A 115,343-nucleotide genomic window follows, 5' to 3' on the forward strand; every position below is an offset into this window, starting at 1 on the left:
CGGAACATCCGCAGTTCCGTGGAGCCCGGATTGCCGAAGACGGTCGTCATACCGGTGTCGCGCAGAAACCGTACGACCGCCTCGCGGACCGTGGCCGTAGTCATGCCGTCCTCCCTGCGGACGACCGGGGGCCGGCGAGCTGCTTCTCGACCGCCAGCAGACCGGTGTTGAGGAGATGGCCGAGCGTGCCGAGCAGCAGCAGCGCCGACCACTCCGTGAGCAGGTCGGAGCGCGTCTGGGCGTCGGTGAGCGTGAAGCCGATGCCGTTGTCGCTGCCCGGCAGGAGCTCCGAGAACACCATCAGGATCAGGCACAGCGACAGGCTGAGCCGGAGTCCGGCGAAGATCCGGGGCAGTGCCGAGGGCAGGATCAGGAACCACAGCCGTTCGGGAGGCGTCAGCCGCAGCACGGCCGCCACCTGAAGCCGCAGCGGGTCGGTGGCACGGGCGCCCTCGGCAGAGTTGACCAGCACCGGCCATACGGCGCTGAATGCGATCGAGGCCACCTGCATGGGCGTACCGAAGTCGAAGACGACGACGAACACCGGCACCAGTGCGGGCGGCGGTACGGCTCGTGCGAACTGCAGCACCGGGTTGCACAGCGCGTACGCGCGCCGCGAGCGGCCCACCGCGATCCCCAGGGCGATCCCGGCCCCGGCGGCGAGCGCGAACCCGGCCGCCACCCGGCCGAGGCTCGGCACAATGGTGTCGACCGCGGCCGGGGTGAGGAACAGATGGCCGGCCGGACCCGAGAACCACAGGTCGCGGGCGTGCCGGGCGATCCGCAGCGGCGGCGGGAAGTAGACGCTGCCCCGGGCACGGGCGGCCAGCTCCCAGCAGGTGACGGCGACGAGGAGGACCGTCCAGCGCAGCAGGAACGGGACGGCCGCGGTACGGGGCGAACCCGGCGGGTGCCCCGGCCGCTCGTCGCCCTGTGGCCCGGTCATGGGCGGTCCCGTTCCGGCTTCCGTGCACCGGGACGGGGTTCCGGCGCCCAGGCGAACAACCGCCGTTCCGCGCCCACCAGGACGCCGTCGATCACCAGTCCGAGACCGCCCGCCCACACCACCCCGGCCAGGACGTCCCGCGTGCCGTCCGTCTCGGTCTGTGCCTGGGCGATGAAGATGCCGAGACCCTGGCCGAAGCCGGAGAGGATCTCCGTCGCGACGGCCAGGATCAGCGCGACCGCGGCCGAGATCCGCACGCCTGCGGCGATGAACGGGGCGGTCGCCGGCAGCTCCACCCGCAGCAGCACCCCGAGCCGCCCGAAACCGAAGGCGCGCAGGGTGTCCTTGGCCAGCGGGTCGGTCTCGCCGAGGCCGTAGACGGTGTTGAACAGCACCGGCCAGAGCGAGGCGTACGCGATCAGCGTGACCTCCGTCTGCGTGCCCGACCCGAGGAGCAGCGACACCAGCGGGATCAACGCGACGGACGGCAGGGGCCGCAGGAACTCGAGCACGGCGCGCACGGCGGCCTCCACGACCGGCAGTGCGCCCAGCAGCAGCCCCAGGGGTACGGCGATCGCACAGGCGAGGCCGAGACCCAGCGCCCACGCCCGCAGGGTCACCCCGGCACCGTCGAGGAACGCCGGGTCACCCGCCAGCCGGACGGCGCGCGCGAGGACTTCGGAGGCCGGGGGCAGGTAGCTGCGCCGCACGATCCCGGCCCGGGAGACCGCCTCGCAGACCCCGAAGGCCGCCGCCGCGCCGAGCAGGCCGAGCAACAGGTCCTGTCGGCGTGTCATGTCACCAGCAGCGGTGCCGGGTCGATGTCCTTCTTCAGCAGCCCCTGGGTCCGCATGAGCGCGATGAGCCGGTGCAGCGCCGCCGGGTCGGCGGTCGCCGGATAGGCCGGCAGATGGATCGACCTGGCCTGGTCCGCGGTCACCTTGGCGTACTTCGACAGCTCCGTGCGCACCGCACCGGGATCCTCGGCGGCGATCCTGGAGGCCGCCTGGACGGCCCGCCGGAAGCCCGCGGCGGCCTTCGGGTGCTTCTTCACGAAGTCGCCCGTGGTGACGTACCCGCTGGCCGGCAGTCCCCGCGCCGGTCCCGAACCGCCGTCCAGCAGGACCCGTGCGCCCAACTCGCCCTGAACGGCGGTGTCGAAGGGTTCGACCACGTGTGCGGCGTCCACCTGGCCCCGCTGCAGGGCGGGGCCCATCTGCGGGAACAGGACCTGCCGGTAGACGGGCCGTCCGGCGCCCCGGGCGTCGAGGATCGCGTTCAGGGTCAGGGACTGGATGTTGTTGAGGACGGCCACGGCGACCTTCTTGCCCGCGAGGTCGGCGGGGGTCTTCAGCGCCGAGTCCTTCGGCACGAGGACGTCCATCATGTGCGGGGCGATGCGGACGCCCTCGGCGACGATCCGCAGGTCGAGGGTGCCCTTCTCGTAGGCCTGGAAGTAGGTGACGTAGTTCGCGCTCGCGATCACGTCCACCTGGCCCTTGAGCAGGGCGGGCAGCGCCTGGATGCTCTGCTGCACGGGCTGGATGCGCACGTCCAGGCCCTCCTTGGCGAACAGCCCGCGGTCCCGGGCCAGATAGAGGGCGGCCGAGTCGGTGAGCGGCAGTGCGGCCACGGTCAGTTGCTGCCGCCCGTCACCGGAGTGCGGGGAGCCTCCGCTGTCGCAGCCCACGAGGACCACAGCCGCGGCGGCGACGAGCGCGGCGAGCCGTTTCGTTCCCGAACGTGATCGGCGTAAAGGCATACCGGCATGACTACCCACCGATTGACATGATCGCTACACATCGGAGGAGGGTTTCGGGAGCTGTGCAGACACACGAGAGGAGCGGCAGGGATCGCCGAAGCGTGAACCGGCCCGGAAGCGAGGCGTGTCGCGGTGCGCAGCGGGTGTGCGGGAACCCCGCAAGCGGGCGCCTGCGGCCTCGGCCGCGAGGAAGCGTGCCCGGCTGGTGACGTGCCGTTCGGAGATCAGTCGGCGGGCCGGAAGCGGAGCGCCGACCAGGTGTCGTCGACGGCGATCTGCCGCACGGGCCGCACACCCCGCTCGGACAGCGCGGCGGCCAGCGTGTCGCGGTTCAGATCCGTCCCGAGCTTCCCGCCCTTCGGGTAGGCCACCCAGGCGAGGGCATCGCGCCGCGCGGCGGCGAGCGCCGCCTGCGCATCCGCCCCGGAGAGATCACCCGAGGTGGTCACGAAGGCGATCACCGCATCCGCCGAGGCCGCGTCACCCGGGGTCTCGGCCTCCAGCTGGACGTCGGCGGGCTTGCCCAGGACCGCGACACTCCGACCGGGCTTGATCTGCAGCTTGCTGATGACGGACACCCCCTGATCCTGCCACCGGAGGCGCGGCCGCGCACGCGAAAGCGGCCCCGTCTCCGCTCCCCGGGGGATCCCGTGCCGGCCCCTCCTCGATCAGGCCGGTGGGCCGGCGATGCGGAGGGTTGCCGCCGGGGACGGTGCCGCGGTTTCGGCGGCACCGATGACATCCGTCCACCAGTCCGCGCCGTCCTCCATGTAACGCAGCAGCACACCCTCACGGATCGCCCACGGGCAGACCACGGCCCCGCGCAGACCCATGAGCTTCAGCGCCGTGTGCCCGACGACCGCTCCGGCCAGGCTCTGCGCGGCGCGCGGCGCGGAGACACCGGGCAGCTGGGCACGTTCGGCGGCGGGCAGTGCCGCGAGGGTCCGGACCGCCTCGCGCAGATCCCGGCAGCGCATGTCCCGCTGCACGAACGGGCCGTGCCGCCCCGCCGCCGCCCCGCACAGCCGGGCCAGCTGCTGGAAGGTGCGGGAGCTGACCGCGGCGGTGCGCGGCCGTTCCCAGCGGATCCGCGAGGCCACGTCCCGCAGTTCATGGCGGATCCGGCGGCGCAGTTCCTTCAGCTCCTCCGGCCCCGGCGGGTCGTGGAGACCGAGGTACTCCTGAGTGAGCCGGTTGGCGCCGAGCGGCAGGGAGGCGGCGAAGTCGGGCAGCCGGCCCCGGCCGAAGGCCACCTCCAGGGAGCCCCCGCCGATGTCGAGCAGGGCGAGTGGACCGGCGCTCCAGCCCAGCCAGCGCCGGGCCGCCAGAAAGGTCAGCTCGGCCTCCGTCTCACCCGGCAGGGTGCACATGCGGATCCCGGTCCCGGCGGCGACCCGCCGCAGCACCTCCTCCCGGTTCGGGGCGCCGCGCACGACCGCGGTCGCGAAGGCCAGCGGCCCCGGCGCATGCCACCTCCGGGCGGTGGCACCGGCCTCGGCCACCGCCTTCACCAGCCGTTCCACCGCCTCGTCGCCGATCCTGCCGTCCGGACCGACGTGTTCGGACAGGCGCAGCTTCCATTTGACGGTGTGCACAGGCAGCGGAACGCCGCCCTCCACATCCGCGATCACCAACCGAACAGTGTTCGAGCCTGCGTCTACCACGCTCACCCGCATGGCTGGGGGGTACCCATTTTCCCGTCAGGAACCCGTCATACCGGCGGCGCTCGTGTGCACAGCCCCCTCCATGAGGAGCCCGACGGCTCGCGGGTCCGTCCGCCACCCCTCGTCCGAGAACCCTTGCCGCGCGGTCCCTGTCCGGATCTCGGCCCCTCGCCGCCCCGGCACGCCCGCTCCTGCCCTTAGATGGTCCCCACCACTGTCGGCGCAGGGAGCGGCACTTGAGCGGGACGGACGCGACGAGGGTACTCGTCATCGGCGGCGGGATCGCGGGGACGGCGGCCGCGCTCGGGCTGCACAAGGCCGGATGCGACGTCACCGTGTACGAGGCCCACCCCGACACGGCCGAGGACATCGGGGCGTTCCTGACCCTGGCGAGCAACGGCATGCGGGCCCTGGCCGAACTCGACGCCACGGACGCCGTCGCCGCCGTCGGTTTTCCGCTGACTTCGCTGCGGCTGCTCGACGGCGACGGCACCGAGCTGACCCACGCACCGCTCGGCGAGGTCGGCGATCCCGCACTGCGCTACCGCTGTGTGCGCCGTGGCGAGTTGAACGCGGCCCTGCAGGCGGAGGCGATCCGGCGCGGCATCCGCCTGTGCCACGGAGCCCGTCTGGCCGCCGTCACGGACGGCCCGCACGGCGTGACCGCCCGGTTCGCCGACGGCGGCACCGCCCACGCGGATCTCCTCGTCGGCGCCGACGGCCTCCACTCGACGGTGCGCGGGATCCTCACCCCGCAGGCGCGGCCCGTGTACGCCGGCCAGCGGGTCTTCTACGGCTACAGCGGCACCGGACCCGGCGTGGACGGCACCGGCGTCATCACGTTCGTCCGGGGCAGCGGGACCACCTTCGGATACGCGGCGTCGCCGGACGGGGAGACGTACTGGTTCGCCCGCGTGAGCACGCAAGCCCCGCCCGCCGGCGGCCCGGCGCACCTGGCCCCGTGGCACGAGGAGTTGCTGCCGCTGCTGCGCAAGGACTCCACACCGGCCGCTGACATCGTCGCCGCCTCCCGGGGCCCCGTCATGGTCACCGACGCCACCGAGATGCCGCTCGGAACGCCGTGGCACAGCGGACACATGCTGCTCATCGGTGACGCGGCCCACGCGGCCTCCCCGGCCACCGGCCAGGGGGCCTCGATGGCCCTGGAGGACGCCGTCGTCCTGGCCAAGGCGCTGCGCGACCTGCCGGGCGCGCCGGCCGCGTTCGCCGCATACGAACGGCACCGCCGCGCGCGGGTGGAGCACAACATCACCGTCAGCGGCGGTCTCTCCCGAGGCATCCGCGAACCGTCCCGTCCGGCTCCCGTCGTGGGCCGCCCCGCGGAGCCGGACGAGACGCTGATCCGCCAACTGGCCTGGCACAGCCCGCTGCCGGCCGCCCCGCCCGAACAGCCCTAGCCCGCGAAGCCGACGGCGGACACACGCACGAAAGTGCAAGAGGCGCAGCACTGGAGTCCATTGCCGAAGGAGCGCAGGAGCCGGATCGTTCCCTGCAACCGGCCCTTCGTCGACAGGGAGCACAGGTGCGACTCTTGAGCAGAGCAGGCGGCGCCGTGGCCGCGACCGCAGCCCTGGTCCTGGGCGGCGGCATCCCGTCCCCGGCGTCGGCAGCGCCCCCCGCCGACGCCGGTTACACGGTGACCGTGGGCGCCCCGGTGCCCTTCACCCACCCCACGGACACCCCCGCGAGCCCCTATCTCGACCGGGACGGCACCTTCCACTACCAGCAGTCGGCCGCGTTGTACGGCGCCGAGGACCCGCGCACCTGGGACTTCTACACCGGCAAGGACTTCGACACCGCGAGCTTCGACAGGACCCTGAGCAAGGCGGTGAACCCCGCCGACCCCGCCGACCGCAACGACGACACCACCTGGCGCTGCAACAACAGCCCCACCGGCCGGGAGGCGACCTACGCGCCCGGCGGCTCCGGCTACGCCCAGAAGAACTACTGCGACCTGTCCGGGGTGTGGGTCGACCCCGACACGGGCGACTGGTATGGCCTGGTGCACAACGAGTTCACCCCGCAGCCCTTCGGCGACGGACTGCACTACGACGCCATCGACTACGCCGTCTCCGCCGACCGGGGCCGCACCTGGACCATCGAGGACCATGTCATCACGTCCCCGTACAGCACGGAGCGCGCCGACACGGCCGCCTTCCCGAACCAGACGTACTCCTACGGCGACGGCGACCAGCGCCTCTTCGTCGACACCGCCTCCGGCTACTTCTACGTCTGTTACGGCTCCCGGATCATCGACAAGAGCGGCGGCTGGAAGGCGTTCTACGAGCACGTGGCCCGCGCCCCGATCTCCGCCAAGATGGCCCCCGGCTCCTGGCGCAAGTGGTATGACGGCGCCTGGTCCGAGCCCGGCACGGGAGGGGAGGAGAGCGACATCGTCCCCGTGGACTCGGCCCACCCCACCGGCTACACCCCCGCCTCGGCCGAGTACGACCCGGCCAACACCGGCACCGCCGCCCAGCAGATCGCGGCCGGGACGATGCCCCCGACCTCGCCGCTGTTCGTCATGAACATCGCCTACGACGCCTACCTCGGGCTGTACATCGGTGAACCGCAGGCCGTGGACCAGAGCGGGAACTCGCCGCAGTACCTCTACGCCACCGACGACCTGACGACCCAGAAGTGGCACCTGATCGGGGACACCGGCAGCTACACCAACGCCTCCTGGTACCGCTGGTTCCTCGACGGCGCCAACCGCACCAGCTCCACGATCGTCGGCAGGTCCTTCCGGTCCTACTGCGCCTTCGGCTGCTCGCACGACGCCTCGGGCGAGTACGTCGACGTCACCGTCGACTCCACCACTCCGGCAGCCGCGCCGATGGACACGAGCCACGGCTACCGCATCGCGAGCGGCACGGGACGGATCCTCGCCCAGACGGCCCGTGGGAGCGCCACCACCTCACTGGCGCAGCCCACCCCGTCCGGCCGCGACACCTGGGTGTTCACCCCGACCGGCGACGGCGCCTTCACCGTCACCAACGCCGCGAGCGGCCGGCTGCTCGGCGTCGACTCCTCCTCCACCGCCGGCCGCACCTGGGGCGCCAGGCCCACCGTCACCACCGCACGAGCCGGCGGGCCGTCGGCCGGCCAGCAGTGGTTCCTGGTCCCGGACGCCTCCGGCGGCACCTGTCGCCTGGTCAACCGCTACAGCGGACTCGTGCTCGGCCTCTCCGGGAGGGCCGGCCGGCTCGCCGAGACCACCCCGGCACGCAACTGGACCGACCGCAGCGGAAGTTCCGTGGGCGCCGGACGCACCGCCGCCGAACAGACCCTGTCCCTCACCGCGCCCTGAGACTCCGCTCGTACGACTATCCTGCGCTCATGTCGATCACCGACGGGCATTCCGACGCCCACCTGGCCGTGACCGCGTCCCAGGCGGGCGCCGCCGTGGTCCGTGACCTCTACGGCAACCGGCTCGCACGGTACGACAAGTCCGCCGGCGACTTCGCGACCGAGGCGGACCTCGCCGCCGAGCGAGCCGTGCTGGACGTCCTGTGCGCTGCCCGCCCCGACGACGCCGTGACCGGCGAGGAGAGCGGCCGCTCCGGCGCCGCCGGCGCCCGCCGCCGCTGGCTCGTCGACCCGCTGTGCGGCACCCTCAACTACGCCGTGCGGACCATGCTCGTCGGCGTGAACGTGGCCCTGCGGGAAGGGCCCGAGGTCACGGCCGCCGCGACCGCCGATCCGTTCGGCGGCGAGGTGTTCTGGACCGACGGCGAGGCGGCGTGGGTCCGCGGGGACGGCCACGACGAACGGCTGACGCCCTGGGCCGGGTCCGGGCTGGTGGACGTCAACCTCGACCCGCCCTTCCCCAACGCCCCCGGTTTTCAGGCGGCGCGACTCCTCGCCGACCCCGGCTTCGCCGCCCGGTTCCGGCCACGGGTGGTCTCCAGCACGCTCGCGGTGGCGTGGGTCGCCGCCGGGCGCCGGGCCGCCTACGTCACCGACGGCGACCTGCGCGACAGCGTGCACTTCGCGGCCGGGATCGCGCTGTGCCGCGCGGCCGGCTGCACGGTGACCGGCCTGTACGGCGAACCCGTGCTCAGCGGCGCGGGCGGGCTCGTCGCGGCGGCCGACGCCCAGACCCACGCCGCACTGCTGGAGCTCGTCAAGAAGCAGACCGAGAACGGGAGTTGACGGCCTTCTCGACGCATGACGTGCCCTCTGATGTGATTCCGGCATGACAGTGGCCCATGACCTCGCGGCCCGCTTCGGCCTGGCCCTGGACACCGGCTGCGAGACCCTGCGGGGTTGCGCGGAGGACTTCGGGCACATCGTGCGGGAGACCCCGCTCGGCGTCCTGCGGCCGGGGACCGCCGCCGAGATCAGGGACCTGCTCGAGTTCGCCGGCCCCCGGGGCGTCCCGGTGAGCGCCCGCGGCGGCGGACACTCGATGTACGGGCAGGGCCAGGCGGGCGGCGGAATCGTGCTGGACCTGCGGGCGATGAACCGGGTCGGTCCCGTGACGGCGGGCCAGGTGACCGTCCAGGCAGGCGCGTCCTGGCGGGAGGTCCTGGCCGCCACTCTCCCGTACGGCCGTACCCTCGCGGTCCTCACCGACTACCTGGGCGCCGGGGTCGGCGGTGTCCTGTCGGCCGGCGGACTCGGCGGTGCCACCCACCGGCACGGCCTGGTCGCGGATCAGGTGCTGGAACTGGAGGTGGTGACCGGGGCCGGGGAGCACCGGTTCTGCTCACCCGACCGGGATCAGGAGCTCTTCCACGCCGTGCTCGCCGGCCTCGGCCAGTGCGCGGTCATCGTGTCCGCCTCCCTGCGCCTGGTCCCGGCACCCGCCCGGATCCGCCGCTACTGCCTGTACTACGCCGACCTCGCCCGCTGTCTCGCGGACCAGCGGCGGCTCGCCGAGGAGCAGCGCTTCACCCATCTGGAGGGCCAGGTCCGGCCGGCCGGCGAGCCCGGCCGGCAGTTCATGATCGAGGCCGTGGCGGCGCACGACGGTCCGCACCCGCCCGACGACGGTACCCTCCTCGCCGGACTCGCACACGAACCCGCCGCCCTGGAGGCGGAGGACCTCGGCTACGCCGAGTTCGCGCATCGCGTGGACACCGACGAGGAGGTCCTGCGGGCCACGGGGGAGTGGCTGCATCCCCACCCGTGGCTCAACCTGCTGCTCCCACGCGACGGCGCCGAGTCCGTCGTCCGCGCGGTACTCGCCGACCCGGCCTTCCGTGACCTGCGCGACGCCGGTCTCGTCCTGCTGTACCCGCTGCTCTCCGGCCGGGTGCGCGCACCGTTCTTCCGCCGACCGTCCGGTGAAGTCCTGTACCTCTTCGCCCTGTTGCGTACGGCTCCGCCCGGCAGCCCGGAGACGGTCGCGGCCATGGTGGCCGCCAACCGCGCCGCGTACGAGCTCGCCCGGGCCCAGGGGGCTGTCGCGTATCCGGTCAACGCCCTGCCCATGTCGGACGCCGACTGGCAGGACCACTACGGCAGCCGCTGGCCTGCGTTCGCCGATGCCAAACGCCGCCACGACCCGCATCTCGTTCTGGCGCCCGGACACGGCATGCGGTTCTGAGCGGCGGCGGGCCGCCACGTCGTACGCATCTAAAGGTTTTTGGCTCCCGAGGGCTTGTCGGCCGCTTGTCTCATGTCTTAAATCAAAACATGAACTAAGCTGCCGGGTCAGCCGCTTGACCCGTTTTCCGTAGGGAGCCGCCCATGCCGAGCCGGATCGGAAGCCGTACGAGACAGAGCTGCGCGGGTGTCGCACTGGCCGCCCTGGCGGCACTGATCACCCTGCCCCTCGCCCCCACCCCGGCCGCCGCTGCCGGGACCATTGCCTGCGACACGGCGGACGCCGCCCAGGGCAGGCCCGCCACGGCGTCCTCCACCGAGAACACCGGCACCCCCGCCTCCGCCGCCTTCGACGGCGACACCTCGACCCGCTGGTCCAGCCGGTTCAGCGACCCGCAGTGGCTGCAGGTCGACCTCGGTTCCGTCGAGGACCTGTGCGGGATCGACCTGAACTGGGAGACCGCCTACGGAAAGGACTTCCAACTGCAGGCCTCCGCCGACGGGCAGAACTGGAGCACTCTCAAGACCGTCACCGGCGCGGGTGGCGGCACGGCGTCGTACGACGTCAGCGGCTCCGGCCGGTACGTCCGGATCCACGGCACCGCCCGTGGCACGGGGTACGGCTACTCGCTGTGGGAGATGGCCGTGCACACCACGAGCACCGGCACGACGGGGCCCGTCCAGGGCGGCGGCGATCTCGGCCCGAACGTCATCGTCGTCGACCCGTCCACCCCGAACCTCCAGCAGAAGTTCGACGACGTCTTCAAGCAGCAGGAGTCGGCCCAGTTCGGCACCGGCCGCTACCAGTTCCTGCTCAAGCCGGGCACGTACAACGGCCTCAACGCCCAGATCGGCTTCTACACCTCCGTCTCCGGGCTCGGCCTGAACCCCGACGACACACAGATCAACGGTGACGTCACGGTCGACGCGGGCTGGTTCAACGGCAACGCCACGCAGAACTTCTGGCGTTCGGCGGAGAACCTCGCCGTCAAGCCCTCCAACGGCACCGACCGCTGGGCCGTCGCCCAGGCCGCCCCCTTCCGCCGTATCCATGTCGAGGGCGGCCTGAACCTCGCCCCGAACGGCTACGGCTGGGCCTCGGGCGGCTACATCGCGGACTCGAGGATCGACGGCACGGTGGGGCCGTACTCCCAGCAGCAGTGGTACACCCGCGACAGCTCGGTCGGCGGCTGGACCAACGGCGTCTGGAACATGACCTTCTCCGGCGTCCAGGGCGCCCCCGCGACGAACTTCGACAGCGGCCCGTACACCACTGTGGACACCACCCCGGTCTCACGGGAGAAGCCGTTCCTCTACCTGGACGGCAACGACTACAAGGTGTTCGTCCCCGGCAGGCGCACCAATGCCCGGGGCGTCTCCTGGCCCAACACCCCGGGTACCTCCCTCCCGCTCGACCGCTTCTACGTCGTCAAGCCCGGCGCGACCGCGGCCACCATCGACGCGGCCCTCGCCCAGGGTCTCAACCTGCTGTTCACACCCGGCATCTACCACCTCGACCGGACGATCGACGTCACCCGCCCCGACACCGTCGTCCTCGGTCTCGGACTCGCCACCCTCGTGCCGGACAACGGCATCGACGCCGTGCACGTGGCCGACGTCGACGGCGTGCGGCTCGCCGGACTCCTCATCGACGCCGGACCGGTCAACTCCGACACGCTGCTGCGCATCGGCACCCCCGGCTCCACCGCCGACCACTCGGCCGACCCCACCACCATGCAGGACGTGTTCATCCGCATCGGCGGGGCCGGACCGGGGCTCGCCACCAACTCGGTCGTGGTGAACAGCAACAACGTCATCATCGACCACACCTGGATCTGGCGCGCCGACCACGGCAGCGGCGTCGGCTGGGACACCAACCGTGCCGACTACGGCCTCAGAGTCAACGGCGACGACGTGCTCGCCACCGGTCTGTTCGCCGAACACTTCAACAAGTACGACGTCTACTGGAACGGCGAGCGCGGCCGGACGATCTTCTTCCAGAACGAGAAGGCGTACGACGCCCCGAACGCCGCCGCCGTCACCCATGACGGCATCGTCGGCTACGCCGCCTACAAGGTAGCCGACTCAGTCACCACCCACGAGGCCTGGGGCCTGGGCAGCTACTGCAACTACACGGCCGATCCCACGATCGTCCAGACCCACGGCTTCCAGGTCCCGACCGGCGACGGCATCAGGATGCACGACCTGCTGGTGATCTCCCTCGGCGGCAACGGCCAGTACGCCCACGTCGTCGACAGCACCGGCGCACCCACCTCGGGAACCAGCACCGTCCCCTCCAAGGTGACGTCGTTCCCCTGACCCGCGCCGCGTCCCGGGACGGTGCCCGCCCCGTCCCGGGACGCACTCCGTTCGTCGGCCGTCCCGTTCGTCAGCCGTCGGACAGCGTCTGGTGCGGGGTGCGCTGGTAGGCGGCCCGGTACAGGGAGGCGAAGCGGCCCGGATGGTGGAAGCCCCAGCGGGCGGCGATCGCCGTGACGCTGTGGCCGCTGCCGGGGCCGGCGGCCGCCAGGTCGTGGTGGGCGTGCGCGAGCCGCACCCGGCGCAGATGGGCCAGCGGGGTGGTGTCCAGGTGCCGCCGGAAGGCGTACTGCACGGCGCGAACCGTCACATGGGCCGCCCCGGCGATGTCGGCGACCGTGATCGGCTGGTCGGCGTGGTCGTCGATGTAGGCGAGGGCGCGTCGCAGCATCGCCGGGTGCGCGTCGCCGCGGTCGGCGGCGGTGGGCTCGGGCACGGCCGTGTTCGGGAAGGTGGCCAGGACGCTCGCCGCCAGGTGCTGCGCGGCCGTCGCCGCGATCAGCGGCTGGTCGGCGGTCTCGGGATCGGCCAGCACATGGTCGCGCAGATGGACGATCGTGTGGCTCAGCTGGCGGGCGGCGGCCGCCGAGCGCGGCCGGTGACCGGTCAGCCGTACCGGCCGGGAGTCGTCCGGACCGGCGGCCACCTGGGCGAGCAGCGCCGGGTCCAGCATCGTGATGTTGTAGCGGGCATGGTCGATCCGTCCCGAGTACGGCAGGTCCGGCGGTGCGAACAGCACCACGTCACCGGGGCCGAAGGAGTCCTCGACGCCCTGGAAGCTGTGGTCGCGCACGGCACCTTCGTGGACGACGCACAGGCAGATCCGGCCCAGCGGGGTCACCGCGTAGCTCATCTCGAAGTCGAGTGCGAGCTCGTCGACGCTCACCGGGGCGATGGCGCTGCGCCGGACCTGGGCCCGGCCGGCCTCGGGTGTGCTGCTGCCGATGTGCATCCGGGCGTAGGCGCGGCTGAGGAAGTCCTCCGTGACCGCCAGGTCCGCACTGTCGAAGGTGAGCGTGTCCATGGACCCCGGCTGCCCGGAATGTCTCCCGATATGCCATGGCTGACCAGGCACTTTTCGTTTTCTGTACAGCTGCTCCCGATGCTGTTCGCACGGTGGCTGGCGCCGGCGGGGCGCGCCCGCTCAGGGTGACGGCATGATCGGACGTGACGAGCAGGTGGAAGAAATGGCGGCACTGCAGGAGGAGGTGGCCCAGCTTCGCTGGGCCGTCGTCTCGCACGCCGTTGTGGACCAGGCGATCGGCGTGGTCATCACCGTGGGCGGCCTACGGCCGGACCAGGGCTGGGAGGTCCTCAAGCAGGTCTCGCAGCACACGAACGTCAAACTGCGTGAGGTCGCACGCCACGTGGTGCAGTGGCCCGCTTCCGGCCGCCTGCCCGACGACATCCGCCGGGCCCTGTCCGCGGCGGTGGACCGGCTGCGCGAGGAACCGGACGGCTCCGCGCGCTCGGAGGAGGGCGACGAACAGTTCGTGAGCTGCGGTCCGGCCGGGTGACGCAGGGGCCGGGGGGTTTCGAGCGGGCGCCGGGTGCAACACGGACCGTGCGGAACGGACCGGCTCTGGAGGACAGTCATGGATCATGGGCGCGCACCCGTACTGGAGGCACTGCAGGATTTCCGGCGACGAGGGGACGTGGTGTTCGGTCCGCCGGGGCACAAGCAGGGTCGCGGCACGGATCCCCGCGTGGCCGACGTCCTCGGCCTGGACGTGTTCCGTTCGGACGTGCTCACGCTCAACGGGCTGGACGACCGGCGCCAGTCCCAGGGCGTGCTGTCACAGGCCCAGGAGCTCATGGCCGACGCCGTCGGCGCCGAGCACGCCTTCTTCTCCACCTGCGGCAGTTCGCTGTCCGTCAAGACCGCGATGCTCGCGGTCGCGGGCCCCGGCGAGAAGCTGCTGCTCTCCCGCAACGCGCACAAGTCGGTCATCGCTGCCGTGATCATCAACGGGGTGGAGCCGATCTGGGTGCACCCCAAGTTCGACGCCGAACGCCATCTGGCCCACCCGCCGGAGCCCGACGACGTCCGCGACCGGCTGCGCGAGCACCCGGACGCCAAGGGCATGCTGCTGATCACGCCCACCGATTGGGGCACCTGCGCCGACATCCGGGGAGTCGCCGACGCCTGTCACGCCTTCGACGTACCGCTCATCGTGGACGAGGCCTGGGGAGCGCATCTGCCCTTCCATCCGGACCTGCCCGCCTGGGGGATGGACGCCGACGCCGATCTCGTCGTCACCAGTGTGCACAAGATGGGCGGCGCCATCGAGCAGAGCTCGGTCTTCCACCTCCAGCACGACCGGGTGGCGCCCGAGGTGCTCAAGCAGCGCGAGGACCTGCTCGGCACGACCAGCGCCTCCTGTCTGGTGTACGGCGCCCTCGACGGCTGGCGGCGGCAGATGGTGGAACAGGGCCGCGACCTGCTGGACGCCGCCGTGCACCGCGCGGAGCGGGTCCGGGCCCAGCTGCGCGAGCTGCCCGGGCTGAAGGTGATGGGCGGCGAGATCATCGACGCGGGACTGGCCGCCGAGTTCGACCCCATGAAGATCATCATCGATGTGCGCGACCTCGGCATCAGCGGCATGCAGGCCACCGAGTGGCTGCGCGCCCACTGTCACGTCGACATGGGCGGCTCCGACACCTGCCGGATCAGCGCATCGATCACCCACGCCGACGACGACGGGACCGAGAAGATCCTCGTGGACGCCGTGCGCACCCTGGTGGAGCGGGCGGACACGATCGAGCGGCAGACGGAGGTGGACCTGCCCGAACCGCGCGCGCTGGAACTGGAGCAGGCCCTGCTGCCGCGCAAGGCCTTCTTCGGGCCCGCCGAGCAGGTGCCGATCGACCGGGCCGCGGGCCGGATCGCCGCCGAGATGATCAGCCCCTATCCGCCCGGTGTGCCCGTCGTGGCGCCCGGCGAGGTGATCACCGAAGAGGTGCTGGACTACCTGCGCACCGGTGTGGCGCACGGCTTCCTGATCTCCGACGCGGCCGACCCCGCGCTGGAGAGCATCAGGGTCGTCGCCCGCGACTGAGCGGTGGCCCGCCACTGACCTGACCGGCCGCTTCCGAACTGCGCCGGCCGGGCCCAGCCCCTAGGGTGGCGGTGCGGGCGGCCGATGCTTGCCCGCCTGCCCGGGTCAAGAAGCCGGCCCTCCTGATGAACACACCCTCGGCAGGGGGCTCTTGGCCCTGCCCGACCGTCCCCGGGCCGGACCGGAGCGTCCGGCGGGCCCCGCCTTCCCGGCAACTCGATGAGAGACGGCCCGACTTCACCCCGACCGGAAATCCTCACGATTCCCGGTTTCGGGCGCCCCGGCCCGGGGACCTCGGTACGAGGGCCGAAGCGACCCTTTTTCTCCTGATCAGTTCTGTTGTCGGCTGTATGCCCGGGTGTGGCCATCCCGCGTCGGACGCCCGCCTCGCCGGTGCCGGACCCGCCCCGTGACCAGCGAAGGAATCATAGTGATGAGCGAGACGAACCCTTTGAAGCGAGCGGCGGACAAGGTGTCGGACGTCCTGCAGGGTGGTGACGGCACGGGACCCGAGGACGGCATCCCCGGGAAGCCCGGACCCCGGACACCGTCGGTCGCGGAGCCGACCGAACCCCACGAGCCCTTCCCGCCCCCCAAGCCCGACCAGACCGGCCCGGACACCGTCTCGCCGACGGGTCAGCCCACCGGCGCCGATCAGGCCCGGATGGCGCAGGGCGGCAGCTCTCTGACCAACGCCCAGGGCACCCGGCTGTACGACACGGACCACTCGCTCAAGGCGGGGCCGCGCGGCCCCGTGCTCCTGCAGGACCACCATCTGCGCGAGAAGATCACGCACTTCGACCACGAACGCATTCCCGAGCGCGTGGTCCACGCGCGCGGCGCCGCGGCGCACGGGATCTTCCGCGGCTACGGCACGGCGACGAACGTCACCAAGGCGGCCTTCCTCGCCGAGGGCGTCGAGACCCCCGTGTTCGTGCGCTTCTCCACCGTGCTCGGCTCCCGCGGCTCCGCGGACGCCGTTCGTGACACCCGCGGCTTCGCGACCAAGTTCTACACCGGCGAAGGTGTCTTCGACCTGGTCGGCAACAACATCCCGGTGTTCTTCATCCAGGACGCGATCAAGTTCCCCGACGTCGTCCACGCCGCGAAACCCCATCCGGACCGGGAGATCCCGCAGGCACAGAGCGCGCACGACACCTTCTGGGACTTCGTCACCCTGCACACCGAGGCCACCCACCACACCCTGTGGAACATGTCCGACCGGGGCATCCCGCGCTCGTACCGCACCATGGAGGGCTTCGGCATCCACACCTTCCGGCTGGTCGACGCGGCCGGGGAGACGACGCTGGTGAAGTTCCACTGGAAGCCGAAGCTGGGCGTGCACTCGCTGGTCTGGGAGGAGGCTCAGATCATCAACGGCGTCGACCCGGACTTCCACCGCCGGGACCTCGCCGACGCCATCGAGGCGGGAGCGTACCCCGAGTGGGAGCTCGGCATCCAGACCTTCCCCGACACCCCGGACCAGACGTTCGAGGGCATCGACCTGCTGGACCCCACCAACATCGTCCCCGAGGAGCTCGCGCCCGTGCAGCCCATCGGGCTCCTCACCCTCAACCGCAACCCGTCGAACTTCTTCGCCGAGACCGAGCAGGTCGCCTTCCACCCGGGCCACCTCGTCCCGGGCATCGACATCACCGACGACCCGCTGCTGTCCGGCCGGCTCTTCTCCTACCTGGACACCCAGATCACCCGGCTGGGCGGCCCCAACTTCGCGCAGATCCCGATCAACCGGCCGCACGCGCCCGTCAACGACATGTTCCGCGACGGCATGCACCAGACGGCGGTGCACCGGGGTACGGCCCCCTACCGCCCCAACTCCCTCGACGGCGGCTGCCCGTTCACGGCCGGTGCCGACTCGGGCGCGTTCGTCGAGACGCCGGTACGGGTGCCGGAGGCGACCAAGGTCCGCGAGGCCCCCGAGTCGTTCAAGGACCACTTCAGCCAACCGCGCCGTTTCTGGCTCAGTATGAGCCCGGTGGAGCGCGAGCACATCATCGGCGCCTACACCTTCGAACTCGGCAAGTGCTACGAACAGGCCATCAAGGAAAGGGGGTTGCAGGTACTGGCGAACATCGACCCGGAGCTGTGCGCGGGCGTCGCGGGTGGCCTCGGCCTGCCCGCCCCCGAACCCACGGTGCCCCTGGCCGACGTCGAGCCCAGCCCCGCGCTGTCCCAGGTCGGGCGCACCTGGCCCACCGACGGCCGGATCATCGGCGTGATCACCGGCCCGGACGGCGACCTCGACGGCGTGCGCGCCGTACGCCAGGAGGTGCTGGACAGCGGCATGGTCCCGCTCGTCGTCGCACCGGCCGGCGGCACCCTGGGCACCGGCCCGGACGCGCTCACCGTACAGCGGACCTACGCCACGGCACGGTCCGTGGAGTTCGACGCGCTGCTGGTGGCCGGCACCCCCGGCATCGGCGCCGACGCCTACGGCGCCCGTGACGCCAAGGCGGGTCTGCCCACCGAACGCACCGGCACCCCCGACCCGCGGGTGGGGCTGCTGCTGGCGGAGGCGTACCGGCATGGCAAGGCCATCGGCGCGGCCAAGGGCGGAGAGATGGCACTGGAGGCAGCCGGCATCCCGCTCGAGGCACCCGGTGTGATCGCCGGCGACGGCGTCCCGACGGTCCTGCAGGAGCTGATCCGGCTGCTCGGCTCGCACCGGGTCTGGGACCGCTTTCCGTCGGCCGCCTGACGTGCGCACGCGCGCAGGCACCGGCGAAGGCCGCCCAGGACGGCCCGGTGCCGACACCTGACGCCGTCGTGCGCCGGCTCCCGCCCGTGGGGGCCGGCGCACGGACGTTCAGTGCCGGGTGACGGGGCCGGCCGGCCGTACCGGGCGGCGGAACAGGGCCGTCCACAGGAACTCCTCCCCGAACAGCGCGGAGTCCGCCGGTTGCTGCCGCATGGCGCGCAGTTCGACCTCCTGGAAATCGGAGAAGATCCGGCGCAGCGCCTCGGGGGTGTAGGCGAGGCCGCCGTGCAGGCCGGGCTCGCGGTAGAAGGCCGTGTCGGGGAGTTCGGAACCCATGCGGCCGGCGGCGAAGCAGGTGAGCGCGAAGTGCCCGCCGGGCGCCAGAACGCGCTCCAGCAGCGCGAGATGGCTGACGCGGCGGTGCGGTGGCAGGTGGTGGAAGCAGCCCGAGTCGTAGACGAGGTCGTACGGGCCCCGCAGTTCACCGGTGCTCCCCGTCAGGGCGAAGGCGTCCCCGCGGTGGAACCGGACGGCAGCGCCCGCCCCGGCCTCCCGCGCCCGCTCCTCGGCCCAGGCGATCGCGGTGGGGGAGAGATCGACGGCGTCCACCTCGAAACCGCGGGCGGCGAGGAACAGCGCGTTACGGCCGGGGCCGCAGCCCAGGTCGAGAGCCCGCCCCGGCCTGATCAGGCCGCGGTCGAGACAGGACAACAGGTTCTCGTCCGGCTTCGCCGCGAAGAACGGCACCGCTCTGTTCCGGTCCGAGTAGAACCCGTCCCACCACGCGGCCGCGTCCCGCGTCCAGCGGTCGGCCTCCGGCGCGAACAGCTCGTCCAGCAGTCGCAGTACGTCCTCCACCGTGCGGATGTCCCGGTCCATCCGGCCCCCTTTCCCGATGGGCAGAACCTACGGACCGGGACGGCGGAACACCAGGTCACGGCGGCCGGGCCGAGGGCACCGGCGGCCGGCTGAGCGGGCGTCGGAGGCGGGCCGGGCCGCTGCCCCCGCAAGACCGGCCGACAGGCCGGCCGGACCCCGCAGCGCGCCGGCACACGGCCTTCCACGAGGGCGCCGGGGCCACTTTTTCGCCCGCTCGCGACGGCGTCCGCGCGCTGCCGGGCGACCGGCTCAGTCCCGTGCCGCGGCCGGTGCCTCGCGGTCGGGCCGGGCCGCGTCCGGCGGCACGGGCGGGCGGCGGCGCGGGCGCAGCAGCAGGCGTCTCGCCGGGCGCTCCACCGCCTCGTACAGCAGCCAGGACAGGCTGAGCGACACCGTGAAGGCGGTCGTGGTCACGCCGACCCCCGCCAGCAGCCCGAAGTGCGGCTTCGTCCCCAGCAACTGCGTGGCGGACCGGAGCACCAGCAGATGAATCATGTAGAAGGCGAACGACAACTCACCGAGCCGCACCAGCCGCCGGCGCCGCCACAGCGACGGCAGACCCTCCACGTCCGCGACGGCCGCGGCCGGAATGAGCAGCGAGAACCCGGCGATGGTGCACACGGTGGCGGAGTAGCCGGGCGTGACCTGCGGAACGAGGAAGTAGCCGATGATCGCCAGGGCGAGCGACGCCTCGAGACCGGGCCCGCGCCACCGGCCGAGCAGCACCAGCCGCGCGGTGACCGCGCCGAGGACGAACTCCGGCAGCCGGGCCGCGGGGAACGAGTACAGCGCGTACGTCCACCAGTGGTGGGCGTCCGCCCAGGCCAGCACCATGACCGCGGTCACCGACACGGCGCCCAGCGCGGTCGAGGCACGCGTGCCGAGCCGGCGCAGCAGCAGGAACAGCAGCGGGAAGGCGGCGTAGAAGAACGCCTCGCAGGCGAGCGACCAGCTGACCGGGTTCAGTGTCTGCCACCAGGGACGCCACCAGGAATGGAGCAGCAGCACGTTGGACAGGGCCTGCTTCGGCGTCGGCCGGGGCTGGTCCGCCAGCGTGTACGCCATCAGCAGGGCGACGGCGAGGGTGACGAGATGCACCGGGTAGACGCGCGCGAAACGCCGTCTCCAGAAGGCGAGCGCGCGGTCACGGGGCCGTGCCGACCAGGTCAGGACGAAGCCGGACAGCACGAAGAAGAACGACACTCCGGTGGCACCGGCACCGAATCCCCAGGAGACGAGCCGGCCACCGGTGCCGCCGAAGTAGCCGAAGTTGTTCACGTGCAGTCCGAACACCAGCAGTGCCGCCATCCACCGCAGCCCGGTGAGGGACGGCAGTGGGGGCGTGGCGGCTGCGGGCGAATCCCCGCCGGCCGTGTCGCCGGTGGGGGAGGGCGGCGTCGTCCGGAGCGCCCGGGTCGTCGCCGTGGTCATCGAATCACCTGCCGCAGAGGATTGGCGTGGGGCATGAAGGGGTATCTTGCCCGTTTACCCCTGTTCCATCACGTCACATGGCAAACATCACACTGCTGGCGAACGACGGCCCCCTCGGGATGCCACGGACGGCCGGACCGGGTGCACCCGTACGAGTGATGCCCGGCCCATCGCCTTGATCGGCCCAGCCCGTCAGTTCCTTCGGCCGTTGAAATCCGAGTCACTCAATGGGCATTCGAGGTCCGCAGCGATCTCGATCATACGCTTCCGGTAGCGGACGGCTGCCTTCCGCTCCTGCTCCCCGCCGCCTGCAGCCGTACACGTGGTGCGCTTCGCCGTCCAGCGCTCGGAGGACCCCGAACCCGAACCGGAAGAGGCCGAGTTGGACCCAGGCTGGTCCTGTGGGCACGAGCGGCCCGCCGCCCGGAATCCGGGACGCGGTCGTCAAGCCGCTTGTCCGGCAAGGGCCTTGACGAGCTGGTCCCGTGTCATCTTCGATCGCCCGGCACGCCCGCGGCGCTCGCCCGCTTCTGCAGGTCCGCCTTCGAGAGAGACGTCAGGTCCTCGGTCTTCCTGCGGCCGGAAGCCCGCTTCTTGCCGGAAGCCCGCTCCTTGCCGGTGGCATGCTTCTTGCCGGTGGCCGGTCTCCGGCCCGTGGCCGGCTTCCCGCGGCCGTCCTTGCGGCCCCGGGACCGGCTCTGCTCGACGCTCCGGCTGAGCGCCTTCATGAGGTCGATGACGTCGGTCGCCTCCGGCGCCGCCGGCTCGTCGACGACCTCCTCGCCCTTCCGCTTGGCCGCGACGAGCTTCTTGACGCGCTCCACGTAGGTGTCGTGACAGTCGCCGGGGTCCCAGTCCATGGTGAGCGCGTCGATCAGCTGCTCGGCCGTCCGCAGCTCCTTGCCGTCGCTCTTCGTCGGCCGCTCGGGGTCGCCGGATGCCCGGGCGTCCAGGGCGTGCCGGTCACGGGCGGCGACGAACTCCTCCGGCCGCAGCCCGTACAGCTCGTCGGCGACGGAGTCCAGGTCCATCAGCGTCCCTCTCGACGGCCACCTCGGTGGCGGAGTACGAGTTTCTCATTGTGTGCGGCTTATGTGGCGTATGCGGCCCTTCATCCGGGCGGGGCGGGAGTCTGCCGGAGGGCGCGACCTTCGGTGCGCCGTCCCCGCCCTTCGGCGCCGGGCCGCCACCCTTCGGACGCGCTCCGCAGACCGTCGGCGGACGGCGCCGGTGCGGCCGGGCCCGGCAGGGTGACCGCATGCAGACGACCAAGGGGATCGAGCGAGCGCAGTTCCTGGCCGGCCTGGCGTCCGCGGGGCTCGCCGCGGCCGTGCTGCCGTCGGGGGAGGCCCACGCCGAACAGGCACGGCCGGGCTGGGAGCGGGCCGCGCAGGGCGACGTACGCAGGGCCGGCGTCTCGCGGGGCGGACTGGGGCACCACGGGGTGGTGTACACCGTGGGCGCAGGGAAGACGCCGGGTACGGCGTTCAGCACGTCCCGGATGCGCAAGGACATCCGTGCCGTCCGCGACGAGTTGTGCGCCGACACCGTCGACCTGACGGGGGACGGCGTGGAACGGCTCACGGCGACGGCCGCCGAGGCCGCCGAACGCGGACTGCGCGTCCGGCTCCAGCCGACCCCAGGTGACGTCCCGGAGCGGGACATCCTGGAACACCTCGCGGAGACCGGCCGGTTCGCGGAGCGGCTGCGCCGGCACGGGGCCGCCGTGGACCTGAGCGTGGGGTGCGAGTTCTGGCTGTTCGTGCCGGGTATCGTCCCCGGCGGGACCGCCGTCGAACGCATCCGGAACCTGCTCGACGGCAAGGTGGACCCCGTCGCGGTGCAGCGCCGCCTGGACCGCTTCACGGCGAAGGCGGCCGCCGTCGGCCGGTCCGTCTTCCAGGGCCGGCTGAGCTACGCCGCGGCCCAGGACGACGAGGTCGACTGGCGCCTCTTCGACATCGTGGGCATCGACTACTACGCGTACTTCCCCCACAAGGCCGACCACGTCGAGGAGTTGAGCCGCCATCGGCGATGGGCAAGCCGCTGGCCATCACCGAGTTCGGCACCTGCGCCTATGCCGGGGCACCCCGGAGCGGCGGCATGGGCTGGGACGTCGTCGACCACGACAAGGAGCCCCCGGAGGTCAGGGGCGGCCTGGTCCGCAGTGAGCGCACGCAGGCGGCCTGTCTCACCCAACTCCTGGACGTCTTCTCCTCGATGGACCTCTACGCGGCGATGGTCTACGAGTTCGTGACCCCCGACACCCCGCACCGCCCGGGCGACCCGCGCCACGACCTCGACATGGCGAGTTACGCCATCACCAGGACCCTGAAGGACCGCCCGGACGAACCCGCCTCCGGCTGGCACTGGGAACCGAAGCAGGCCTTCCACGCCCTGGCCCACCGCTACCGGTCCGCCCGACGACCCACCGGCTGACCCGCGCGCCCGGCCACGGTCGGCGGGCGGACCGCGGGGATGCCGTGGCTGCCTGCGGCAGCCGCCGGGAGGGAGCGGTGAGCGTCCGGCGCGGTCACCCCGGCTCACCCCTTAGGAGGACCGTCCGGCTTGCCGCGCCGCTCTCACCGATCCGGGGCCACATGATGCGGGCATGCCCCCCGACCCGCTCCCGGACCCGCCCGCAATCCCGCTCCCGGCCCGGCCCGCAAGCCCGCTCCCCGTCCGGGTTCCCGTTCGAGCGCCGTACGGATTCCCGGACCCGGCGCCGTTTCGCCCGCGCTCTGCACGCCGGGCGGAGCCCCGCGGAGGCGAAGGTGAACGCGGACTTCCGGGCAGGTGCCGGGCGGGAAGAGGAGACGGCCGGCGGGCGACGGGAAGCGACCAGAATTGCATTGCTCGTTTTCTTGAACCTCTCGTGTTTATGGCGGTAGGTTCAGCCCCATGACCGCCTCCCCGACACCGACCACCGCCGAGGAGCTCCGCGGTGCCGGCCTGCGCGTGACGGCAGCCCGCGTCGCGCTGCTGGAGACCGTCCGGGCGGGCGACCACCTCGGCGTCGAGGCGATCGCCTCCGGGGTACGCGACCGCGTAGGCCACATCTCCCTGCAAGCCGTCTACGAGGCCCTGCACGCCCTCACCGCGGCGGGGCTGGTCCGCCGTATCGAGCCGGCCGGTCACCCGGCCCGGTACGAGGGGCGGGTGGGGGACAACCACCACCACATCGTGTGCCGGTCGTGCGGTGCCGTCGTCGACGTCGACTGCGCGGTCGGCGACGCGCCCTGTCTGACCGCCTCCGACCCGCGCGGCTTCGCGATCGACGAGGCCGAGGTCGTCTACTGGGGCATCTGCCCCGACTGTTCCACCGGCCGCAGTTCCTGAGCACCGAGTTCCGCACAGTTCGGAAGGATTGCCATGACTGAGAACCACGACGCGATCGTCACAGACGCGAAGGCGGAGGGGGCGAGCGGCGGCTGCCCCGTCGCCCATGACCGGGCGCTGCACCCGACCCAGGGCGGTGGCAATCGCCAGTGGTGGCCGGAGCGGCTCAACCTGAAGATCCTTGCCAAGAACCCGCCCGTGACGAACCCGCTCGGCGAGGAGTTCGACTACGCCGAGGCCTTCGAGAGCCTCGATCTTCCGGCCGTGAAGCGGGACATCGCCGAGGTGCTGACCACCTCGCAGGACTGGTGGCCGGCCGACTTCGGCCACTACGGACCGCTGATCATCCGGATGGCCTGGCACAGCGCGGGCACCTACCGCATCAGCGACGGCCGTGGCGGCGCGGGCGCCGGCCAGCAGCGCTTCGCCCCGCTGAACAGCTGGCCGGACAACGCCAACCTGGACAAGGCCCGCCGCCTGCTGTGGCCGGTGAAGAAGAAGTACGGCCAGAAGATCTCCTGGGCCGACCTGATGATCCTCGCCGGCAACGTGGCCCTGGAGTCCATGGGCTTCACCACCTTCGGCTTCGGCGGCGGCCGTGAGGACGTCTGGGAGGCCGAGGAGGACGTGTACTGGGGCCCCGAGACCACCTGGCTGGGCGACAAGCGCTACACCGGCGACCGCGAGCTGGAGAACCCGCTCGGCGCCGTCCAGATGGGCCTGATCTACGTCAACCCCGAGGGTCCGAACGGCAACCCGGACCCGCTGGCCGCGGCCCGCGACATCCGTGAGACCTTCCGCCGTATGGCGATGAACGACGAGGAGACCGTCGCGCTGATCGCCGGCGGCCACACCTTCGGCAAGACCCACGGCGCCGGTCCCGCCGACGCGGTCGGCGCCGACCCCGAGGCCGCCGGCTTGGAGGAGCAGGGCCTCGGCTGGCGCAGCACCTACGGCACCGGCAAGGGCGCGGACGCCATCACCTCCGGTCTCGAGGTGACCTGGACCGCCACGCCGACCCAGTGGGACAACGGCTTCTTCGACATCCTCTTCGGCTACGAGTGGGAGCTGACCGACTCCCCGGCCGGCGCCAAGCAGTGGGTGGCCAAGGACGCCGAGGCCATCGTCCCCGACCCGCAGGACCCGTCGAAGAAGCGCCTCCCGACGATGCTCACCACCGACCTGTCCCTGCGCTTCGACCCGATCTACGAGCCGATCTCCCGCCGGTTCCACGAGAACCCGCAGGAGTTCGCGGACGCCTTCGCCCGCGCCTGGTACAAGCTCACCCACCGTGACATGGGCCCCAAGTCGCTGTACCTCGGCCCCGAGGTCCCGCAGGAGACCCTGATCTGGCAGGACCCGCTGCCGGAGCGCGAGGGCGAGCTGATCGACGACGCGGACATCGCGGTCCTGAAGGCCAAGCTGCTCGAGTCGGGCCTGTCCGTGTCCCAGCTGGTCACCACGGCGTGGGCGTCCGCCTCGACCTTCCGCGCCACCGACAAGCGCGGCGGTGCCAACGGCGCCCGCATCCGCCTCGCCCCGCAGAGCGGCTGGGAGGTCAACGAGCCCGACGAGCTGGCCCAGGTGCTGCGTGTCCTGGAGGGCGTCCAGCGGGAGTTCAACGCCTCCTCCGGCGCGAAGAAGGTCTCGCTGGCCGACCTCATCGTCCTCGGCGGTGCCGCCGCGGTCGAGAAGGCCGCCAAGGAGGGCGGCTTCGAGGTGAAGGTGCCCTTCACGGCGGGCCGCGTGGACGCGACCGAGGAGCACACCGACGCCGAGTCCTTCGAGGCGCTGGAGCCGACCGCGGACGGCTTCCGCAACTATCTCGGCAAGGGCAACCGTCTGCCGGCGGAGTTCCTGCTGGTCGACAGGGCGAACCTGCTGGACCTGAGCGCCCCCGAGATGACGGTGCTCGTCGGTGGTCTGCGCGTCCTCGGCGCCAACCACCAGCAGTCGCAGCTCGGCGTCCTCACCAGGACGCCCGGCGTCCTCACCAACGACTTCTTCGTCAACCTGCTCGACATGGGCACGACCTGGAAGTCGACCTCCGAGGACCAGACCACCTTCGAGGGCCGTGACACCGTCACGGGTGAGCTGAAGTGGGCCGGCAGCCGCGCCGACCTCGTCTTCGGCTCCAACTCCGAACTGCGCGCCCTCGCCGAGGTCTACGCCGCCGACGACGCGAAGGAGAAGTTCGTCAAGGACTTCGTCGCCGCGTGGAACAAGGTCATGGACGCGGACCGGTTCGACCTGGTCTGATCACCGGCCCGAGCACGGCTTCGAGGGCGCCCGGCCCGACCTGGACAGGTCGGCCCGGGCGCCTTCGTCGTGCGAGCGGGGGCCGATTCGCTCGCGGTGACCGTCACGGGTGATCCACAACTGTCACAGGTGATCCACAGCGGAAACCGGGGGCATCCCGTCTCTGTCTCCCTCGATGAGCACCGGCCCGGAGCCGGTCGAACCACGCACACCGCAATCGGGGGACCCCATGCAGAACCGCACCGCCCTTCGCCTCGCCGCCTCCACGACGGCCGTGATCGCCGCCGCGCTGTCGCTGACGGCCTGCCAGCCGGGCGGCGACGGGGCGGCCAAGACGGCCTCCCCGGCTCCGGCCTCCGCCGCCCCCTCCACCGGCGCCCCCGCGACCGCGAGCGCCGCTCCCACGGCCGCGTCGGCCCCGGGAACCCCCGGCGGCGGCAGGTCGACCGCGTCGGCTGCCCCGGCCTCTCCCGCCTCCGCCACCTCGGCCGACAAGGCGCCGACGTGTCCGGTGACGGCCGTGCAGGCGACGGCCTCCCAGGCGGCCGACCGTCCGGACGGCACCGGCACGGGCGCGGCGATCGTCGAGTTCACCAATGTCTCCGCGCACGCGTGCGTCCTGCAGGGCCACCCGTCGGTGGGCGGTGCGGGCAACGGTTCCCCGGAGCACAACAAGCCGCTGAAGGTGACCCCGGCCGGTACCGCGTCGGCCGTGCGCCTCGCGCCGGGCGGCAAGGCCTGGGTGAAGCTGACCTTCGTGCAGGTCCAGGGCGAGGGCGACGGCTACTGCGCGTCCGGCGCGAAGCCTGCCGTCTACCCGACGCTCGTGGTCGGCCTGCCCGGCTCGGGTGCGCACCAGGTCGCCCTGTCGGACGGGGAGTTCGCCGAGTGCGACAACACCGTCACCGCGACCGCGGTCACGGCGGCGAAGCCCTCCTGACCACGCATGTGATCAGCGGGCGGTCGGGGTTGCCGGCTGCGGGTGTGTTGCGGGGCTGCCGGTGGTGCGTCCGCTTCGGGCTGCCGCCCGGCCGCCGCGGCGGCCGGGCCTTCCCGGCCGCGCGGGGGCCCGATGTCCCCGGGCCCGACGGCGCTGACGCGACCGGCGACTTCATCTCCGCAGTGCCTCGAAGGCGGTCCGTCCCGCGGCCCCGATCGCCAGATCGACGTCCGCCGCCAGCCCCGCGCACCGGTCCGCACGGGTCAGCGCCGCCATGGCCACCCGGTCGCCCGAGTCCGCCTCGACCACCCCGATCTCGTGCCGCAGATGCAGGAACGTTCCCGTCTTGCCGCCCCACCGCAGCGTGTCCGCCCGGAGTTCACTCGCCAGCCGGTGCGTGAACAGCTGCAATCCCATCAGCCGGCGCAGCTCCGCCGTCGCCGGCGGAACCGAGATCTCCTCGCACCACACACGCCGCAGCAGCTCGACGAGCGCCACGGCCGTGCCTGCGTTGGCACGGGCCGGGTCCAGGGTCTCGATGGTGGGCCGGCCCGCCCGCTCGTCCCGCAGGGCCAGTTCCAGCGCGAGCGAGAAGTCGTTGCCGGCGGCGCCGGCGGCGCACTCGTACATGTGGTTCATCCGGTGCCGCATCCGGATCCCCCCGCATCCCCAGGCCCGCAGCCGCTCGTCCACCTCCGCCACCGGGACCAGGTCGAGCAGGGTGTCCGCCGCGGCGTTGTCGCTCACCGACAGCATCAGCAGGAGCAGATCACCGACGGCCACGGTCGCCGGGTGCCGGAACGCCGCGAGCCCGCTGGGACCGACGCTGCTCCGCGCCGGATCGACCGTCACCGGATGCGCCGGATCGAGGTCTCCGGCCGCGATCCGGTCGAGTACGACGAGGGCGAGCGGAACCTTCGCCACCGAGGCGAGCGGCATGGACTCCGTGACCGCGAAACCGAGTTGCTCTCCCGTGTCGAGGTTCCGGGCGAGGAACGAGCCGCGCACGCCGAGGGCGGCCCAGTCCGTGGCGATCGACTCGGCGACGTCCCGCAGGGCGCCGTCGTCCCCGAGGCAGACCGGGTGGTGCACGGGCGCCGCGCTCATCCGCGGGCCGCCAGTCGCGCCGGTACGTCCTCGGTCCCGGTCCCGGCGGGCGGTCCGCCAGGACCGGAGGCGGCGGCTCCCGCGGCCGAGGCGAGCAGCGGGACCAGCCAGTCGGGCACATCAGCGGCGCCGGACCGGTCCGGGGCGGCGCTCACGTCGTACCCCCGGTGCAGCGACCGGTCGGCCAGCGGAGCCCATGGTGCCCCGTGCTGCCGGGCGAACGGCTCGGCGCACAGCAGCAGCGCCCGCCCGGCCAGTGTCTCGGCGAGGGCGGTGGCCGCGGGCCCGGCCGGGCGGAACCGCCCGGGTGACAGCCCGGCCCGGGCCACGGCACGGTGCAGGCGGTCCTCGCAGGACGGATCGTCATCCTCCGGGAGGGTCAACACCGGGAGTGGTACGACCCGTTCGGCGCCGCGGCCGCGACGGGGCCGCAGGTCCTCCAGGTGCACCGCACGCCGGGTGCCGCCGTACCCGGGGGTCCGCTCTGCGCCCACCGCATCCGTCTCCGGCGCGCACGCCAGGCCGAGCGGAACCCGGAACGTGCACCGTTGCGCAGGCACCCGCACCAGCGCGTAGGCGAGCGAGCCGTCGGCCAGCCCCGCCACCCTCGCCGGAGGCGGCAGTTCACGCATGGCGAGGCTGATCCCGCGCTCGGCCCCGGCGCGGATCGCGCGCGCCAGCGCCGCCGGGGCGCAGTGGGCGGGCACCCCGACCGCTCGCATCCGTGACCGCCCGGCCGCACCGGCGACCTGCCGCAGCCGCTCGGCGCGGTCCAGCACGTCCCGCGCGTACGGCAGCAGCAGCACCCCCAGTTCCGTGACGGTGATCTGCCGCCGCGAGCGGTCGAACAGCAAGCCGCCGAAGTGCTCCTCCAATGCCCGGATGCGGCGGCTGAGCAGCGGCTGGGCGATGCCGAGCCGGTCCGCCGCCCGGGAGAAGCCCACTTCGTCGGCCGTCGCGACGTACGCCTCTAGATGCGCCAGGAGATCCATCCTGCATTCATATCGAATAGGCATGGGTCGTGCACACTTCACTCTTGGACATGAGTGGCGTCCGGCTGTTTCGCTGGTCCCCGCCGACGATCCGTCGAGCGATCCGTCGAGCGGTTCATGCAACGAGCAGGAGGACAGTGCCCATGACCAGCACCGACCAGCCGACCCCGATGGCCCGGCGCGGCCTGTTCAAGGCGGGCCTCGCCTTCACCGGCGCGGCCGTCGCGGCCACCGCGGTCCGCGCACCCGCCGCGTGGGCGGCGCCGGAGCGGGACCCGCGGCCGGTCGGGGACCAACTGACCGCACTGGAACGGCGGCACGACGCCCGTCTCGGTGTGTACGCGCGCAACGTCCGCACCGGACGGACCGTTTCGCACCGGGAGGGCGAGCGGTTCGCGATGTGTTCGACGTTCAAGGCGTTCGCCGCGGCGGCGGTCCTGCGCGATCACGGCGGCTGCGCACCGCTGGACAGGGTGATCCACTATCCGCCGCGCGACATCCTGTCGAACTCGCCGCGCACCGCCGAGCACGTGGACACCGGTATGACGGTTGCGGACCTGTGCGCGGCGGCGATCCAGTACAGCGACAACGCGGCCGGCAATCTGCTGCTGCGTGAGATCGGCGGGCCCGCCGGACTGACCCGCTTCTTCCGGTCGCTCGGCGACCGGGTGAGCCGGCTCGACCGGTGGGAGACGGACCTGGGCGGCGCCGTCCCCGAAGACCCGCGGGACACCACGACTCCGCAGGCCCTCGGCCGCAGCTTCGAGCGGCTCACCCTGGGCCGGGCGCTCCCCGGCACCGACCGGGAACGGCTGGTCACCTGGCTGAAGGGCAACACCACCAGCGCCGCCCGGTTCCGCGCCGGACTGCCTCGCGACTGGGTCGTGGCCGACAAGACCGGCACCGGTGACTACGGCACCGCCAACGACATCGGCGTGGCCTGGACGACCCGCGGTACTCCGGTCCTGCTCACGGTGCTGTCGTCCAAGGACGCCCAGGACGCGCCGGCGGACGACGCGCTGGTCGCGGAGGCGGCGCGGATCGTGGCCGGTGTCCTCGCGCCGGGCGAGTAGACGCCTTCCTCCGCCCCCTTGGTTCAGTCATGTCACCTCCCGGACAGGCGCCTCGCGCAGGCGCCAGTCCGCGGCCGTCACCGAGGGGCATGTGCGCGCCCTTCTCGACGTACACACCACCGAGGGCACGCGCGCATCCTCGACGTCATCGGGGAGGAGGAATCGGCAAGTGAAGCAGGTCGTGGGGTACGGCCCCGCGGGCGCGCCGGCGCGGCACCGGTTCCCTGCCGGTGCCCACCCGCCGAGCGGCGCTCCGCGGCCTGACCGGACCCGGTGCACCACGTGTCCGCCGGGGACCGTCAACGCCACGGGGGAGACTGCGAGTTCGTCGGCGGGCGCGTGCACGGGGTCCACGGCCAGTGCGGTGAGGTCGGCACGGAAACCGGGCGCGACACGGCCGGCGACGCGCCACTCGCCGGCGGCGGCCGCCGCGTGGCTGGTGCGGCCCTCCAGCGCCTGCAACGGCGTCAGCCCCGGCCTGCGGGCCGCGGCGCCCTTCGGCCGGCGGGCCGTGGCCGGCACGGCCCGTACGTCGTAGTGCGCGATGGGCCAGTCCGAGCCCAGGGCGAGTGTGGCGCCGTGTGCGACCGATCACCGTGCGACCGATCGCCGTGCGCGGGCCGCCCGACGCCGCCCGCCGGAAGGAAGTCGGTCGACGCCCTGGCGGGCCGGGCCGGGTCGGGCCGGACCGTGCCGCGGCCGGGGGCCGTCCCCTGATCCCCGCTCACCGCGGCGCGGTCACCGGCGGACGGGTTTCCCAGTACCGCAAGTAACATGATCACCTTGGCTCCGGCTATACCAGTCAGTCAACTTGCGTGCTTCCCCAGGACGCGCCCGGCCCGGAGATGTCCATGTCTTCTCTCAATGACGCGTTGGAAACCGCACGTCTCACCTATGAGCAGCACGTGCGGACCTGCCGCCAGTGCCATGCCGACGGCGCCGCCTGCGCCGTGGCCAAGCACCTCCTGCGGATCTACAACAACGCCCGCAGGGACCACATGCGAGCGCACGGCCGGCCCGGCACCACCGGCTGACCGGGTTTTTCGGTCCGTTCGATCCGGGAACCCGGTCGCCGTCCCGTCCGCCCGACACGCAGGAGGCCGCCATGACGGACCGGCACGGCGACCGGCCCAACCCGGTCACACAGCACGCCCGCCCTGACTTCCCCTCGCAGGACCAGCCGCATCCGGGCTGGACCGGGCCGATGGACCCGCCGCCCGACCACGGCGAGGACTCCTACCGCGGCGCAGGCCGGCTGGACGGCCACAAGACGGTGATCACCGGCGGGGACTCCGGCATCGGCAGGGCGGTGGCCCTGGCGTTCGCCCGTGAGGGCGCCGATGTGCTGTTCACCCATCTCGACGAGGAGGAGGACGAGGCCCGCGAGACGGCCCGGCTGGTGGAGGACGCGGGACGCAAGGCGGTCGCCGTCTCCTGCGACATCCGCGAGGAGGACAACTGCCGGGCGCTGGTCGAACGCGCGGTCGCCGAGTTCGGCCGCATCGACGTCCTCGTCAACAACGCCGCCTACCAGATGTCCCAGCCGGACGGCATCGAGGCGATCAGCACCGAGCAGTTCGACCGGGTCGTGCGGACGAACGTGTACGGCATGTTCTGGCTCACCAAGTTCGCCCTCCCGCACATCCCGTCCGGCGGCTGTGTCATCAACTCCACGTCCGTGCAGGCGTACAAGCCCAGCCCGCACCTGCTGGACTACGCCATGACCAAGGGCGCGATCGTCACCTTCACCCAAGGGCTCGCGCAGATGGTCGCCGAGCGCGGCATCCGGGTCAACGCGGTCGCCCCGGGGCCGGTGTGGACGCCGCTCATCCCCTCCACCCTCCCGGACACCACGGAGTTCGGGAAGCAGGCTCCGCTCGGCCGCCCGGCCCAGCCCGCCGAACTGGCCCCGGCCTACGTCTACTTGGCCTCCCCGCAGGCCGGGTACATCACCGCCGAGATCCTGAACGCGACCGGCGGCACCCCTCTGCCCTGAGGTACGTGAGGTACGTGCGGCCTGAGGCAAGTGTGGCCGGCGGCACCACCTGCCCCGTGCTCAGGCCCCGTACACCGCACGCACGTTGGCGCGTGGCGGTGGGGCGTGCCGGCCCGCGGGGCCCTCGGCGAAGGTGCGCAGCAGGTTCTCCGTGGTGCGGGTGACGAAAGCGCGGGTACGGGCGTCCATACCGTGGTCGCGCCCGAGCATGCCCGTCCCGGCCACCAGCCCCTCCACCCAGCGCATGGTGCCGGTCGCGAACACCCCGGCACCACCGGCGGCCGTGTAGTACGCCGAGTCGCTGTGGCTGGGCCGCCCGCCGCAGACCAGCGGGGAGTGCGCGGTGATCTCCACCGGGCCGGGGGCGGGGGCGCCGGGGATGATCCGGTCGTACTCGACGCCGACGAGATGGGCGAAGCTGTCGCCGGTGCGTGCGCCCGTACCGTCGTACAGCCAGTGGTCGGCGGCCCGGACGACATAGGGGGCGTCGACCGGATAGCCCTCGTAGAGCACGCCGGTCAGGGACGACTCGGGGTCCGCGGCCGGCGGAAGCCGGTAGTCGGTGGTGACCAGGGCCGGCCGGGAGCCGTAGCAGGGGTCGGCACGGTAGTCGGTCTTGTAGCAGATCACCGTACGGTCGTCCGCCCGTTCCCCGGCCTCCAGCCGGACCCGGCGGAAGCACGTGTTCGCCCCGAGGAAGGCGACGTTCGTACCGGCGTCCCGCGCGGCGGTCACATGCGCCCGTTGCTGCGGTGTCCAGTACTCGTCGTGGCCCAGGCAGACGACGGCGCGCGCGCCGCGCAGCACCGCGGGATCACGGTGGACGTCGATGCCGGTGGTGTAGGCGAGCGGGATGCCGAGACGCTCGGCCAGCACCACCAGTGCCCACTCGTACACCAGGAACTTCTCGGCGCCGTCGCCGTCGTAGGGACGGTCGAAGCTCACCGCGAGGGAGCGCGTGGCGTACGCCCCCGAAGCGCCGTTGTAGAGGCTGCTGCCGCCCCAGCGGTTGTACGCCTGCCAGGTGGCCGGCGCATGCAGCAGGACCGTGCGGCCAGCTCCCTCGGCGGAGCGGACGATCAGCGGGACGTGGCGCCGGTGACCGGTGTCCGCTTCCAGCCGGAGCAGATAGGCGCCCTCCGGCCACCCGGAGGTGTCCACCGGCAGGGTCTGCGGCCAGTCGGCGCGCACCGTGCGCGTCGCGGGCAGCAGACGCGGGGCGGGCTGGGCCCGGCCGGGTATGCGCTCCGATGTCCAGACGCGGCGGGCCCGGCTGCCGCCGTACCAGCCCACCCGGAACGCGGAGACCCGGAACGACGCGGCGGTGGTCGACACGTGCAGCCCGAACGGCTCTCCCGGGGTGACGCTCACCCGGTCCGTGTAGCCGGCCACCGCCTCCGGCGGGCCGGTGGAGCCGAGGCGCCAGTCGGCGGTGCCCGGGGCGTCCCGCTCGGCCTCCGGGCGCAGCCGGCGGTCCGGGGCGGCCGTGGATTGCGGTCGCGGCGGTGCCGCCGTGCACGCGGCGGCCGTGCCGAGGCTCAGCCCTGCGGCCAGGGTGAGGAATCGCCGGCGGCCGAGCCCGTCCGACGGTGTGCTGCCTGGTACCGGAGCCACTTGACCTCCTGGATGCGTGCCCGCTCCAGCGTCCCGACGCCCGCGCGGCCGGCGCAACCCGCGCGGCCGGGCCTGCACCGGCCGCGAGACCGCGGGAGCACGTCCGGCCGGGCCGCCGGCGGTACGGCCGAACGGGTGACGCGGGGCGGGTGCCGTCAGGTGCGGAAGCCGACGTGGACGTGGTCGTGGTGGGTGGCGTCGCTGAAGAACTGACCGGTGCCGCCGCCCGTCAGCAGGACCGGGCCGCCCACGTTGTACGAGCCGGCGGCCGCCGCGTCCCGCATGAACCGTTCGATCAGGCCGCGCGGTGTCGCCGGGTCGACGACCGCGCGGCCGTCGATCCGCCACACGTCGAAGGCCCGGCCGCGCGGGTGGTCACTGGGGCGGCTGGTGCCGAACACGTCCAGCGGATGGCCGGAGCGTACGACGCTCACCTCCAGCCGGTGGGCGCGCGCCAGCGCGAGCATCGCCCGCGCCACGCTGGTGTGCACCCGGCCGCTGCGCAGGTCGGCCGCGGCGGCGGGCGGCAGCACGATCCGGTCGTCGGAGAGCACCGCCCGGACGTCCGGTGGCAACGACCGGGCGGCCGGGCCAGGGTGGGCCGGATGCAGGGCGTCGACCCTCCAGCCGGGCCCCGGCCGGGAGAGGCGCACATCGACCGTCGTCCCGCCCGCGCTCACCGTGCCACCGCGCCGGGTCCACTGCCGGCACACCACCAGCACGCTGGCCGAGCGCCCCAGGATGCCGCCGTACTGCGCGTCCACGACCTGCAACGCCGCCTGGTCGGCCGCCGGCAGCAGCGGGCCGGCCTGGCCGGCGAGGGCCGTCGGCAGCCCGAGCGCCGCGACCCGCGCCCGTGCCGCGGCCACTCCGCCGTGTCCGTCGCCCCACGCGCCGATCGCCTCGACCAGCTGCACGGCCCGCAGCTTCGCCGCCGGCTGGACTTCGGCGGAGGTGGGCCGCCACGGCGTGGTGTGCGGCAAACCGGGGGAGGGGGACGGCGAGGACGGGGACGGCGACCCGGTGGGGACAGCGCCGGACCGTCGGGACGAGCGCGCGCCCGCAGCGGTATGGCCGGAGCAGCCCGCCGCGCCGAGCGCGGCGCCGGCGAGGGCGGCCAGCACGGCACGGCGTCCGGGCGGGGGAGTGGCGTGCGCAGGCGTACGGGCCATGGGCCCAGTGTCCGCCGCTCGGCGGGGGCCCGGCGAGCCCCCCGAGCCGCCCGGGCGGGGCGGGGAGCGTGGTCACCGGCTCCCTCAGAACGGCGGGTCGGTGCAGAGTTCGAGCAAGGACCCCGAGCTCTGCTCCGCTCCCGGAGCGGTGTTCGACGCATCGGGAAAGACGCGGCCCCAGGACGCGGCGCGGGCCAGGGCGCTCAGGCGCCAGGCGAGGTGCGCGGCGCGCCGCAGCTCCGCCGCCGTGCGGCCGGCACCCGTCCAGGGCTCCAGATAGGCGTCGAGCAGCCGGTCCAGGACGTGCGGCCCGAACCGCGCGCGAGCCTTGCCGACGGGGGTCCGGAGGCTGCAGAACGGGTGCGACACGGCGGCGTCGCCCCAGTCGAAGAAGATGAAGCGGTCCGGTGCGCGGTGGAACACCTGGCCGTCGTGGAGGTCCGCGTGGTCGAGGGTGTCCTCGATGCCGGCCGAGGCGAGTTCGGCGCACCATTCCGCCAGGCGGGGCCGCAGCCGCTCCAGCCGGACGCGTGCCTCGGGGCGCAGCGCGGCGTTCGCGGCGAGCAGTTCGTCGAACACCCCGGGCAGATCGGGGGTCCGGGCGGACGGCACGCCGAGCCGCTCGATCTCGCGCGAGTGCGCGCTCAGCGCCCGCTGTGCGCTCGCGTACTGGCGCAGGAGCTCCTCCCAGGTCCGCGGCTCGACCGGCGCCCGGGCGAGTACGTCGCGGAAGAGGTCTCCGCCGTCGGGCAGCAGGACCCACGCCCGCTCGGCGTCGACGGCCAGCGGCGCCAGCACCTGCTCCGGCACCCAGCGGGCCAGTGCGGCGGTCAGCGGGCCCTCGAAGCCGCTGGCCGGTGGGTTCGCCTTGAACCAGACGGCGTCCCGCCCCACGACGGGCACCCGCACCAGCACGGACCACGGCCGCAGCCGTACCCGCAGCTCGCCACGCGCCCGCAGGCCGTGCGAGGCGAGCTGTTCCACCATCCAGTCGAGGGCCGAGGCGCGCCAGGACTCCTGCTCCCACGGAGTGGGCGCGTACTGGTACCTGCTCCGGTCCACGACGAACGAGAACCCGTGTCGCATCGCGCCATCACAGCACCACGACCGATGATCGGCCACCGATTTCCCCGCCCCCGGCCGACGGGCCTCTGCGATCTGCCCGGCGCCAGGGACACGAGCACACGGACGGGCGCGCCCCCGGTCACCGACCGGGGGCGCGCCGTTGTGTGCGGTACTGCGGGATCAGGCCTGCTGCTTGCGGCGCAGCGTCAGGTACGTGCCGGTCACGCCCGCGGCCAGCAGGGCGCCCACGCCGAGGCCGACCGGGAGGGCCGGGAAGCCGGAGGCGTCGGTCGTGGCGGCCGCGTTCTGCATCGCCGGGCCCGGAGTGATGCTCGTGGACACCGGGGCGACGTGCTTGATCGGACCGACGTGCTTGATCGAGCCGTCGGAGTTCAGCAGCACCTGCTTGTTGTTCGGGTGCCGGAAGTCGAACATGCCCGCGAGGGAGCCGGCCGTCGCGTCGAAGGACTGGTCGCCGATGCGGCCGGTGCACCAGTTGTCCTCGATGAACCGGGTGATGGACGCCTGGTTCGTCAGCGTGTGGTCGACCTTGTTGACCTTGCTGTACGGGGAGATGACGAGCAGCGGCTGGCGGGTGCCCGGACCGCAGCGGTCGGCGTAACCGCCGGCCGCCTTCGGGCCGTTCTGGCAGGCCGGGCTGTCGGTGGCCTTGCCGTTGGAGCCCAGCGAGGTGTCCGTCGAGCCGTTCTGCGGGGCGACGTAGGCGTGGTCGTACCAGCCGTCGGAGTCGTCGTAGGCGACCACGATCGCGGTGGACTTCCACTGCGGCGAGCTCTGGATCGCGTTGATCTGGTTCACCAGGAAGTGCTGCTCGTCGGTCGGGTCGGAGTAGCCGGCGTGGCCGTCCTGGTACTCACCGGCCTTGACGAAGCTGACGGCCGGCAGCCTGCCCGCCTTCAGCGCGGCGGAGAAGTCGGTCAGGTCGTAGTTGTGGTTGGCCCGGCCGTTGTGGCCGATCTCCGAGACGCTCTTGGGCGCCAGGTGGTGCGGGTTCGCCGTCGACTTGTAGTACGCGAACGGGTTGTGGTGCGGGCTGTAGTCCGCCACGGCCGCGCCGCCCAGGTTGGTGTGCGTGGTGTCGCACTTGGCGTACGACCCCGGGGTGCCGTCCCACGCCGTCGACGGGCGGAAGCCGCCCTGGAACCAGCCCCAGCTCACGTGCTTGGTGTTGAGCAGGTCACCGACGTTCTTGCCCTGCATCGACGCCAGCGCGTTGCTGCTGGTGTGGTCCTTGTCCGCACAGTCGTCGTAGGCCGGGTCGGGGTCGTTGATGACCGTGCCCACGCCCTTGGCGTCCGGGGACTTGACCGTGTAGGCGTCCGGGGTGGACGTCTGCTTGGGGTTCTCGGTGCCCGTGGACGGGTCGACGGAGATGACACCGTGCGTCTGACCGGAGGCCAGGTTCAGCGCGCCGGGCGTGGAGGGGCCGTAGACCGAGCTGTAGGACCGGTCGGACAGGGTGTAGTGCTGGGCGTAGTTCCACAGCGCGGTGACGGTGTTGCCGTCGTAGTAGTCCATGACCAGGCCGGGCTCGCCGAACAGGCCGCCGCTGCACTTGTCGACCTCGGTGTTCTGCACGAACTGGTCGGCCTTGCCGCCGTTGTACGCGAGCTGCTCGGCACCGTAGTTGTGGTTCTGGTCGCAGGTCATCGCCTGCGACGGGGACAGCCGCTTCGGCGCGTACTGGTTCGGGTTCTTCGTCAGCAGCCCGGCGTGCGCCAGGGTGTCGATGTCCTTCGGGGTGTTCTTCGACGCGGTGAACTTCGTGCCGTCCGTGTTGGCGGCCTGCGGGTACGTCGCGAAGTAGTGGTCGAAGGAGATGTTCTCGTCGAAGAGCACGACGACGTGCTTGATCGGCGTTGCGGTCGAGGAGTGCCCGCGGTGCGCGGCGGGCGCTGCAGCCCAGCCGGGCGCGTTGCTGCCGAGCACGGTGAGCGCCGCGGCGCCCGCGAGCGCGCCCAGGCTCCGCATCGCGGCTCGTCTTCCTCTGCTTGCCATGGTGGTCTACCCCTCCGGACAGAACGTCTGTGCGTCGTACGAGCAGGGATGCTGCGCCCGTCGCGGGGCGCGACGGCGGAGCCATCATGGCGCGTGGGTGAACACCAAGTCAGGAATGCCAGGGCAAAACTTGACTGTGTGTTGACCCATCCGGCGGCCGAGTTGTCCGGACAGGTTCAGCCGAACAGGCCGCGCCCGTACCAGTCCGAGGCGTCCCGAACGCCGGGCAGCGCGAAGAAGTAGCCGCCGCCGAACGGGCTGATGTAGTCCGTCAGCGGCTCGCCCGCCAGCCGGTGCTGCACCGCCTCGAACTGCCGCTTCAGGTCCTGCTGGTAGCAGGAGAACAACAGGCCCATGTCGAGGTTGCCGTTGGCGTCCATGCCCCGGTCGTAGTTGTACGCGCGGCGCAGCAGGCGCTGGTCCGCGGTGCCGGGAGTGCGCGGGTTGGCGAGCCGCATGTGCGCGTCCAGCGGAATGACGTCACCCTTGGGGTCGTCGGCGTACTTCGGCGTGTCGTGCTCGTGGTCGCCGTCCAGCGGCGCTCCGGACTCCTTGGCCCGCCCGAACATCCGCTCCTGCTCGCTGAGCGAGACCCGGTCCCAGAACTCCACCAGCATCCGGATCAGCCTGACGACCTGGTAGCTGCCGCCGACCGCCCAGTCCGGTTCCCCCGTGGCCCTGCCCACCCAGATCAGGCGGTCCATCTCGCGGGCGCTCGTCGCGTCCGGGTTGGCGGTGCCGTCCTTGAACCCCAGCAGGTTGCGCGGAGTTCCGGAAGGGCGGGGCGGGCTGGAGAAGCCGTCCAGCCGCCAGCGGACCTGCGCTGCGCCGCGGGTGTGGCGGGCGATGTCGCGCAGGGCGTGCAGGGCGGTGTCCGGTTCGTCGGCGTGCAGTTGGAGGCTGAGGTCACCGTGGCACCAGTCGGCCCGGAGGTCGTCGTCGGGGAAGGCGGGCATCGCGGTCAGCCGCCGCGGCTTGAGCGCGGCCAGCCCGAACCGGTCGTCGAAGAGCGAGGCGCCGACGCCGACCGTCACGGCCAGTTGCCCGGCGGGCACCTGGCCGCCGAGGACGCCCGAGTCGACGGGCGGTTGGGTGATGCCGACCGGGGAGGGTGTCCCTCCGGAGGTGAGGAAGCGGGCCCGCTCGGTGAGGGTGCGCAGCAGGTCGGTGAGTTCGGCGCGTCTGTCGGCCGTCACGTCGAGGGAGACGAACACGCAGCAGCGGCGCGGGGCCGCGATGGCCGAGGCCTGGTGCACGCCGTGGAACGGGGCCATGGACGCCGTCGTGGTGGCCGTGGTGCCGGGGGCGGCGGCGCTCGCGGCGAGGCCGGCCCCCGCCAGGGCGGCGCCGCGCAGGAAGCCGCGCCGGGCCAGGCCGCCGGGGCGTTCGGCGGTGACTGCAGGGTCGTTCACACGGTCCTCCGCGGGTCGCACAGGGTGGCCACCGAGGCCAGTCGCTCCACCAGGTCGCCGAGCAGCGCGTCGGTGTGCTCCCGCTGGGCGCGGCTCAGGGAGTCGAGCGGGGTCCAGCGGTCGCCGTGCCGGAAGCCGTCGAGGGTGCGCCCGGCACGGTCCAGGTCCTTGTCCAGGCCCGGCAGGTCGGCGTACCGGGTGGTGAGCAGCGGGCGCAGCCGGGACAGCACCGCGCGGGTGCCGTCCAGGTTGGCGCGGGCGGTGGCGAGATTGCTGCCGCTGCCGTAGTCGGTACGGCCGGTCAGCTCGAACTGCACTGTGTTCTCCAGGATCTCGTGCGCGCGCAGACCCAGCTGGGCGGGGTCCATGCGGGTCTGCGACCAGTTGTCCCGCAGCCCGGTCACGGCCTTCACCAGTGCCGCCGCCGGGGCGCGCAGGCCGGCGGCCGGCTCGCCGTGCCACAGCCCGTACTCGACGCGGTGGAAACCGGCGAAGTCCTTGTCGTGCACCCCGCCGGACAGGCCGGCGTCGGTGCCGTTGATCGCTCGGTCCGCGTCCCCGAAGGCGTCGTACGCCGCGCCGAGCCGCTCGTACCGCAGATGCGCCGGGAGCCAGGCCGACCGGGCGCCCGGGAGGTCGCCCCGGCCGATCGCGTCCCTCAGCCGGGTCGTCAGCCGTACGACCTCGTCGAGCCCGGAGCCGACCCACTTCTGGTAGGCGAGGGCGGCCGGGATCAGGTCGTGCTCCGAGAGCGGTGCGGCACCGGGGCCGCGCCGCCCACCGGTGATGCGGACGCTGGGCCCGGTGACGGCGTCGGCGTCGTCGGGCACGCACTTGAAGGCGTACGTTCCCTTGCCCAGCCGGACCGTCAACTGCCGTGTGGTGCCGGGCCCGATGCCCTCCACCTCGCCGTACACCACCTGGCTGCCGGGGTCCTCCAGGTACACCTCGGCGGAGCCGTCGGAGGAGTTGTGCAGGTCGAAGGTCCGCACCCCCGGCTCGGGCCGGTTCCAGCCGCGCCCGCAGTGGCTCTCCGACACGTCGATGACGACGTGACCGGACGGGTCGTCGGCGATCCGGCCGTGCTGCGGGCCGTTCAGCGAGAACGCCAGCAGCGAGCCCGCGAGGGCCACGGCGAGGGCGACGAACACGGCCGGCGCCGTCCGGGGACGCACGGACCGCGTGCCGAGGCGAGGCAACGGCATGGCGAGCCTTTCCGGGACGACGTACGCAGCGGCCTCATCGTAGACGCCGCCACGGAACCGAACAGTCGTCCCAGGGCGTGGATGGCCGAGAATTACCCCGGGGTTCACCTCCGTGTACGCAGGCCCCGGCGGCGAGGGGGGCTGCGCGGTCCCCGACGCCGAGTACCGGCGGGCCGGCGGTCCAGGCCGCCGGCCGACGAACTGGGCGACGTGCAGGGTGCGGTGGCGGTGCCGCTCGGCGGCTCGTCGTCCGGGTGCCCGGCACGGACCCCGGCGCGTCCGCCGAGGCCGGCGCCTCCGGATCGGCCTCGTGGACCAGCCGGCCGACGGCTCCCGGCACTGGTCGGTGCCGGGGCCGTTCGTCACGGGCTGCGCCGCCGGTATGCCCGGTGCCGCCCGCGGCCCGTACCGGCTCGTCGGCGTGCACACCTGGACATCGCCCCCGGCGGCGGGAAACGGCTCGGGACACCGGTGGGCGCCCTGGGGACCTCCGGCGGATCGGCGGAAGTCGCCCGCTCCGCCGCGCTGTTCAGCGCACCGGGAACCCGAAGGACCAGCCCTGCTGCTTGAGCCACGGCAGCAGGGTGCGCAGCGCGGCCACCGTCTGCGAGCGGTCGCCGCCCGCGTCGTGGAACAGGATCGTCGGCCCGTTGGGCAGCTCGCGCTGGACGGTGGCGACGATGGCCCCGGTGCCCGGCCGCTCGAAGTCCTTGGAGTCCACGTTCCAGCCGAGCGGCCGCATCCCGTGCGCCGCCGCCAGGTGCCGGCTGTACGGGGTGAAGGCGCCGCCGGGAGCCCGGTAGTACATCGGCCGCACGCCGCCGGACGCCTTGATGATCTGCTGTTGGGCCTCCAGGATCTGCTGCGACTGGTAGGCCTCGGACTTCTTGTCCATCGTCGTGTCGTGCGACACCGTGTGGTCGCACAGCCGGTGCCCGGCGGTCACCACCTGGCGGACCAGGTCCGGGTGCGCCTGCGCCTGCGGGCCGATCATGCAGAACGTCGCCTTCACCCCGTTCTCGCGCAGCACTTGGAGCACCTGCGGCGTCCAGAGCGGGTCCGGGCCGTCGTCGATGGTGATGTTGACCGCGTGTGCGCCCCCGTCCGAGGCATGGGCGATGTCGGCCGACACGGACACCGGCTGCGGCGCGGCGTGCCGGGCCGGGGCGCCCGCCCGTGCCGTACCACCGCCCGGCTGGCCGGCCTGTGCGGTCCACACCGACGTGGCGGCCGCCACCGCGGTGACCCCGACCGCCGCCGCAACCACCCGGCCGTACCAACCCCGCCCACCATGCCGCGCCATGCCCCGCCCCGATCTGTGTCCCTGTGCTGTTGTGCACCCCTGTTCCGTGCACCTGTCAGGACGGCCGGGGTTGATCGCAGGATCCGGATGTTACCGATCACGGACAATCCCGCGGCGATTCCGCGACAGGACGCGCAGGGGCGCGCAGGGACGCGCAGGGACGCGCCCCGGCCCGCGGCCCGCCCACCGGCGTCACCGAGGCGGAGGACACGGCGGGCAACGGGGTACCCCGTGTGGTGCGACCGATCTGCGGCTCGAGCCCGAGGGACGGGGTGGCCCCGATGTCACCACCGGCAGCGCGGTGGAGCGGGCCGAGCGGGAGGCCGGCGTACGACGGCAGCTGTGAGACCGGGGGAGGAGCCCGGGCGAGCGCGGACCTCGCCGATCCGGCGCCGGAGCCGGCGGGGCGGGCGCTACGGTGCCGGGATGGCCCTCTATCCGGAGATCGAACCGTACGCGCACGGCATGCTCGACGTGGGCGACGGCAACCACGTGTACTGGGAGACCTGCGGCAGCCCCGACGGCAGGCCCGCCGTCGTCCTGCACGGCGGACCGGGATCCGGGTGCACCCCGTACCACCGGCGCCTGTTCGACCCGGCCGCCTACCGGATCGTCCTGTTCGACCAGCGCGGCTGCGGCCGGTCCACGCCCCACGCGAGCCGCCCCGACACCGACATGAGCGTCAACACCACGGCCCACCTCATGGCCGACCTGGAACTGCTGCGCCGGCACCTGGGCGTCGAACGGTGGCTGGTATGGGGCGTGTCCTGGGGATCGGTGCTCGCGCTGCGCTACGCGCAGACCCACCCGGGCGTCATCTCCGGGCTGGTGCTCACCGGCGTCGCCACGGGGTCGAACGCCGAGGTGGAGCTGCTGACCCGGGGGCTCGGCCGGATCTTCCCGGACGCCTTCGAACGGTTCCGGTCCCACGTTCCCGCCCACGCGCGCGACGGCAACCTCGCCGCCGCCTACAACCGGCTGCTCGAATCCCCCGACGCCGAGGTGCGGGAGCGGGCCGCACGGGCCTGGACCGACTGGGAGACCGCCGTGATCCCCGCGCCGCCGCGCTCCGTCGCCCGCTACGAGGACCCCGTCTTCCGCCTGGGCTTCGCCCGCACCGTCACACACTACTGGGGCAACGACCACTTCCTCGGCGAGGGCAACGACGAGGGTGTCGTCCTGCGCGACGCGCACCTGCTCAAGGGGGTTCCCGGCACCCTCGTCCAGGGAAGCCTCGACTTCGGCAACCTCCTCGGCGTCGTCTGGCGGCTGAGACAGGCCTGGCCCGACAGTGAATTGCTGATCGTGGACGACGCAGGACACAACACCGGGGCACCGGGCATGGCCAAGGCGTTGGTCGCGGCAACCGACCGGTTTGCGGCGCGCGGCCGGCAACCACGGGGGTGCCGCAGGCTTCCCGGCTCTCTTTGAGCACGACGGCCCCATATCCCGGGGGAGTTGACGGCAGTGTGCATCGTCCGCCGGGGGCGTGCGCGCCGTAAAAGGGGGCGCGCGTCCGGGGTCCGCCGTGCCAGGGTGGGCCGTGCCAGGGTGGGCCGGCTCGGCAGAGCCGCCTCCGGTCCGGGGCACCGGCCGTACCCCGGAGCCCGGTCCGTCCTCCGAGGAGCGTCCCGTTGACCACCACACCGCCCCGACTCCTTCCGCTGCTGGACCAGTTCGACCTCGCCTCCGAGCGTCTCCTCCGGCGGCTGACCGGACCCGTCATGGACAGCGGCGACGGCGGGGACACCAGGGTCGAGCCCCTGACCGACGCCGAGTACTTCTGGGAACCGGTGCCCGGCTGCTGGACGGTCAGGCGACGCGTGGACGGGCCGGGACCACGGGCGGCCTTCCTGGCCGGCGGCGGCCCGTGGGGGCGGGACGCCGCGCCGTACCCCCACCCCTGGCCACCGCCCGTCACGACTCTCGCCTGGCGCCTGAGCCACCTCACCGAGACGATGTCCCTGCGCGCCGACCACACCGTCGGCGGCCGCTCGGCGACCCGGGAGGACCATCCCGTCAGCGGGGACGCCGCGGGTGCCGTCTCGGCCTTCGAGGCCGGCGTCAGCGCCTGGCGGCGGGCACTGCTGAGCGCCGACGACGCGGCGCTGGACACGGTCGGACACTGCAGCTACCCGTACGGCAGTGATCCCGGGGAACCCTGCCTGACCGTCGTGTGGTGGGTCAACCAGGAGGTGCTGCACCACGGAGCCGAGATCGCCCTGCTCCGCGACCTGTACCGGGCCGGCCGGCAGACCTGAGGGCCGCGACTGATCAGTCCTCGGCGAGGGCCGCCCGGACGATCGCCGCGGCCGCCCTGCCCGCCGCCCGCACCGGTTCGGTGCCGCGCGCGGCCCGGCCCGGCATGAAGGCGCCCTCCAGCAGGGCGATGACCGAGCTCGCCGTCTCCCGGGCGGTGGGTCGGGGGACGCCGCCCTGGGCGTAGTGGGCGGCGAGCTGGCCGGTCCAGCTGTCGAACGCCGCCGAAGTGGCCCGTCGGAGCGGCTGGTTGGTGCTGGCTACCTCCGACGCGACCGTCGCGACGGGACAGAGGTCGGCGAAGTCCAGCTCGGCGAGGGTGCCGGTCGCGGCGGCGAACGCGTCGGCGGTGGCCGCCACCCGGTCCTCGTAGGGCGTCATGAGCGTGGAGATGAGCCCCAGGCAGACGGCGCCCGAGGTGCGGATCACCTCCTCGCCCAACTGGGCCTTCCCGCCCTGGTCCAGCTGGACGATCCGGCTGTCCTCACGGAGGAGATCCGCCGCTTCGTCAAGGACCATCCCTTGCCGTGACGGCGGCCGGACGTGACGGGTGAGCTCACCGCGGCGCGTCGGGGCCCAGGCCGGCGGCCACCGAACTGGTGCGGACGAGGACGAGGAGGGGGACGGGGACCCGACCGGAACCGGGAGCACGACGTGCACGAGGCCCGCGCCCCGGCGCGGTGACGTCTCGGGTGGGGCGCGCAGCGCGGCGAGCGCGCGGAAGTTCTTCCCTGCGGTGTGTCGAGATGCGCATGTCCCGCTCGACGCTTGGATGGAGGCACGACCGACCTCAGCACATGCCGCCCAGGCCGCCGAACCGGCGGCCGTCACCCGAGGAGACCCCATGAAGATCCGTGCCCGTGTGAGCATGAGCGCCGACGGTCACGTCACCACCCCGGACGGGTGGCCCGCGCAGACGGCCGACCCGGCCTTCGTGTCCGGCCGGAGCCACGGCATCCGGGAGTTCCTCGACGGGTGTGAAGCCGCGGTGATGGGCCGTACCACCTTCGAGCCGGCGCTGACCAACGACCGCTGGCCCTGGCCGGACCTGGACGTGTTCGTGCTCGGCTCCCACCGTCCGGCCGGCACCCCGGACCACGTCGTCACGGACGGCGATCCGGCGCGGCTGCTGGAGAAGATCCGCGCGGTCAACCGGGGCGGCGACGTCCACCTGGTCGGAGGCCCGCGCACGATCCAGACGTTCCACGCCCTCGGCGCCCTCGACACGCTGGAGCTGGTCATCGTGCCGCTGCTGTTCGGAGGTGGCAGCCGTCTCACGCCCGCGCTCGACCCGTCCCTGGGCCTCGAGTTCCGGAGCGAACGCGCGCTGCCGGGCGGAGCCGTGGAGATCGTCTACTCCTGCAAGGGCACCCGCCCTCCGCTGCCGGGCAGCCCCGCAAGCCAACGCTGATCACGGTGCGCGGGGCGGAACGGTCCCGCCGATGCGCCGCCCGCCGCCGGCCCGCTGGCCCCGACGTCCCGGCCATGTCGGTCCCCGCCCCCGCTAGCTCCCCGGCCCCGTCGGCCCCGTCGGCCCCCCCGGCCCCGTCGGCACCCCGGCTCCCTGGGACCCCACAGGCAGTGCCCACCAACCGCGCCGGGCCGGCCCCAGTCCCACGGCCCCTGGTCCTGTGGGCGCCCGGCCCCTTCCGCCTGGCCTCGTGGGCACCTGCGGCCACCGGGTGCCGGGGCGCACGAGCTCGGTCCGCCGGCCGCACCGAGCCGCTGGCCCTCATGGGCCGCTGCTCCGCAGGCCGCTGCTCCACGGGCCCTGCTTCACGGGTTTCGCCTCCATGGGCTTCGGCCCTCGGGCTGCCGGGCCGAGCGGGTTTCCGGGCCGACCAGGTTTCCGAGTCGACGGGGCCGCCCGCCCCGTGCCCCCGGCCCTCCGCGTCGCAGTCCGCCCCTCCCGCAGCGTTGCGTCAGCGGCTCGAGCGCTGGGCGGCGACGATGGTGTCGAGTGTCGGCTCCGCCCCTGCCAGCCGTTGGACCCGCTCGGCGAAGCCCGGGAACTGGGACGCGACCTTGGTGAGGAACCGCAGCTCGGGCGGTGCCACGTTGACCTCGGCGAGGTCGCGTTCGATCGCCCGCGTCACTCCCCTGCACACCTTCTGCGGCGACACCGTACGGAGCCCGCCGGGCGTGGCCGCACCCGTCTTCGCGAACATGCCCAGCTCGTGCACGAAACCCGGCTGGACGATCGAGACGCCGACGCCCGTGCCGTGCAGATCCTGCCGGAAGGCCAGTGAGAAGCCGCGCAGCCCGAATTTCGTCGCGGTGTACAGGGACGACGACTTGGTGGCCGCCATGCCGGACAGCGAGCCGACGAAGCAGATGTGGCCGCGGCCCGCCGCCACCATGCCGGGAGCGAGCAGCCGGGCGAGCATCGCGGGGGCGCGCAGGTTCACCGCGAGCGCGCGGTCGATCTGCTCCGGCGTGTAGTCGAGGACGTCACCGCTGGAGGGCAGGGCCGCGTTGGCGATGAGGATCTCGGCGTCGGCGGCCTCCTCAGCCAGCCGCTGCACATCGCCGGGGTCGGCCAGATCCGCGGCGATCGTGCGGGCATCGTAGCGAGCGGCGAGCGGTTCGAGCGCCTCACGCCGGCGCCCGGTGAGAACCAGGCGGGCGCCACGGGCGGACAGCGCGGCGGCGAGCGCTCCGCCGATGCCACCGGTGACGCCGGTGAGCAGAACGGTTGACCCGGAAATCTGCACGACTATCCTCCAGTCCTGTTCGTTCGAACGAACAATAGGGATGCCCGGCTCCTGCGTCCACCGTCCCGTCGGCCGGGCCGCCCACCGGCGTCGGCCAGGCCGCGGGTGATGGAAGAATGCACGCCATGCCGCATGCCGCCCCCTCCGCCCCGATGCGCCAGCGCATCATCACCGCCGTCCTGCGGATCATCGGCGAGGACGGAGTCGCCGCGGTCACGAACCGGCGCATCGCCAGGGAAGCGGGCGTGTCCCTCGGTTCGGTCACCTACCACTTCGAGACCCAGCACGAGCTGCTGCGGGAGAGCCTGCTCCACTTCGTGCGCGAGGAGGCACGGCACTTCACCGAGCTGGCCGAGCAGTGCCGCACGGAGCAACTGGACGTCGAGGCCGCCGCGTCCCTGGCCGGCCAGGTCGCCTGCGGCTCGGCCCTGGACAGCGCCCATCTCGCTCCCTTCGAGCTGTATCTGCACGCCGGACGCGACGAGCGGCTGCGGGAGGCGGCGGCCGAGGCGTTCCAGGCCTACGACCTGCTCGCCGCCCGGATCCTCACCGCGCTGGGCGTCCCGGACGCCGAGCGCCTGGCCGCCACGACGGTCGCCCTCGTGATGGGCCTGCAACTGCGGCGTCTGGCCACGGGCAGTCCCGTGGACGACTTGGTCGACGCCCTCCTGCTGCTCGTGGGAGGGGCCGCCGGCCACTCGTCCGCGGCGGCTTCAGGAGAGCCGGCGGCACAGTAGGGCGTCGGGCCCCGGGCGGCTGCCCAGGCGGGTGGTGAAGGCGATCCCGGCGGCGTACTCGTCGTCGGCGCACTGGCCCTTGTAGTCGCCGTACGCGAAGTCGCCGCCGGCGGCGTCGGCGGGGCGGTTGTCGGACCGGTCGAACCACACCGTGCGGCCCGCTCCCGCCAGCGGGCTGCGGGCGGGCACGCACAGCGCCGCCGACACCCGCTCTCCGCGCACGCTGTAACCGATGAGGAAATCGCCCTGCGGGCACTGCAGTTTGGTGTACCCGGACGCCCAGTCGCCGCCGGGCGGGACGTGGCGTTCGTCCGTGACGACCGTCTGGCCGCCGGTGGCCGCGCGCAGGTCGCCGCCGGGTCCGCTGCCGGCGGTGTCGGTGCACAGTCCGCGGCCGCCGGTGTGGCCGAGACCGGTGAGCCGCAGCCCATCGGGGCAGACGGCCTTGTACGCCCCGGGATCCCAGTCGCCCGCGGCCCGAACCCGCAGCGACTCCACCGCGTCGCCGTGGTCGACGGAGAGCATCCGCCAGGTGGGGACCGCCGCCACCGGGCCGGTCTCGCTCGGCGCGCTCATGAGGCGCTGCCAGGCCGTCGCGCGCCAGTCGCCCGCGTCGAGGATGCCGGAGCGGTGCCCCGTCCCGTCGTACTGCAACAGGGCCCAGTCGTCGTGGCCCGCGAAGCCGACCAGCGGCCAGAAGGCGAAGTCGACGTCGTGATCGGCGAAGTAGTCGGTGACCCGGGCGAACCAGGTGCGTGCGGCCGGGTTCGTCTCGCCGGCGCCGATGCCGAACTCGCTGACCCAGACGGGAGCGGTGTAGTGCCGGTCCGTCTCCTCGACGAAGAACGCCTCGTCCTGGAGCGCCGCGTACAGGTCGTCGCGGGACAGATCCTGGTAGCGGGGGTCGTGTGTCTCGCCGATGCCGGTCGCGCCGCTGTGATGGGGGCCGGTGTAGCCGTAGAAGTGCGCCGAGTACACCAGTTTGTGAGCGTCGACGAGGGTGTGGGACAGCGTGCGGGCGGGCGTGAGCACAGGTCGGCCGTGGGGCAGTCCGTCCACGGGGACGCCGGTCCAGTTGATGCCCTCGATGACGACGAGCAGGCGCGGGTCGGCCTCGGTGAGGATGCGCTCCGCGGCGAGCTGGGCCGCGGCGTACCAGTCGTGGCCGTCGCCCATGCCCCAGTTGGGGTCGTCCAGCACATCGCGCCGCACCTCGTTGTACAGATCCGCTCCCACGACCCCGGGCACGCCGGCGTAGCGGCGGGCCATGAACACCCAGTCGCCGGCCCACTGCTGGGTCGACTGCGAGCTGTTCCAGCGCTCGTTGCCGTCGATGCCGCAGCACCAGCGGGACGTGTTGGTGTGGTTGTTGAGGATGACGGCGAACCCGCTGCCGCTGAGCGCGTCGACCACGGCGTCGTAGATCTCCAGCGGTGTCCTGCCGCGCAGTCGGGGATTGGCGGCGACAGCGTTGTCGGGCACGGGAGCCGTGTCGTGGATCATCGCGTTGGAGAACGGCAGCCGGATGGTGTTGATACCCAATTGGTGGAAGTCGTCCAGTAGTTGAGCGAGGGGGACGCGGTCCAGGCCGAGTGGTATGCCGTACGAGTCCTGTCCGGCGTGGTGGTCGGCCGGGTCGTCGACACTGCCGCTGCCCGTCCACGATCCTTGTGCGCCGTCCCAGTTGGCGCCCTTCAGCTGGAATCGGTTGCCCCGGCCGTCGACGATGTAGCGGCCCTCGGTCGACAGCGGAGGCGACCACGCCGGGGCCGCTGCCGTGGCGTCAACTGGGCGTGGTGCTGGGGCCGCTGCGGCGGTTGGCGCCTGCGGGACCGCGGAGGTGGAGGTGGCCGTGGCGGCGGCGAGCAGGAAGCCCGCCACGGCGACGGTCAGACGCAGGGCGGCAGGGGCGATCGGCATCTGGGGAGCCCTTGACTGTAGGGGGTGGGGGGAGTGGCGCGACCAGGGTGACGGCGTCGGTCCGTGCGCGGAGTGTCCACCACCGGACACGATTCAGGGAAGGGGCGCGGCGCTGTCTACTGGGCCCGGGCGATGAGCAGGGCCACGTCGTCGTGGTCGTCGGGGTGGCGGAGTCCGTGCAACAGGACGTCGCAGGTCTCCTCCAGCGGCCTGTGCGGCTCGTCGAGGAGGTCCAGCAGGGCGTTCAGCCGGTCGTCGATGGGGTGTTGACGGGTCTCCACCAGGCCGTCGGTGTAGAGCACCAGCACATCGCCGGCACGCAGCTCGATCGCCGTGGTCTCGAACCGGACGCCGCCGACGCCGAGCGGTGCGCCGGCCGGCAGGTCCAGCAGCCTCGGCGTCTCGCCCGGCCGCGCGAGCGCGGGCGGCATGTGCCCGGCGTTGGCGATGCTGCACTGCCCGGTGTGGGGGTCGTACACCGCGTACAGGCAGGTGACGATGTAGTGCTCCAGATCGCAGGTGATCTTGTCCAGGTGCTGGAGCACCGCGCCGGGGGCGAGGTCCAGATCCGCATAGGCGCAGGTGGCGGTGCGCAGCCGGCCCATGGTGGCGGCGGCGTCGATGCCGTTGCCCATGACGTCGCCCACCACCAGGACGGTCTTGTCCTCGGCCAGCGGAATGACGTCGTACCAGTCGCCGCCGACCTCGCTGGTGGCCTGCGCGGGCTGGTAGCGGGAGGCGAGTTCCAGGCCCGGGTGGTGCGGGGAGTGCTCGGGCAGCAGACTGCGCTGGAGCGTGAGGGCCGTATTGCGCACGCTCTGGAACCAGCGGGCGTTGTCGATCGCCACGGCGGCCCGGCCGGCGAGCTCGGCGGCCAGCAGGATGTCGTCCTCGTCGAACGGCGCCGGATTGTGCGTCCGCTTCAGATCGAGCGCGCCGAGCACCTCGCCGTGGGCGATCAGCGGCACGGCCAGGTACGAGTGGACGCCGGCCTCGGCGAGCAGGGCGCCGGCCTCGGCGTCCCGGGCGATGCGGGGCAGGTCGCGCGGCCCGACCTGCGGCACCAGGACCGGCCGGCCGGTGTGGACGCACAGAGTGACCAGGCGGTCGCCCTCGTACGCGGCGACGTCGCCCGGCGCGTCGGCGGCGCGCAGCGCGACCGTCGGACGGGCCGCCTTCAGCGCGAGGGAACGGAAGAGCTCGGGGCCGTTGTCCCTGCGTACCCGACGGCAGGACAGGGCGGAGTCGAGGATGTCCACGGCGACCACGTCGGCCAGCGCCGGCGCGGCGATCTCCGCCAGCTCACGCGCCGTCTGATCCACGTCCAGCGTGGTCCCGACCCGCGCGGAGGCATCGGCGATGAGCGCCAGGCGCCGCCGCGCCCGGTCGGCCTCGGCCGCCGCGTGATGCCGCTCCGTGACGTCGACGACCGAGGCGGCAGCGCCCAGGACCCGGCCCACGGGGTCCTCCAGGCGGTAGAAGGACAGCGACCAGGCGTGCTCGTGGCCGGGATCGGCTTGGGGACGGCCGACGTGGTACTGGTCCAGCAGTGGTGTACCGGTGGCGAGCACCTGACGCAGGGCGGACTCGACGGTGTCGACGTCCGGGAAGGGCAGCGTCTCCCGCAGGTGACGGCCGATGTGGTCCCCGGCGGGGGTGCCGTCGATCCGCTCCAGCGCCGGGTTGACCAGGAGATAGCGCAGATCCGGGTCCAGGAGGGCCAGACCGATGGGGGACTGGTTGATCAGCTGCTCGCACAGGGCCAGGTCGGTCTCCACCCGCTGGAGCAGGGTGTGGTCGGCCGCGATGCCCAGGGCGTACACGTCCCCGAGGTCGTCCAGCAGCCGCATGGTCCGGAACTCCGTCAGCCGGCTGCTGCCGTCCTTGTGCCGCACCGGGAACGCCCCGGCCCAGCCCCGGCCCGTCTCCAGCACCTCGGTGAACAGGCTCATCACGGACTGCAGGTGCTCGGGGTGGACGAGCAGGCGCGCCGCGGGCTTGCCGAGGGCCTCCTGCGCCGTGTAGCCGAAGAGCTCCTCGGCCTGCGGAGTCCAGAAGACGATGCGGCCGCTGCTGTCCAGGGCCACGGCGGCCACGCTCAGCACGTCGAGCAGCCCGGTCGGCCGGGACGGCTCGACGCCCTGCTTCCCGTGGCCGGTGTCGAAGGAGTCGACTGCCATGCCGGGTTCACCTCCACGGCCGGGCGGGCCCGCGCGGGCGCTGCCGACCGGTGCTTCCATGGTCCCTCCGGCCCGGTCCGGACCCAACCCCACGGGGACGGGCCCGGGCCCACGCTCACCACTCGCACCAGTCCCGCACGGCAGCCGTCTCACGGCTGAGCGGCGAGGAGGCCGCCGCAGGCACGGCCACCCGGAGCACCTTCATCGGCGCCACCTGCCTGTACGCCGTCTACGACCCGGACACCCGGCGGTGCGCCCTGGCCCGGGCCGGCCACCCGCCGCCCGTCGTCGTGACCCCGGACGGACATGCCCACCTCCCGGAGATGCCCGCCGGTCCCCCGCTGGGGCTCGGCGGAATGGCCTTCGAGGCCACGGAGATCGAACTGGCCGAGAACAGCCTCTTCGGCCTCTGCACCAACGGTCTCATCAAGGGCCACGACCACGACCTGGAGCGCGGCATGTCCCGGCTCGGCGAGATCCTCGCCCTTACCGGGGACGACCTGGACGCGCTGTGCATGTCCGCCGTGCGCAAGCTCCTGCCCGTGCCGCAGCGCGACGACATCGCACTGCTCCTGACCCGCGCCCACGCCCTCCGCGCCGACCAGGTCGCCTCCTGGGACGTGCTCCCCGACCCGGCGTCCGTCGGCGACCTGTGCGCCCGTGCCACCCGCCAGGTCGAGGAGTGGGGCCTCGGCGAGGAACTCGCCACGGGAAGATCATCTGTGCCGAACAGGAGATCCGCTGACACCCGGATTTGCCTTCGAGTGGACTCCAGCGTCCAGACTGGCCCGGACGGAATCCCTGCAGAGGACAGAACAGGACGGCGGCGGCGATGGCAGCGACGAACAGGGCGGGGCATCCCCTGCCGTACGACACCTACCGCGAGGCCGTCGCCCGCGAGACCCTGCGCTTCGCCGAGGTGGTCCGGGGCGCCGACCCGGCGGACGCCGTACCCTCGTGCCCCGACTGGACCCTGGCCGACCTCGCCCGGCATGTGGGCGCGCTGCAGCGCTGGTTCGGCACGCTGCTGACCCGGCTGGTGCAGGAGCCGCCCCGCAGCCGCGACGTCGAGCTGGGGCTGCCCGAGAACCCGCGGGAGTACGCCGACTGGGTGGCAGCCGGGGTGCCCGATGTGGCGGCCGTGCTGCGGGACACCGACCCCGAGGCGCCGATGTGGGTGTGGGGCGAGGACCGGCACGCACGGTTCTGGGCCCGCCGGATGCTCTTCGAGACGCTCGTGCACCGCGTGGACGCCGAGCGCGCCGTCGGCCTGCCCTCGGCCGTCGACCCGGTGCTCGCGGCCGACGGCGTGGACGAGTTCCTGGTCAACCTCCCCTACGCGGGTGTCTTCGCCCCCGGTGTCACGAAGCTGCGCGGCGAGGGCGAGACCCTCGCGTTCCGGTGCCCCGGTGCCGACGGCGGGGACGGCGAGGAGTGGCGGATGCGGCTGGACCCGGACGGCTTCCGTCTGCTGCCGCGTGGCGACGGCGAGGCCGACGCCGGACCGGCCACGGCGGCGGTGCGCGCAGGGGCGGCTGATCTGCTGCTCCTCCTCTACGGGCGCCGGTCCGCTCAGGAGTCCGCCTTCGAGGTCTCCGGGAAGGCCGCCGTCCTCGACAACTGGTTCGCGCACACCGCCTTCTGATCAGCCGGTCGGCGGCTCCTCGGGCAGCAGGCAGACGGCGAGCGCGGCCGTGTCGTCCTGAAGGCCGGTGTGACTGTATGCCAACAGGTCGTCGTGGAGCCGTTCCAGTAGTTCCCTGGGTGGGAGGGGACCCCATGCGCGCAGGCGCTCGAGCAGCGGGTAGAAGGCGCCTTCCGCGTCCCGGGTCTCCGTCACCCCGTCCGTGTAGAGCAGCAGACGGTCGCCGGGCCGGAACGGATAGGTCTCGACGTGGTACGGGTCCTCGACCAGCATGCCCAGGTTCAGCGGCGGAGCCGGCCGCCCGCTGTCCAGTTCGCGCACGTCACCGTCGGCGGGGAGCGAGACCGGCGGCGGATGGCCGCAGTTGACGACGCGCACGACCCCGCCCGCGGCGGGCACCTCGGCGAAGATCGCGGTGACGAACCGTTCCTCCGTTTCGCTCCCGCCGAGTTGCTGCGCCCTGCGGCACATGCTCGTGTCCACCCGGCCGGTCAACGCGAGCAGGTCGGGTTCGTCGTACGCCGCCTCGCGGAACGCCCCGAGCAGCGCGGCGGCGGTCTCGACGGCCAGCAGCCCCTTGCCGCGGACGTCGCCGATGACGAGGCGGACCCCGAAGGGGGTGGGGACGGCCTCGTAGAGGTCGCCGCCGATCCGGGCCTCGGCGGCGGCCGAGAGGTACAGGCTCTCCAGCACCAGATCGCCCATCCGGTGCGGCACGGGCCGCAGCAGGACGCGCTGCGCGACCTCGGCCACGAACCGCAGGTCCGCGAGTGTGCGTTCCCGCCGGATCCGGTGGGCGGCCAGGATCGTGCCGAGGCCGCCCACCAGGGCCGTACAGATGTAGGAGGCGACGTAGTGGCGGTCGAACAGATAGCCGACGGAGCGGCCCGCACAGCACGGGGTGCCGGCCAGGACCCCTTCGAAGACGATGGCGAACAGCGTGGCGCTGGCGACCCCGAGGGGGCCGTACGAGAAGGCCGCCACCAAAGGCACGCCGATGAGCAGGAAGCTCACCGGCCAGTCCACGGGCGTGACCGGCTCCAGCACCAGCACGCCGGCGACGTACAGGAGCGGCAGCCAGCGCAGCCACATCGGAGGTGCCGGCAGCCGGGGCTGGAGTACCGCGCCGTCCTCCGGCTCCCGGCCGGTCCGCTCGTGCGTCACCCGACCAGCCTGGTGCGGCGCCGCCCCGTAGCCCGGTGATTGCTCCACTCAACGGCATGTTCCGCCGGCCGGCGCCGGTCAGCGCGCCTTCGCGCCGGTCCCGAAGCCGATCGCGAAGACGTGCAGGCCCCCGGCGGCGACGTCGGACGGCAGACGCACGCTGCTGACCGTCCTGCCCGGGCTCAGTGCCACCGGCGCGGTGGCGAACACATACGTCCTGGTGCTGTCGGAGGCGGTGCCCGCATGGTTGCGGTAGGGCATGGTCACGGCGACCGCGTTGTCGGCGAGCGGTGAGGCGGTGCCCCCGCTCAGCGTCCAGTCCGACAGGCCGAGGGCGATCGACTGGGTCGTGCCGTCCGTGTACGTGACGGTCGCGGTGCCGGAGGCCGGGCCGTTGTTGGCGGCACCCAGGAAGGAGATGCTGCCGGAGCCGGACGCCCTGACCGTCTGCCCGTTCGCCTCGTAGTTGTCCGGTGCGCCCGGTGCCACCTGGGGCCAGGTGAACGTGATCCCGCCGACGGTGACCTTGGAGCCGGGGGTGACGCCCGCCGTGGCCAGCGCGTGCGCCGAGTAGCTGGAGCCGGCGCCGTCGAAGTTCGCCGAGTCGGCGGCGGTGTCGCCGGACGTCCCGACGTCGGTGAAGGAGGGCGCTCCCGGGTAGGAGCGCGGAGCGGCGGAGGGGTCCGACGCCCAGGAGGTGTCGGGGGTGCTGCCGAGCACATAGGTGAGGGTGCCGCCGGCCGACAGGGCGCCGTCGGGCGCGTGTGCCGCGTTCCAGGCGGTGCCGTTCCAGGTGGCCGACTGCACGTACGGAGCGTCGTCCGCCGCGCCGGTGCCGTTGATCGTGAGGGTCCGGCCGGACGGCAGGGTGATCACCGCCTGGGGGAAGAGCGGGCTGCCCAGCGCGAGGTCGGCGGTGCCGGGGGTCTCCGGATACATGCCGAGGGCGGACCACACGTACCACGAGCTCATCTCGCCCAGGTCGTCGTTTCCCGCGAGACCGGAGGGGCCGTCGGTCCAGATCTGGTCCTGGACCTGCCGGACGACCTTCTGCGTCTGGTACGGGCGGCCGATGTAGTCGTACTCCCAGGGAATGTTGAGGCTGGGTTCGTTGCCCAGGTCGGTGTATCCGCCGGCGCCGGTGAGGGAGGACAGGTCCGTGTCCAGGTATCTGGCCATGGCCGCGTCGCCGCCCATGGCGGTGGCCAGCCCGTGCACGTTGAACGGCACCATCGGCGTGTACTGCCAGGAGTCGCCCTCGACGAAGTTCTTGCCCGAGGTGGGCGAGAACCCGGCCGTCCAGGTACCCGACGCGTCGCGCGGCCGGACGAATCCGCTGCCGTGGTCGAACAGGTTCTGCCAGTCCTGCGCCCGGTCCGTGAACCGCTGCTGGTCCGCCGTGTGCCCGAGGGCACCGGCGAGGGCGGAGATCGCGAAGTCCGCCGCGTCGTACTCGAGCGTGGTGGAGGCCGCCCCGTAGAAGTTGCAGCAGCCGTACTTGCCGTTGCTGGGCAGTCGGCCCAGCTGCTCCAGATAGGCGAGTCCGGGCCGGTTGTCGTTGGGTGCGGTGGCGTTCGCGATCATGCCCTTGAGCGCGGTGGCGGTGTCGAAGGTGCGGGCACCGAAGGCGTAGTAGTCGGCGATGATCTCGTCCGCGGGATCGCCGACCATGACATGGGTCTCCCCATTGTTCTCCGACCACTTGGGGAACAGGCCGGTCTGGCGGTAGTCGTCGACCATCGACTGGGCGGTGTCGGAGGCGGTCCGCGGGGCGACGAGGGCTTCGAGCTGCGCCTGCGAGCGGTAGACGTCCCAGCCCGAGTAGTTGGCGTAGGCGGCACCGTGGCCGGAGTCGACGGTGTGGGTCTTGCCGTCGAAGCCGGGATAGCGGCGGTTGGTGTCACTGATCACGTTCGGGTGCAGCAGCGCGTGATAGAGCGCGGTGTAGAAGACGGTCTGCCGCGAGGGCGTCCCGCCGGCGATCCGCACCCGGCCGAGCAGGGACTTCCACGAGGCGTACGCCGCGCCGCGCACCTTGGCCAGGTCCCACCCGGCGTTCTCCGCCTGGCGGTTGCCCACGGCGCCGGCGGTGGACACATAGGAGATGCCGACCTTGGCCTGAACGGTCCGGTGGGTGGTGGTGTCGAACGTGACGTAGCCGTCGGAGCCGCTCGCCGCGGGGGCGAAGGTGTGGGCCGTACGGGGAGCGGTGCCGTGCAGCACCGGCCTGTTCCGCGCCTCGGGGGCGCTGGGGGAGGCGTTGCTCCTGGGCGTGGTCGGCGTGGCGGCGGCCAGCGCGGTGCCGCTGTGCCGGAACGGCTGGTCGAAGACCATGTCGTAGTAGACCGTGTAGGAGTTGCCCTCGCCGCAGAAATTACCGCTGGTGACCTTGCCTCTGACCTCTTTGTCGTTCACCACGTCGAACTCGGCGGCCGTGTCGCCGTTCTCACTGCCCGTCAGCTTGAAGACGAGGTTCGCCCGGTTGGTGGACGGGAAGGTGAAACGGGCCATGCCGCTGCGGGTGGTGGCGGTCAGTTCCGTCTTGACGCCGTTGTCCAGGGACACGGTGTACGAGCCGGGCGTGGCGGACTCATTGGCGTGCGAGAAGCTGTCGGTCGCCCCCGTGTCGACCGTACCCACGGTCGGCAGCACCGGGATGTCACCGGCGGCCCGGCAGCCCGGTCCCGCGATGTGGGTCAGACCGAAGCCGGTGATGGCGGAGTCGCCGTACTCGTAGCCCCCGCCGTCCGGCCGGTGGGGACTGGTGTCGGGGCTCCACTGGACCATTCCGAACGGTGTGTCGGCCCCGGGGAAGTCGTCGGCGGCGTGCGAGGTCCCGATGAACGGGTTGACGTAGGAGGCCGGATCGGTGACCGGCGCCAGAGAGGCGGAGGACGCATGGGCGGGGGCGGAGGCGGCGCCCACGACCAGGGCGCCAGTGGCCAGCACGGACAGAAGGCGGAACGGCACCATCGTGACCATGTTCCCTTCGAGACTCGTTGTCCCGAAGCTTGCCCCTTCAGTCTCCGCTGTCAAGGACGCGCGATACAGAACCAGCCGTTTATCTGACACATTGTCACCTCCTTTGTGCGGATGACAACTTGGCGCAATTTCAGAACTTTTCATAAGGCCAAAGCCACAAATCTTGACGGCAATCACCAGGCGTGCGTACGTTCCGCAGCGGCCGCCCCGGCGCTCCGACTCGACCGTCCCGAGCCGCAATCACCCCCCCCATCGAGGAGCCCAGCATGCGCGGAAGCCCCAGATCGCTCGCGTCGCTCCTGGCCGTCATCGGCCTCGTCCTCGGCGCGTTGCTCGGCCTGCCCGGACCCGCACAGGCCGCAAACGCGCTGCCCTGTGACATCTACGGCGGTGCCGGTACCCCCTGCGTCGCCGCGCACAGCACGGTGCGCGCGCTCTTCGCCTCCTACGCCGGCCCGCTGTACCGGGTCGTCCGTGCCTCCGACGGAGTCGGCGCCGACATCGCGCCGCTGTCTGCGGGCGGTTACGCGGACGCCACCCAGCAGGACCGGTTCTGCGCGGACACCACCTGCACCATCACGAAGATCTACGACCAGACCTCCCGGCACAACGACCTCACCCCGGGCCCGGCGGGCACCTCCGGCATGGGCGCGGACCGCGGCGCGGACGCCTCGGAGATCGCCGTCACCGCCGGCGGACACAAGGCATACGGCGTCTGGATCTCGCCGGGCGTCGGCTACCGGTACACGGGGGCCGCCTCCGGCGTCGCCGTCGACGGACAACCCGAGGGCACCTACATGGTGGCCGGCGGCACCCATGTCGGCTCCGCCTGCTGCTTCGACTACGGCAACGCCGAGAGCTCACCGGCCGACACCGGCAACGGCCACATGGACGCGGTCAGTCTCGCCACCACCTGCTACTTCGCGCCCTGCACCGGCTCGGGGCCCTGGGTCGAGGCCGACCTGGAGAACGGGATGTTCCAGGGCGACAACGGCTCCAACACCGCCAACCGGGGCAACGGCAGCACCTTCGTGACGGCGGTGCTGAAGAACAACGGGCAGACGAGGTACGCCCTCAAGGGCGGCGACGCCCAGTCGGGCCCGCTCACGACCTGGTGGGACGGCGCCCTGCCCACCCGCGGTGGCTATCGGCCCATGCACCAGGAGGGCGGCATCATCCTCGGCACGGGAGGCGACAACAGCAACTGGAACATGGGCACTTTCCTCGAGGGCGTGATGGTCGCCGGCTATCCGACCGACGCCGCGGAGAACGCGGTCCAGGCCAACATCGTCTCCGTCGGCTACTTTGGCGAGACGAACGTCCCCAACGGCCCCCAGGGCACCATCACCGGCCCCGGCGGTACGTGCGTCGACGTGGCGGGTGACGACACCGGTGCCGACGGGGCGGCGGTGCAGCTGTGGGGCTGCCAGTCCTGGGCGGAGGACCAGCACTGGGCGCACTTCGCCGACGGCAGCCTGCGTACGCTGGGCCGGTGCCTGGACGTCGATGGTAACGGGACGGTGAACGGCACGAAGGTGGAGTTGTGGGACTGCAACGGTGTGGGCGGTCAGAAGTGGGTGCAGCAGGGTGACGGTTCGCTGCTGAATCCGCAGTCGGGGCGGTGTCTCGACGCGCCCGGTGGCGCGACGGGCGACGGCACCCGCTTGCAGATCTGGGACTGCAACGGCTCCGCGGCGCAGAAGTTCTCGGTCGACGGGGGTGCCCCGGTCGCCGGCCCCGGCGGTACGTGCGTCGACGTGGCGGGTGACGACACCGGTGCCGACGGGGCGGCGGTGCAGCTGTGGGGCTGCCAGTCCTGGGCGGAGGACCAGCACTGGGCGCACTTCGCCGACGGCAGCCTGCGTACGCTGGGCCGGTGCCTGGACGTCGATGGCAACGGGACGGTGAACGGCACGAAGGTGGAGTTGTGGGACTGCAACGGTGTGGGCGGTAGGAAGTGGGTGCAGCAGGGTGACGGTTCGCTGCTGAATCCGCAGTCGGGGCGGTGTCTCGACGCGCCCGGTGGCGCGACGGGCGACGGCACCCGCTTGCAGATCTGGGACTGCAACGGCTCCGCGGCGCAGAAGTTCCGGCTCGGCTGACGGCGGTCCGCCGTGACGGTCCGCCGGGATGTCAGACGACGTGCTCCTCCTCGGGTACGACGACCTGGTCGACCAGCCGCTGGATCTGCTCGCCCGGCAGGGCGACCGCCAGGGCCCAGTAGTAGATGACGAGGCTGAACGCGGCGGTGACGCCGATGTCCCACCACAGCGGGAACCAGGGGTGCTCGAGCGGCCCGAAGTCGCTCAGATAGACGATGAGGCCCATGCCCACCAGGTAGACCGGCAGCCATTGCGCGGCCCGCAGGTCGAGCTCGGGAGTGATGGGGTTCAGCTTGAACAACCGGTTGGCGACCAGGATGACGTAACCGATGAGGATGGCAACGCCCAGCTTCCAGTCGGTGGTCCAGCCCGACCACAGGATCAGCAGGTTGGCGACGATGAACGCGAGCGGCGACAGCACGCCACCGCCGGGCAGCCGGTAGGGCCGGTGGGCGTCGGGCAGCCGGTTGCGGAAGACCCCGAAGGAGAGCGGGGCACCGGCGTACATCAACACGCTCGCGCTGGTGATGAGCCCGACCAGGGAACGCCAGCTGGGGAACGGCAGGAAGCAGAGGCAGCCGATGACGAAGGCGACGATCAGTCCGACCCAGGGCACGCCCCGCCGGTTGGTCGCCTCGCACGCGGAGGGCACGTAGCCGTTCCGGCTCAGACCGTAGGAGACCCTGGAGGAGCCGGTGATGTAGATCAGGCCGGTGCCGGCGGGGGAGATCACGGCATCGAGATAGAGGACCGTGGCCAGCCAGCCCAGACTGATGAGCGTGGCGACCTGGGCGAACGGCCCGCTCAGCGCGGTGAACGCGGAATTGGCCCAGTGGCTGCCGATCTGGGAGGCGGGCAGCGCCGCGAGGAAGGTGACCTGCAGCAGGATGTAGATGACGATGCCGAGGAGGATCGACCCGATCACCGCGCGCGGGATGTCACGCTTGGGGTTGGCGCTCTCGCCCGCGAGTTGGTCGGCCTGCTCGAAACCAAGCAGGGCGAAGATGATGCCGCTGGTCGAAACGGCGGACAGGATGCCCTTGGCCCCGTAGGGGTTGAAACCGTCCGCCGCGGTGAAGTTGCTCGTGTGGAACTGGGCGATGGCGAACACGAAGATCGTCAGCAGCGGAACGCCGACCTTCCACCACGTCGCGGCGCTGTTGGTGCGGGCCAGCAACCGGATGCTGAGAAAGTTGATGGCGGTGATGACCGCCATCAGGCCCACCGCGACGGCGATACCGGGCGGCGTGAGGACGTGCTCGCCGCCCTTGACCTTCTCCCAGCCGCTCGCCCAGGAGTAGTGCTGCGCGTATGTGATCATCGCCAGCACCTCGATGGGCGCCACCGTGGCCGCCTGCAGCCAGGAGAACCACCCGAACGACGCGCCGGCGGCGCCGCCGAAGGCGTAGTGCGGGAACCGGGCGGTGCCGCCCGAGACCGGGTACATGCCGCCGAGTTCGGCGTGCACGAGCGCGAGGATCAGGATCGCGACGCCGCCGATGGCCCACGAGATGATCGCCGCCGGGCCGGCCGACGCCAGGGCGCCCTGTGCGCCGAACAGCCACCCGGAACCGATGATCGACCCCTCCGAGGCCCAGATGAGGCCCACGAAGCCAATCTCCCGCCGGAGCCCCGGTTTCTGGGTCTTCGGACCGGGTGACGCCGCTGACACGGCCATGGTCCACCCCCTCGATAGGGTGAGATGCATCACTATCGTGCCACGCTGACGCGACCATGGCGCTCACCGTGCAGGCACCGTTTTCCTGCGTCGCCGCGCTGCCCTCAGGAGCCGGGGGCGGGGCGCGGGCCGGCCGGCGGGGTGCCGGTGACCGCCGCGCGGTAGAGGGCCCGGGCGGCGGTGCCGAAGTAGGCGCTGTAGGAGATCTGCGGGGTGTTGCCGCCGGTGTGGTAGCCGCCGATCACTCCGATGACCGCCCATCCGCCGGGCCACGGAACGAGCATGGGGCCGCCGCTGGTCCCGCCCACGAAGGCGTCGCAGGCGATGCGCGGGAAGACACCCGGATCGGCCGGGTCGTCACTGTCCCACCGGGTGGTCCAACTCCAGCACTCCAGGGGCTTCTCCGCTCCGGCCGGGTAGCCGATCATCCGTACCGGCACGTGGTAGTAGCCCGTCCCGGTGAGCAGCCGTACCCCGCCGACCGCGTCCTCCAGGAGTGTTCCGTCCTGATTGGGCTCGGTGACCGCGAAGGCGAAGTCGTATCGGGCCCCCGCGTGTTCCCCCAGGTCGTAGTACTGCTGCGGGACGTAGACGCCGTCGGTGCGCACGGGGAAGACCCCGAACGGCTTGAGGCTGTCGTGGTACTGCGGGACGAAGGCCAGGTGGCGCCTGGGCGAGGCGCCCGCGTACCCCTTCAGGCAGTGGCCGGCGCTCAGCACCAGGTCATGGCCTGGGCTGCGCACGACGGAGCCGCTGCAGGTGCGGCCGGTTCCCGAAGCATCCGTCCAGAAGAAGGTGCCGGTCTGCGGGATGCCGTCGAAGCTCCTGCTGGGAGGGATGTACTCGCCCGGCCGTGGTCCGTCCACCGCGGGGGCCGCACCGGTCGCCGTCGTACCGGGCCCGGTGCCCTCGCGGATGTCGGCGGGCAGCGCGGCCGCCATACGGGCCGGGGTCCAGTAGGCGTCGAGCCGGCCGGCGAGCGGGTTCGGGCCGGCCGCCGCGCCGGCGGCGGATGCCGTGCCGGCGGCGGATGCTGTGCCGGTCCGGGCGGAAGCCGTGGTGGTGAGGCCGGCACAGAGCAGAAGGGCTGCCACGCAGACGGCGGCGCATCGCACGATCCTGGTCCCGGGCTCCATCGGTTCCCCTCAGAACGGACGCGAGTGAGGGCTCACCATAAGCCCGTGGGTCGCGCCCGGCACAGCGCGCACGGCCGTATCCGGTTGCCACATGGCCACAACTGATCCCTGGGCGACCCCGTCTGTCTTACCGTCAGGTGTGGTCGGCCGGAGCAGAGAGGCCGATTACCTCCGCATCGGGCGGGGCCGGCAGTGACGCAGTAGAGCCGTGCATCCCGCCTTGCACGAGTGGATCGCGGTGCGTGACGGTCGGCTGCGCTGCTCCCTCGACCTCGTGCGTGCTGACCGCCGGTGACCGGCTGGGGTGCGGCCCGGCCAGGTGCACCGGTACGACACCTACGCCCGTGCGCTCGGCTACGGCCTCCGGATCCTCACCCGGGCCCCCTGCTCGGCCGTCGGCACCGGGGCGAAGACCTTCGTCGACGACCGGTCCTGCTGGAGGCACGGCGGTTGCTGCGGCACACCGACCTGCCGGTCGTGGCCGTCGGTGACCGCCTCGGATTCCCTGGCGACACCGTGTTCACCAGGTACTCCGCCGCCGCAGCGGGAGACCCCGGTCACGTTTCGGTCACGGGCCAGCGGGGCGAGTGGGGCGCGAGCTCCTGGGTAGACGCCCCTACCGGCCATGAGAACCACATGGGCTCAACCGAAAGGAGCAGGCCATGCAGAAGCTGACAAGGAACGCGGGTGCCACCGGCTTGGCCACCGCGATGGTCGCAGCCGCTCTCCTCGCGAGCGGCACCTCCGCGGCGGCGACCACGCCGAGTGACGCCGGTCACACCGCCACCCGTGCCACGGCTGCGCACTCCAGCCAGAACCAGTACCGCCACACCGGCCACCGCCGGTGCATGGATCCGTGGGTCGCCGGGCAGGTGGCGACGTTCGACCCCGTCGCCCGGCACCGTCTGGCCGTGTACGACCCGTGGGTCAAGGACCAGCTGACGCGCTTCGTCGCTCCCGCCTGTTAGCCCCGGCGCGCTCCGGCGCTCCTCTCCGCGCCGCCGCGATCACCTGACGAACAGCATGTCCGGGTACCGCGGTGACGGCCCCTGCAGCAGCCGCCCACTGCGGCCGCGCAGCCAGTGATCGAAATAGGCGGAGACATAGGCCTCGTTGGTGCGTATCGCCGTGGCGGGGTCGATGGTGCCGATGTCGTCGGTCTGCGCACATCGCGGCAGACGCAGCTGCGGCACCAGAGCCTCCGCGTCGGTGAACGAGGCGTGCTCCGAGCCGCGCAGGATCAGCTGACGGTTCCAGCCTGGAGTGTGGGCGCGGAACGCCTGCCAGCCGGGGCCGGTGTCGGTCTTGCCGTCCTTGCCCATCAGCAGCAAGGGCCGGTCGAGGCCGTGGCGGGCGACGGGCATGAGCGAGCCGTCGAGGTAGGTCAGATTGCCGTCCATGTCGATGCCCGCGGTGATCCGGTGGTCGGCGCCCATCGCCAGGGCGGCGGCGGTGCCACCCATCGAATGACCGAACATGCCCACCTCGGCCAGGTTCAGCGCCCCGGCCAGGCCGTCGGGGAGCGGCTGTCCCTCCGCGTCGGGGTTGCGGCCGCTGTTCAGCTCCTTGAGCCGGTCCAGGACGAAACGGGTGTCGGCGACCCGGACGGCCAGCGCCTTGCGCAGGAACGCATCGGCATCCGAGGGCAGCGTCAGGGTGGCGAGGGAGCCGTCGGGGAACTCCACCTCGGGTGACTCGTAGGTGTGGTCGACGGTGACGACGGCGTAGCCCCGGCCGGCCAGGTCGGCCGCCATCGCCGTGCCCCAGGTGCGGGGTTCGCCGAGTCCGGGGGAGTAGAGCACCACCGGCAGCCGTCCCGCACGCCCGGCGGACACGGGAGCGCTGCGGGTCACGTGGGTGACGGTGCGGGCCCAGTCCGCACGGCCGGACGGAATGTGCAGGTCGAGGTAGCCGTTCGCCGTGACGTCGGCGAAGTGGGAGGCCGCGGCGGGCAGCATGTAGGGGGCCGCCGGGCGGCCGGTCGTGTGCGCCGCCGGGTAGAACACGCTGACCATCAGCTCGCGCCGGCTCCGCGCGGAATGCCACGGATCGGGCCGTGTGCGGTCCACCAGGTGCAGGTCCACCTCCCCGACCCGGTACCGCCCGGTCGGGGCGGGAAGCGAGAGGTGGTGGGCGGAGGACGGGACCGGCTTCGGCGCGGTGGGGGCGGCACGGGAGGCGGCGGCGGCCGGCACGGCGGCGGTGAGCGCACAGAGCGCGACGACTGCGCAGGCGGTGAGCGCGCGCCGCCGGGTGACTTCGCGGCGGCCGCGCGGCAGATGATTCGTCATGGATCAACCCTGACGGCCCGTCGGCTCTCCGCGCATCGGGGAAGGACCCCGATCCTGACCCTCAGGGTGTCCGTAGGGGTGGCCCGGAGTCCGCCCCGTGAGCCGCATGCTCGCACGCTCGTGCACCTGACGACGCCCCTCGGCCAGGTCGCCGGCTCTCACCTTTTCGGCCCGCCTCCCTCGCCGGGACAGAGACTGCCCCTGGGTGTCCACCTGCCCCGCTTGCTAACCGGAGCAGTGTTCCGTATGGTCGTACCGGAACGATGTTCCGCTTATTCGCGGAGTCAGAGCCTCGGCCGACCACGACGCATGTCCTCTCGTCGTCCGTTTCCGCGACGCTCCGCGCCCAGTGACGCTGCCCCCAGTCAGGAGACACGGTCATGCAGTACCGCACCCTCGGCCGCACCGGTGTGCAGGTCAGCTCCCTCGCGCTCGGCGCGATGAACTTCGGCCGGATCGGAGGCACCACTCAGGAGGAGGTCACCGCCCTTGTCGACGCCGCTCTCGAAGGCGGGATCAATCTCATCGACACCGCCGACATGTACGGCGAGGGCGAGTCGGAAGAGATGGTCGGCAAAGCCGTGGCCGGTCGCCGCGACGACATTGTTCTGGCGACGAAGGCCGCCATGCCCATGAGTGACGAGCGCAACCACAGGGGCGGTTCGCGGCGCTGGCTGGTCACCGCCCTGGACAACAGCCTGCGCCGCCTGGGCGTCGACCATGTCGACCTCTACCAGATCCACCGGTGGGACCCGAGCACCGGCGACGAGGAGACGCTGTCGGCCCTGACCGACCTGCAACGCGCAGGGAAGATCCGCTACTTCGGTTCCTCGACCTTTCCCGCCCACCGCATCGTCCAGGCGCAGTGGGCCGCCCGTGAGCACCACCTGGGCCGTTACGTCACCGAACAGCCCAGCTACTCCATCCTGCAGCGCGGGGTCGAGAGCCATGTGCTGCCCGTCGCCGAGGAGTACGGACTCGGTGTGCTGGTGTGGAGCCCGCTGGCGTCGGGCTGGCTGTCGGGCGCCGTCCGTGCGGGCCGGGACATCACCACCCACCGCTCGGCCTTCATGCCGCAGCGCTTCGATCTCGCCGTTCCCGCGAACCGGGCCCGGCTGGAGGCCGTCGAGCGGCTGGCCCGCGTCGCCGACGAGGCCGGCCTCACCCTGATCCAGCTCGCCCTCGGTTTCGTCACCGCGCATCCCGCGGTGACCAGCGCGCTCATCGGCCCTCGCACGCCGGCCCACCTGCACTCCCAACTCGCCGCTGCCGACGTCGAGTTGTCCGCCGACGTGCTCGACGCGGTGGACGCGGTCGTGGCCCCCGGTGTCGACCTGGCCCCCGAGGAGAAGCACGACACTCCGCCCGCGCTGCTCGAGGCGTCGCTGCGGCGACGCCCAGCCGCCTAGGGCGGCCGCCGTGCCCGGCCCCGCCAACGACCGGCGAACCGCTTCCGAGCCCCGCTCGGCGAAAGGACGACAGCTCGTGCCGGCCAGGTCTCGTCCCCGCTTCGGCATCATGACGGCCCCGTCGCAGGTCGACTACCAGGATCTCCTGCGGGTGTGGCGCGAGGCGGACGCGCTCCCGGTGATCGAGCACGCATGGTTGTTCGATCACCTCATGCCGATCTTCGGCGACCCGCACGGGCCGACGTGCGAGGGCTGGACGCTGCTTTCCGCTCTCGCCGCACAGACCCGGCGCCTGCGGATCGGCGTCCTCGTCACCAGTAACCGGTTCAGACCCCCTGCGATGCTGGCCAAGATCACCGCGACGGTCGATGTCGTCTCCGGCGGACGACTGGACTTCGGCATCGGCGTCGGCTCCCGGCCCGGTCATCCCCTGGCCCGGCGCGAGTACGCGGCGCACGGCCTGCCCTTCCACGACTCCGCGCAGGCCGTGGGCAGCCTTGCCGAAGCCTGTACGGTGATCCGGCGGCTGTGGACGGAGGCCGAACCCTTCGACTTCCACGGCAGCCACCACCGCCTCACCGGAGCGTTCGGCAACCCCAAACCCGTACAGCGTCCCCACCCGCCGATCCTCGTCCGCGGCCGGTCGTCCGCGACGTTGCGTGTGGCCGCGGCACACGCCGACCTGGGGAACATCCCCGGCGGTGGCGACATCGACGACATCGCCGGCCGGAGCGCACTGCTGGACCGCTACTGCGCCGAGATCGGCCGCGACCCCGCCTCGGTCACCCGCTCGGTCCACCTGCCCGTCTCCTGCGACGAAACCGGCAGCACCCGGAACGCCGTCGCCGAGGCGCTCGCCGCCGGCTTCGGGCACGTCGTCCTCGGGCTGTCGGCGCCGTACCCCACGGGTGTCGCCCGGTGGGTCGCCGACGAGCTCATCGGCCCGTCGCTCTGATCGCCCGCCCTCACCACCTCTGCGGTGGTGCTCCACGGTCCCCCGCCGGGTGTGGTCGATCAGGCGTTCGCCGTCGCGGGACCCGTGGAAGTCGGCACAGGTGAAGCCGGGTTGGCGCCTCACCGTGTCCTCGGTGGCCCGGACGAGCAGGGTGACGGGCTCCTCCTGCCGGCCGGGTGGCACGGTGAACGCATCGATGAGGGGTGTCACGGGGCCTGCCGTAGCGACCTCGACAGTAATGGCCATTAAGTGACTTCTCTCCTTACCGGAGGAGGGATCGCCGTGCGGCCGCGCTCATTCCCGCGATCGGAGGCGGGCGGCGAGGGGCGGGGCCGTGAAGAGGGCCGGGACACCGGGCGCCCCGAAGGCGCCGTTGGCGGCTCCGAGGCGCGCGGCTGGCTCTACCATTGGCCCGTCGCCGTGTCGCTCACGCCGCGAGACGGCACAGCCACGCCCAAAGTGGCTGATCGCGGAGGGAGTACAGTGTCGAATCCCCGGCTGGACGACCGCCTTGTGGCCGACGGCCCCGGTCAAGCCGTCCGGTTCCGTCCCCCTGCGGGCGCCGGCCCGGAGCTGCTGCAACGCGGCCTGGACCATCCGGTGCTGACGGAGGTGCTGCGTCACTTGACGGAACGTCAGGCACAGTCACTGGATCGGCCGGTCGCGTACTACGAGGACAGTCCCTGAGGTGAGACACGGTCCGGAAGGGGGAGCGGTGGCCCCGGCAGACGTACACGCGTCGGCGCCGTGGCCGCACCGGCTGTTGGACGTGCCCGCCCTCCGCCACGCGGGCGTCCCGCCGGTACCCTTCCAGCAGTTCGTCCTGAAACTGAACAGCCGCTGCAACCTGCTCTGCAGCTACTGCTACGTGTACAACGCGGCGGACGACTCCTGGCGCGGCCGCCCGCCGCGCGTCGGGCAGGACGTGCTGGAGCGCAGCGCCCAGCGGATCGGCGAGCACGTGGCCACCCACGGGCTGCGGCGGATCAGGGTCGAACTGCACGGCGGGGAGCCTCTTCTCGGAGGTGTGGACACCGCGTTGCGGCAGGTGGCGGAGGTGCGTGCCGCGGTGCGGTCCGCCACCGGGGCGCCCTGTGAGGTCCTGGTGAGCGTGCAGACGAACGGCACCCTGTTGACCGCGGACGCGGTACGACGGCTCGCGGCGGCCGGAGTCCGGGTCGGCGTCAGCCTCGACGGTGGCCGGCCCGAACACAACAAGCGGCGCACCGACCACGCCGGCCGGCCCGCCTGGGCGGCCGCCACCCGGGGTCTGGCTCTGCTCGCCCGGCATCCCGAGGCCTACGCCGGACTGCTGTGCACCATCGATCTCGACCTGGACCCGGAGGACGTCTACGACTCCCTGATGGAGTTCCGGCCCGCCGCCCTCGACTTCCTTCTGCCGCACGCCAACTGGGAGTCGCCACCGCCGGGCAAGGGCCCCTCCAGCGTCGGCTCGGCCCCGTACGGGGAGTGGCTCGTCCGGGTCTTCGACCGGTGGTTCGACGGCGGCCGGTACCGGACGCGCATCCGGCTCTTCACCGAGATCATCGGACTGCTGCTCGGCTTCCCGAGCCGCGCGGAGGCCGTCGGACTCTCCCCGGTCGCCGCCGTCGTGGTGGACACCGACGGCGCGATCGAGCAGGTGGACAGCCTGAAGGCGGCATACGCGCAGGCGCCCGCGACCGGCATGGACGTCTTCCGCAACAGCTTCGACGACGTACTGGAACACCCCGGCATCGTGGCCAGGCAGCTGGGCGTCCGCGCCCTCGGCGCGGACTGTCTGCGCTGCCCCGTGCTGCACATCTGCGGCGGGGGGCACTACGCCCACCGGTACCACCGCGGAAGCGGTTTCCGGAACAGATCGGTGTACTGCGCGGATCTCGAGCTGCTCATCCGGCATGTGGCCCGCAGGATCGAGCCGGTGCTGTGCTCGGAACCCCTCCTGCCCCATTGAACCCGTTCTCGTTGCACGGCAGTTGATCTGGCGTCAGAATCCTGCTGTGAGCACTGTCGGGGGAGGGGCCGCGGCGCTGGAAGTCTGGCGGGCCCAGAGCATCTGGTCGCAGGCTGCCGACCGGCACAGGAGGGCGATCGCCCGGGCACGGCTCGTCACGCTGTGCGCAGGGGTCGCCGCCGGTGTGTTCGGAGCAGCGTCCGCGCAACTCATGCCGGTGTCCTCGCCGGCCGGACGGACCTTCGCCTTCCTGGCCCTTCTCGCGGCGGGCACCACACCGCTGACGGCTCTGGGCGCCGCGCCCGGCCGGGTGCGGCAGTGGACCAGACTGCGCTCGGTGTCCGAGGAGCTCAAGAGCCAGCTGTACGTCTACCTGGCCGGAGTCGCCCAGTACCGGCAGCCGGCGCACCGCGACGCGGAACTGCTGGACCGCACCGGAGCCGTGTTCGCCGAGGCGGCCGACCTCGAACCGCAGACCCACGGCATCCGCCCGGCCGACCGCCCACTGCCGCCCGTCACCGACCCCGCCGGGTACGCCGAGCAGCGGCTTCGGCGCCAACTCGAGGAGTACTACCGGCCGAAGGCGGAGGAGATGGCAGGCCGCGCCCGTCTGGTGGAGCGCTGCGGCCAGGCGCTGGCGGCCGTCTCCGTGGTACTCGGCGCGGTGGCCGGGGCCTACGAAGCGCAAGCGGCGGCGGCCTGGATCCCCGTGGTCTCCACCGTCTCGGCCGCCGTGGTGTCGTACGGGGCGTCGGCGCGCTATGTGAGCCAGCAGCTCGAGTTCAGCAGAACCGCCGGCGAGCTGGACCGGCTGCTGCGGTGGTGGCGGCAGTGCGACCCGGCCACGGACGCTAACGCCGACCGGCTGGCCGAGCGGACCGAACACGTCGTCTCGGTGCAGAACGAGGGCTGGATGGCCAAGTGGATCGCGGACTGAAGGCGGGGCGAGGGTGGTCAAGGTGTTCATCAGCCACAGCACCAGCGCGGATGAGACGACCGCCCGGCTGCGCGACGCCATCGCCAAGGGTCTGGAGGACCGTGAGCACGCGGTCCTGCTCGACGTACGCCGCCGAGAGCCCGGCCGCCCCTGGCAGTTGAAGCTCGCCAGAATGCTCGCCCAGTGCGAGGCGGCCCTCGTCCTGGTGAACGAGGCGGCCCTCGGCTCGTCCTGGGTCCGGCGCGAGACGAACATCCTGCACTGGCGCAAGACGCTGCGTCCGGACATGGTGCTGGTCACGGTCCTGGTGGGCGAGGTGACCGCCGGCCTGCTGCGGGCCTCCGAGCTGCGCTACCTCGCCGACGACGACGTGGAACGGCTGAGCACCTGCAGCGAGGAGGACATCGAGCAGCTCGTCCGGATGTTCCCCCGCGGCCGGCGCACGGGTGACGACGCGATGAGCGCCTGGCTGGACAGCATCGGCATCCAGCTCCAGGAGATCAAGCACGAACCCACCTACGCCAGGATCGCCCGTGAGCTGGACATCCCCCAGGAGGAGCACGACCAGCTGATCATCGGGTTCGCCCCCGCCCTGCTGGCCTGCCAGATGCTCGACACGCACGACGTCGTGAAACTGTGCAACGTGGTGCTGGTGGCCCGCGACGGCGGTCTGCAGCCGGACCGGGTCGCGGAACTGGCCAAGAAGATCCTGCCCGTCTGGGTCGACCGGGACCAGGCCCGGCGCATCGTGCGCGAACGGGACGGATCCGTCCGCCGCGTCGTCATCCTGAACGTCGACAATCCGCTGATCGGCGAGCACTACCTGGACCGGGCCTTCTGCGTCGACCGCAGGAGCTACTACATCGCCAGAGCGGCGGGGCGCCCGCCCGGCGACGACGACCCTGAGTTCTATCTGCTGGAGCAGTGCGAGCAGGCGGTCAAGCAGAAGATCGGCCTGACACCCGACCAGAAGCTCGACCACCCGAGGGAACCACGCAACTTCGGCCGGCTCTTCCTGCTGCTGGACGCCAACCGGTGCGATCTGGGCGTCGTGCACCGGGTCATCGCCCAGCTGCACGAGAAGATCCCGTGGATCAGCGTGCTGGTCATCTCCGGCCGGGGCGCCGACGTACGGGACCGCTGGCCGGGAAGTCCCGACGAAGTGCTGGTTCTCGACCCGCCGTTCGAGGCGGAGCATGAGAATGTGGTCAACGCAGTGGTGGAGCGGGTGCGTGACTGCGTGGGTCATACCTACAGGGGGGCATGATGAGCCAAGAGCAGCCCGACGCCCAGGACAGGCCAGACGCACAGGACAGGCCCGGCGGAGTGACCGGGCCGGAGTGGCTCGACACTCCCGACCGGGGTGACGGACGCGTCTACGTCATGCCGTCCGACCTGGACTTCGCGGTGCGGGTGGCCCGCGCCACCGCCCGGCCGCTGCTGCTGCGCGGCATGCCGGGATCCGGCAAGTCCTCCCTGGCGCCGTTCATCGCCCGCCGGCTGGGCTGGCGCTACTACGAGCACGTGGTCACCTACCGCACCCAGCCGCGGGAACTGCTGTGGAGCTACGACAGCGTCCGCAGGCTCGGCGACGCCCAGGTCGCCGCCCTGCGCGGAGAACGGCCCGACGACGCGAGCTATGTCCAGCCGGGCGTCCTGTGGTGGGCCCTGGCCCCGCGCTCGGCGGGCCGGCGCGGCAGGCCCGAGGACGCCGTGGTGCCCGACCCCTGCCCGGACCCGTTCGAGAAGATCAACCGCGACCGCAGCCCCGACCACGCCGTCGTCCTCATCGACGAGATCGACAAGGCGGATCCGGACGTGCCGAACAGCCTCCTGGTGCCGCTCGGCCTGCACCGGTTCGTCGTCACCGAGATCGGTCAGGAGATCCGCACCGAGGAGCCGGATCCGCCCGCGCCTTCCACCGCTGAGGACACGCTGCCCGCACGTCACCTGGTGGTCCTCACCACAAACGAGGAACGCGAGCTGCCCCAGGCCCTGTTGCGCCGCTGCGTGGTGCACGTCCTGCCCGAGCACGACAGGGACATGCTCGTCCGCATCGCCAAGGAACACATGCGGATCTGGCCCGGTGAGGTGACACCCGGCGACGAGGTACTGGCCGCGGCGGTCGCCGACAAGCTGATGGAGGTACGCGAACAGGCCGACATGCAGGACGTGCGCCGGCCGAGCACGGCCGAGTACCTCGACGCCCTGCTCGCCTGCCGGTCCCTGCGCATCCGCCCCGGCAGCGACGAGTGGCAGCTGCTGACCCGCAACGTGCTGATCAAACCGCAACAGATGGCCGGTGACCCGGCATGACGGGGGAGGCCTGGCTGGGAGACGTCGCCAGGGCCGCCCGGGCTCTCGGCACCCGCTCCCCGGAGGACTACGCGCGGATCGCGGCACTGCTCGGCATGAGCGGCGCCCCCGCCGAGCCACCGCGCCCCGGCCGCGAGGAGCCCCGTGCCGACACCCCCGCCTGGCAGGCTCCGGCGCGGCAGGACACCCTCCCACGGCCCCAGCCGGACCCGGCCCCCCCGGTCTTCGCCCGCAGCGGGCGGACCGCACTCGCCGACACCGTCACCGTCCTGATCCCCGTCGGCGAGCCCCGCCCGCAGACGCACCACTGGACCACGCCCCCGCTGCCCCGCCCCCGGGCACGCGGCGAAGCGGCCCGCCGGCCCCCGCACCTGCCGCTGCTCGCGCCGCGATCCACGGCCGCACTGCTCACCATGGTGCTCTCCCGCACCACCCACGAGGGGGAGCTCGACGTCGAGCGCGCCACCGAGGAACTCGCCCGCGCCCGCCCGCTGACCGCGATCCCCCGGCTGCCGCTGTCCACCCTCCGCTACGGCGTCCAGATCCTCGCCGACACCTCCGGCGCGATGGAGCCCTTCGCCCGGGACGTGGAGGACGTCGTCGCCCACGTCCGCGCGCTCGCCGGCATCGCGAACACCGAGGTGCTGCGCTTCTCGGACGCACCCGTGCGCGGCGCCGGCCCCGGCTCCCGCGCCACCTGGCAGCCGTACCGCCCGCCCAGGCCCGGCATGCGGGTGCTGATCCTCTCCGACCTCGGGGCCGGCGGTCCCCTCCTGAACCCCTGGCGCGGCACCGAACAGGAGTGGCGCACCACGATCCACACGATCCGGCAGCGCGGCAGCGAACCCGTCGCCCTCGTCCCGCTTCCGGAGCAGCACTGGCCGCGCTGGGCAAGCGGGTTGCTGCCCATGCTGACCTGGGACCGCGGTACCACCGTCGGCAAGGCCCTCGGAGCCCGGCCATGACCGCGCGGCCCGGGCGGGCGCTGGCGATCATGCTCAGCATCGCCGCCCGGATCGAACCGGAGCTGATGCGAGCGGTACGCCTGCGCGCGGCGCCCGGGCTCGACGTCGCCGCCGAAGTGGACCTCTGGTTCGGGGACCTGGTCGCGCACCGGGGATTCGGTTACGTCGTCCTCGATCCCCGGCAGCTCGGTGAACTGCGCGCCGAACTCGCCGCCAGACTCCGCCAGGCCGGCGCGAACGACCCCGTCCATCGCCTGTGGCCCACGTTCCAGCAGGTGCGCGCGGGACAGTCGGCCGCCCTGATCGCCCAGGAGACGGCCACGTGGCAGGCCGTCAGCGGGCACCCCGACGCCGACCGGAGCATCGAGGAGACCTTGCGTCCGGCCCTGCGCGCCCTCGTCGAGGAGCAACGCGAAGCCGTCGCACGCTGGTTCACCGACGCATGGGACACCTTTCCGGAGCGGGTGCGGCGCTCGACCACCGCCTGGCAGCTGCTGACCCTCTCCGCGGTCCGGCTCTCCCTCGACCCCCCGGACCCGCCCCGCCCGCTGCGGCTCGCCCTCGCCGACGTCGCCGTCATCGCCGAAGGACTGCCGAAGGCCCGCCTGCACCTGGGCTGGGACGGCCCCCGGCTGCTGCTGAGCGACGCTCCCCTCGGCCCCGGCCACTTCTCCATCACCGTCCCCGACACCGATCCCCGCGTCGTGGAGCTGGTCACGGCCAGCTCCATCAGGACGATCCTCGTGGGCCGGGACACGGCGGTCGAGGAGTGGGTGGGGCCCGCCGGGGGACTGCTGCGCACGGCGGACGGGGCCACGTACGCACTGCCCTCTGCGGTGGTCACCCAGCCCGGATCCACCCTGCCGGCGCAGGATCCGGCCGAGGATCCGGCCCGGACGCCGCAGCACCACGAGGACGACACGCCCGAAGCCCCGGCCGTCGGGCACATCAGCATCTGCTTCGCCGGCGAGAGCCGCTCCTGGGCCCTGTGGGCCGCCCACCAGATCGAACGGGCCGACTGCACCACCACCCTGCTGCACTGGGACACCGCCTCCCGCAGCCCCACCGAGTCCCTGGGCGCCCTGCTCGCCGCACCGGGCCAGGTGCTGCTGCTCGTCAACGAGCGCGCCCTGCGGCCCGACCTGTACGACGAGTCGGAGTGGACACGGGCCTTCGAGCTGATCGTCGCCCCGCACCGGGAGCGCTTCGCCGCGATCGTGCTGTCGTCCGAGCCGCTGCCCGTCGCCACGGGCCTGCTGCGGCCCGTCGACGTGGCCGGGCTCGACGAGAGCGAGGCCCGCCGCAGAATCCTCGAGCGGCTGGGCATCCCGCCCGGGGAGGAACCCCGGCCCCCGGACGGACCCCGCTTCCCCAACGACCCGCCGCAGGCCCGCGAGACCCCCCGGCGCAACGCCCACTTCACCGGCCGCAAGGACGATCTGGAGGAGCTGTCGGAACTTCTGGCCGAGCCCGGCCCCATGGGCGCCCGCGTGGTCCTGCACGGCATCTCCGGGGTGGGCAAGAGCCAGCTGGCCGTCGAGTACGTACACCGCTACGGCGACGGCTACGACGTCGTGTGGTGGGTGAAAGCGGGCCCCACCGCACGCGAGGAGTTCGCCGCCCTCGCCGTGCACCTCGAACTCCCGGTCGGCCGTGACGTCGGAGAACGGGTCCGCGCCGTGCACACCGCACTGCGCGGCCGCGGCGGCCCCCGCCGCCGATGGCTGCTCGTCTTCGACGGCGCGGACGACGTGGGCGGGATACGGGACCTGCTGCCCGAGGGCAGCGGCGACGTGCTCGTCACCAGCCTCAGCCGGGACTGGGCCGGCGTGCTGGGCTTCCAGGAGTACACGGTGCGCCCCTTCTCCAGGAAGGAGAGCACCGCGTTCATCAGCCGCCGGGTGCCGCGGGTCACCGAGGCCCAGGCGGACCGCCTGGCGGAGGCGGCGCAGGACCTGCCGCTCGTACTGGCGCAGACCACCGCCTGGCTGAGCGCCTACCCCTTGGAACCCGTCGACTCCTACCTGGAGGCGCTGGACCGGCAGTCGCCCGAAGAGCTCGCCGTACGGATCGAGGACGACTACCCGGTCGGCTTCGTCAGGACATGGGGCCTGCTGCTCAGCACCCTGCGGCAGCGCAACCCGGAGGCCGCCGAACTCATCGAACTGATGGTGATGTTCTCCCCGGACGCGATTCCGCTCCGCCTCATCGCGGCCGCCCCGGCCGCCGTGTTCCGGCCCGGCAGCCTCGCCCGCACCGTCTCCGACTCCACCCGCTGGCAGAACGCCCTCGCCGGCCTGGCCGACCTCACAGCCATCCATCTCGGCTACACCGAGGATCCCTCGCTGGAGTGGGGTGTCGAATCCGCCCAGATGCACCGGCTCTACCATCGCTACATCCGCGGCAACCTCCCCGCCCACCGCTCGGCCGAGCTGTCCGCCGCCGCCTGCGGGGTCCTCGCCGCGGCCAACCCGGGCCGGCCGGGCGACCAGCGCGAATGGCCCGCGTACCGGCAGCTCATCCCCCATCTCGACTACGCGGGCACCCTCGACCAGGTGGAGCCGGGGGTGCGCCGCCTCGTACTGGACTGCGTCGACACCCTCCGGCTGCGCGGCGAGTACGACATCGGGCTGCGCCTGTGCCAGCAGGCGGTGACCCGCTGGCGCCCGCGCCTGCCGGAGACCGATCCGGACATGCTGGTCCTGGTGCACCAGCACGCCAACCTGCTGCGCCGCGTGGGCCGTTACCGGGACGCCGAGGCCGTCGGCCGAGCCCCGGTGGAGCAGCTCTCCCGCACCCGTGACGCCGAAGACCCCGAACTGCTGCGGGCGAAGGACGGACTGGGCGGAACCCTGATGGCTCTGGGCCAGTTCGAGCGGTCCCGGGAGCTGTTCGAGGAGGTCTGGCAGGGCCACGCGAACCGCTCCGGCCCCCAGGAGCCGTATGCGCTCAACGCCAAGAGCAACATGGCGCTGACCCTGGGCCTGCTCGGCCGGTACGCAGAATCCCTCGACATCCACCGGGAGTTGTTCGAGCTGCGCAGCCGCCGGCTCGGCGCCGACCACTACCAGACCCTGTACTCGGGCCTGTGCCTGGCCTGGATGACCCGGCTGCTCGGGCGCTACCGCGAGGCACTCGGACTGCAGCAGCACAACGCCCGGCTGCACAGCCGCGTCCTCGGCCCCCATCACCCGCAGACCCTGCGCGCCGAGCACAACCTCGCCCAGTGCCTGCGCCGGGACGGGCAACTGCAGGAGGCCTCGACCCTGTTCACCAGTGTTGCCGCCCGCTCGCAGCAGGCACAGGGCGAGCTGCATCCCGAAACGCTGATGATGGCGTCGGACCGGGCCACCCTGCTGCGCGTGAGCAGCCCGCGCCAGGCTCACGAGCTGGCCCGCACCGTCTACGAGCGCTACCTCGGACTGCTGGGCCCCGACCACCCGTACACCGCGGGAGCTCTCGGCAACCTGGCCCTCGCCCAGTGGGCCGACGGCGACGAACGCGGCGAGGCCGACGCCTCCGCGCACACCGCCTGGCAGCTCATGACCCGGGCCGTGGGGGAGGTCCACCCCTGGGCCCTCGGCTGCCGCCTGAACCTCGCCGCCGGGCTGGCCCGTGCGGGAGGGCTCGAAGCCGCCCTGGCCCACGACACGGACCTGGCGGAGGCCGCCACCCGGCAGCTGGGCGCGGCCCATCCGCTCACCCTCGCCGCCGCCACGGCCCGCGCCTGCGACCTGCGCACGCTGAACCGTGCCGAGGAGGCCGACGAGCTGCGGCGGGAGACCGTCGAACGGCTCCGGGAGACCCTCGGGCCGCAGCACCCGCACACCAGGTCGGCGGAAGCGCTGAGGCGACCGCACTGGGACTTCGAACCGCAGCCCATCTGACCCATCACAGGCCGCCGCACCCGGTACGGCGGCCGCGGAGGAGACCAGGCGCATGGACAGCCGGAGCACGGCCCACGGCCGGAACTTCACCATCAGCTACGCGGGGTTCAACCGCCCGTGGGCGGCCTGGATCGCGCACCAGCTGAGCGCGCGCGGCCACACGGTGGCGATGCGGCGCTGGGACCCGCGGGTGGACGTGCCCTTCGAGGAGGAGTTCGGCGCGCTGCTCACCGCTGCGGGGTGTGTCGTCCTGGTCCTGGACAACTGGTACTTCGGCCTCGGCCCCATTCCGGAGGACGACTGGAACCGGGTGCTGCGGCAGACCGTGCCCCGGCAGGCCGAGCGGTTCGCGGCGGTCACGGTCGCCACCCAGCGGGTGCCCGCGTCCGTCTCCCTGCTGGAGCCGGCCGACCTGCACGACCTGGACGAGCAGGAGGCGGTGCGCAGGCTGCTGCGCAGGCTCTCGATCGACCCGGCCGGGCCGCTGCAGCCGTCGGCGCAGACCTGCTCCCGCTTCCCCAACGAGCCGCCCGCGGTGCTCGACACCTTCCGGCGCAACCGCCGCTTCACCGGCCGGGACGCCGAGCTGGAGCAGATCCGTACGCTGCTGACCACTCCGGGACCCGATCGCGGACCCGTCACCCGTATCGTCCTGCACGGCACCAGCGGAACCGGCAAGACCCAGATAGCCGCCGAATACACCCACCGCTTCGGCAACGACTACGACGTGGTCTGGTGGGTCGACGCAACTCATCGCGCCAAGGCCCGCGAGCGCCTCGCCGCGCTGGCACCCCGGCTCGGACTGCCGGTGAGCGAGCGCATCGGAGAGCGGATCAGGGCCCTGCACGAGGCCGCGCGCTCCGCCGGGCACGGCCGCTGGCTGCTGGTCTTCGACGGCGCCGAGGAGGCGGCTCAGCTGGCCGACCTGCTGCCCGACCGGAACGTCCACGTCCTGCTCACCGCGGGCACCTCGGACTGGTCCGCCCTGCCCGGCACCCGGGTGCTGGACGTCCTGCCCTTCACCCGGGTGGAAAGCGTCGCCTACGTGAGGCGCCGGGCGCGGCGCCTGACGCCGGTGGAGGCCGACGAACTGGCCTCCACCGTCGGCGACCTGCCCCTGCTGCTCGCCCAGACGGCCGCCTGGCTGGACGCGAACCAGGTACCGGCCGGGGACTACGTACGGCTCCTGCGCGACGCCACGGAGGACCCGGAGGGCACGGAGACCGACGCCGGATACCCGCCCGGCTTCCGCACCGCCTGGACCACCACCCTCGACACCCTGCGCGAGCAGGAGCCCAAGGCAGCCGAGCTGCTGAGCCTGCTGGCCTTCTTCTCGCCCAACGAGATCCCCGTACGGCTGCTCACCGAGGTCCGCTACGGAGATCTGCCCGCCTCGTTGGACGAGCTGGTCCGCGACCCGCGCTCCTGGCACCTGGCACTGCGCCGGCTCTCCGGGTACACCGCCGTACGGCTGGACTACGAGCAGGACCTGGCCGACAACCCCGCGGTCGAACAGGTCCGGATGCACCGGCTCTACCACCGCTTCCTGCGCGAGACGCTGAGCGCCGAGGAGGGGCGGGACTACTCCGACATCGCCTGCCAGGTGCTCGTCGGAGCCGATCCCCGGCGGCCGGGGGACACCCGCGACTGGGAGCGCTACGCCCTGCTCCTGCCGCACCTGGAGTTCGCGGGCGCCTTCGACTCCAGCCGTACGGCCGTACAGGAACTGGTGCTGAACTGCATCGAGTACCTTCGGGTGCGGGGCGAGCACCGCACCGCGCTCCGGCTCTGCGACGAGGTGCTCAAGCACTGGCAGCATCTGGACGCCGCGCACGGCGCGCTGCTGTCCCTGCAGCACAAGCGATGCCACATCCTGCGGCTGGCCGGCCGGTACGGCGACGCCGAGGAACTGGGCCGCGCCGTCGTGCAACAGCTCGCCGCCGCCCGGCCCGAGGACCACCCCGATCTGCTGCGCGCCAAGGACGGGCTGGGCAGCACCCTGCTCGCACTCGGCCGCTTCATGCAGGCCCGGCAGCTGTTCACGGAGGCCGCCGGGCGTTTCGCCGAGCAGTTCGGCACGGAGGCCCCGCCGACCCTGGCCGCCCGTCACAACGAGGGGCTGGCCATGCTCATGCTCGGCCGTTACGCCGAGGCCCGCGCCATCCACCGGGACGTCCTGCAGATCCGGCAGCGCCGGCTGCGCTCCCGGCACCACCTCACCCTGCTCTCCGGCACCGTGTACGCCCGCCTGATCCGCCTGCTGGGCGACTACCCGGAGTCGGTGTCGCGGCTGGAGCAGATCGTGCGCACCCTGCGGCAGATCTCGGACGCACGCCATCCGCAGGCCATCCTGGCCGACCACCAGCTCGCGGTGTCCCGCCGCAGGGCCGGAGACGTGTCCGAGGCGGGCGAGCGGCTGTCGGGGGCCGCCCGCCGGGCCGCCCAGGTCCTCGGACCGGACCACCCCGACACCCTCGTGGTCGAGGCCGATTACGCGACCTTCCTGCGCGAACACGGCGAACTGGGCGCGGCCCTGCGGTACGCGGAGTCCGTCGCCGAACGCTACGACCGCCTCCTCGGCCCCGGGCACCCCTACACCATCGGCACCTGGGGCAACCTCGGTCTCGCCCTCGGGCACGCGGGCGACCACCAGGAGGCCCTGCGCCGCTCCGAGGCAGCCCTGCGGGACATGACGGAGGCGCTCGGCGGCGACCATCCCTGGACGCTCGGCTGCGCCCTGAACCTCAGCGGCGCGCGCAGCCGCGCCTACGACAACCAGGCCGCGCACGAGCTCAGCCGGGACACCGTACGCCGCGCGGCCCGGGTGCTCGGCCGGGCCCACCCGCTGACCCTGTCGGCGAGAACGGCCCTGGCCGACGATCTGCGCAGCCTGGGGCAGGCCGGTGAGGCGGCGGAACACGAGAGCGAGGCGGTCCGTGCTCTCGGTGACACCCTCGGGCCCGAACACCCGCACACCCGCGACGCCCAGCGTCGGGTCCGCCCGTACTGGGACTTCGAACCGCAGCCGCTGTGACCGGGAACACCGCTCAGCGACAACTGTTATGAAAATCAGGGTATTTGTTGCCTCATCAGCAGTGAGCCGCCCGGCTCCCTTGATCCTTCAGGAGCCCGCCCATGACCGCACGGCCCTCGGCCTACGGGCCACGCGCCACCGTCGTCTACGCAGGTGTCAGCAACGGCTGGGCGCAGTGGATCGCGTGGGTCCTCGTCCAGGAGGGCTGCTCGGTCACGGAGGTGCGCTGGTCCCCGCTCAGCGGCCTGCCCGAGCCGACGGCGCTGCAGGCCTTCTTCGCTCAGCCCGGGCGGGTGCTGCTCGTCCTCGACGACTGGTATCTGCGCTTCGACACGGGCCGCAACCGGGAGTGGGCCCGGATGCTGCACGCCCTGATGCCGCGCCTGCACGACCGCGTCGGAGCGGTCACCGTCACCACCCGCGCCCTGCCGGACGAGGCGGTGAGTCTCGGCGCGGTCACCCTGCGGGGCGTGGGCCCGGAGGAGGCGCGCCGCCGGGTCCTGGCCAAGGTGGGCCGCACACCGCGCGCGCCCTACACCCGGCAGGACAACGGGCCGCGCTACCCCGAGGACCCGCCGGACGTGGCCAACACTCCGCGCCGCAACCCGCGGTTCACCGGGCGCGAGGATCTCCTCAACGAGGTCCACGACCTGCTGAACTCGGGCAACGGGCAGGGCCGCAGGGTGCTGCTGCACGGGCCTCCTGGCGTCGGCAAGAGCCAGGCCGCCGCCGAGTACGCGCGCCGCTTCGCCGGCGAGTACGACCTGATCTGGTGGGTGCCCGCCGCGACGAAGGCCGCGGCGCGCGAGGGCTTCGCGGCACTCGCCAGGGAGGTGGGCCTGGGCGAGGGGGATCAGCTGACGGGACAGATCGAGGCGGTGCAGACGGCCCTGGAACGGGACGAGAAGGGGCGCTGGCTGGTCATCTTCGACGGCGCGGAGGACGTCGAGGGCGTCGCGGCGCTGCTGCCCCGGGGCCGCGGCCAGGTGATGATCACGGCACAGGACACACGGTGGACCTGTCACGGTGCCGAACCGCGCGAACTGCCGCCCTTCGAGCGGCAGGAGAGCGTCGCCTTCGCCTGCCGCCGGGCGCCCCGGCTGACCGAGGCCCAGGCCGCCAGACTGGCCGCCGTACTCGGCGACCTGCCGCTCGTCATCGACCAGAGCGCCGCCTGGATCGACGCCCATCCCGCCGCCGACATCGCCCGCTATCTGAGCGCCCTCACCACGGACGGAGAGCCGCCCGCCGCCCCGGAGGAAGCCGCCGAGCCCCCCGCCGGCGTGCCGGCGGCCCACCGTCAGGTGTGGGCGAAGACCCTGCACGCGCTGGCCGAGCGGTCGCCCTCGGTGCACGAACTGCTGCTCCTGCTCACGTTCTTCTCACCGGACATGCTGCCCGTCCGGCTGCTGCGCTCGGCCCGCCCCAGCGACCTGCCCACCCACCTCGCCCGCCTGGTCAGCGAGCCCGGGAGCTGGGACGCCGCCCTGCTGACGATCTCCGAACTGACCTCGATGCGCGTGGAGTTCGCCACCGATGCCCGGCACGACTCCACCAGCGTCGTCTCCCTGCGCATGCACCGCAGCTTCCGCCGCTTCATCCGCGACACCCTCACCGCGGAGACCGAGCGTGAGTACGCCGCGACAGCCGCACGGGTGCTCGTCGCCTCCGACCCGGGCGAGCCCGGCTCCCCCCGCAACTGGCACCGGTACGCCGAGATCCTCCCGCACCTGGAGCCGTCCGGCGCCCTGGAGTCGGACGACGGCGACGTACGCCAACTGCTGCGGAACTGCATCGACTACCTCAGGGTGCGGGGCGAGTACCAGGACGGCTGGGCGCTGGCCCGTCGGGTGCTGGAACGCTGGCGGCACACCTTCGAACCGACCGAGCCCGGCGTGCTCGCGGTCGCGCACCAGGAAGCGCGGATGCTGCGCGGCCTCGGCCGTTACGAGGAGGCGGAGAAGTCCGACCGCACCCTGCTGGCCCTGCTCGAGGAGGCCGGCACCGACAGCGGTCTGGAACTCCTGCGCGCCAAGGACGGCCTCGGCGCCACCCTCATGGCACGCGGCCGCTACGACGAGGCACGCGCCCTGTACGAGGAGGCGGCGCAGAACGCCGCGGACTGGCTCGGTCAGCGCTACGTTCCCCAGATCCTCCAGTTCCGCACCAACCTGGCCCTGGCCCTGGGCATGCAGGGACACTACGAGGAGTCCTGCGATCTGCACCGGGAGGTGTACGACCGGCGGGTCCAACTGCTCGGCGCACGGGCTCGGCGCACCCTGCAGTCCGGCTATTACACGGCGCGCATGCTGCGGCTGCTGGGCAGGCTGCACGAGGCGCGCAGCCTGCAGGCGTACAACGTGCACCTGCTGCGCCGCACCCTGGACGAGGCCCACCGGCAGACCCTGCTCGCCGAGCACAACCTCGCCTTGTGCCTGCGGCGGGACGGTGAGCTCGAAGAGGCCCGGGAGACGATGCGCGACGCCCGCAGGCGGCTCAAGGTGCTCAGCGGCGCCGAGCATCCCGACGTGCTGATGGTGTCGCTGGACTACGCGATGCTGCTGCGCGTGCTCGGCGAGCGCGACGAGGCCCGGAACATGGCCGAGCAGACCGCGCAGGCGTACGCGCACCGCCTGGGTGAGCTGCATCCCTACACGATCGGCGCCCGCAACAACTGCGCCCTGTTCCTGCTGGACGACGGCGAGACCGAGGAGGCACGCCGTCTGGCCGACGGTTCGATGCGGCAGCTGGAGCAGGCCATAGGACGCGGACATGTCTGGGCGGTGGGCTGCGCGATGAACTGCACCGCGGCACTGGCCGCCCTGGGCGACAGGGAGGCAGCCGAACGCGTCGGCAGGGACGCCTTGCAGCGGGCGGTCGCCGCGGTCGGCACCGGCCACGTCCTGTCGGTCAACCTCAGCGCCGGGCTCGCCCAGGACCTGCGCGCGCAGGGCCGTGAGGAGGAGGCGGACGCCCTGGAACGAACGGCGCTGACGGCCCTGGCGGCCGCTCTGGGCCGTGACCACCACCAGACCCGGTACATGCTCTCGCGCGCCCGCCCGTACTGGGACTTCGAGGCACAGCCGACCTAGTGCTGCGACCGCAAAGGTTCACCGGCTCGCGACGCCCGGCACGGCACCTCGCCGCGTTGTCGCATCACCCGAGTACCCGGCCTTCTCCTCCAGGCGGCGGACCTGCTGGCTCAGCGGGGGCTGGGCGATGCCCGTCCATGATCCGTACTGGACGTGCCGAAGCTGGTCACCTAGCGTTCCGCGCATGACAGAGCGACGTGCGATCCTCAGCGGCTCGGCCTTCGAGGAGCAGATCGGCTACGCCCGTGCCGTGGTCGACGGCGACTGGGTGCATGTGTCCGGGACCACCGGGTTCGACTACTCCACCATGACGATCTCGGACGACGTCGTCGCCCAGGCCGAGCAGTGCCTGCGCAACATCGAGGCCGCGCTCACCGAGGCGAAGTGCACCTTCGCCGATGTGGTGCGGGTGCGCTACCTGCTGCCGGACCGTACCGACTTCGAACCCTGCTGGCCGGTGCTGCGCCGCTGCTTCGGCGAGATCCGCCCGGCCGCCACCATGCTGGAGTGCGGCCTCGCCGACCCTCGTATGAAGATCGAGATCGAGGTGTACGCCCGCCGCGGCGCGGGATGATCGGCGCAGCGCCGGCCCGGCACGGCACCCGGGCCCGGCTCAGGTCGCCATGTGCTCCTGTTCGGCCCGGACCGGTACCACGGTGATGTGCTGGACCGCCCGGCTGAGCACCAGCACGCCCACGACGATCAGCAGAGCACCGGCCGCCTCCGGTACCAGCCACCAGCCGGTGCGGATCCGCTCTTCGAACAGGGTGATGCCGAGCGTCAGGCTCACCACCGCGTCCCCGATGGTCATCGCGGGCTGTGCCGCGGCCAGCGGACCGGCCTGCAGCGCGTTCTCCAGCAGGATCAGGCCGGCGGCGCCGGTGAGGGCGAAGGCGTACGTCTGCCAGGACTGCAGGAATGCGGTGAATCCATGGTCGGCGAAGGTGCCGCTGGCCGACTTCAGCAGTGCCGCGGTCAGGGCGTTGCCGGTGGCGGCGGCAGCCGCCAGGAGCGCGGCGCGCCGGGCCGGCGGGCGGCCGCGGCCGGACATGAGCACGGCTGCGGCCATCGCGCCGACGCACAGGCACATCGCCGGGATCCAGCGGGTGAGCGGTGCCTGGTGCCCGGCGCCGTGCGGGGCGGCGGCGATCAGCAGGACGGCGAGGCCCGCGACACAGCCGCCGACGCCCCACCAGCCCGAGCTCGGAAGCCGCCGGTGCATCAGCGGGGCGGCGACGAGCAGGGCGAAGGGCAGCTCCAGGATGAACAGTGGCTGCACCAGCGAGAGCGGGCCATTGACCAGCGCCAGGCTCTGGAACAGCGCGGAGCTGATCACACCGCACATGCCGATCACCCAGAAAGGCTGGCGCACTAGCTCCGCGAGCAGCCGGAGACCGCCGCGGCTGCTCGCCGACGCGGCCTTGCGCTGGAAGGCGGTGCCCACGGCGTTGCTCGCTGCTCCCGCGACGGCGAACGCCGCGGCCAGTTCGATCACGACCGTCTCCTGCCTGCGGGAGGCCTCCGAAGAGACTCCGGGTCTCTTCAGCCTACGGAAGGCGACGCGTCCGTGCCGGGTCTGGCGGCGGGGCGCCGGCCGTGAGAGCCGCTTCGGTGCGGTCCACTGCCCAGCGGCCGGTGCGGCCCGTTCGGTCGTGCCGACCAGGTGTTCCCGCCCGTACCGGGCGGGCCCCGGCCCGTCCCTCGGCGCGCGGGTAGCGGATGTGCTGAGCCGGCCCCGCCCGGTGACCGCCGAGCGGGGCCGGTGGAAGCGGTGGATCAGCCCAGGGTCAGGTCATCCGCGTAGATGGCGCCCTGGCCGTACCAGCCGTGGATGTACACCGTGACCGTGCCCGAGGAGCCGGTGGTGAACGGGACCGTGAGCTTCGACCACGACGAGGACGAGGCCCAGGTGCTGGCCGTGGCGCCTCCGCTGACACCGAGGTAGGCGTAGGGGCCCTGCACCCAGCCGCTCAGGGTGTAGGAGGTGTGGGGCTTCAGGGTCAGGGTCTGCGCGCACTGGCCGGTCTGCGAGGCGGAGGGCGTGGTCTTCAGCGTGTGGGATCCGCCGTGCACGGGGGAGGAGACGACCGAGGCCCCGGGGTCACAGGTCCACGGTGTGAGCGATCCAGTCTCGAAGTCGCCGTTGCTCAGGACGGCCGTGCCGCCGGACCCCTTGACCATGAGGGTGAGCGTGGAGCTGTGCCGCGTCGAGCCGGCCGTGCCGGCGACGGTCAGGGTGTAGGTGCCGGGCGCCGTGGTGGCACCGGTCTTCACGGTGAGCGTGGAGGTGCCGCCGGCGGTGACCGAGGACGGGCTGAGGGAGGCGGTCACTCCGCTCGGCGCGCCGCTCACCGCCAGGTCGACCGTCTGTGCGCTGCCCGACGTGACCGAGGTCGTCACGGTCGCGGTCGCGCTTGCCCCGGGGTCCACCGAGACGGAGGCGGGGGAGAGGGACACGGAGAAGTCGTTCGCCGGCGGAGTCGTCGTACCACCGCTGAAGGGCGCGAAGGAGTGCGTGAAGTACCACGTGTCCTGCGCGATGCCGGAGCAGGTGTCGGAGGCGCCGGAGCCGGGGCAGCCGCCGTTGTCGCGCTGCAGGGCCCAGAAGGAGAGGGTGTTGATGCCCTTGGCGACCGCCCAGTCGTACACCGTTGGGGCGTCGGCGGTGGTGAAGGTCTCCGCCGGGCCGTAGTCGTCCACGCCGGGCATCTCCGTGACGCCCACCATGTTCCACAGCTGACTGTCCGACAAGCCTGAGTAGAGTGAGGCCAGTTGGCCGTGCAGTCCGCTCGCGGCCGTCTCGGTGTCGGTCGCCATGTGGTGGGTGGCGCCGTCGTAGTAGTCGAACGTCATGATGTTGACGACGTCGATCCGTGCGCCCGCGCTCTTCGCGCTGCGCAGCACGGCGAGGCCGCTGTCGGCGAGCCCGGTCGTCGTGGTCGGCAGGGTGTACGAGAACTGCACGGAGCGGCCGTTGGCGGCGGCCCAGTCCTCGACCTTCTTGACGGCCTGGTTGCGGCGGTCGATGCCGGCGGTGTTCGTCAGGGAGTTGTCCTCGACGTCCATGTCGAGCCGGGAGACGTCGTAGGTGGTGATGATCTTCTCGTAGGCGGCGGCGATGGAGTTCACATCGGTGCAGCTGTCGGCGATCTCGGTGCCCCCGTTGTCGGCCGCGTAGCCGCCGAGGGAGGGGATCACGTCGCCGCCGCGCGAGCGGATGGTGGTGAAGTCGGCGCCGAAGACGGAGGAGGCGACGGGCGTGCCGGTGTCGCCGTTCCAGTACGGGGTGCAGGAGCCCTTCTTGTCGGCCTGCAGGAAGGCCATGGTCAGGTACTTGGCGCCGGAGGCCTGGGCAAGGGCGGCGGGGCTGTCGCCGTTGTAGGCCTCGAAGTAGGGTGCGAAGACGTGCGTGGGCAGTGGGGTCGCCGCGTGCGCGGTGCCCCCGGCCCCCACAGCGAGCCCCGCCGAGGCGGCCAGGGTGGCCAGGCCTGCGAGCAAGGCGCGTACGGGTCTCGGACGTGTCATCGGTACTCCCGGATGGCGAACGTCGGGCGGATGTGCGCGAGTCGAACGGAGATGGCGCGCTGTACGGCCCGGCCGGCCTATTGGTCTAGGCCATGATTGGTCTGGACCAAACCGGGGTCAAGGTGCGGGAGCCGCCTTTTGCCCGTTCATGGGAGTCAACTTGATTGCGCCCTGCGGTAATTGGCGGCGCATCAGGGCCACGAGGGCAGCCCCGTGACGCCGCCGGGCATGTGCGAGAGCGGCCCGGGCCGGCTGGGACGGGCCGTGGAGCGGCGCCAGGAATCGCCGCGTCCCAGCCGGTACGTTCAGAGCGTCCGAGTGCGCGGCACGCTCACCGTCGTGGTCACGCGGACCAGGCACGGCCGGCGGGGCGTCGAGCCGAAGCCGAAGCGCACGGCGGGCTCCACCGGGGCGAGGGGGCCGAGGTCCTGTCCCTCCTGGACCGCGGTCACCGATTCGACGAGGTGCAGATCGCGGGCGCCGTACCACTCGCGCCGGCCGCTGCCGGCGCTGCCCCGGGTGCGTGTGCCGAGCAGGACGCGGGTCACCGGGTCCGTCAGCGCCGTCCAGCTCGTCCGCCCGGCCAGCGCGCCCGGGACCGCCCTGAGCAGGAATCCCGGCAGGCCTCTGCGTCCGACGCGGAGCCGCAGCTCGAGTACCGGAGCCGCCGTGACCGTCCACTCGTTCCCGGTGACCCGTACCTCCACGGGCACGACCCGTACCTCGTCGAACGCATAGGTCCCGGCGATGAAGTCCGCCGTGCGCCGGGTGGGGGCCAGCAGCAGGCGGTGGCCGTCGGCGCGTTCGACCATCACGTCGCTGAACGGGCCGAAGGGCGAGCACGGCCAGTGACCGAGGACCACACGGGTGCCGGACGCCGTGCCGATGCCGGCGATCCAGCCGTCGAAGCGCAGCCTGGCAGCGTGTCCGGGACCCGGAGCGGACCGCTTCATACGCGCCGGGCGGCTCGATGCCGGATCCGGCCGCAGTGCCACCACGCCGGCTGGAGTCCGGCTACTGCGGCCCGTGCCGTCGGGTCCGGTGAGGGTGTCGGACGCGCCGTGGACGGTTCGCGGCGGGGGCGGTTCGTCGGCGGCTGCCACCTGTTGTCCGCCGGGTCGGTTGTGCGCTCGGACCTGGCCAGGCGTGCCGTCGGGCGCCACCGCGTCGGCTGCCGTGCGGCCCGTGCCGTCGGGTCCGGTGAGGGTGTCGGACGCGCCGTGGACGGTTCGCGACGGGGGCGGTTGGTCGGCGGCTGCCCTTCGTTGTCCGCCGGGTCGGCCTTGCGGTGGGGTCTGGTCGTGGAGGCCGGCTTCATGCGTGTCCGGCTCCTTCGGCGCGAGGCGGCGCCGTCGGGGCATCGCCCGCCGCACGACCGCGTGCGGGCCGGACCGGATGGGAGAGGCCGAAGCGCACCCGGTGCACCCCCTCCGAGAAGTGCACCAACGGCTGCGCGGCGGGCGTGGGCAGGCCGGCGGCCCGGATGAGGGTCTCCTCGACGTCGACGAGGTGCGCCTCGTGCAGCGGCCAGGGCTCGTGCTCGACAGGCGTCTCCCACAGCATCCCGAGCCGCCGCGAGAAGGCCCGCCAGCGGGAGGTCAGCCACACGTCGCGGTGGGTCGGCCGCATCGGCCCACCGGGACGGACGGCCACCCGGTACCGGGGACCACCGCCCCACCGGGCGCCTCGGTACGTTTGGACGCCCCCGCGTTGCGACAGCGCCAGACGGCCGAGGTGATACGGCGCCCCGATCGCGCGGGCGGCCAGCATCACCGGGCAGGAGACCTCGATGGACAGGAACCAGAGCCCGTCGCGGCCGTCCGGCCCGCGCACATAGGTCCGCAGATTGGTCTCCGCGAAGGCGGGCAGCGCGGCCGGGAACGCCGGCGGGCGCACGCCGGCCATGACGAACGGCGTGAGACTGACCCACGCCGTTCCCTCGTACGTGTCCACGCCGAGCCCGTCCGGGAGCAGGCGCTGCACCTGCTCCGGAGGGTAGGCCCAGTGCAGGAACGTCTGCGTCTGCCATCGGGCACAGAGCTCGGGCACGTAGACACGCTGCTCCGGTCCGTACGAGACCATGTGCACCGACTGCCCCCGGGGCCCATGCCGAAACCGGGAGCCGGCCGGCGCCCCTCAGCCCCAGACCGACCAGGACGCCGTGCCCTGTGCGGTCGCGAGGACGGCGAGGACCACCAGGTCGGCGATACCCAGGCCCAGCCCGAGGAGAGCCCGGAACCGGCGTGGTGTGTTCCGGCGCAGGGCGATGACGGCCAGCACGATCGCGATGGGGCCCAGGACGATGTTGAGGACGAGCAACCCGACCAGTCCCAGGACGAAGGAGGCCACCGCCATTCCCTCGGTGTCCTGTCGGCCCGTCCGGCTCGACGGCGCAGCGGTCAGCGGCATGGTCAGGCCCTCCTCGTCCGGTTGCGGCGCCGGCGCTCACGGCCCCCGAAGACCAGGAGCCACACGGCGATGAGCGAGCCGAGCACCAGCGCGAGGGGCCAGGGCAGATAGGCGGCCGCTCCCACGACGAGGCCCAGCAGAAGCAGTGCGACGACCAGGAAGAGCACGCCTACCTCCCCGGGGCGACGGTGGTGTACACGGACGGCGGCTTGTGCGCCGATGCCGTCGCGTGCCACGGCATCGGCGGGTACGGGGCTTGCCTCGACGTGTTCATGACCTCCGGGTATCCCGCGAGCGGCGGTCTCACGCAGGAAACGGCCCCCATGTCCGCGTCTCCTTCGGGCACCTGACGGAAGCTCACTCTCCGCTCGCCCGGTTCAGGTGGCGCGGGTGCCGCCGCCCCGGCGGATACGGCCCAGCAGGTCCCGGTGGTAGGCGGCGAGTTGGCCGGCGGGTACGGGGGCGGGGCCGCCGGCGAGGGTGTACCAGGTGTCGCCGCCGGTGTGCTGGACGGCGACGCGCACGCTGTGGCCGTCGGACAGCAGGATGGTCGCGACGGTCAGATCACCGGTGACGACGCCGGCCTCCTCGGTCATCGCTCCGCCGGGCCCGGCGGTGACCCGGTCGACGTACCTGTTGATGCTGGGCGGGTTGTTCATGGGCGCAGGCTTGCATCAACCCGTCCGGCAGGCCTCGCACCGCGCAGGTGTCGCCCCCCGGTGTCCCCGTGTTGGGCGTGTGACGGGCGACGGCCACCGCCCCGGCCGTCTGCGGGCCCCCTCAGCCGAACAGCGGGAACCGGTCGGCCGCCGCGCCCAGAACGGCCCGTTCGACCTCGGTGAGCGCGGCCCGCCCGGTGCCCACGCGCGCGTAGTGCGTGTCGCTCCACTCGGGGGGCGCGGGCCGGCCGAGCAGACCGTCCAGGGTGGCGCGCACGGCGGCCAGCCCCTCGGGCGCCGGTCCCGGCGCGTGCGGGAGCCGCACGGTCAGGTCCAGGTGGTGGACGGTCGCCTCCACCGCGAGCGTGCTCAGCAGATCCCCGGCCGTCAGCACGTGGCCCTGGGTGCCGACGTGCTGTGCGGGGTCGGCCGCGTCCGCCGCCTGCACGGCCGCCGCCAGGGTCTCCAGGTACAGGCTCCGGAGCTGACCGAAGTCGAGGAACATGCTCGCGTTCACCCGCACCCAGCGCCGGCCGTTGGCGGCCCCCGTCGTGTCCGGCTGCCAGTCCTGCCAGTACGTCACCGCGTCCCGGTCCACCGGCTCACACGCCGGCGTGTGCAGGGCGACCAAGGCGCGCTGGGCGTCCTGGAGGCAGTGGAAGACCAGGTCGCGGACGGCCCAGCCGGTACAGCCGGTCGGCAGCCAGGACTCCTCGTCCCCGACTCCGGCCACGACCGCCGAGGCGGCCTCGTAGCTGGCGCGCAGCGCCCGCGCCGGACCGGCGGCGTCCCCGGAAGGTGCATCCCCGGGGCGTGCATTCCCTGAACTCATCCGTCTCCCTGTTCGTACGCCCTGCAGGGTGTCATACCCGGCTCGACGTCGCCGTGTCCGCGGACAGCCGCTGGGCGACGTAGATCGGGACCACCGACACCAGCACGAGCACCGCGGCCACGACGTTCACCACCGGTGCCTGCTGCGGCCGGGTCATGTTGTCGAAGATCCAGATCGGCAGGGTCTCGATGCCGGGCCCCGCGGTGAACGTGGTCACCACGATCTCGTCGAAGGACAGGGCGAAGGCGAGCAGACCGCCGGCCAGCAGCGCGGAGCGGACCAGCGGGAAGGTGACGTCGGCGAAGGCGCGGAAGGTGGTCGCGCCGAGGTCCATGGCCGCCTCCTCGTACGAGGCCGCCGTACGGCGCAACCGGGCCACCACGTTGTTGAAGACCACCACGATGCAGAACGTGGCGTGACCGATGATCACCGTGAACAGCCCGAGCCCCACGCCCAGCGGCTCCAGCACCGTGCCGAAAGCCGAGTTGAGGGCGATGCCGGTGACGATGCCGGGCAGTGCGATGGGCAGGACCACGACGAAGGACACCGTGTCCCGGCCGAAGAAGCGGTGCCGGGCCACGGCGAACGCGATCAGCGTCCCGAGGAGCAGCGCGATCGCGGTCGCCCCGAGACCCGCCTTCACCGAGACCCACAGCGCCTGCCGGGCGCCGGAGTTGTGCACGGCCACCGACCACCAGTGTCCGGTGAGCCCCGGCGGCGGCCAGCTCGCGCTGCGGTCGGGGTTCAGCGAGTTGACGAGGACGAGCAGCAGCGGGACGTAGATCACCGCGAGACCGAGCCCGGCGCCGGTGCGCAGGGCGATGCGCGCGGTGCGGCTGAGATGCATGGCTCTCCTCCAGGCCTACAGGCTGTTCAGGGCGCCCGTGCGGCGGATCGCCAGCAGATACAGGACGATCACGACGACGGGTACGGTGGCGAGCGCGGCGGCCATGGGCAGGTTGAGTTCGATGTTGGAGTACACGAGGTTGCCGATCAGCTGGGTCTTGCCGCCGACGATCTGCACGGTGATGTAGTCGCCGAGGCTGAGCGAGAAGGTGAACACCGAGCCGGCCGCGACCGACGGCAGCACCATCGGCAGCACCACCGAGCGGAAGGTCCGCCCGGCCCGGGCCCCGAGATCGGCCGAGGCGTCGAGCAGGTTGGCCGGAAGCTGTTCGAGGGCCGTGTGGATGGGCAGGATCATGTACGGCAGCCACAGGTAGGTCAGGGTGAGGACGGTGGCGGGCAGCCCGAAGCCGGGGCCGCTCAGCCCGAACGGCGCGAGCATCCAGTCGGCGAGGCCGCCCTCGGACAGGATGAGCCGCCAGGCGTACACCTTGACCAGGTAACTCGCCCAGAGCGGGGTGAGGATGGCCACCACGAGCAGCGGACGCCACCTGGGCCGGGCCACCCGCGCGGTGTAGAACGCGACCGGGAAGGCGATCAGCGCGCACAGCACCGTCACCGCGAGCGCCACGCCCACACTGCGCACGATGACCTCGCGGAAGACGGGCGTGGTGAACAGCTCGTGGAGGTTGTCCGTCGACCAGACCTTCACCACCTGCGAGGTGAAGGAGTTCGTCGTCCAGAACGCGGAGGCGAACAGAACCGCCAGCGACCCGAGATAGAGGACGGCGAGCCACAGCAGCGGCGCGGTGAGCAGGAGGGCCAGCCGCAGCCGGGGCCTGCGGTGCAGGCTGCCGGCGAGCCGCCGGACGGTTCCCCGGCCGGCGGCGGCCCTCACATCGGTCGTCACATCGGTCGTCACGCTCAGCCCTTGATCTCGGTCCAGGCCTGCACCCACTTGGCGTACGGCACGCACTTGACGTCGGTGCGGCCGTCCAGGCACTGCTCGATGGGCGTGTTCCAGAAGGCGATCTTCTTCCAGTAGCTCTCGTCGGCGGCGTGGTAGACGGTGCAGAAGTTCTTGTCACTGGTCTCGGCGCAGGCCCTGGAGTTGGCCGGGGCCTCGCCGAAGTACTCGGCCACCTGGGCGTTGACCTTGGGCGAGACGATCCAGTTCAGCCACTGGTAGGCGCAGTTGGGGTGCTTGGCCTTGCTGGAGACCATCCAGGTGTCGGACCAGCCGGTCGAACCCTCCTTCGGCACCAGCGCCTTGACCTTCGCGCCCTCGGAGGCGGCGAGGTTGGCGATGACCTGCCAGGTGGTCCCGACCACCGAGTCGCCGCTCTTGAAGGCGGAGACCTCCTTGAGGTAGTCGCCCCAGTACTCGCCGATGTCCGCGTTCTGCTTCTTCAGCAGCGCCACGGCCGCCTCGAACTGCTTCTGGTCGAGCGCGTACGGGTCCTTGATCTTCAACTCGGGTTTGGTGGCCTTGAGATAGAGCGCCGCGTCGGCGATGTAGATCGGCGAGTCGTAGGCGGTGACGTGTCCCTTGTACCTCGCGGCGTCGTCGAACACGGCGGACCACGAGGTGGGGGCGGGTTTCACCTTGTCGGTGTTGTACATCAGCAGATTGGCGCCCCGGCCGTGCGGGATGCCGTACATCTGGCCCTTCACCGAGTTCCAGGGGCCGTTCTTCAACCCGGCGAAGATGTCCTTGTAGTTGGGGACGAGAGCGGTGTTCACCGGGGCCGCGTCGCCGGAGGCGATCAGGCGCAGGGAGGCGTCGCCGGAGGCCGAGACGGCGTCGTACTCGCCGGTCTTCATCAGCTTGACCATCTCGTCGGAGCTGGCGGCGACCTTGGAGTGGACCTGGCAGCCCGTCTGCTTCTCGAAGCCGCTGACCCAGTCGGCCTTGGGATCGTTGGAGCCGTCCTCGACATAGCCGGCCCAGGCGATCAGGTCGACCTGGCCCTCCGTCCTGCCGAGCTTCGTCGGGGCCTTGAGGTGGGGTGGGTTGAGCCCGGTGGCGGACGACCCGCCGGAGCCGGAGGAGTCGCAGGCGGCGGCGAGCAGCAGCGCGGCGGCACAGGCCGCGACACGCAGGGTACGGGTGAGACGCACGACGTTCTCCATGGGGATGCGGAACACGGGGACGCGGAACATGGGGACGTGGAGCAGGGGACGTGGAGCCAGGGGATGTGGAGCAGGGGTGTGGGAGGGGCGGGGGTCAGTCGGGCAGCCGGACGGCGTGCCGGCGGTGCCACTGCAGGCGGACCCGGGTGCCGCGATAGGCGGCGACGTCCTCGGAGGAGGTCTCCAGGTTCTGCTGGAGCGCGATGAGCCGGCCGCCGCCGTCGAGGTCGACCAGGAAGCGGGTGGCGTCGCCCAGGTAGACCACCTCGGCCACGGTTCCCGTGGCGGTGGTGTGCTCCGGCTCGTCCGCCTCGGCGGACTCCTTCAGGACGCGGATCTTCTCCGGCCGGATGTTGTAGGTGCCGGGGGCGCCGAGGGTCCGGTGGGCCGCCTCCCCGTCGAGCAGGTTCGAGGTGCCGACGAAGGAGGCGACGAACGGGGTCGCCGGACGCTCGTATATCTCCGCGGGGGTGCCGACCTGGGCGATGCGGCCTCCGTCGAAGACGGCGATGCGGTCGCTCATCGTCAGGGCCTCCTCCTGGTCGTGGGTGACGAACACGAAGGTGATGCCGACCTCCCGCTGGATGGCCTTGAGCTCCACCTGCATCTGCTCGCGCAGCTTCAGGTCGAGGGCACCGAGCGGCTCGTCCAGCAGCAGCACGCGGGGCCGGCCCACGAGGGCGCGGGCGAGTGCGACGCGCTGGCGCTGCCCGCCGGAGAGCTGGGCCGGGCGCCGCTGGCCGTAGCCCTCCAGGCGGACCTCGGCGAGGGCCTTGCGGGCGCGGACGAGGCGCTCGGCCTTCGGCACCTTGCGGACCTTGAGCCCGTAGGCGACGTTCTGCTCGACCGTCATGTGCGGGAAGAGGGCGTAGTCCTGGAAGACCGTGTGCACGTCCCGTTCGAACGGGGCGAGGTCGGTGACCTCCTGTCCGGCGAGTTCGATCCGGCCCTGATCCGGTGTCTCGAACCCGGCGACGAGCCGCAACACCGTCGTCTTCCCCGATCCGGACGGGCCGAGCATCGAGAAGAACTCCCCGTCCCTGATCTCCAGGTCGACCCCGGCAACAGCGGTCGTCTCGCCGAACGACTTCCGCAGGTCCTGCAGCCGGATCGCAATTCCCTCCATGGGGGAACCTTTCTGGCGCGCTGTACGTTGACGGCAAACATATGAAGTCATAGTTCTAAGCTCAAGGTCCCCTTAGGGTAAAGCTTGAGTCAATGCGGGAGGTGGCGACCGTGAGGCAGCACGAGATGGAGGGCGGCGCCCGCAAGGCCGTCTTCAGCCCGGTCGACAACCGGGCCCGCGTGGACGCGGTCGTCCGCCGCATCGGTGACGCCATCGAACTGGGCCTTCTCGCCGACGGCGAGCAGCTGCCCGGCGAGACCGAGCTGGCCGGACGGCTCGGCGTCTCCACGGTCACCCTGCGCGAGGCGCTCATGGCCCTGCGGCAACAGGGCCTGGTCACCACGCGGCGGGGCCGCGGCGGCGGCAGTTTCGTCTCCCTCCCGGACGTCCCCGCCGACGACCGCCTCAGGGCCCGGCTGCGCGGCTGGAGCACCGAGGAACTGCGCGACCTGGGTGACCACTGGGCCGCCCTGTCCGGCGCCGCCGCCCGGCTCGCCGCACAGCGCACCGAGCCCGGTGACCTGCACCAACTCCGCCGTACCGCCGAGGAGTTGACTCGCGCGAAGGGCGCGGCCGCACGCAGCCGCCTGTACGGCCGCTTCCACGTCGAACTCGCGGCGGCCGCCCAGTCCGCCCGGCTCACCCGCGAACAGGTCGCGCTGCAGAGCGAGATAGCCGCACTCCTGTGCCTCGTCCTGTCCGACGACGCATATCGTGAAGAAGTTGCGGACCGTCACCGCGCCGTGATCTCCGCCGTGCAAGATGGGGCCCACGAATCGGCCGGCACGCTGGCCGAGCGGTGCGTCAGGGAGTCGACGGCGCGGCTCGTCGCCGTACGTCTCACCCTCTGACCGCGCCGCGTCCGGTTCCCGTCCGCTGGAGGACACCATGGGCGTCAGCCCCGGGGGTGCCACACTCGGCACCGAAGCGGAGGCCTGGGTGGCCGCCCAGGTCGGCGGCGCGCTGGAGGCCGTCTTCGCGGCGGTGGCCGCGACGCGCGCCGCCACCGAAGCCCTGCTCGGCCGCGTGGCCGCCCAGGGCCGGCGGCCCGCCAGCGCCGACCTCGCCGCCCTGCGCCCCGGGCTGCACGTGCACCTGACCCGCGAGGAGCTGGTCTCCGGAGCCGGATTCGTCGCGGCCCCCGGCCTGCTGACCGATGTGCCGGCCTGGCTGGAGTGGTGGCAGGCCGGCGCCGACGGCGATGTGCGCCCGCTTCTCCTCGACCTCGATCCGGACGAGTCGGCGTACTCCGACTACACCCACTGGGACTGGTTCGCGCTGCCCCGCGACACCGGGCGCCGGGCGGTGGCCGGACCGTACGTCGACTACCTCTGCTCCGACGAGTACAGCCTCACCCTCTCCGAACCCGTCCTGATCCAGGGCAGATTCGCCGGAGTGGCCGCCGCCGACGTCTATCTGCGGCACTTCGAGACCGCCGTCCTCCCCCTGCTGCGAGGCCTGCCCCGCCCCGCCCGTCTGGTCAACGCCCGGGGCCGGGTCGCCGCCTCCGCCGACCCCGCCCACCTCGCCGGATCCCTCACCAAGGGCCCGGACTTCGGCGAACTGCTCGGCGCGGCACGGCCCGGCGCGTACGACGGCCTGCGCCTGGTGCCGTGCCGGGGTGTGCCCCTCGTGCTGGTGCTCGCCTGAGCAGCCGGGCGGCTCAGTCGCGTTCCGGGTCCCGGTACGGCACGCGGGCCATCCGGTGGACCTCGCCGACCGTGCCCCACTCGTTCCCGCCCAGCCGGGACAGCGGCCGCAGCCGCCGGATGTCCGGCCGGCCGTCCACCAGCACGTCCTCATGGACGGCGGCGTGCACGACCCGGCCGAACACCACCGTCGAATCGCCGAGACGCACCGTCGAGTGCAGCGTGCATTCGAGGGCGACCGGCGACGCGGCCACCCTCGGCGGCCGAACCCGCAGCGAGGGCTCCCGCTCGATCCCCACGGCGTCGAACTCCCCCCGGTCGCGGGGAAAGTCCGTCGCCGTCGCGTTGATCTGGGCGAACAGCGGCTCGGGGGCGAGGTTGACGACGAACTCGCCGGTCTCCTCGACATTGCGCAGCGAGTCCTTGCGTCCCACCGACGTGAACTGGACGACAGGCGGATCGGTGCAGGCGACGGTGAAGAACGAGTGCGGGGCCAGGTTCGCCGTCCCGCCGTCCGGCGCGAGGGTGGAGACCCAGGCGATCGGCCGGGGTACGACGACCGCGGTGAGCAGGCGGTAGAACGCCCCGGCCGTCATGGACTCGGGTGAGTAGTCGACGCGCATGACAGCACGCTAGTGCTGCGACCGGAAAGGTTCACCGGCTCAGACCTTTCCGGTCACAGCACTAGGGCGTGTGCCGAAAGTGGATCAAGGTGGTGGTTGAGGAATCGCGGCGGGGAGTAATTGTCAAATGTTGTGTACCCAGGCTAGGCCGGTCACCGGTCTCGCCTGCGGTGCTCTCCGGGGGTACGCAGGTGTCACTCGGCGGGTGTCGGAGCCCGGTTGAAGAGCCGTCCGGCCAGGTCCGCCCCGATGATGGCGCCGTCGGTGTCGCGGGTGAGGAAACCGCGCTGGCCGATCAAGCCGCCGCCGGTGACGATGTACTCGTCGCCGCTTCCGGGGAGCAGGCCGAGCCCGGCCGGCGGCAGGTCCGGCGGCAGTTCCCTCTCGGACGCTGTGCGGATCTCCGGCTTGATCCTGCATTCAACCGTCATCGTGTCACCGTCGGTGTCGATGATCAGCGTCATGATTCCGCTCTCGTAGTGCCCGATGATCTCCTGAGCGCGCTGCGGGTCGTACGGGAGCGGCTCGGGGTCGCCCTCGACTATGCCGAGGTAGTGCTCGATTGCCCAGCGGAGCACGGCCTGATTGAACTCCAGCCCGCTGTCGGGCCCGGCGTTGGACACCGCCACGACGGCGAACTCGCGCTCCGGAACCAGCAGCAGATTGGCGAACTGGCCATTGGTCGATCCGCCGTGCCCGACGGTGCGCACACCGTCCACGTCGCGCAGGAACCAGCCGAGGCCGACGGCGTCACCGAGCGTGGAGCCGTGCAGCTCCACCGTCGGCTCCTGCATTCGCCGCGCCAGGTCACCGCCGCCGAGGTGGAACCGGGCCCAGCGCAGCTGGTCGGAGACCGAGGACACCAGGCCGCCGCCCGGGTTGTTGCCACGCGTGTCCTTCCATGTCCGGGCGACCTTGAGCTCCCCTTCCCTGAAGTTGTGGCCCACGGCGAACCGGCGGGTGATGGCCTGTCCGGCGGTGAAGACGCTGTTGGCCAGGCCCACCTGATCCAGGACGAGTGAGGTGACAGCGGCCTCGAAGGTCTCGCCGGTGACGTTCTCGATGACCCGGCCGAGCAGGTTGTAGCCGAGCTGGCTGTAGGAGGCACGGCCGCCGACCGGGCCGATCAGCGTCACCTCGGCCATTTTGGCCACCTCGGCGGCCAGCGCGTCGTCTCCGTCTCCGCTGTCGAAGACCATCCGGGTGTCCAGCCCGGCGGTGTGGTTGAGCAGGTTCAAGATGGTGATCTGCGCGGCCGCGCCCTCGTCGGGGAGCCGGAGTTCGGGAACGTAGCGGCGGACCGGCGCCTCCAGCTCGACCCGCCCCGCCTCGACCAGGCGCATGATCGCGGTCGCCGTGTAGGTCTTGGTGACCGAGCCCAGCACGAACAGCGTGTCCCGGTCGACGGGCAGCGGGTTGTCGAGGCTCGTCACGCCGTGACAGGCGATCAGCTCCCGTCCGTCCACCCAGACCCCCACCGCTGCGCCTGGGATGTCGAACTCCTTGGCCGTCGCCTCGACGAACTCAGCCAGCGCATCGCGTGACATCTCGTTTCCCCCTCGGTCAGTGTGGCTCGCGCACGTCCCCAGATGCCCACCGGGCTTCGCAGCGACTTGCACTTTGTTCAAGTGAAGGCTAGCGAACCATTTGAACGCAGTGCAAGAGATTTCTTGAACGCCGTGCAAGTCGACAGCTATCGTGAATCCATGCCCCGCAACACGCTGACCCGCGAACAGATCCTCACTGCTGCTATCGCCCTGCTGGACACCGAAGGGCTGGAGGGCCTGAATATGCGGGCACTGGGTAAGCGGCTGGGCTCGGCGGCCACCGCGGTCTACTGGCACGTGGGCAGCAAGGACAACCTCATCGCCCTCGCCGGCGACCAACTGTGGCACGAAATAACGCTGCCCGACCCTGACCTGGTCGACTGGCGCACGGCAGCCACCACCATGGCCACCGACCTGCATGCGATGCTGACCCGCCACCCGTGGCTGCTGCAGGCCTTCGGCTCCTTCCTCATGTCCGGCCCTGGCAAGGCCCGCCACGACGACCACCTCCTGGCCGTCTACGAAGCCGCGGGATTCGCCGGCCCCGCAGCCGACCAGGCCGCGTCCGCCGTTTTCACCTTCGTCCTCGGCAACGCCCTCGGCCCAGCCGCAGCAGCCTCACTCACCCGCAAACTGCGGCGCGAAGGCAGCAGCAACGCCGAACAGGCCATCGGCGAAGCCCAGGCCGAAGCCCGCGAGACTGCCGCACAGTTCCCTCGGCTTCGCGCCCGCCTGGACACCCACAGCGCCGACTACGGCGCGGCGCCCGACAACACCTTCCAGTTCGGCCTCCAGGCCATCCTCGACGGGCTGGAAGCGCTGCAACGCGGGCCTGCTCGGTGACCATCACACGATCATTGGGGAAGGTACGCCCTCCGCGTCCCACCCTGGGCTGATCCGCAAGCCCTGAGCATTGCTCCGCGACGGGATGAGGGGATCGCGCCCCGATCCGGCTTACCTGCACCCCATCCGACGGGCCGGGCTCCCGATCTGGCACAAAGTGCCTGATCGCGCAGGGGGTGCGGGTGTTATCGTCCCTGGCATGGCTGAACTGATCGCTCCCACGGGACGGCTGCATTCCTCGTGGCTCACGGCCCGTGACGAGTGGCAGCCTGGTGCTCACCAGGACGGGGCTGGCCTGCGTCTGGTTGGTGACGATGACCTCGACAGCCCAGAAGGGTTCGCCTCATGGGTCGAGCGGCTGCGACAGCAATCGGACCGGGCACTGCCTGTCGGGGAAGGGCGCGTCCACGCTACGCACTGGTGGATCGTCGAGGGCGAGACGTACCTTGGGGCCATCGACCTTCGGCACTATCTGAACGCCTTTTTGTTGGAAGGCGGCGGAAACATCGGCTACAGCGTTCGGCCTTCTGCCAGGAGACGCGGACTGGCCTCATGGGCGCTGGGAGCGGTTCTGCTCAAGGCGCCGGCGTTCGGTCTGGACCGGGTCCTTCTCACCTGTGACGATGGCAACGTCGGCTCGGCGCGCACCATCGAAAGCAACGGCGGCGTCCTCGAAGATGTGCGCAGCACCGAAACCGGGCTCAAGCGCCGCTACTGGATCACTCTCGACGACACGGGTCACAGCCATTCATTGATGGCTGCGACGAGGACCATCGCCTCGTAGCGGACCGCGAGCTTGTCGTACCTCGTGGCCACGGCGCGGTGTCTTTTGAGGCGATTGATGCCGCACTCGACCGAGCGTCTCGCCTTGTAGTCCTCCGGGTCGAACCTCGGCGGACGGCCGCCGAGCGAGCCGCGCTTCTTGCGGTTGCGGGCTTGGCCAACCTTGTCCGGGATGGTGCAGCGGATACCGCGTCGCCGCAGGTAGGCGCGGTTCTTCCGGGAGGCGTACGCCTTGTCCGCGCGCACCCGCCTCGGCCGGGTGCGCGGCCTGCCCGACCCCAGGCGGGGCACCCTGATGCGGCCCAGGACGGCCTCGAACTGCGGGGAGTCTCCGCGCTGCCCGGCGGTGATCACGATGGACATGGGTTTCTGTCCCTGCTCGACGCCCAGGTGCACCTTGGTGGTCAGCCCGCCGCGCGGGGCCACCGCGGCTGCCTGGGCCAGCCGACGCGGGCGCACCCCGGCCGGTCGGACCCGCACCGCAAGGAAGTGGGAGGTCATCGGGGAGCGGGAGCCTTCCCGCCAGGTCACCTCGGTGAAGGCTTCCCATCCGGCGGCCGCGGCCAGTTCCGCCACCGTCATTGCCGGCTGCCGGTAGCGGGGAACCGGCCGCCGGCCGTTGCCGGACCAGGCCGGGGCGGCGGGGTGCGCGTCATGCGGCTGGACGGTGACATCGCCGCGGATGCCGACCACGTACGCGATGTCCCGCTCGGCCAGGCCGGCGCGGAAGTCGGCGTTCTGCCCGTAGCCGGCATCGGCCACCACCACCGGCGGCACCAGTCCCCATCCGGCCAGTTCATCCAGGGCGTCCAGTGCCAGGCGCCACTTCTCCCGATGCCCGACGTCCTCGGGCACGCCGGTCCGCCGGCGCCGGACAGCGTCATCCGCCCACTCCCGGGGCAGGAACAGCCGCCGGTTCAGCGGGCACGAGGCCGCATCGAAGACCGCGTGCACGCTGACCGCGACCTGGCAGTTGGCCTGCCTGCCCAGCGCACCGCAGTACTGGTGCGCGACACCGACCGACATCCTGCCGTCCTTGGGGAACGACACGTCGTCGACCGCCCAGGCGTCCGGGCTGATCTGAGGCATCAGCCGCTCGGCGATCCGCCGGCGCACCGGCACCGGATCCCACGGGGACTGGTTCACGAACTGCTGCAGGTTCTGCTCGTTGCCGTCCGGCAGCCGCGAGGCCATGGCCTGGATGGACTTGCGGCGACCGTCCATCATCAGTCCCCGCAGATGGCAGTCGCCCTTGGCCCGCTGGTCCTTGCGCGGCACCGAGGCGAACACGTCCGCCACGAATAACGCCAACCTCGCCCGAACACGATCTACTTCATGTGCGTCCACACAGTCCTCATGCCCCTGACCCCGGCAGGCAGACAGACCTAACGGAGTCCTACCAGGCGGTACCGCCTGGCGCTGCGCCGGCCGCCCACCCATTGATCACCGAGGACCGCCGCCCTAGGGTGCGAAGGCCGTCGTACGAGCAGGTCGGCCCAGGAGTCGTCCGGCGCAGGAGCCGTCCGGTCGACGAGGCCGGGCAAGGAGTCCGATAACCATCAGCCAGTACCTCACGCCTCGCGCCCGCGCCGCACTGGCCCTCGGCCGTGGGCTCGGTGCCGTACCGGCCCCGGGGCTCGTCGTCTGCGGGATCCTGGGCCTGCAGGGCGGGGCCGCGCTGACGACCCGTCTCTACCCCGCCGTGGGGCCGGCCGGCGTGGTGACTCTCCGGCTGGCCGTCGCCGCGCTCGCCCTCACCGCTCTGTGGCGGCCCCGGATCCGCGGCGACCGGGCCACTCTCGGCGTCGCGGCCGCCGCCGGAACCCTGCTCGCCGTGCACCATCTCGCCTACTACGAGGCGGTCGCCCGGCTGCCGCTGGGCGCCGCCACCACCCTGGAGTTCCTCGGCCCCTTCGCCCTGGCCTTGTGCGGCTCGCGGCGCGCCCCCGACCTGCTGTGGGCGGGCCTCGCCGCCGCCGGTGTCCTGCTGCTCAGCCGCACCGGTGCGGCCCTGAACGGCGTCGGCATCGCCTGCGCCGTCGTGGCCGGATGCTGCTGGGGCGGATACATCCTGGCCGGCAAGCGGCTGGCCGAGGGCGCCCCCGACGGCCGCGGGCTGGCACTGGCTGTGACCTGGGCCGCTCTGCTCAGCCTCCCCTACGGCCTCACCCAGGCGGGCATCCGCCTCCTGGACCCGGGCACCTGTGTCGTGGCCGCGGCGGTCGCCGTGCTCTCCAGCGTCGTGCCCTACACGGTCCAGCTGGAGGCCCTGCGCCGGCTGACGCCGCGTGTCTTCGGGGTGCTCACCAGCCTGGAACCGGCGATCGGCGCGCTGATCGGACTCCTGTTCCTGGGCCAGCACCTCGGAGCGGCCCAGTGGGCGGGGGTCACGGCCGTGGCGCTCGCCTCGGTGGGCGCGGCGCGCACGGAGGAGCCGGCGGGCGGGAGGTGAGCCTGCGGCCCGGCCGACCCCCCGGCGTGCACCTGCGGCGCCACAAGGCGCCGCTGAGCATCCTCGCGGGCGCCGCCGCGCACGTCGGGTCTGCCGGTACGGTCTTCGGCCGCTGGAGCGGCTCGGCCCGGGTGCCGCGCACAGGGCGGCGCCCGGGCCGACCTCGGCCGCTCAGGCCGCCAGTCGCTCCGCGAGCTGCTTGGCCTTGGCCGCGGCCTCCTCGAAGGCGCGGTCCCGGGAGGCCTCGTACAGCGGGATCAGCTCGGCCATCGCCGGGTTCTGCGGAGCCATGGTCAGCTCCGGGACGATGAAGTCGACGTCCAGGCCGAGGGCGTCGCCGAGAACGGCCTTGAGGTAGTTCTGCACGTACTCGTACCCCTCGCGCGGGGTGCCGGGCCCGTACGCCCCGCCCCGGCTGGCGACGACGGTCACCGGGGTGCCCTTGGCGGACTGGGTCTCGCCGGCGGTGCGGCCGAAGAGGATCACGTTGTCCAGCCAGGCCTTCAGGGTCGAAGGAATCGAGAAGTTGTACATCGGGGCGCCGATCAGCACCGCGTCGGCCTGCTCCAGCTCCTCGATGAGCCGGACGCGCTCGGCGAAGGCGGCGGCCTGCTCCGGGGTGTGCGAAGCAGGGTCGACGAAGCCGGCGGTGTGTGCCGCGGCGCTGATGTGCGGGACGGGCTGCGCCGCCAGGTCATGGTGGACGACCGTGCCGTCGGGGTGCTGCTCCTGCCAGTGGGTGCGGAAGGCCTCCGTCACGGCGCGCGAGGACGAGACCCCGGCCGGGAAGGCGGACGAGTCGATGTGCAGCAGGGTGGCCATGGTGACTCCCGGAAAAAGACAAAAGGGACAGGTGGACGGGACAGCCGTCAGGCGGAGCGCCCGGGGCTGAGAATTCGTACTCAGCTATATCTAACACAGGGACTTACTTTTTTTCATCCCCGTACGGCGAAGTAGTACCCTGATCGCATGGCGGCGGACGTGACCCACGACAGTGCGGCGTGCAAGCGGGTGGACGATGGCATCACCCGTGTCTTTCAGCTGCTCGGAAAGCGCTGGAGCGGCCCGATCGTGGCCGTCCTCGTGGAACAGCCCGCGCACTTCGCCGACCTGCGCCGGGCCGTCCCCGGCATCAGCGAACGCATGCTGTCCGACCGGCTCGCTGAGCTCGGCGCGGCCGGACTCGTCCTCCGCCAGGTCGACGAGGGCCCACCGCTGCGCGTGTCCTACCGGCTGACCGAGGCGGGGGCCGCTCTGGAGCCGGCGCTCCGGGAACTGGCCGAATGGGCGAAGGCCCACCTGCCGGACGCTCCCGCGTGTCCCGGCGTGGACGGCGAGCGGCGGGCCGGGTCGCCGGCGTAGGACCCGGCCCGGCGGAACGCGGTGCCGGCCGGACTCCCGCGGGCGAGATCTTCACACAGGCGCCGCTCGACCGGTCCGACCGGTCCGACCCGCTCGAGCGGCCCCACCGGCCCGGGCGGGCCGTGCGGATCGGCAGCCGGGTGCGGCTGATCCGGCTCAGTCCACCGGCCAGGTGTGGACCGGCGCGTTGAGATGCATGAAGTCGATGTACAGCTGGGTCATCTTGCGCAGTGCCTCATGGCGGCCGGTACGCGTGGTGTCGTTCAGGCGGTGGAACATCTCCTTCTGCCACACGGCGCCGTTGCGGGCCGTCACACAGCGCTGGTCGATGATGCCGAGCAGCGGCTCCCGCCACGCCGCGTCCATGCCCGACTGCTCCAGACCCCGGTGGGCCAGCGGCAGCAGCCGTCGCAGCACCAGTTCCGGCACCGGCACCTCGCCCATCCCCGGCCAGTACAGCAGCGCCTCGATGCCATGCCGGGCCGCCGTGTGCAGGTTGTCCGCGGCCGCCGCGAACGACATCCGCGACCACACCGGCCGGTCCTCCTCCACCAGGGCCCGGGTGAGCCCGTAGTAGAAGGCGCCGTTGGCGAGGGTGTCGGCCACCGTCGGACCGGCGGGCAGCACCCGGTTCTCCACCCGGATGTGCGGGAGGTCGTGGGAGACGGCGTACACCGGCCGGTTCCAGCGGTAGATCGTGCCGTTGTGCAGGGTCAGTTCGCCGAGTTCCGGGATGTCCCCGCGGTCCAGCGTCTCCACCGGGTCCTGCTCGTCGCACAGCGGCAGCAGGGCCGGGAAGTAGCGCAGGTTCTCCTCGAACAGATCGAAGACGCTGTTGATCCACTGCTCCCCGAACCACACCCGGGGCCGTACGCCCTGCACCCTGATCTCCTCCGGACGGGTGTCCGTGGCCTGTTCGAACAGCGGGATACGGGTCTCGTGCCACAGCTCTTTGCCGAACAGGAACGGCGAGTTCGCGGCCAGCGCCACCTGGACCCCGGCGATCGCCTGCGCCGCGTTCCAGTAGGGGGCGAACTCCTCGGGAGACACCTGGAGATGAAACTGCGTGCTCGTGCACGCGGCCTCCGGGGTGATGGAGTCCGCGTAGGTGCGCAGCCGGTCCACGCCGTCCACCTCGATGCGCAGGTCCTCGCCGCGGGCCGCGAAGATCTGGTCGTTGAGCAGCTGGTAGCGCGGGTTCTCCGACAGGCTCTCCTCGCCGATGTCCTTCTGGCGCAGGGTGGGCAGGATACCGATCGTGATCAGCCGGGTGCCGATCGACCGGGCCCGCTCGTCCGCGTGGTTCAGCGCGGCGCGGATCTCCGACTCCCAAGCGTCGGGCCCGCCCGCCGTCAGCCGCCGGGGCGGCACGTTGATCTCCAGGTTGAACCGGCCGAGCTCGGTGGACCAGGCGGGGTCGGAGATCGCCTTCAGCGCATCCGCGTTGCGCATCGCGGGCTCGGCGTCGTCGCCGACCAGGTTCAGCTCGATCTCCAGGCCGACCTGTGGCCGCTCGGACTCGAAACGCGACTCGCGCAGCATCTGCGCCAAGGCGTCCAGGCACGCGTGCATCTTGATCCGGTACCGGCGGCGGTCCTCGCGGGTGAAGACGAGCGCCGGGACGTCCCGTCCCATCGGCCCTCCAGGATTCCCCTCGTCGCAGACCTCTCCAACCAGCGTCGCACCAACACGCGAGCCTCACCAGGCGCGGCCCTCACCGGCGAATCGGCGCCGCCCCGCCGGTGCGCTGCGGTCCCTCCCCCCGGTGGGGCGGGCGTACGGCCCTCGGGGCCCAGGGCGGCCGACCCGTGCGGCGCGGCCTACGGGTTCGGTGCGGCCTACCGGTTTGGTGCGGTCTACGGGTTCGGCGCGGTCTACGGGTTCGGTGCGGCTTCCGGTTCGGCGCGGTCTACGGGTACGCCGTCGTCGCCGCGCGTCCAAGGGGGGCCACTCCCGGATGCGGTCGAGGATGCGGTCGAGGATGCGGTCGAGGATGCGACCGGGGGTGCCAGTCGAGGCGGGGGCGGTGTCGTTGCGCCCGGCGCCCCCGGCGCCCCCGGGGCGCGCGGGCCCGAGGTGGTGTACGAGGTCGTGCTCAGCCCGGGGCGGCACGGAACTCGCGGGTGGGACTCACGGGGGCGGGCAGACGGAACACCGTGTGCAGGCACGCCCCGCCCTGGGAGCGGGGTGGTGAAGTCGGCGCGGTCTGCCTGCGGTATCGCCGGGCCCGTCGATCGGCCGGGCCCGGGGGCCCGGGATCAGGAGTCCTTGCGGGCCACGCCTCCGTAGAAGCCGATCTCACCGGAGCGGGGCGGGGGCGGACCGTCCGGGCGCCAGAAGGGGACCTGCGCCAGGCCCGGTTCGACCAGCTCGAAGCCGTCGAAGAACCGCTCGATCTCGGCATGGGTGCGCGGGCTCAGGCTGGCGGTCGCCTTGTTGTACACCGCCTGGGCGGCGCTGCGGTCGGCGAAGTCAGCCGTGGCGTGCGAGAGCACCAGCCAGCTGCCGGCCGGGAGGGCGTCGCGCAGGGTGGCCACGATCTCGCCGGGCCGCTCCGCGTCCGTGAGGAAGTGCAGGACGGCCACCAGGAGCAGGGCGACCGGCTGCCCGAAGTCGAGGATCTTGCGGACCTCGGGGTGGCCCAGCACGGACGCCGGGTCCCGCAGGTCGCCGAGGACGATGCTGGTCCTGCCGGAGCGGCTGAGCAGCGCGTTGCCGTGTGCGGCCACGATCGGGTCGTTGTCGACGTAGGCGACGCGGACGTCCGGTGCGACCTCCTGGGCCACCTCGTGCACGTTGGGCGAGGTGGGCAGGCCGGTGCCGATGTCCAGGATCTGCCGTACCCCGCTGCGGACCACGTGGCGGACGGCCCGCTGCAGGAAGGCGCGGTTCGCGCGCACCCCGATGCGCACCTCGGGTGCCGCGGCGGCGAGTTCGTCGCCCGCCAGCTGGTCCACCTCGTAGTTGTCCTTGCCGCCCAGGAGGTAGTCGTAGATCCGCGCGGGATGCGGCTTGCTGGTGTCGATGTTCACGGCCCGGACGCCGTCCTGAGTCACGCTGCGCTCCTTTCGACGACCGTCACGGCCTCGGTCCCGCACACGGCTGGCCAAAGCTTCCCACATCAACTACCGGCGGGATGCCGGTGGTTCGCGGGTCCGAGCCACGCCAACGGCTCGCGGAGTAGCGCGGCGCGGCTACGGACGGGCGGCACCGGCACCGGCGCCGACACCGGACTGGCGCCGACACCGGACCGGGTCCCGGCCTCCTGACCGACCCGGCGCCGATGGTCTGCGCAGAGAGCCGTCCCGGCCGCCGTACGGCGGATCGGCGGGTGGTCCGAGTGTGGCGATCGCCGGCTGTGCCTCGTCGCCGACGATCCCCGACATCGGCGACGATCCGCCGAGCCTCGACCGGCCGGCGCGGGGGTGCACGGCCGCTGCTGCACCGCCCACGGCAGCCGACCACGGCTGAGCCGATCACGCCGTGTGGGGGGCGGCGGGGCGCGTCCGGCTGCACCGGCCGCGGCAGACCCGTCCGGACAGGCACGACCCACACCGCACGTAGGCGCAGGTCGTGGGCGGTGGCAGAGCGCCGGTGACCAGCGCCGGGCGGACACGCCCACCCGGCCGTCGCGCCACCGGTCGCCGCCGGCCCGAACCCACGCGAGGGCGGGCGCCGTCCGCCGGTCTCGTCGCCTGCCACCGGGTGCCGCGTCACCCGGCCGGCCCGGCTCCGCTGGACTGTCGGCTGTCGGCGTCGGAGGGTCTGAACGAGATCGGTGAGTCGATGCTTCGTCCGACCGGTCGCCGAGTCGACCCTCCGCGTCCGTGACCGGGCGGGCCGACACACCGGGGGCGGGGAACGGTAAATCCATGCGCTCGGGTCGTTCCCCGCCCCTCCCGACCCGGCTCAGGCCGTGGCCCGGCCGGGCCGTGCCGCTCCGGCCGCCGCTCCCGGTCCGCGGGAGTCGGCGGTGTCCTTGCTGTCGGGCACGGTCTGCGCCCGGTCGGTGACCCGCTCATGGACGCATGTCGCAGTTCACGTGGACCGTCGGTGAGACGAGTGAGCGCTTGCTGGGCGGCCGAGGGCGCGGCTCACCCTCCCTCGGCCTCCCCTGTCCTCCGCCGCGCTTGAAGTTTGAAACCGATCGGTTTACGGTGCTGGAAACCGATCGGTTTCCTTTTGCTCTGGAGATGGACATGACCGCTCTCAAGAACTCCGTGGCGCTGGTCACCGGCGGCAGCCGTGGCCTGGGCAAGGCGCTGGTGGAGGAGCTGTACGCCCGCGGCGCCGCCAAGGTCTACGCCACGGCCCGCGACCCGCAGACCGTGACCCACCCCGACGCCGTACCGCTAGCCCTGGAGGTCACCGACCCGGCGTCGGTCGCGGCCGCGGCGGCGCAGGCCCAGGACGTCACGATCCTGGTCAACAACGCGGGGGTCTCACTCGGCGCGTCCTCGCTCATGGACGCCCCCCTCGAAGACGTACGCCGCGAATTCGAGATCAACTTCTACGGTCCGCTGCTGGTCACCCGTGCCTTCGCCCCGGTCCTCGAACGCAACGGCGGCGGACACCTCCTGAACGTCCATTCCGTGCTCTCTTGGCTCGGGGTCGCCGGCTCCTACAGCGCCACCAAGGCCGCGCTGTGGTCCCAGACCAACTCCCTGCGGCTGGAACTGCGTCCACGCGGCATCGACGTCACCGGACTGCACGTCGGCTACATCGACACCGACATGACCGCCGACGTCGACGCGCCCAAGTCCGCACCGGCCGGCGTCGCCGCCGTGGCGCTGGACGGCGTGGAGGCCGGGGCGTACGAAGTGCTGGCGGACGACAGGACCCGCGGAGTGAAGGCCGGCCTCTCCGGCGACCTGGCCGGGCTGTATCCGCAGCTGGCCGACCAGTAGGTGCGGATCCTCGAGGGCGTCGACCTTGAGAGGGGCAGGCCGGCCTCCTGGTCACAGCCGGCATCCGCTGGGACTGCGATTGTCGCGGCCGAACGATGGTCGGGCTTTCATCGGACAGTTCGTTCGGGGATCGTCGGCAGAACCTTCTCCGCCACGTCGACGAGAACGCTGTCGTCCGGAAGGGCTCCGGAGGAGCTCCACACGGTGATGTCGTAGTAGCCGCCCCGGTCCCTCCGGTCGAGGGCCACGGACAGCGTCCTGGCCAGGGGGCCTTCTTCGACCGGTCCGCCGGATCCGCCGCTCCCGAGATCGATCTTGAACTTCATGGTGTGGTCCGAGGAGAAGACCGCGGGTCTGCCGAGAACCGTGAGCGTCTTGACGTTCCTCTCGCCTCCGATCTTCTTCAGCTTCACGTACTGGGCGGTCGACAACTCGTTGTAAGTGGCCGAGACATTGACCGTGTATGTGTCGAACGCGACCTCGGCCTCCGGCTGTGCGACCTTTCCATCGGTCAGGGCAGCGGTGTTGCTGGTACCGGAAGCCGTTGTCGCGGTCTCGCCGGGCGTGCCGAGGAGCTGGGCCAGGTCGGGCCGGTTGAGCGCCTCGCACAGCTCGTCACCGGTCACGGCCCGCGGCGTCTTCTCGTAGGCCTTCGGCAGCTTCTCGTGTTCCCCGTCGGAACAGGAAGCGGGCTGCGGCGTGTTGTCGTCGGACGGCAGCACGTGGGGGGCCACCCAGAGCGCGGCCGCGAGTGCCCCGAACACGGCCACGGCCGCGACGGCCTGACCCCATGCGTTGGGCTCCTTCTCCGCAGTGTCCGGGCCGGGCCGCGGCCCAGCTCCTGCCTGGTCGTGGACCTGGGCCTGCGCCCCCTGGACCTGGACCTGGGCCTGCGCCTGGGTGGCAGCGTCGACCGCCACCGTGCCTGCGGAGGCCGCCGGAGCGGTGTTTCGGCGTGCGCGCAGCGCGCGGGCCACCGTGTGGATGCGTATCGCGGTGAACACGAGGAACACCACGCCGAGACCGGTCGCGACCAGGTCGTGATCGCGGACGGCGAGATACATGATGCGCACGCCGAGAACGGAGCCGACCGCGATGAGCAGCGGCTCGCGGACCCAGAACGGCAGGAGACGGAGGAGGAAACCGAGCATCCGGTGATCTCACCAGGTCAAGTCCGCGTTCGCCGTGGTGGAAGCCACAGTTCCGGGAGCGTGTGGCGTCATGTGCATGCCTGGCGGCGACTTGCGGTGACCGGCCTGCCCCGGAGAAGCAGAGCAGCGGGTTCGGCCCGGCTGCTTCCGGCCGGAACCGGTGCGAGCAGGGAAGCCGGCAGGGGTGCGCAGGGAGGCCGGCAGGTGGTGCGCGCCCGCCCACCACGGGTATGTGCGCAACCTCCCCGACCGCCGGTCCGCCGACCTGCGGCACCGGCCCGTCCCCGGGCGCCGGTCCGCGACTTGCGGCACTGGTTCGTCCCCGGGCTCCGCGGCCCCTTCGTGCCGTGGCGAAACCCACCGGTCGCAGCCGTCACGAACATCGGCGTTTCGGCCACGGATCACGGCCGCGGAGGCCTTGCCCCACGGCGACCGCGCGTTCGACGAGCCGGGATTTCCCGGTGTGCTCTTTCGTCCGGAAACGCATGCGTTCGATTCGCCCGCGCCCTCGTTGAGTTGGGCACCACCGGACCACCCGGTGCGGTGCCGACCCGAAGGAGGGACGCAGGTGACCGCGACCGACGCCTCGACAGAAGACTCCCCGCCGCCCCCTCCTCCGGCCACGATCGGCTACGAGGGAAAGTCCGGCAAGAACCCCCTGGAAGAGGCCAGTTTCCGTCGGATGTGCGGTCGTCTGCCGTCGGTGCTGCGCAGCACCGCGAGCATGGCGTGGTCCGTCGACCGGTCCGGAGTCCTCCTGCTGCTCGTGTGCCAGCTCCTGACCGGCGTCGCGGCCGCCGTGGTCCTCGGCTGCACGGCACAGGCCATGACCCACCTCCTCGGCGTGGGTTCGGTGTCCGCACGTCTGCACGGCGCTCTCCCCGCGCTCGCGGTCGTCACCGCGGCCGCGGCGGCCGGCCGCATCAGCAGGGCCCTGGCCTCCTACGCCGACGGGCGCATCACCCCGCGGTTGGTGACCGAGGCCGACGTGGCGCTCGTCTCCGCGGTCTGCCGGGTGGAGGCCGCCGCATGCGACGAGGACGGCTTCGCCGACCGGCAGGAGGCCGCCGAGGTCGGCGTCACACGCACCACGACGATGGTCAAGGACGCGCAGCAGTTCCTGGCCTCGCTCATCCGCATGATCGCCGCCGGCGGTGTCATCACGGCACTGCACTGGCTGATGCTCCCTCTGCTGCTGCTCGCCGTCCTGCCCGCGGGCCTGGGGGCGGTACTGTCCGCCCGCGTCGACTACGAGACGCACTACGCCAACGTCGGCGACCGCAACGTACGCGGCATGATGCGCTGGTGGGCGACCTACTCGCGGCACGGCGACGAGGTCCGTGCGAACGGGATGACCGACTACCTCGTCCACTGGTACCGCGCGCTGTCCGAGCGCATCGACCGGCGGACCCTGACCGCCGCGCCCCGCACGCTCCGTATCGTCCTCGCGACCTCCGCCCTCGGCGGTGCCTTCCTGCTGGTCACCTGGGCCGCCCTCGCCTGGCTCGCGATGAGCGGGCGGGTCGCGCTGCCCGTCGCCGCGACCGCGGTGGTCGCCGTGCAGAGCACGCTCGCGGCGCTGTCACAGTTCGTGCAGTACGGCGCCGCGATGTTCCACACCTCCCTCTACCTCGCCGACATGCGCTCCTTCCTCGACATGGCCGCCCGACGCGCCCCGCAACGGGGGGAGTCGGCGATCCCGGAGGAGGTCGAGGAGATCCGGCTCGAGGAGGTCGTCCACCAGTACCCCGGCAAGGACCAGCCCGCCGTCGACGGTGTCTCGCTGACCCTGCGGCGCGGTGAGATCCTGGCGATCGTCGGCGAGAACGGCTCCGGCAAGTCCACGCTGACCAAGCTCATCACCGGCATCCTCCTCCCCGACAAGGGGCGTGTCCTCTGGGACGGCGTCGACCTCGCCCGTGCCCGGCCGGACTCCGTATGGAGCCGTACCGCGCTCGTCCCGCAGAACTTCGCCTGCTGGCCCCTGCGCGCCAGGGAGAACATCACGCTCGGCCAGCCGCGCACCCACGACGACGGCCCCGTGTGGGAGGCCGTCGACGCCGTCGGCATGCGCGAGGCCGTCGAGCGCCTTCCGCACGGGCTCGACACCCTGCTCGCCCGCGAGATCTACGGCGGCGCCGAGCTGTCCGGCGGCCAGTGGCAGCGGCTGGCCTGCGGCCGCGCCCTGTACCGCCGCAGTCCCCTGCTCATCCTGGACGAGCCGACGTCCCAGATGGATCCGCGGGGCGAGCACCAGATCTTCCTGGAGATCAAGCGCATCGCCGCCCGGCGCATCACCATCGTGGTCACCCACCAGCTGGAGAACACCCGCCTCGCGGACCGGATCGTCGTCCTGCAGAGTGGCCGGGTGATCGAACAAGGTGCCTACGACGACCTCGTGCACGCCGGCGGCCTCTTCGCCGAACTCGTCGCCCTGGCCAAGGACCGGTGACCCCTGGACAGAGGGGACCCAGGATCCCTAGAGTCTTTGTCCAACAATGGAAAATCCGTCCAACGACCTCGATTCCTGCGGTGACGCAGAACTCGGGAAGGCAGAGGAGACGCCCATGGCGGCCGCTTCGCCCGTAACGTTCGACGACGTCCGTGCGGCCGCCGCACGCCTCGAAGGCGTCGCCCACCGCACGCCCGTCCTCACCTCGCGCACCCTGAACTCTCTCGTCGGCGCCGAGGTGTTCATCAAGTGCGAGAACTTCCAGCGAGTCGGCGCCTTCAAGTTCCGCGGCGCCTACAACGCGGCCGCCCAACTCACCCCGGGCCAACTGGCGAAGGGCATCGCCGCCTACTCCTCCGGCAACCACGCCCAGGCCACCGCCCTGGCCGCCCGCGAACTCGGCACCAGGGCCGTCATCCTGATGCCGGAGGACGCCCCCCGTCTCAAACGGGAGGCCACCGCCGGATACGGGGCCGAGATCGTCACCTACGACCGCTACACCGAGGACCGCACCGCGCTGGGCACGGCGCTGGCAGCGGACCGGGGGCTGGCGCTCATCCCGCCCTACGACCACCCGCACGTCATCGCCGGACAGGGCACCGCGGCCCTGGAACTCCTCGACGAGACGGGCCCGCTCGACGCCCTGGTCGTACCCGTGGGAGGCGGCGGCCTGATCGCCGGCAGTGCCATCGCCGCCAAGGCCCTGCACCCGGACATCCGGGTCGTCGGCGTGGAGCCGGAAGAAGGGGACGACACCAAGCGCTCTCTGGAGGGCGGCGCCCGGGTCACCCTGCCCGTACCCCGCACCATTGCCGACGGGCAGGCCCTGCCCACGCCGGGCGAGATCACCTTCGAGATCAACCGGAGCCTGGTCGACGCCATCGCCCTGGTCGGCGACGCGGACATCGTCACCGCCATGCGCTTCGCCTTCGAACGCCTGAAGATCGTCCTGGAACCCAGCGGAGCCACCGGCCTGGCCGCCCTCCTGGCCGGCCGCGTCGACAATCTCCCGCCCCGCATCGGCATCATCGCCTCCGGTGGCAACATCGACAGCCGGCGGTTCGCCGAACTCGTCGGAGAATGACAGGCGTTCGGGCGGCTGCGCCCCAGGATCCTGTGCACGCGCGTCGTTGTCCGGCATCCGGCGTCTGGCGCACGGGGCAGCGTCGAACGGCGCGGGTGCGGGGACCGTGCGGCCCTAGGCCGGGGCCCGTTGTCAGTGGTCGCCCCTACGGTGTGATCAGTGAGGATCTGCCGGAACGGCCGCGGGTCCACCCTGGGGAGGGGTCTGCCATGTCCACGGCGTCAGTGGTGTCGACGACGTATCTGGAACTGTCTCAGGAAGGCGGCGGTGCCCACAAGTTCTACGAGGTGACCGTCGACGGCCAGGTGGTGACGGTGCGGTACGGCAGGATCGGTGCCGCCGGGCAGACCCAGACGACGGCCTTCCCGACCGCGGAGAAGGCCAGGACGGCCGCCGCGAAGAAGGTGGGGGAGAAGGTCCGCAAGGGATATGCCCCTGCTGTGCAGGGTCAGCGTGCTCCGCGCCCGGTGACCAGGCGTCAGGTCAGCTCGGCGCCCTCCACGGCGCGTGCGGTGGCGCCGGTGCTCTGGCGCTTCCGCACCGGCTCCGCCGCGTTCGGCATCCATGTCGACGACGAGCGGTGCTGGGTGGGCAATCAGGCCGGTGACGTCTACACCCTCGACCACGACGGCGCGATCCTCGCCCGGTTCGGCCTGCCGGACGGCGTGAAGTGCCTGGTCGCCGACGACTTCTGGATCTACGCCGGCTGTGACGACGGCAAGGTCTACGACCTCTCCTCCAAGCTGCCGTTCGCCGCCTACGACATCGCGGCCGACGTGGACATCTTCTGGCTGGACATCCACGAGGGCATCCTGAACGTCTCGGACCGAGCCGGCCGGCTCACCGTCATCGACCACGAGGACGAACACCAGTGGGCCCGCCGCAGCCAGGGCGAACACGCCTGGATGGTCCGCGCCGACGACCGGGCGGTGTATCACGGTCACCACCGGGGGGTCACCGCCTACGCGCCGGACGGCGGCGGTGAGTTGTGGCACACGACCACCCGGGGCAGCGTGCTCTTCGGCTGGCAGGAGGACGACGCCGTGTACGCGGGCACCGGGCACCGGGTGGTGCAGCGGCTGTCGAAGGCGACCGGCGCCATCGAGGCGACCTACGGCTGCGACAGCGCGGTGTACTCGTGCGCCACGTCCCCGGGCGGGCGCTTCGTCTTCGCGGGCGACGCCGCATCCTCCGTCTACTGCTTCGACCAGCACGGCACGCGCCTGTGGAAGCTCGGTACGGGCGGCGGCTCGGCGCTGTCGATGCAGTACCGCGACGAGCGGCTGTACCTGGTGACCACCGACGGCTCGCTGGTGTGCGTCGACGCGAGCGAGACGGCCGTCGCGGCGGCCCAGCAGGGCACGGTGCCGGTGGCGCGGGACGTCAAGCTCGCCGCGGCCCTGCCCACCTACGCGCCCGCCACCGCCGTGGCCGCGGTCGCCACCGTCGACCGGGCTCCCGCCGGAGCCGTCGTGGTCGAGTGCGTCCAGGAGAGCGGCCGGCTGCGGGTGCACGTGGTGTCCGGGGGCTACGACACCACCTGGAACGTCCAGTTCCCGCGCGCGATACGGGAGCCGGGCGCCCGTTACGTCGTGGACGCCCTGCACCCGGCGGCGGGCGGCTTCTACCGCGTCCGCGGCGACATCCGCCGTCTGCTGTGACGCTCCCGCCCCGCTGGCGCGTTCTCGTCGGCGGCCCGGCGGTTCAGGGCCGTACCGCCTCCGCCTGCGTCAGCACCTCCCGCGCCGCGGAGA

At 72.3% G+C, this 115,343-nt stretch carries 90 protein-coding genes and 5 pseudogenes (2 of these 95 cut by a window edge); 44 read left to right on the forward strand and 51 right to left on the reverse strand.

What is annotated here, in order from left to right:
- From mdlC to ABZ919_RS21125, 6 genes are all read right to left on the reverse strand, one after another.
- Positions 1–104 carry the start of a benzoylformate decarboxylase gene (gene mdlC / locus ABZ919_RS21100; protein ID WP_361249875.1) on the reverse strand. Its footprint begins 1,504 nt before the window's first position, so the window shows 104 of its 1,608 coding nt (coding positions 1–104); it begins with the start codon at positions 102–104; its stop codon lies beyond the left edge, outside the window.
- A complete protein-coding gene (locus tag ABZ919_RS21105; RefSeq protein WP_361249878.1) occupies positions 101–946 on the reverse strand; it encodes an ABC transporter permease subunit in 846 nt (281 codons plus the stop codon). Before ABZ919_RS21105 ends, mdlC begins: the two co-directional genes overlap by 4 nt.
- Entirely contained in the window at positions 943–1,743 is an 801-nt protein-coding gene (locus ABZ919_RS21110) for an ABC transporter permease subunit (RefSeq protein WP_361249881.1), read from the reverse strand. Before ABZ919_RS21110 ends, ABZ919_RS21105 begins: the two co-directional genes overlap by 4 nt.
- Complete coding sequence (locus tag ABZ919_RS21115) at positions 1,740–2,708, reverse strand: ABC transporter substrate-binding protein (RefSeq protein WP_361249884.1); 969 nt, start codon at positions 2,706–2,708, stop codon at positions 1,740–1,742. Before ABZ919_RS21115 ends, ABZ919_RS21110 begins: the two co-directional genes overlap by 4 nt.
- Before the next feature lie 224 nt (positions 2,709–2,932).
- Positions 2,933–3,286, reverse strand: a complete 354-nt coding sequence (locus ABZ919_RS21120) for a hypothetical protein (protein WP_361249886.1) — start codon at positions 3,284–3,286, stop codon at positions 2,933–2,935.
- 90 nt (positions 3,287–3,376) lie between these two features.
- Positions 3,377–4,384 carry a Ppx/GppA family phosphatase gene (locus ABZ919_RS21125; RefSeq protein ID WP_361249888.1) on the reverse strand — a complete coding sequence of 336 codons (1,008 nt, stop codon included), beginning with the start codon at positions 4,382–4,384 and terminating at the stop codon, positions 3,377–3,379.
- A 224-nt stretch (positions 4,385–4,608) separates the two neighbouring features.
- Here ABZ919_RS21125 and ABZ919_RS21130 point away from each other — a divergent pair, with 224 nt between their 5' ends.
- From ABZ919_RS21130 to ABZ919_RS21150, 5 genes are all read left to right on the forward strand, one after another.
- A complete protein-coding gene (locus ABZ919_RS21130) occupies positions 4,609–5,790 on the forward strand; it encodes an FAD-dependent oxidoreductase (RefSeq protein ID WP_361249891.1) in 1,182 nt (393 codons plus the stop codon).
- 134 nt (positions 5,791–5,924) lie between these two features.
- Positions 5,925–7,703, forward strand: coding sequence for an RICIN domain-containing protein (locus ABZ919_RS21135; protein WP_361249894.1), 1,779 nt, complete (start codon positions 5,925–5,927; stop codon positions 7,701–7,703).
- 29 nt (positions 7,704–7,732) lie between these two features.
- Positions 7,733–8,548, forward strand: coding sequence for an inositol monophosphatase family protein (locus ABZ919_RS21140; protein ID WP_361249896.1), 816 nt, complete (start codon positions 7,733–7,735; stop codon positions 8,546–8,548).
- A 43-nt stretch (positions 8,549–8,591) separates the two neighbouring features.
- Positions 8,592–9,947 carry an FAD-binding protein gene (locus ABZ919_RS21145; protein ID WP_361249899.1) on the forward strand — a complete coding sequence of 452 codons (1,356 nt, stop codon included), beginning with the start codon at positions 8,592–8,594 and terminating at the stop codon, positions 9,945–9,947.
- A 143-nt stretch (positions 9,948–10,090) separates the two neighbouring features.
- Positions 10,091–12,265 (forward strand): discoidin domain-containing protein, encoded by a 2,175-nt coding sequence (locus ABZ919_RS21150; protein ID WP_361249900.1) that lies wholly within the window; start codon positions 10,091–10,093, stop codon positions 12,263–12,265.
- Positions 12,266–12,335: 70 nt separating this feature from the next.
- On the opposite strand, the gene ABZ919_RS21155 is transcribed toward ABZ919_RS21150, so the two are convergent.
- Entirely contained in the window at positions 12,336–13,289 is a 954-nt protein-coding gene (locus ABZ919_RS21155; RefSeq protein WP_361249903.1) for a helix-turn-helix transcriptional regulator, read from the reverse strand.
- Between the two features lie 133 nt (positions 13,290–13,422).
- Here ABZ919_RS21155 and ABZ919_RS21160 point away from each other — a divergent pair, with 133 nt between their 5' ends.
- The 3 genes from ABZ919_RS21160 to ABZ919_RS21170 all read left to right on the forward strand — a co-directional run bounded on the left by ABZ919_RS21160 (position 13,423) and on the right by ABZ919_RS21170 (position 18,043).
- The gene (locus ABZ919_RS21160; protein ID WP_361249907.1) at positions 13,423–13,782 is read left to right on the forward strand and encodes an ANTAR domain-containing protein; all 360 of its coding nucleotides are present in this window, start codon (positions 13,423–13,425) and stop codon (positions 13,780–13,782) included.
- 78 nt (positions 13,783–13,860) lie between these two features.
- On the forward strand, positions 13,861–15,324 hold the full coding sequence (locus tag ABZ919_RS21165) for an ornithine decarboxylase (protein WP_361249908.1): 1,464 nt from the start codon (positions 13,861–13,863) through the stop codon (positions 15,322–15,324).
- Between the two features lie 433 nt (positions 15,325–15,757).
- Positions 15,758–18,043: a catalase gene (locus ABZ919_RS21170; RefSeq protein WP_361249910.1), complete on the forward strand. Its 2,286-nt coding sequence runs from the start codon at positions 15,758–15,760 to the stop codon at positions 18,041–18,043.
- A 108-nt stretch (positions 18,044–18,151) separates the two neighbouring features.
- On the opposite strand, the gene ABZ919_RS21175 is transcribed toward ABZ919_RS21170, so the two are convergent.
- The 4 genes and pseudogenes from ABZ919_RS21175 to ABZ919_RS21190 form a co-directional block, all read right to left on the reverse strand.
- A complete protein-coding gene (locus ABZ919_RS21175; RefSeq protein WP_361249913.1) occupies positions 18,152–18,922 on the reverse strand; it encodes a class I SAM-dependent methyltransferase in 771 nt (256 codons plus the stop codon).
- Positions 18,923–19,171: 249 nt separating this feature from the next.
- Positions 19,172–20,353 carry an acyltransferase gene (locus ABZ919_RS21180; RefSeq protein WP_361249916.1) on the reverse strand — a complete coding sequence of 394 codons (1,182 nt, stop codon included), beginning with the start codon at positions 20,351–20,353 and terminating at the stop codon, positions 19,172–19,174.
- 201 nt (positions 20,354–20,554) lie between these two features.
- Positions 20,555–20,653, reverse strand: a pseudogene (locus ABZ919_RS21185) (sugar phosphate isomerase/epimerase); the annotation flags it as partial.
- A 188-nt stretch (positions 20,654–20,841) separates the two neighbouring features.
- The gene (locus ABZ919_RS21190; protein WP_361249918.1) at positions 20,842–21,384 is read right to left on the reverse strand and encodes a hypothetical protein; all 543 of its coding nucleotides are present in this window, start codon (positions 21,382–21,384) and stop codon (positions 20,842–20,844) included.
- Positions 21,385–21,611: 227 nt separating this feature from the next.
- On the opposite strand from ABZ919_RS21190, the pseudogene ABZ919_RS21195 reads away from it, so the two are divergent.
- The 4 genes and pseudogenes from ABZ919_RS21195 (at position 21,612) to ABZ919_RS21210 (ending at position 26,891) form a co-directional block, all read left to right on the forward strand.
- Positions 21,612–22,792: pseudogene (locus ABZ919_RS21195) on the forward strand (abortive phage infection protein).
- Between the two features lie 462 nt (positions 22,793–23,254).
- Positions 23,255–23,692 (forward strand): Fur family transcriptional regulator, encoded by a 438-nt coding sequence (locus tag ABZ919_RS21200; protein WP_361249920.1) that lies wholly within the window; start codon positions 23,255–23,257, stop codon positions 23,690–23,692.
- Between the two features lie 33 nt (positions 23,693–23,725).
- A complete protein-coding gene (gene katG, locus ABZ919_RS21205; RefSeq protein WP_361249923.1) occupies positions 23,726–25,951 on the forward strand; it encodes a catalase/peroxidase HPI in 2,226 nt (741 codons plus the stop codon).
- A gap of 229 nt (positions 25,952–26,180) precedes the next feature.
- A complete protein-coding gene (locus tag ABZ919_RS21210) occupies positions 26,181–26,891 on the forward strand; it encodes a DUF4232 domain-containing protein (RefSeq protein WP_361249925.1) in 711 nt (236 codons plus the stop codon).
- A gap of 171 nt (positions 26,892–27,062) precedes the next feature.
- Here ABZ919_RS21210 and ABZ919_RS21215 read toward each other — a convergent pair whose 3' ends face one another.
- Both ABZ919_RS21215 and ABZ919_RS21220 read right to left on the reverse strand, forming a co-directional pair.
- Positions 27,063–27,998, reverse strand: coding sequence for a serine hydrolase (locus tag ABZ919_RS21215; protein ID WP_361249928.1), 936 nt, complete (start codon positions 27,996–27,998; stop codon positions 27,063–27,065).
- The gene (locus ABZ919_RS21220; protein ID WP_361249930.1) at positions 27,995–28,990 is read right to left on the reverse strand and encodes a LysR family transcriptional regulator; all 996 of its coding nucleotides are present in this window, start codon (positions 28,988–28,990) and stop codon (positions 27,995–27,997) included. The genes ABZ919_RS21215 and ABZ919_RS21220 overlap by 4 nt, the downstream gene beginning before the upstream one ends.
- Before the next feature lie 143 nt (positions 28,991–29,133).
- Between ABZ919_RS21220 and bla the strand changes: the two genes are divergently transcribed.
- The gene (bla, locus tag ABZ919_RS21225; protein ID WP_361249932.1) at positions 29,134–30,063 is read left to right on the forward strand and encodes a class A beta-lactamase; all 930 of its coding nucleotides are present in this window, start codon (positions 29,134–29,136) and stop codon (positions 30,061–30,063) included.
- 270 nt (positions 30,064–30,333) lie between these two features.
- On the opposite strand, the pseudogene ABZ919_RS21230 reads toward bla, so the two are convergent.
- A pseudogene (locus tag ABZ919_RS21230) lies at positions 30,334–30,642 on the reverse strand (amidohydrolase family protein); the annotation flags it as partial.
- Between the two features lie 272 nt (positions 30,643–30,914).
- Here ABZ919_RS21230 and ABZ919_RS21235 point away from each other — a divergent pair.
- Positions 30,915–31,097 (forward strand): hypothetical protein, encoded by a 183-nt coding sequence (locus ABZ919_RS21235; RefSeq protein ID WP_361249934.1) that lies wholly within the window; start codon positions 30,915–30,917, stop codon positions 31,095–31,097.
- A 71-nt stretch (positions 31,098–31,168) separates the two neighbouring features.
- Positions 31,169–32,059, forward strand: coding sequence for an SDR family oxidoreductase (locus ABZ919_RS21240; RefSeq protein WP_361249937.1), 891 nt, complete (start codon positions 31,169–31,171; stop codon positions 32,057–32,059).
- Between the two features lie 60 nt (positions 32,060–32,119).
- Here the strand turns inward: ABZ919_RS21240 and ABZ919_RS21245 are convergent, their stop codons facing one another.
- The 7 genes from ABZ919_RS21245 to ABZ919_RS21275 form a co-directional block, all read right to left on the reverse strand.
- Positions 32,120–33,673 (reverse strand): N,N-dimethylformamidase beta subunit family domain-containing protein, encoded by a 1,554-nt coding sequence (locus tag ABZ919_RS21245; protein ID WP_361249940.1) that lies wholly within the window; start codon positions 33,671–33,673, stop codon positions 32,120–32,122.
- A gap of 155 nt (positions 33,674–33,828) precedes the next feature.
- Positions 33,829–34,845 (reverse strand): hypothetical protein, encoded by a 1,017-nt coding sequence (locus ABZ919_RS21250; RefSeq protein WP_361249942.1) that lies wholly within the window; start codon positions 34,843–34,845, stop codon positions 33,829–33,831.
- An 84-nt stretch (positions 34,846–34,929) separates the two neighbouring features.
- Positions 34,930–35,931, reverse strand: coding sequence for an aminoglycoside phosphotransferase family protein (locus ABZ919_RS21255; RefSeq protein WP_361249945.1), 1,002 nt, complete (start codon positions 35,929–35,931; stop codon positions 34,930–34,932).
- A gap of 159 nt (positions 35,932–36,090) precedes the next feature.
- Complete coding sequence (locus ABZ919_RS21260; protein WP_361249947.1) at positions 36,091–37,902, reverse strand: alkaline phosphatase family protein; 1,812 nt, start codon at positions 37,900–37,902, stop codon at positions 36,091–36,093.
- Positions 37,903–38,105: 203 nt separating this feature from the next.
- Positions 38,106–39,341 (reverse strand): iron uptake transporter deferrochelatase/peroxidase subunit, encoded by a 1,236-nt coding sequence (efeB, locus tag ABZ919_RS21265; RefSeq protein ID WP_361249949.1) that lies wholly within the window; start codon positions 39,339–39,341, stop codon positions 38,106–38,108.
- The gene (locus tag ABZ919_RS21270) at positions 39,338–40,546 is read right to left on the reverse strand and encodes an EfeM/EfeO family lipoprotein (protein WP_361249952.1); all 1,209 of its coding nucleotides are present in this window, start codon (positions 40,544–40,546) and stop codon (positions 39,338–39,340) included. Before ABZ919_RS21270 ends, efeB begins: the two co-directional genes overlap by 4 nt.
- Positions 40,547–41,075: 529 nt before the next feature.
- On the reverse strand, positions 41,076–41,849 hold the full coding sequence (locus tag ABZ919_RS21275) for a polysaccharide deacetylase family protein (protein WP_361249954.1): 774 nt from the start codon (positions 41,847–41,849) through the stop codon (positions 41,076–41,078).
- 426 nt (positions 41,850–42,275) lie between these two features.
- On the opposite strand from ABZ919_RS21275, the gene pip reads away from it, so the two are divergent.
- Together pip and ABZ919_RS21285 are read left to right on the forward strand one after the other, a co-directional pair.
- Complete coding sequence (pip, locus tag ABZ919_RS21280; RefSeq protein ID WP_361249957.1) at positions 42,276–43,280, forward strand: prolyl aminopeptidase; 1,005 nt, start codon at positions 42,276–42,278, stop codon at positions 43,278–43,280.
- A 203-nt stretch (positions 43,281–43,483) separates the two neighbouring features.
- Positions 43,484–44,110 (forward strand): DinB family protein, encoded by a 627-nt coding sequence (locus ABZ919_RS21285; RefSeq protein WP_361249960.1) that lies wholly within the window; start codon positions 43,484–43,486, stop codon positions 44,108–44,110.
- A gap of 13 nt (positions 44,111–44,123) precedes the next feature.
- Here the strand turns inward: ABZ919_RS21285 and ABZ919_RS21290 are convergent, their stop codons facing one another.
- Positions 44,124–44,627 (reverse strand): TetR/AcrR family transcriptional regulator, encoded by a 504-nt coding sequence (locus ABZ919_RS21290; protein ID WP_361249963.1) that lies wholly within the window; start codon positions 44,625–44,627, stop codon positions 44,124–44,126.
- A 325-nt stretch (positions 44,628–44,952) separates the two neighbouring features.
- Between ABZ919_RS21290 and ABZ919_RS21295 the strand changes: the two genes are divergently transcribed.
- On the forward strand, positions 44,953–45,519 hold the full coding sequence (locus tag ABZ919_RS21295) for a dihydrofolate reductase family protein (RefSeq protein WP_361249966.1): 567 nt from the start codon (positions 44,953–44,955) through the stop codon (positions 45,517–45,519).
- 511 nt (positions 45,520–46,030) lie between these two features.
- Here the strand turns inward: ABZ919_RS21295 and ABZ919_RS21300 are convergent.
- Entirely contained in the window at positions 46,031–46,822 is a 792-nt protein-coding gene (locus ABZ919_RS21300; RefSeq protein WP_361249969.1) for an SDR family NAD(P)-dependent oxidoreductase, read from the reverse strand.
- 125 nt (positions 46,823–46,947) lie between these two features.
- Between ABZ919_RS21300 and ABZ919_RS21305 the strand changes: the two genes are divergently transcribed.
- Positions 46,948–47,559, forward strand: a complete 612-nt coding sequence (locus tag ABZ919_RS21305; protein WP_361249971.1) for a TetR family transcriptional regulator — start codon at positions 46,948–46,950, stop codon at positions 47,557–47,559.
- Here ABZ919_RS21305 and ABZ919_RS21310 read toward each other — a convergent pair.
- A complete protein-coding gene (locus ABZ919_RS21310) occupies positions 47,536–49,479 on the reverse strand; it encodes a cellulase family glycosylhydrolase (protein ID WP_361249974.1) in 1,944 nt (647 codons plus the stop codon). The two genes, ABZ919_RS21305 and ABZ919_RS21310, sit on opposite strands and share 24 nt — an antisense overlap.
- A 116-nt stretch (positions 49,480–49,595) precedes the next feature.
- Complete coding sequence (locus tag ABZ919_RS21315; RefSeq protein ID WP_361249975.1) at positions 49,596–51,659, reverse strand: SpoIIE family protein phosphatase; 2,064 nt, start codon at positions 51,657–51,659, stop codon at positions 49,596–49,598.
- A 146-nt stretch (positions 51,660–51,805) separates the two neighbouring features.
- Between ABZ919_RS21315 and ABZ919_RS21320 the strand changes: the two are divergent.
- Positions 51,806–52,357 (forward strand): annotated as a pseudogene (locus ABZ919_RS21320) (PP2C family protein-serine/threonine phosphatase); the annotation flags it as partial.
- Positions 52,358–52,491: 134 nt separating this feature from the next.
- Positions 52,492–53,304, forward strand: coding sequence for a maleylpyruvate isomerase family mycothiol-dependent enzyme (locus tag ABZ919_RS21325; RefSeq protein WP_361249978.1), 813 nt, complete (start codon positions 52,492–52,494; stop codon positions 53,302–53,304).
- Here ABZ919_RS21325 and ABZ919_RS21330 read toward each other — a convergent pair whose 3' ends face one another.
- Both ABZ919_RS21330 and ABZ919_RS21335 read right to left on the reverse strand, forming a co-directional pair.
- A complete protein-coding gene (locus tag ABZ919_RS21330; RefSeq protein WP_361249981.1) occupies positions 53,305–54,468 on the reverse strand; it encodes a PP2C family protein-serine/threonine phosphatase in 1,164 nt (387 codons plus the stop codon).
- Between the two features lie 78 nt (positions 54,469–54,546).
- Positions 54,547–57,441: a lectin gene (locus ABZ919_RS21335; RefSeq protein WP_361249984.1), complete on the reverse strand. Its 2,895-nt coding sequence runs from the start codon at positions 57,439–57,441 to the stop codon at positions 54,547–54,549.
- Between the two features lie 275 nt (positions 57,442–57,716).
- Between ABZ919_RS21335 and ABZ919_RS21340 the strand changes: the two genes are divergently transcribed.
- Entirely contained in the window at positions 57,717–59,552 is a 1,836-nt protein-coding gene (locus tag ABZ919_RS21340) for an arabinofuranosidase catalytic domain-containing protein (protein WP_361249987.1), read from the forward strand.
- Positions 59,553–59,583: 31 nt separating this feature from the next.
- On the opposite strand, the gene ABZ919_RS21345 is transcribed toward ABZ919_RS21340, so the two are convergent.
- Together ABZ919_RS21345 and ABZ919_RS21350 are read right to left on the reverse strand one after the other, a co-directional pair.
- Positions 59,584–61,230: an APC family permease gene (locus ABZ919_RS21345; RefSeq protein WP_361249990.1), complete on the reverse strand. Its 1,647-nt coding sequence runs from the start codon at positions 61,228–61,230 to the stop codon at positions 59,584–59,586.
- Positions 61,231–61,334: 104 nt separating this feature from the next.
- Positions 61,335–62,324 (reverse strand): hypothetical protein, encoded by a 990-nt coding sequence (locus ABZ919_RS21350; protein WP_361249993.1) that lies wholly within the window; start codon positions 62,322–62,324, stop codon positions 61,335–61,337.
- Between the two features lie 704 nt (positions 62,325–63,028).
- On the opposite strand from ABZ919_RS21350, the gene ABZ919_RS21355 reads away from it, so the two are divergent.
- Complete coding sequence (locus tag ABZ919_RS21355) at positions 63,029–63,334, forward strand: hypothetical protein (RefSeq protein WP_361249995.1); 306 nt, start codon at positions 63,029–63,031, stop codon at positions 63,332–63,334.
- A gap of 39 nt (positions 63,335–63,373) precedes the next feature.
- Here ABZ919_RS21355 and ABZ919_RS21360 read toward each other — a convergent pair whose 3' ends face one another.
- Positions 63,374–64,657 (reverse strand): Tat pathway signal protein, encoded by a 1,284-nt coding sequence (locus ABZ919_RS21360; protein WP_361249998.1) that lies wholly within the window; start codon positions 64,655–64,657, stop codon positions 63,374–63,376.
- 380 nt (positions 64,658–65,037) lie between these two features.
- Here ABZ919_RS21360 and ABZ919_RS21365 point away from each other — a divergent pair, with 380 nt between their 5' ends.
- The 11 genes from ABZ919_RS21365 (at position 65,038) to ABZ919_RS21415 (ending at position 83,780) form a co-directional block, all read left to right on the forward strand.
- Entirely contained in the window at positions 65,038–66,066 is a 1,029-nt protein-coding gene (locus tag ABZ919_RS21365) for an aldo/keto reductase (protein ID WP_361250000.1), read from the forward strand.
- Positions 66,067–66,175: 109 nt separating this feature from the next.
- Positions 66,176–67,021, forward strand: coding sequence for an LLM class flavin-dependent oxidoreductase (locus ABZ919_RS21370; RefSeq protein ID WP_361250163.1), 846 nt, complete (start codon positions 66,176–66,178; stop codon positions 67,019–67,021).
- Positions 67,022–67,736: 715 nt separating this feature from the next.
- The gene (locus tag ABZ919_RS21375; protein ID WP_361250003.1) at positions 67,737–68,975 is read left to right on the forward strand and encodes an FxsB family cyclophane-forming radical SAM/SPASM peptide maturase; all 1,239 of its coding nucleotides are present in this window, start codon (positions 67,737–67,739) and stop codon (positions 68,973–68,975) included.
- 46 nt (positions 68,976–69,021) lie between these two features.
- Complete coding sequence (locus ABZ919_RS21380; RefSeq protein ID WP_361250005.1) at positions 69,022–69,912, forward strand: DUF4231 domain-containing protein; 891 nt, start codon at positions 69,022–69,024, stop codon at positions 69,910–69,912.
- Positions 69,913–69,934: 22 nt separating this feature from the next.
- The gene (locus ABZ919_RS21385; protein WP_361250008.1) at positions 69,935–71,179 is read left to right on the forward strand and encodes a toll/interleukin-1 receptor domain-containing protein; all 1,245 of its coding nucleotides are present in this window, start codon (positions 69,935–69,937) and stop codon (positions 71,177–71,179) included.
- The gene (locus tag ABZ919_RS21390; RefSeq protein ID WP_361250011.1) at positions 71,179–72,228 is read left to right on the forward strand and encodes a MoxR family ATPase; all 1,050 of its coding nucleotides are present in this window, start codon (positions 71,179–71,181) and stop codon (positions 72,226–72,228) included. The genes ABZ919_RS21385 and ABZ919_RS21390 overlap by 1 nt, the downstream gene beginning before the upstream one ends.
- Positions 72,225–73,193, forward strand: a complete 969-nt coding sequence (locus ABZ919_RS21395) for a hypothetical protein (RefSeq protein ID WP_361250013.1) — start codon at positions 72,225–72,227, stop codon at positions 73,191–73,193. Before ABZ919_RS21390 ends, ABZ919_RS21395 begins: the two co-directional genes overlap by 4 nt.
- Complete coding sequence (gene fxsT / locus ABZ919_RS21400; protein WP_361250016.1) at positions 73,190–77,080, forward strand: FxSxx-COOH system tetratricopeptide repeat protein; 3,891 nt, start codon at positions 73,190–73,192, stop codon at positions 77,078–77,080. The genes ABZ919_RS21395 and fxsT (ABZ919_RS21400) overlap by 4 nt, the downstream gene beginning before the upstream one ends.
- Before the next feature lie 52 nt (positions 77,081–77,132).
- Entirely contained in the window at positions 77,133–80,114 is a 2,982-nt protein-coding gene (gene fxsT / locus ABZ919_RS21405) for an FxSxx-COOH system tetratricopeptide repeat protein (protein ID WP_361250018.1), read from the forward strand.
- Between the two features lie 101 nt (positions 80,115–80,215).
- Positions 80,216–83,206 carry an FxSxx-COOH system tetratricopeptide repeat protein gene (gene fxsT / locus ABZ919_RS21410; protein ID WP_361250020.1) on the forward strand — a complete coding sequence of 997 codons (2,991 nt, stop codon included), beginning with the start codon at positions 80,216–80,218 and terminating at the stop codon, positions 83,204–83,206.
- 184 nt (positions 83,207–83,390) lie between these two features.
- Positions 83,391–83,780: a RidA family protein gene (locus tag ABZ919_RS21415; protein ID WP_361250022.1), complete on the forward strand. Its 390-nt coding sequence runs from the start codon at positions 83,391–83,393 to the stop codon at positions 83,778–83,780.
- Positions 83,781–83,819: 39 nt separating this feature from the next.
- Here ABZ919_RS21415 and ABZ919_RS21420 read toward each other — a convergent pair whose 3' ends face one another.
- From ABZ919_RS21420 to ABZ919_RS21475, 12 genes are all read right to left on the reverse strand, one after another.
- Positions 83,820–84,701 carry a DMT family transporter gene (locus ABZ919_RS21420; protein WP_361250024.1) on the reverse strand — a complete coding sequence of 294 codons (882 nt, stop codon included), beginning with the start codon at positions 84,699–84,701 and terminating at the stop codon, positions 83,820–83,822.
- Between the two features lie 281 nt (positions 84,702–84,982).
- The gene (locus tag ABZ919_RS21425) at positions 84,983–86,731 is read right to left on the reverse strand and encodes a carbohydrate binding domain-containing protein (protein ID WP_361250027.1); all 1,749 of its coding nucleotides are present in this window, start codon (positions 86,729–86,731) and stop codon (positions 84,983–84,985) included.
- 305 nt (positions 86,732–87,036) lie between these two features.
- Positions 87,037–87,684: a hypothetical protein gene (locus ABZ919_RS21430; RefSeq protein WP_361250029.1), complete on the reverse strand. Its 648-nt coding sequence runs from the start codon at positions 87,682–87,684 to the stop codon at positions 87,037–87,039.
- Positions 87,685–88,045: 361 nt separating this feature from the next.
- Positions 88,046–88,813, reverse strand: a complete 768-nt coding sequence (locus ABZ919_RS21435; protein WP_361250032.1) for a DUF2071 domain-containing protein — start codon at positions 88,811–88,813, stop codon at positions 88,046–88,048.
- A 54-nt stretch (positions 88,814–88,867) separates the two neighbouring features.
- A complete protein-coding gene (locus ABZ919_RS21440; RefSeq protein WP_361250035.1) occupies positions 88,868–89,140 on the reverse strand; it encodes a DUF4190 domain-containing protein in 273 nt (90 codons plus the stop codon).
- Between the two features lie 2 nt (positions 89,141–89,142).
- Positions 89,143–89,307 carry a hypothetical protein gene (locus tag ABZ919_RS21445; RefSeq protein WP_361250038.1) on the reverse strand — a complete coding sequence of 55 codons (165 nt, stop codon included), beginning with the start codon at positions 89,305–89,307 and terminating at the stop codon, positions 89,143–89,145.
- A gap of 210 nt (positions 89,308–89,517) precedes the next feature.
- On the reverse strand, positions 89,518–89,799 hold the full coding sequence (locus ABZ919_RS21450; protein WP_361250041.1) for a hypothetical protein: 282 nt from the start codon (positions 89,797–89,799) through the stop codon (positions 89,518–89,520).
- Positions 89,800–89,920: 121 nt separating this feature from the next.
- Positions 89,921–90,631, reverse strand: a complete 711-nt coding sequence (locus ABZ919_RS21455; RefSeq protein ID WP_361250044.1) for a maleylpyruvate isomerase N-terminal domain-containing protein — start codon at positions 90,629–90,631, stop codon at positions 89,921–89,923.
- Between the two features lie 31 nt (positions 90,632–90,662).
- Entirely contained in the window at positions 90,663–91,478 is an 816-nt protein-coding gene (locus ABZ919_RS21460; RefSeq protein ID WP_361250046.1) for an ABC transporter permease, read from the reverse strand.
- Positions 91,479–91,493: 15 nt separating this feature from the next.
- Positions 91,494–92,387 (reverse strand): ABC transporter permease, encoded by an 894-nt coding sequence (locus tag ABZ919_RS21465; protein ID WP_361250165.1) that lies wholly within the window; start codon positions 92,385–92,387, stop codon positions 91,494–91,496.
- A 14-nt stretch (positions 92,388–92,401) separates the two neighbouring features.
- The gene (locus ABZ919_RS21470; RefSeq protein WP_361250048.1) at positions 92,402–93,598 is read right to left on the reverse strand and encodes an ABC transporter substrate-binding protein; all 1,197 of its coding nucleotides are present in this window, start codon (positions 93,596–93,598) and stop codon (positions 92,402–92,404) included.
- Positions 93,599–93,704: 106 nt separating this feature from the next.
- Complete coding sequence (locus ABZ919_RS21475; protein WP_361250051.1) at positions 93,705–94,736, reverse strand: ABC transporter ATP-binding protein; 1,032 nt, start codon at positions 94,734–94,736, stop codon at positions 93,705–93,707.
- Positions 94,737–94,846: 110 nt separating this feature from the next.
- On the opposite strand from ABZ919_RS21475, the gene ABZ919_RS21480 reads away from it, so the two are divergent.
- Both ABZ919_RS21480 and ABZ919_RS21485 read left to right on the forward strand, forming a co-directional pair.
- Entirely contained in the window at positions 94,847–95,587 is a 741-nt protein-coding gene (locus ABZ919_RS21480) for a GntR family transcriptional regulator (RefSeq protein ID WP_361250053.1), read from the forward strand.
- A gap of 37 nt (positions 95,588–95,624) precedes the next feature.
- Positions 95,625–96,386 (forward strand): cache domain-containing protein, encoded by a 762-nt coding sequence (locus tag ABZ919_RS21485; protein WP_361250056.1) that lies wholly within the window; start codon positions 95,625–95,627, stop codon positions 96,384–96,386.
- A 13-nt stretch (positions 96,387–96,399) separates the two neighbouring features.
- Here ABZ919_RS21485 and ABZ919_RS21490 read toward each other — a convergent pair whose 3' ends face one another.
- Both ABZ919_RS21490 and ABZ919_RS21495 read right to left on the reverse strand, forming a co-directional pair.
- Positions 96,400–97,008, reverse strand: a complete 609-nt coding sequence (locus ABZ919_RS21490; protein ID WP_361250059.1) for a flavin reductase family protein — start codon at positions 97,006–97,008, stop codon at positions 96,400–96,402.
- Positions 97,009–97,202: 194 nt separating this feature from the next.
- Positions 97,203–98,555 (reverse strand): serine hydrolase domain-containing protein, encoded by a 1,353-nt coding sequence (locus ABZ919_RS21495; protein ID WP_361250061.1) that lies wholly within the window; start codon positions 98,553–98,555, stop codon positions 97,203–97,205.
- A 159-nt stretch (positions 98,556–98,714) separates the two neighbouring features.
- On the opposite strand from ABZ919_RS21495, the gene ABZ919_RS21500 reads away from it, so the two are divergent.
- Together ABZ919_RS21500 and ABZ919_RS21505 are read left to right on the forward strand one after the other, a co-directional pair.
- Complete coding sequence (locus ABZ919_RS21500; RefSeq protein ID WP_361250064.1) at positions 98,715–99,398, forward strand: TetR/AcrR family transcriptional regulator; 684 nt, start codon at positions 98,715–98,717, stop codon at positions 99,396–99,398.
- A 199-nt stretch (positions 99,399–99,597) separates the two neighbouring features.
- Complete coding sequence (locus tag ABZ919_RS21505) at positions 99,598–100,182, forward strand: GNAT family N-acetyltransferase (protein ID WP_361250067.1); 585 nt, start codon at positions 99,598–99,600, stop codon at positions 100,180–100,182.
- Here ABZ919_RS21505 and ABZ919_RS21510 read toward each other — a convergent pair.
- Positions 100,137–100,544 (reverse strand): transposase, encoded by a 408-nt coding sequence (locus ABZ919_RS21510; protein ID WP_361250168.1) that lies wholly within the window; start codon positions 100,542–100,544, stop codon positions 100,137–100,139. The genes ABZ919_RS21505 and ABZ919_RS21510 overlap by 46 nt on opposite strands.
- 63 nt (positions 100,545–100,607) lie before the next feature.
- Positions 100,608–101,528, reverse strand: a pseudogene (locus tag ABZ919_RS21515) (IS701 family transposase); the annotation flags it as partial.
- A gap of 370 nt (positions 101,529–101,898) precedes the next feature.
- Here ABZ919_RS21515 and ABZ919_RS21520 point away from each other — a divergent pair.
- On the forward strand, positions 101,899–102,633 hold the full coding sequence (locus ABZ919_RS21520; RefSeq protein ID WP_361250070.1) for an EamA family transporter: 735 nt from the start codon (positions 101,899–101,901) through the stop codon (positions 102,631–102,633).
- A gap of 171 nt (positions 102,634–102,804) precedes the next feature.
- Here the strand turns inward: ABZ919_RS21520 and ABZ919_RS21525 are convergent, their stop codons facing one another.
- Positions 102,805–103,455, reverse strand: a complete 651-nt coding sequence (locus tag ABZ919_RS21525) for an NAD(P)H-dependent oxidoreductase (RefSeq protein ID WP_361250072.1) — start codon at positions 103,453–103,455, stop codon at positions 102,805–102,807.
- A gap of 147 nt (positions 103,456–103,602) precedes the next feature.
- Between ABZ919_RS21525 and ABZ919_RS21530 the strand changes: the two genes are divergently transcribed.
- Entirely contained in the window at positions 103,603–103,995 is a 393-nt protein-coding gene (locus tag ABZ919_RS21530) for a helix-turn-helix domain-containing protein (RefSeq protein ID WP_361250075.1), read from the forward strand.
- Between the two features lie 156 nt (positions 103,996–104,151).
- Here ABZ919_RS21530 and ABZ919_RS21535 read toward each other — a convergent pair whose 3' ends face one another.
- Together ABZ919_RS21535 and ABZ919_RS21540 are read right to left on the reverse strand one after the other, a co-directional pair.
- Positions 104,152–105,630 carry a glutamate-cysteine ligase family protein gene (locus ABZ919_RS21535; RefSeq protein ID WP_361250078.1) on the reverse strand — a complete coding sequence of 493 codons (1,479 nt, stop codon included), beginning with the start codon at positions 105,628–105,630 and terminating at the stop codon, positions 104,152–104,154.
- 623 nt (positions 105,631–106,253) lie between these two features.
- The gene (locus ABZ919_RS21540; RefSeq protein ID WP_361250080.1) at positions 106,254–107,051 is read right to left on the reverse strand and encodes an SAM-dependent methyltransferase; all 798 of its coding nucleotides are present in this window, start codon (positions 107,049–107,051) and stop codon (positions 106,254–106,256) included.
- Positions 107,052–108,194: 1,143 nt separating this feature from the next.
- On the opposite strand from ABZ919_RS21540, the gene ABZ919_RS21545 reads away from it, so the two are divergent.
- Positions 108,195–108,902: an SDR family oxidoreductase gene (locus ABZ919_RS21545; protein WP_361250083.1), complete on the forward strand. Its 708-nt coding sequence runs from the start codon at positions 108,195–108,197 to the stop codon at positions 108,900–108,902.
- A 107-nt stretch (positions 108,903–109,009) separates the two neighbouring features.
- Here ABZ919_RS21545 and ABZ919_RS21550 read toward each other — a convergent pair whose 3' ends face one another.
- Positions 109,010–110,053: a DUF6215 domain-containing protein gene (locus ABZ919_RS21550; protein WP_361250086.1), complete on the reverse strand. Its 1,044-nt coding sequence runs from the start codon at positions 110,051–110,053 to the stop codon at positions 109,010–109,012.
- Between the two features lie 568 nt (positions 110,054–110,621).
- Here ABZ919_RS21550 and ABZ919_RS21555 point away from each other — a divergent pair.
- The 3 genes from ABZ919_RS21555 (at position 110,622) to ABZ919_RS21565 (ending at position 115,250) form a co-directional block, all read left to right on the forward strand.
- Positions 110,622–112,505, forward strand: coding sequence for an ABC transporter ATP-binding protein (locus tag ABZ919_RS21555; RefSeq protein WP_361250088.1), 1,884 nt, complete (start codon positions 110,622–110,624; stop codon positions 112,503–112,505).
- A gap of 115 nt (positions 112,506–112,620) precedes the next feature.
- A complete protein-coding gene (locus ABZ919_RS21560) occupies positions 112,621–113,589 on the forward strand; it encodes a threo-3-hydroxy-L-aspartate ammonia-lyase (RefSeq protein WP_361250090.1) in 969 nt (322 codons plus the stop codon).
- A 209-nt stretch (positions 113,590–113,798) separates the two neighbouring features.
- Positions 113,799–115,250 carry a WGR domain-containing protein gene (locus ABZ919_RS21565; protein ID WP_361250092.1) on the forward strand — a complete coding sequence of 484 codons (1,452 nt, stop codon included), beginning with the start codon at positions 113,799–113,801 and terminating at the stop codon, positions 115,248–115,250.
- A gap of 43 nt (positions 115,251–115,293) precedes the next feature.
- On the opposite strand, the gene ABZ919_RS21570 is transcribed toward ABZ919_RS21565, so the two are convergent.
- A protein-coding gene (locus tag ABZ919_RS21570) for a glycerol-3-phosphate dehydrogenase/oxidase (protein WP_361250095.1) crosses the window boundary here: on the reverse strand, positions 115,294–115,343 show its 3' end. 1,534 nt of this gene lie beyond the right edge of the window; the window shows 50 of its 1,584 coding nt (coding positions 1,535–1,584); its start codon lies beyond the right edge, outside the window — the gene reads right to left on this strand; the stop codon is at positions 115,294–115,296.

The sequence above is a fragment of the Streptomyces sp. NPDC046759 genome (genome assembly GCF_040645475.1).
Classification (GTDB): Bacteria; Actinomycetota; Actinomycetes; order Streptomycetales; family Streptomycetaceae; genus Streptomyces.

Coding starts and splice junctions, on each gene's coding strand:
- ABZ919_RS21105 (WP_361249878.1), bottom strand. CDS start 946: ATGACCGGGCCACAGGGCGACGAGCGGCCGGGGCACCCGCCGGGTTCG.
- ABZ919_RS21110 (WP_361249881.1), bottom strand. CDS start 1,743: ATGACACGCCGACAGGACCTGTTGCTCGGCCTGCTCGGCGCGGCGGCG.
- ABZ919_RS21115 (WP_361249884.1), bottom strand. CDS start 2,708: ATGCCTTTACGCCGATCACGTTCGGGAACGAAACGGCTCGCCGCGCTC.
- ABZ919_RS21125 (WP_361249888.1), bottom strand. CDS start 4,384: ATGCGGGTGAGCGTGGTAGACGCAGGCTCGAACACTGTTCGGTTGGTG.
- ABZ919_RS21140 (WP_361249896.1), top strand. CDS start 7,733: ATGTCGATCACCGACGGGCATTCCGACGCCCACCTGGCCGTGACCGCG.
- ABZ919_RS21145 (WP_361249899.1), top strand. CDS start 8,592: ATGACAGTGGCCCATGACCTCGCGGCCCGCTTCGGCCTGGCCCTGGAC.
- ABZ919_RS21150 (WP_361249900.1), top strand. CDS start 10,091: ATGCCGAGCCGGATCGGAAGCCGTACGAGACAGAGCTGCGCGGGTGTC.
- ABZ919_RS21155 (WP_361249903.1), bottom strand. CDS start 13,289: ATGGACACGCTCACCTTCGACAGTGCGGACCTGGCGGTCACGGAGGAC.
- ABZ919_RS21160 (WP_361249907.1), top strand. CDS start 13,423: ATGATCGGACGTGACGAGCAGGTGGAAGAAATGGCGGCACTGCAGGAG.
- ABZ919_RS21165 (WP_361249908.1), top strand. CDS start 13,861: ATGGATCATGGGCGCGCACCCGTACTGGAGGCACTGCAGGATTTCCGG.
- ABZ919_RS21170 (WP_361249910.1), top strand. CDS start 15,758: ATGAGCGAGACGAACCCTTTGAAGCGAGCGGCGGACAAGGTGTCGGAC.
- ABZ919_RS21175 (WP_361249913.1), bottom strand. CDS start 18,922: ATGGACCGGGACATCCGCACGGTGGAGGACGTACTGCGACTGCTGGAC.
- ABZ919_RS21180 (WP_361249916.1), bottom strand. CDS start 20,353: ATGACCACGGCGACGACCCGGGCGCTCCGGACGACGCCGCCCTCCCCC.
- ABZ919_RS21190 (WP_361249918.1), bottom strand. CDS start 21,384: ATGGACCTGGACTCCGTCGCCGACGAGCTGTACGGGCTGCGGCCGGAG.
- ABZ919_RS21200 (WP_361249920.1), top strand. CDS start 23,255: ATGACCGCCTCCCCGACACCGACCACCGCCGAGGAGCTCCGCGGTGCC.
- katG (WP_361249923.1), top strand. CDS start 23,726: ATGACTGAGAACCACGACGCGATCGTCACAGACGCGAAGGCGGAGGGG.
- ABZ919_RS21210 (WP_361249925.1), top strand. CDS start 26,181: ATGCAGAACCGCACCGCCCTTCGCCTCGCCGCCTCCACGACGGCCGTG.
- ABZ919_RS21215 (WP_361249928.1), bottom strand. CDS start 27,998: ATGAGCGCGGCGCCCGTGCACCACCCGGTCTGCCTCGGGGACGACGGC.
- ABZ919_RS21220 (WP_361249930.1), bottom strand. CDS start 28,990: ATGGATCTCCTGGCGCATCTAGAGGCGTACGTCGCGACGGCCGACGAA.
- bla (WP_361249932.1), top strand. CDS start 29,134: ATGACCAGCACCGACCAGCCGACCCCGATGGCCCGGCGCGGCCTGTTC.
- ABZ919_RS21235 (WP_361249934.1), top strand. CDS start 30,915: ATGTCTTCTCTCAATGACGCGTTGGAAACCGCACGTCTCACCTATGAG.
- ABZ919_RS21240 (WP_361249937.1), top strand. CDS start 31,169: ATGACGGACCGGCACGGCGACCGGCCCAACCCGGTCACACAGCACGCC.
- ABZ919_RS21250 (WP_361249942.1), bottom strand. CDS start 34,845: ATGGCCCGTACGCCTGCGCACGCCACTCCCCCGCCCGGACGCCGTGCC.
- ABZ919_RS21255 (WP_361249945.1), bottom strand. CDS start 35,931: ATGCGACACGGGTTCTCGTTCGTCGTGGACCGGAGCAGGTACCAGTAC.
- ABZ919_RS21260 (WP_361249947.1), bottom strand. CDS start 37,902: ATGCGGAGCCTGGGCGCGCTCGCGGGCGCCGCGGCGCTCACCGTGCTC.
- ABZ919_RS21270 (WP_361249952.1), bottom strand. CDS start 40,546: ATGCCGTTGCCTCGCCTCGGCACGCGGTCCGTGCGTCCCCGGACGGCG.
- ABZ919_RS21275 (WP_361249954.1), bottom strand. CDS start 41,849: ATGGCGCGGCATGGTGGGCGGGGTTGGTACGGCCGGGTGGTTGCGGCG.
- pip (WP_361249957.1), top strand. CDS start 42,276: ATGGCCCTCTATCCGGAGATCGAACCGTACGCGCACGGCATGCTCGAC.
- ABZ919_RS21290 (WP_361249963.1), bottom strand. CDS start 44,627: ATGGTCCTTGACGAAGCGGCGGATCTCCTCCGTGAGGACAGCCGGATC.
- ABZ919_RS21295 (WP_361249966.1), top strand. CDS start 44,953: ATGAAGATCCGTGCCCGTGTGAGCATGAGCGCCGACGGTCACGTCACC.
- ABZ919_RS21305 (WP_361249971.1), top strand. CDS start 46,948: ATGCCGCATGCCGCCCCCTCCGCCCCGATGCGCCAGCGCATCATCACC.
- ABZ919_RS21310 (WP_361249974.1), bottom strand. CDS start 49,479: ATGCCGATCGCCCCTGCCGCCCTGCGTCTGACCGTCGCCGTGGCGGGC.
- ABZ919_RS21315 (WP_361249975.1), bottom strand. CDS start 51,659: ATGGCAGTCGACTCCTTCGACACCGGCCACGGGAAGCAGGGCGTCGAG.
- ABZ919_RS21325 (WP_361249978.1), top strand. CDS start 52,492: ATGGCAGCGACGAACAGGGCGGGGCATCCCCTGCCGTACGACACCTAC.
- ABZ919_RS21335 (WP_361249984.1), bottom strand. CDS start 57,441: ATGGTGCCGTTCCGCCTTCTGTCCGTGCTGGCCACTGGCGCCCTGGTC.
- ABZ919_RS21340 (WP_361249987.1), top strand. CDS start 57,717: ATGCGCGGAAGCCCCAGATCGCTCGCGTCGCTCCTGGCCGTCATCGGC.
- ABZ919_RS21345 (WP_361249990.1), bottom strand. CDS start 61,230: ATGGCCGTGTCAGCGGCGTCACCCGGTCCGAAGACCCAGAAACCGGGG.
- ABZ919_RS21355 (WP_361249995.1), top strand. CDS start 63,029: ATGCAGAAGCTGACAAGGAACGCGGGTGCCACCGGCTTGGCCACCGCG.
- ABZ919_RS21360 (WP_361249998.1), bottom strand. CDS start 64,657: ATGACGAATCATCTGCCGCGCGGCCGCCGCGAAGTCACCCGGCGGCGC.
- ABZ919_RS21365 (WP_361250000.1), top strand. CDS start 65,038: ATGCAGTACCGCACCCTCGGCCGCACCGGTGTGCAGGTCAGCTCCCTC.
- ABZ919_RS21370 (WP_361250163.1), top strand. CDS start 66,176: ATGACGGCCCCGTCGCAGGTCGACTACCAGGATCTCCTGCGGGTGTGG.
- ABZ919_RS21390 (WP_361250011.1), top strand. CDS start 71,179: ATGAGCCAAGAGCAGCCCGACGCCCAGGACAGGCCAGACGCACAGGAC.
- ABZ919_RS21395 (WP_361250013.1), top strand. CDS start 72,225: ATGACGGGGGAGGCCTGGCTGGGAGACGTCGCCAGGGCCGCCCGGGCT.
- fxsT (WP_361250016.1), top strand. CDS start 73,190: ATGACCGCGCGGCCCGGGCGGGCGCTGGCGATCATGCTCAGCATCGCC.
- fxsT (WP_361250018.1), top strand. CDS start 77,133: ATGGACAGCCGGAGCACGGCCCACGGCCGGAACTTCACCATCAGCTAC.
- fxsT (WP_361250020.1), top strand. CDS start 80,216: ATGACCGCACGGCCCTCGGCCTACGGGCCACGCGCCACCGTCGTCTAC.
- ABZ919_RS21415 (WP_361250022.1), top strand. CDS start 83,391: ATGACAGAGCGACGTGCGATCCTCAGCGGCTCGGCCTTCGAGGAGCAG.
- ABZ919_RS21425 (WP_361250027.1), bottom strand. CDS start 86,731: ATGACACGTCCGAGACCCGTACGCGCCTTGCTCGCAGGCCTGGCCACC.
- ABZ919_RS21430 (WP_361250029.1), bottom strand. CDS start 87,684: ATGAAGCGGTCCGCTCCGGGTCCCGGACACGCTGCCAGGCTGCGCTTC.
- ABZ919_RS21435 (WP_361250032.1), bottom strand. CDS start 88,813: ATGGTCTCGTACGGACCGGAGCAGCGTGTCTACGTGCCCGAGCTCTGT.
- ABZ919_RS21440 (WP_361250035.1), bottom strand. CDS start 89,140: ATGCCGCTGACCGCTGCGCCGTCGAGCCGGACGGGCCGACAGGACACC.
- ABZ919_RS21450 (WP_361250041.1), bottom strand. CDS start 89,799: ATGAACAACCCGCCCAGCATCAACAGGTACGTCGACCGGGTCACCGCC.
- ABZ919_RS21455 (WP_361250044.1), bottom strand. CDS start 90,631: ATGAGTTCAGGGAATGCACGCCCCGGGGATGCACCTTCCGGGGACGCC.
- ABZ919_RS21460 (WP_361250046.1), bottom strand. CDS start 91,478: ATGCATCTCAGCCGCACCGCGCGCATCGCCCTGCGCACCGGCGCCGGG.
- ABZ919_RS21475 (WP_361250051.1), bottom strand. CDS start 94,736: ATGGAGGGAATTGCGATCCGGCTGCAGGACCTGCGGAAGTCGTTCGGC.
- ABZ919_RS21485 (WP_361250056.1), top strand. CDS start 95,625: ATGGGCGTCAGCCCCGGGGGTGCCACACTCGGCACCGAAGCGGAGGCC.
- ABZ919_RS21490 (WP_361250059.1), bottom strand. CDS start 97,008: ATGCGCGTCGACTACTCACCCGAGTCCATGACGGCCGGGGCGTTCTAC.
- ABZ919_RS21495 (WP_361250061.1), bottom strand. CDS start 98,555: ATGTCACGCGATGCGCTGGCTGAGTTCGTCGAGGCGACGGCCAAGGAG.
- ABZ919_RS21500 (WP_361250064.1), top strand. CDS start 98,715: ATGCCCCGCAACACGCTGACCCGCGAACAGATCCTCACTGCTGCTATC.
- ABZ919_RS21505 (WP_361250067.1), top strand. CDS start 99,598: ATGGCTGAACTGATCGCTCCCACGGGACGGCTGCATTCCTCGTGGCTC.
- ABZ919_RS21510 (WP_361250168.1), bottom strand. CDS start 100,544: ATGTCCATCGTGATCACCGCCGGGCAGCGCGGAGACTCCCCGCAGTTC.
- ABZ919_RS21525 (WP_361250072.1), bottom strand. CDS start 103,455: ATGGCCACCCTGCTGCACATCGACTCGTCCGCCTTCCCGGCCGGGGTC.
- ABZ919_RS21530 (WP_361250075.1), top strand. CDS start 103,603: ATGGCGGCGGACGTGACCCACGACAGTGCGGCGTGCAAGCGGGTGGAC.
- ABZ919_RS21535 (WP_361250078.1), bottom strand. CDS start 105,630: ATGGGACGGGACGTCCCGGCGCTCGTCTTCACCCGCGAGGACCGCCGC.
- ABZ919_RS21545 (WP_361250083.1), top strand. CDS start 108,195: ATGACCGCTCTCAAGAACTCCGTGGCGCTGGTCACCGGCGGCAGCCGT.
- ABZ919_RS21550 (WP_361250086.1), bottom strand. CDS start 110,053: ATGCTCGGTTTCCTCCTCCGTCTCCTGCCGTTCTGGGTCCGCGAGCCG.
- ABZ919_RS21560 (WP_361250090.1), top strand. CDS start 112,621: ATGGCGGCCGCTTCGCCCGTAACGTTCGACGACGTCCGTGCGGCCGCC.
- ABZ919_RS21565 (WP_361250092.1), top strand. CDS start 113,799: ATGTCCACGGCGTCAGTGGTGTCGACGACGTATCTGGAACTGTCTCAG.